Annotated in this window: 100 protein-coding genes, 3 tRNA genes and 2 pseudogenes (2 of these 105 cut by a window edge); 36 read left to right on the plus strand and 69 right to left on the minus strand. The window is 40.6% G+C overall.

Annotated features, from left to right (window positions below):
• The 3 genes from EGC80_RS15845 to EGC80_RS15855 form a co-directional block, all read right to left on the minus strand.
• On the minus strand, positions 1–246 hold the start of the coding sequence (locus EGC80_RS15845) for an alpha/beta fold hydrolase (RefSeq protein ID WP_124013151.1). 720 nt of this gene lie to the left of the window's left edge; only the first 246 of its 966 coding nucleotides appear in the window; its start codon is at positions 244–246; its stop codon lies off the left edge, out of view.
• Between the two features lie 35 nt (positions 247–281).
• A complete protein-coding gene (locus tag EGC80_RS15850) occupies positions 282–944 on the minus strand; it encodes a nitroreductase (protein WP_124013152.1) in 663 nt (220 codons plus the stop codon).
• 178 nt (positions 945–1122) lie between these two features.
• Entirely contained in the window at positions 1123–3573 is a 2451-nt protein-coding gene (locus tag EGC80_RS15855; RefSeq protein WP_124013153.1) for a TonB-dependent receptor, read from the minus strand.
• Positions 3574–4168: 595 nt separating this feature from the next.
• On the opposite strand from EGC80_RS15855, the gene EGC80_RS15860 reads away from it, so the two are divergent.
• A complete protein-coding gene (locus EGC80_RS15860; protein WP_124013154.1) occupies positions 4169–5965 on the plus strand; it encodes an acyl-CoA dehydrogenase C-terminal domain-containing protein in 1797 nt (598 codons plus the stop codon).
• A gap of 336 nt (positions 5966–6301) precedes the next feature.
• Complete coding sequence (locus EGC80_RS15865) at positions 6302–8038, plus strand: DUF885 domain-containing protein (protein WP_124013155.1); 1737 nt, start codon at positions 6302–6304, stop codon at positions 8036–8038.
• A 216-nt stretch (positions 8039–8254) separates the two neighbouring features.
• Here EGC80_RS15865 and tnpA read toward each other — a convergent pair.
• Positions 8255–8566 (minus strand): annotated as a pseudogene (gene tnpA, locus EGC80_RS15870) (IS200/IS605 family transposase); the annotation flags it as partial.
• A gap of 121 nt (positions 8567–8687) precedes the next feature.
• Here tnpA and EGC80_RS15875 point away from each other — a divergent pair.
• The gene (locus tag EGC80_RS15875) at positions 8688–9914 is read left to right on the plus strand and encodes an RNA-guided endonuclease InsQ/TnpB family protein (protein ID WP_124693494.1); all 1227 of its coding nucleotides are present in this window, start codon (positions 8688–8690) and stop codon (positions 9912–9914) included.
• 252 nt (positions 9915–10166) lie between these two features.
• Here EGC80_RS15875 and EGC80_RS15880 read toward each other — a convergent pair whose 3' ends face one another.
• The 7 genes from EGC80_RS15880 to EGC80_RS15910 form a co-directional block, all read right to left on the minus strand.
• Positions 10167–10913: a phosphatase gene (locus EGC80_RS15880; protein WP_124014151.1), complete on the minus strand. Its 747-nt coding sequence runs from the start codon at positions 10911–10913 to the stop codon at positions 10167–10169.
• 374 nt (positions 10914–11287) lie between these two features.
• Positions 11288–11896, minus strand: a complete 609-nt coding sequence (locus EGC80_RS15885; protein ID WP_124014152.1) for a flavin reductase family protein — start codon at positions 11894–11896, stop codon at positions 11288–11290.
• 474 nt (positions 11897–12370) lie between these two features.
• Complete coding sequence (locus EGC80_RS15890) at positions 12371–13132, minus strand: DnaJ domain-containing protein (RefSeq protein ID WP_124014153.1); 762 nt, start codon at positions 13130–13132, stop codon at positions 12371–12373.
• Positions 13133–13351: 219 nt separating this feature from the next.
• Complete coding sequence (locus EGC80_RS15895) at positions 13352–14050, minus strand: VWA domain-containing protein (protein WP_124014154.1); 699 nt, start codon at positions 14048–14050, stop codon at positions 13352–13354.
• 489 nt (positions 14051–14539) lie between these two features.
• Positions 14540–14616: transfer RNA gene (locus EGC80_RS15900), tRNA-Val, on the minus strand.
• A 38-nt stretch (positions 14617–14654) separates the two neighbouring features.
• A tRNA-Val gene (locus EGC80_RS15905) sits at positions 14655–14731 on the minus strand.
• Between the two features lie 292 nt (positions 14732–15023).
• Entirely contained in the window at positions 15024–16385 is a 1362-nt protein-coding gene (locus EGC80_RS15910) for an MATE family efflux transporter (RefSeq protein ID WP_124693495.1), read from the minus strand.
• A 30-nt stretch (positions 16386–16415) separates the two neighbouring features.
• On the opposite strand from EGC80_RS15910, the gene EGC80_RS15915 reads away from it, so the two are divergent.
• The gene (locus EGC80_RS15915) at positions 16416–17030 is read left to right on the plus strand and encodes a riboflavin synthase subunit alpha (protein WP_124014155.1); all 615 of its coding nucleotides are present in this window, start codon (positions 16416–16418) and stop codon (positions 17028–17030) included.
• 67 nt (positions 17031–17097) lie between these two features.
• Here EGC80_RS15915 and EGC80_RS15920 read toward each other — a convergent pair whose 3' ends face one another.
• Positions 17098–17298 carry a CPXCG motif-containing cysteine-rich protein gene (locus EGC80_RS15920; RefSeq protein WP_101031398.1) on the minus strand — a complete coding sequence of 67 codons (201 nt, stop codon included), beginning with the start codon at positions 17296–17298 and terminating at the stop codon, positions 17098–17100.
• A 519-nt stretch (positions 17299–17817) separates the two neighbouring features.
• Here EGC80_RS15920 and thrS point away from each other — a divergent pair.
• The 5 genes from thrS (at position 17818) to EGC80_RS15945 (ending at position 22638) form a co-directional block, all read left to right on the plus strand.
• The gene (gene thrS, locus EGC80_RS15925; protein ID WP_101031400.1) at positions 17818–19746 is read left to right on the plus strand and encodes a threonine--tRNA ligase; all 1929 of its coding nucleotides are present in this window, start codon (positions 17818–17820) and stop codon (positions 19744–19746) included.
• Between the two features lie 3 nt (positions 19747–19749).
• Positions 19750–20292, plus strand: coding sequence for a translation initiation factor IF-3 (gene infC / locus EGC80_RS15930; protein WP_101031402.1), 543 nt, complete (start codon positions 19750–19752; stop codon positions 20290–20292).
• A gap of 82 nt (positions 20293–20374) precedes the next feature.
• Entirely contained in the window at positions 20375–20569 is a 195-nt protein-coding gene (rpmI, locus tag EGC80_RS15935) for a 50S ribosomal protein L35 (protein WP_011496149.1), read from the plus strand.
• 16 nt (positions 20570–20585) lie between these two features.
• Positions 20586–20942, plus strand: coding sequence for a 50S ribosomal protein L20 (rplT, locus tag EGC80_RS15940; RefSeq protein WP_101031404.1), 357 nt, complete (start codon positions 20586–20588; stop codon positions 20940–20942).
• A 502-nt stretch (positions 20943–21444) separates the two neighbouring features.
• Entirely contained in the window at positions 21445–22638 is a 1194-nt protein-coding gene (locus tag EGC80_RS15945) for an amino acid aminotransferase (RefSeq protein ID WP_101031406.1), read from the plus strand.
• A 203-nt stretch (positions 22639–22841) separates the two neighbouring features.
• Here the strand turns inward: EGC80_RS15945 and yvcK are convergent, their stop codons facing one another.
• Complete coding sequence (gene yvcK / locus EGC80_RS15950; protein WP_233768517.1) at positions 22842–23804, minus strand: uridine diphosphate-N-acetylglucosamine-binding protein YvcK; 963 nt, start codon at positions 23802–23804, stop codon at positions 22842–22844.
• Between the two features lie 268 nt (positions 23805–24072).
• Between yvcK and EGC80_RS15955 the strand changes: the two genes are divergently transcribed.
• Together EGC80_RS15955 and EGC80_RS15960 are read left to right on the plus strand one after the other, a co-directional pair.
• Positions 24073–24891, plus strand: a complete 819-nt coding sequence (locus EGC80_RS15955) for a glucosaminidase domain-containing protein (protein WP_101031408.1) — start codon at positions 24073–24075, stop codon at positions 24889–24891.
• Complete coding sequence (locus EGC80_RS15960) at positions 24884–25537, plus strand: DUF2987 domain-containing protein (RefSeq protein WP_124014156.1); 654 nt, start codon at positions 24884–24886, stop codon at positions 25535–25537. The genes EGC80_RS15955 and EGC80_RS15960 overlap by 8 nt, the downstream gene beginning before the upstream one ends.
• A gap of 136 nt (positions 25538–25673) precedes the next feature.
• Here the strand turns inward: EGC80_RS15960 and ttcA are convergent, their stop codons facing one another.
• The 11 genes from ttcA to ccoN all read right to left on the minus strand — a co-directional run bounded on the left by ttcA (position 25674) and on the right by ccoN (position 35988).
• Positions 25674–26612: a tRNA 2-thiocytidine(32) synthetase TtcA gene (gene ttcA / locus EGC80_RS15965; protein WP_124014157.1), complete on the minus strand. Its 939-nt coding sequence runs from the start codon at positions 26610–26612 to the stop codon at positions 25674–25676.
• A gap of 90 nt (positions 26613–26702) precedes the next feature.
• A complete protein-coding gene (gene uspE, locus EGC80_RS15970; RefSeq protein ID WP_124014158.1) occupies positions 26703–27632 on the minus strand; it encodes a universal stress protein UspE in 930 nt (309 codons plus the stop codon).
• Positions 27633–27729: 97 nt separating this feature from the next.
• Positions 27730–28479 carry an electron transport transcriptional regulator EtrA gene (gene etrA, locus EGC80_RS15975; RefSeq protein ID WP_101031416.1) on the minus strand — a complete coding sequence of 250 codons (750 nt, stop codon included), beginning with the start codon at positions 28477–28479 and terminating at the stop codon, positions 27730–27732.
• A gap of 299 nt (positions 28480–28778) precedes the next feature.
• Positions 28779–29468: a sulfite exporter TauE/SafE family protein gene (locus tag EGC80_RS15980; protein ID WP_101031418.1), complete on the minus strand. Its 690-nt coding sequence runs from the start codon at positions 29466–29468 to the stop codon at positions 28779–28781.
• Positions 29465–29719, minus strand: a complete 255-nt coding sequence (gene ccoS / locus EGC80_RS15985; protein ID WP_124014159.1) for a cbb3-type cytochrome oxidase assembly protein CcoS — start codon at positions 29717–29719, stop codon at positions 29465–29467. Before ccoS ends, EGC80_RS15980 begins: the two co-directional genes overlap by 4 nt.
• A complete protein-coding gene (locus EGC80_RS15990; protein WP_124014160.1) occupies positions 29716–32109 on the minus strand; it encodes a heavy metal translocating P-type ATPase in 2394 nt (797 codons plus the stop codon). The genes ccoS and EGC80_RS15990 overlap by 4 nt, the downstream gene beginning before the upstream one ends.
• A gap of 57 nt (positions 32110–32166) precedes the next feature.
• Complete coding sequence (locus EGC80_RS15995) at positions 32167–32646, minus strand: FixH family protein (RefSeq protein WP_101031424.1); 480 nt, start codon at positions 32644–32646, stop codon at positions 32167–32169.
• Positions 32647–32761: 115 nt separating this feature from the next.
• Positions 32762–33730 carry a cytochrome-c oxidase, cbb3-type subunit III gene (gene ccoP / locus EGC80_RS16000; protein ID WP_101034667.1) on the minus strand — a complete coding sequence of 323 codons (969 nt, stop codon included), beginning with the start codon at positions 33728–33730 and terminating at the stop codon, positions 32762–32764.
• A 2-nt stretch (positions 33731–33732) separates the two neighbouring features.
• Positions 33733–33912, minus strand: a complete 180-nt coding sequence (locus tag EGC80_RS16005; RefSeq protein WP_101031426.1) for a cbb3-type cytochrome oxidase subunit 3 — start codon at positions 33910–33912, stop codon at positions 33733–33735.
• A gap of 9 nt (positions 33913–33921) precedes the next feature.
• Positions 33922–34548, minus strand: a complete 627-nt coding sequence (gene ccoO, locus EGC80_RS16010; RefSeq protein ID WP_101031428.1) for a cytochrome-c oxidase, cbb3-type subunit II — start codon at positions 34546–34548, stop codon at positions 33922–33924.
• 12 nt (positions 34549–34560) lie between these two features.
• Positions 34561–35988, minus strand: coding sequence for a cytochrome-c oxidase, cbb3-type subunit I (gene ccoN, locus EGC80_RS16015; protein WP_124014161.1), 1428 nt, complete (start codon positions 35986–35988; stop codon positions 34561–34563).
• A gap of 270 nt (positions 35989–36258) precedes the next feature.
• Between ccoN and EGC80_RS16020 the strand changes: the two genes are divergently transcribed.
• From EGC80_RS16020 to EGC80_RS16035, 4 genes are all read left to right on the plus strand, one after another.
• Positions 36259–36708: a hypothetical protein gene (locus EGC80_RS16020; protein WP_124014162.1), complete on the plus strand. Its 450-nt coding sequence runs from the start codon at positions 36259–36261 to the stop codon at positions 36706–36708.
• A 446-nt stretch (positions 36709–37154) separates the two neighbouring features.
• The gene (locus EGC80_RS22465) at positions 37155–37466 is read left to right on the plus strand and encodes a hypothetical protein (RefSeq protein WP_164839395.1); all 312 of its coding nucleotides are present in this window, start codon (positions 37155–37157) and stop codon (positions 37464–37466) included.
• 66 nt (positions 37467–37532) lie between these two features.
• Positions 37533–38840: a tyrosine-type recombinase/integrase gene (locus tag EGC80_RS16030; RefSeq protein ID WP_124014163.1), complete on the plus strand. Its 1308-nt coding sequence runs from the start codon at positions 37533–37535 to the stop codon at positions 38838–38840.
• A gap of 1220 nt (positions 38841–40060) precedes the next feature.
• Positions 40061–40489 carry a 5' nucleotidase, NT5C type gene (locus EGC80_RS16035; RefSeq protein ID WP_124014164.1) on the plus strand — a complete coding sequence of 143 codons (429 nt, stop codon included), beginning with the start codon at positions 40061–40063 and terminating at the stop codon, positions 40487–40489.
• On the opposite strand, the gene EGC80_RS16040 is transcribed toward EGC80_RS16035, so the two are convergent.
• The 3 genes from EGC80_RS16040 to EGC80_RS16050 all read right to left on the minus strand — a co-directional run bounded on the left by EGC80_RS16040 (position 40486) and on the right by EGC80_RS16050 (position 44708).
• Positions 40486–41645 (minus strand): IS3 family transposase gene (locus tag EGC80_RS16040; protein ID WP_407695556.1). Its coding sequence is split into 2 segments (ribosomal slippage): positions 40486–41372 and positions 41372–41645, totalling 1161 coding nucleotides; the frame shifts between segments, so codons are not numbered across the junction. The two genes, EGC80_RS16035 and EGC80_RS16040, sit on opposite strands and share 4 nt — an antisense overlap.
• A 205-nt stretch (positions 41646–41850) precedes the next feature.
• A complete protein-coding gene (locus tag EGC80_RS16045; RefSeq protein WP_124013707.1) occupies positions 41851–42288 on the minus strand; it encodes a hypothetical protein in 438 nt (145 codons plus the stop codon).
• Positions 42285–44708 (minus strand): winged helix-turn-helix domain-containing protein, encoded by a 2424-nt coding sequence (locus EGC80_RS16050; RefSeq protein WP_101031440.1) that lies wholly within the window; start codon positions 44706–44708, stop codon positions 42285–42287. Before EGC80_RS16050 ends, EGC80_RS16045 begins: the two co-directional genes overlap by 4 nt.
• 458 nt (positions 44709–45166) lie before the next feature.
• On the opposite strand from EGC80_RS16050, the pseudogene EGC80_RS16055 reads away from it, so the two are divergent.
• A pseudogene (locus EGC80_RS16055) lies at positions 45167–45382 on the plus strand (IS3 family transposase); the annotation flags it as partial.
• Between the two features lie 111 nt (positions 45383–45493).
• A complete protein-coding gene (locus EGC80_RS16060; RefSeq protein ID WP_124013708.1) occupies positions 45494–46906 on the plus strand; it encodes an IS4 family transposase in 1413 nt (470 codons plus the stop codon).
• Here EGC80_RS16060 and EGC80_RS23045 read toward each other — a convergent pair whose 3' ends face one another.
• Positions 46907–47125, minus strand: coding sequence for a hypothetical protein (locus EGC80_RS23045; protein ID WP_372491464.1), 219 nt, complete (start codon positions 47123–47125; stop codon positions 46907–46909).
• Positions 47126–47288: 163 nt separating this feature from the next.
• On the opposite strand from EGC80_RS23045, the gene EGC80_RS16065 reads away from it, so the two are divergent.
• Positions 47289–48224 carry an ATP-grasp domain-containing protein gene (locus EGC80_RS16065; RefSeq protein WP_124013709.1) on the plus strand — a complete coding sequence of 312 codons (936 nt, stop codon included), beginning with the start codon at positions 47289–47291 and terminating at the stop codon, positions 48222–48224.
• Positions 48225–49250: 1026 nt separating this feature from the next.
• Here EGC80_RS16065 and EGC80_RS16070 read toward each other — a convergent pair.
• Together EGC80_RS16070 and EGC80_RS16075 are read right to left on the minus strand one after the other, a co-directional pair.
• A complete protein-coding gene (locus EGC80_RS16070) occupies positions 49251–50444 on the minus strand; it encodes a conjugal transfer protein TraF (RefSeq protein WP_124013747.1) in 1194 nt (397 codons plus the stop codon).
• A gap of 808 nt (positions 50445–51252) precedes the next feature.
• Positions 51253–52122: a LysR substrate-binding domain-containing protein gene (locus EGC80_RS16075; protein ID WP_124013710.1), complete on the minus strand. Its 870-nt coding sequence runs from the start codon at positions 52120–52122 to the stop codon at positions 51253–51255.
• A gap of 310 nt (positions 52123–52432) precedes the next feature.
• Here EGC80_RS16075 and EGC80_RS16080 point away from each other — a divergent pair, with 310 nt between their 5' ends.
• The 9 genes from EGC80_RS16080 (at position 52433) to EGC80_RS16120 (ending at position 61069) form a co-directional block, all read left to right on the plus strand.
• On the plus strand, positions 52433–53584 hold the full coding sequence (locus EGC80_RS16080; RefSeq protein ID WP_101031448.1) for an iron-containing alcohol dehydrogenase: 1152 nt from the start codon (positions 52433–52435) through the stop codon (positions 53582–53584).
• 55 nt (positions 53585–53639) lie between these two features.
• Positions 53640–54197, plus strand: coding sequence for an S-(hydroxymethyl)glutathione synthase (gene gfa / locus EGC80_RS16085; RefSeq protein WP_124013711.1), 558 nt, complete (start codon positions 53640–53642; stop codon positions 54195–54197).
• Positions 54198–54628: 431 nt separating this feature from the next.
• Positions 54629–54895, plus strand: coding sequence for a DksA/TraR family C4-type zinc finger protein (locus EGC80_RS16090; protein ID WP_101031452.1), 267 nt, complete (start codon positions 54629–54631; stop codon positions 54893–54895).
• A 221-nt stretch (positions 54896–55116) separates the two neighbouring features.
• Entirely contained in the window at positions 55117–56247 is a 1131-nt protein-coding gene (locus EGC80_RS16095; RefSeq protein ID WP_124013712.1) for an S-(hydroxymethyl)glutathione dehydrogenase/class III alcohol dehydrogenase, read from the plus strand.
• A 129-nt stretch (positions 56248–56376) separates the two neighbouring features.
• Positions 56377–57216: an S-formylglutathione hydrolase gene (gene fghA / locus EGC80_RS16100; protein WP_124013713.1), complete on the plus strand. Its 840-nt coding sequence runs from the start codon at positions 56377–56379 to the stop codon at positions 57214–57216.
• 220 nt (positions 57217–57436) lie between these two features.
• Positions 57437–57763 (plus strand): DMT family transporter, encoded by a 327-nt coding sequence (locus EGC80_RS16105; RefSeq protein WP_101031458.1) that lies wholly within the window; start codon positions 57437–57439, stop codon positions 57761–57763.
• Between the two features lie 557 nt (positions 57764–58320).
• Positions 58321–58713: a cupin domain-containing protein gene (locus EGC80_RS16110; protein ID WP_124013748.1), complete on the plus strand. Its 393-nt coding sequence runs from the start codon at positions 58321–58323 to the stop codon at positions 58711–58713.
• Between the two features lie 25 nt (positions 58714–58738).
• Positions 58739–59344 carry an S-(hydroxymethyl)glutathione synthase gene (gfa, locus tag EGC80_RS16115; protein WP_124013714.1) on the plus strand — a complete coding sequence of 202 codons (606 nt, stop codon included), beginning with the start codon at positions 58739–58741 and terminating at the stop codon, positions 59342–59344.
• A gap of 375 nt (positions 59345–59719) precedes the next feature.
• Positions 59720–61069 carry an NAD(P)/FAD-dependent oxidoreductase gene (locus EGC80_RS16120; RefSeq protein WP_308199796.1) on the plus strand — a complete coding sequence of 450 codons (1350 nt, stop codon included), beginning with the start codon at positions 59720–59722 and terminating at the stop codon, positions 61067–61069.
• A 258-nt stretch (positions 61070–61327) separates the two neighbouring features.
• Here EGC80_RS16120 and EGC80_RS16125 read toward each other — a convergent pair whose 3' ends face one another.
• Genes EGC80_RS16125 through EGC80_RS16135 form a run of 3 tightly spaced genes read right to left on the minus strand, consistent with a single transcriptional unit; the run spans position 61328 to position 62748 of the window.
• Positions 61328–61900 (minus strand): hypothetical protein, encoded by a 573-nt coding sequence (locus EGC80_RS16125; protein WP_124013715.1) that lies wholly within the window; start codon positions 61898–61900, stop codon positions 61328–61330.
• A complete protein-coding gene (locus EGC80_RS23050; protein ID WP_101031468.1) occupies positions 61893–61991 on the minus strand; it encodes a proprotein convertase P-domain-containing protein in 99 nt (32 codons plus the stop codon). The genes EGC80_RS16125 and EGC80_RS23050 overlap by 8 nt, the downstream gene beginning before the upstream one ends.
• Before the next feature lie 52 nt (positions 61992–62043).
• A complete protein-coding gene (locus EGC80_RS16135) occupies positions 62044–62748 on the minus strand; it encodes a DUF4386 domain-containing protein (RefSeq protein WP_124013716.1) in 705 nt (234 codons plus the stop codon).
• Positions 62749–63405: 657 nt separating this feature from the next.
• On the opposite strand from EGC80_RS16135, the gene EGC80_RS16145 reads away from it, so the two are divergent.
• From EGC80_RS16145 to EGC80_RS16155, 3 genes are all read left to right on the plus strand, one after another.
• A tRNA-Ala gene (locus EGC80_RS16145) sits at positions 63406–63481 on the plus strand.
• 169 nt (positions 63482–63650) lie between these two features.
• Entirely contained in the window at positions 63651–64799 is a 1149-nt protein-coding gene (locus tag EGC80_RS16150; RefSeq protein WP_124013717.1) for an efflux RND transporter periplasmic adaptor subunit, read from the plus strand.
• 9 nt (positions 64800–64808) lie between these two features.
• Positions 64809–67946: an efflux RND transporter permease subunit gene (locus EGC80_RS16155; RefSeq protein WP_124013718.1), complete on the plus strand. Its 3138-nt coding sequence runs from the start codon at positions 64809–64811 to the stop codon at positions 67944–67946.
• 590 nt (positions 67947–68536) lie between these two features.
• Here the strand turns inward: EGC80_RS16155 and EGC80_RS16160 are convergent.
• The 9 genes from EGC80_RS16160 to sufB form a co-directional block, all read right to left on the minus strand.
• On the minus strand, positions 68537–69040 hold the full coding sequence (locus EGC80_RS16160; protein WP_101031476.1) for a cytochrome c: 504 nt from the start codon (positions 69038–69040) through the stop codon (positions 68537–68539).
• A 161-nt stretch (positions 69041–69201) separates the two neighbouring features.
• Complete coding sequence (locus EGC80_RS16165; RefSeq protein ID WP_101031478.1) at positions 69202–69984, minus strand: ferredoxin--NADP reductase; 783 nt, start codon at positions 69982–69984, stop codon at positions 69202–69204.
• Positions 69985–70438: 454 nt separating this feature from the next.
• The gene (locus tag EGC80_RS16170; protein ID WP_101031480.1) at positions 70439–70897 is read right to left on the minus strand and encodes a SufE family protein; all 459 of its coding nucleotides are present in this window, start codon (positions 70895–70897) and stop codon (positions 70439–70441) included.
• Complete coding sequence (sufT, locus tag EGC80_RS16175) at positions 70897–71433, minus strand: putative Fe-S cluster assembly protein SufT (protein ID WP_101031482.1); 537 nt, start codon at positions 71431–71433, stop codon at positions 70897–70899. The genes EGC80_RS16170 and sufT overlap by 1 nt, the downstream gene beginning before the upstream one ends.
• A 39-nt stretch (positions 71434–71472) precedes the next feature.
• Complete coding sequence (locus EGC80_RS16180) at positions 71473–71826, minus strand: HesB/IscA family protein (RefSeq protein ID WP_124013719.1); 354 nt, start codon at positions 71824–71826, stop codon at positions 71473–71475.
• A 32-nt stretch (positions 71827–71858) separates the two neighbouring features.
• Entirely contained in the window at positions 71859–73106 is a 1248-nt protein-coding gene (locus tag EGC80_RS16185) for an aminotransferase class V-fold PLP-dependent enzyme (protein ID WP_124013720.1), read from the minus strand.
• A gap of 3 nt (positions 73107–73109) precedes the next feature.
• The gene (gene sufD, locus EGC80_RS16190; RefSeq protein WP_124013721.1) at positions 73110–74450 is read right to left on the minus strand and encodes a Fe-S cluster assembly protein SufD; all 1341 of its coding nucleotides are present in this window, start codon (positions 74448–74450) and stop codon (positions 73110–73112) included.
• A 2-nt stretch (positions 74451–74452) separates the two neighbouring features.
• A complete protein-coding gene (gene sufC / locus EGC80_RS16195; RefSeq protein WP_124693496.1) occupies positions 74453–75226 on the minus strand; it encodes a Fe-S cluster assembly ATPase SufC in 774 nt (257 codons plus the stop codon).
• Positions 75227–75305: 79 nt separating this feature from the next.
• Positions 75306–76748 (minus strand): Fe-S cluster assembly protein SufB, encoded by a 1443-nt coding sequence (sufB, locus tag EGC80_RS16200; RefSeq protein WP_101031492.1) that lies wholly within the window; start codon positions 76746–76748, stop codon positions 75306–75308.
• A 462-nt stretch (positions 76749–77210) separates the two neighbouring features.
• Between sufB and EGC80_RS16205 the strand changes: the two genes are divergently transcribed.
• On the plus strand, positions 77211–77660 hold the full coding sequence (locus EGC80_RS16205) for an SUF system Fe-S cluster assembly regulator (protein WP_101031494.1): 450 nt from the start codon (positions 77211–77213) through the stop codon (positions 77658–77660).
• Positions 77661–77969: 309 nt separating this feature from the next.
• Here the strand turns inward: EGC80_RS16205 and EGC80_RS16210 are convergent, their stop codons facing one another.
• Together EGC80_RS16210 and EGC80_RS16215 are read right to left on the minus strand one after the other, a co-directional pair.
• Positions 77970–78818 carry an EamA family transporter gene (locus tag EGC80_RS16210; RefSeq protein ID WP_233768518.1) on the minus strand — a complete coding sequence of 283 codons (849 nt, stop codon included), beginning with the start codon at positions 78816–78818 and terminating at the stop codon, positions 77970–77972.
• A gap of 176 nt (positions 78819–78994) precedes the next feature.
• Positions 78995–80854, minus strand: a complete 1860-nt coding sequence (locus EGC80_RS16215; protein WP_124013724.1) for a TonB-dependent receptor plug domain-containing protein — start codon at positions 80852–80854, stop codon at positions 78995–78997.
• A 381-nt stretch (positions 80855–81235) separates the two neighbouring features.
• Here EGC80_RS16215 and EGC80_RS16220 point away from each other — a divergent pair, with 381 nt between their 5' ends.
• Together EGC80_RS16220 and ilvD are read left to right on the plus strand one after the other, a co-directional pair.
• Positions 81236–81745 (plus strand): peptide-methionine (S)-S-oxide reductase, encoded by a 510-nt coding sequence (locus tag EGC80_RS16220; RefSeq protein WP_124013725.1) that lies wholly within the window; start codon positions 81236–81238, stop codon positions 81743–81745.
• 399 nt (positions 81746–82144) lie between these two features.
• A complete protein-coding gene (ilvD, locus tag EGC80_RS16225; protein WP_124013726.1) occupies positions 82145–83851 on the plus strand; it encodes a dihydroxy-acid dehydratase in 1707 nt (568 codons plus the stop codon).
• 394 nt (positions 83852–84245) lie between these two features.
• Here the strand turns inward: ilvD and EGC80_RS16230 are convergent, their stop codons facing one another.
• On the minus strand, positions 84246–85868 hold the full coding sequence (locus tag EGC80_RS16230; RefSeq protein ID WP_101031504.1) for a BCCT family transporter: 1623 nt from the start codon (positions 85866–85868) through the stop codon (positions 84246–84248).
• 1253 nt (positions 85869–87121) lie between these two features.
• Here EGC80_RS16230 and EGC80_RS16235 point away from each other — a divergent pair.
• Complete coding sequence (locus EGC80_RS16235) at positions 87122–87565, plus strand: SirB2 family protein (protein WP_101031506.1); 444 nt, start codon at positions 87122–87124, stop codon at positions 87563–87565.
• A 206-nt stretch (positions 87566–87771) separates the two neighbouring features.
• Here EGC80_RS16235 and EGC80_RS16240 read toward each other — a convergent pair whose 3' ends face one another.
• From EGC80_RS16240 to EGC80_RS16275, 8 genes are all read right to left on the minus strand, one after another.
• The gene (locus tag EGC80_RS16240) at positions 87772–88176 is read right to left on the minus strand and encodes a GFA family protein (protein WP_124013727.1); all 405 of its coding nucleotides are present in this window, start codon (positions 88174–88176) and stop codon (positions 87772–87774) included.
• Between the two features lie 658 nt (positions 88177–88834).
• Positions 88835–90112: an MFS transporter gene (locus EGC80_RS16245; RefSeq protein ID WP_124013728.1), complete on the minus strand. Its 1278-nt coding sequence runs from the start codon at positions 90110–90112 to the stop codon at positions 88835–88837.
• Positions 90109–90267 carry a hypothetical protein gene (locus tag EGC80_RS22475; RefSeq protein WP_164839479.1) on the minus strand — a complete coding sequence of 53 codons (159 nt, stop codon included), beginning with the start codon at positions 90265–90267 and terminating at the stop codon, positions 90109–90111. The genes EGC80_RS16245 and EGC80_RS22475 overlap by 4 nt, the downstream gene beginning before the upstream one ends.
• Before the next feature lie 1249 nt (positions 90268–91516).
• Positions 91517–92617, minus strand: a complete 1101-nt coding sequence (locus EGC80_RS16255; protein WP_124013729.1) for an acyltransferase family protein — start codon at positions 92615–92617, stop codon at positions 91517–91519.
• A 708-nt stretch (positions 92618–93325) separates the two neighbouring features.
• Complete coding sequence (locus EGC80_RS16260; protein ID WP_206191871.1) at positions 93326–94405, minus strand: diguanylate cyclase domain-containing protein; 1080 nt, start codon at positions 94403–94405, stop codon at positions 93326–93328.
• Positions 94399–94980, minus strand: coding sequence for a chemotaxis protein CheB (locus EGC80_RS16265; RefSeq protein ID WP_124013730.1), 582 nt, complete (start codon positions 94978–94980; stop codon positions 94399–94401). The genes EGC80_RS16260 and EGC80_RS16265 overlap by 7 nt, the downstream gene beginning before the upstream one ends.
• A 3-nt stretch (positions 94981–94983) precedes the next feature.
• Positions 94984–95814: a CheR family methyltransferase gene (locus EGC80_RS16270; protein ID WP_124013731.1), complete on the minus strand. Its 831-nt coding sequence runs from the start codon at positions 95812–95814 to the stop codon at positions 94984–94986.
• 1 nt (position 95815) lies between these two features.
• Positions 95816–99868, minus strand: coding sequence for a response regulator (locus EGC80_RS16275; protein ID WP_124013732.1), 4053 nt, complete (start codon positions 99866–99868; stop codon positions 95816–95818).
• A 956-nt stretch (positions 99869–100824) separates the two neighbouring features.
• Here EGC80_RS16275 and focA point away from each other — a divergent pair.
• On the plus strand, positions 100825–102414 hold the full coding sequence (gene focA / locus EGC80_RS16280; RefSeq protein ID WP_124013733.1) for a formate transporter FocA: 1590 nt from the start codon (positions 100825–100827) through the stop codon (positions 102412–102414).
• Between the two features lie 396 nt (positions 102415–102810).
• Here focA and EGC80_RS16285 read toward each other — a convergent pair whose 3' ends face one another.
• The 6 genes from EGC80_RS16285 to EGC80_RS16310 are packed head-to-tail and all read right to left on the minus strand — an operon-like array spanning position 102811 to position 105797.
• A complete protein-coding gene (locus EGC80_RS16285) occupies positions 102811–103440 on the minus strand; it encodes a hypothetical protein (protein WP_124013734.1) in 630 nt (209 codons plus the stop codon).
• Entirely contained in the window at positions 103437–103931 is a 495-nt protein-coding gene (locus EGC80_RS16290; RefSeq protein WP_233768519.1) for an RNA polymerase sigma factor, read from the minus strand. The genes EGC80_RS16285 and EGC80_RS16290 overlap by 4 nt, the downstream gene beginning before the upstream one ends.
• Positions 103928–104095, minus strand: a complete 168-nt coding sequence (locus EGC80_RS16295) for a hypothetical protein (RefSeq protein ID WP_164839480.1) — start codon at positions 104093–104095, stop codon at positions 103928–103930. Before EGC80_RS16295 ends, EGC80_RS16290 begins: the two co-directional genes overlap by 4 nt.
• Before the next feature lie 52 nt (positions 104096–104147).
• Complete coding sequence (locus EGC80_RS16300; RefSeq protein WP_124013736.1) at positions 104148–104678, minus strand: HvfC/BufC N-terminal domain-containing protein; 531 nt, start codon at positions 104676–104678, stop codon at positions 104148–104150.
• A complete protein-coding gene (bufB, locus tag EGC80_RS16305; protein WP_124013737.1) occupies positions 104675–105505 on the minus strand; it encodes an MNIO family bufferin maturase in 831 nt (276 codons plus the stop codon). The genes EGC80_RS16300 and bufB overlap by 4 nt, the downstream gene beginning before the upstream one ends.
• Position 105506: 1 nt before the next feature.
• Positions 105507–105797 (minus strand): BufA1 family periplasmic bufferin-type metallophore, encoded by a 291-nt coding sequence (locus EGC80_RS16310; protein WP_124013738.1) that lies wholly within the window; start codon positions 105795–105797, stop codon positions 105507–105509.
• Between the two features lie 594 nt (positions 105798–106391).
• Here EGC80_RS16310 and EGC80_RS16315 point away from each other — a divergent pair.
• Positions 106392–107147, plus strand: coding sequence for a hypothetical protein (locus EGC80_RS16315; protein WP_124013739.1), 756 nt, complete (start codon positions 106392–106394; stop codon positions 107145–107147).
• A gap of 356 nt (positions 107148–107503) precedes the next feature.
• Here EGC80_RS16315 and EGC80_RS16320 read toward each other — a convergent pair whose 3' ends face one another.
• The 10 genes from EGC80_RS16320 to EGC80_RS16360 all read right to left on the minus strand — a co-directional run.
• Positions 107504–108172: a glutathione S-transferase gene (locus tag EGC80_RS16320; protein WP_164839481.1), complete on the minus strand. Its 669-nt coding sequence runs from the start codon at positions 108170–108172 to the stop codon at positions 107504–107506.
• 260 nt (positions 108173–108432) lie between these two features.
• Positions 108433–109395, minus strand: coding sequence for a sensor domain-containing diguanylate cyclase (locus tag EGC80_RS16325; protein WP_124013740.1), 963 nt, complete (start codon positions 109393–109395; stop codon positions 108433–108435).
• A gap of 229 nt (positions 109396–109624) precedes the next feature.
• Entirely contained in the window at positions 109625–110068 is a 444-nt protein-coding gene (locus tag EGC80_RS16330) for a YybH family protein (protein WP_124013753.1), read from the minus strand.
• 75 nt (positions 110069–110143) lie between these two features.
• The gene (locus EGC80_RS16335) at positions 110144–111040 is read right to left on the minus strand and encodes a copper resistance D family protein (RefSeq protein WP_124013741.1); all 897 of its coding nucleotides are present in this window, start codon (positions 111038–111040) and stop codon (positions 110144–110146) included.
• 15 nt (positions 111041–111055) lie between these two features.
• The gene (locus EGC80_RS16340; RefSeq protein ID WP_124013742.1) at positions 111056–111478 is read right to left on the minus strand and encodes a copper resistance CopC family protein; all 423 of its coding nucleotides are present in this window, start codon (positions 111476–111478) and stop codon (positions 111056–111058) included.
• Complete coding sequence (locus EGC80_RS16345; RefSeq protein WP_233768521.1) at positions 111475–111813, minus strand: copper resistance protein B; 339 nt, start codon at positions 111811–111813, stop codon at positions 111475–111477. Before EGC80_RS16345 ends, EGC80_RS16340 begins: the two co-directional genes overlap by 4 nt.
• 42 nt (positions 111814–111855) lie before the next feature.
• Positions 111856–112029: a DUF411 domain-containing protein gene (locus EGC80_RS22750; RefSeq protein ID WP_233768522.1), complete on the minus strand. Its 174-nt coding sequence runs from the start codon at positions 112027–112029 to the stop codon at positions 111856–111858.
• Positions 112013–112372 carry a DUF411 domain-containing protein gene (locus tag EGC80_RS16350; RefSeq protein WP_233768523.1) on the minus strand — a complete coding sequence of 120 codons (360 nt, stop codon included), beginning with the start codon at positions 112370–112372 and terminating at the stop codon, positions 112013–112015. Before EGC80_RS16350 ends, EGC80_RS22750 begins: the two co-directional genes overlap by 17 nt.
• Before the next feature lie 139 nt (positions 112373–112511).
• Complete coding sequence (locus tag EGC80_RS16355) at positions 112512–112877, minus strand: hypothetical protein (RefSeq protein ID WP_233768524.1); 366 nt, start codon at positions 112875–112877, stop codon at positions 112512–112514.
• A gap of 607 nt (positions 112878–113484) precedes the next feature.
• On the minus strand, positions 113485–115343 hold the 3' portion of the coding sequence (locus tag EGC80_RS16360) for an efflux RND transporter permease subunit (RefSeq protein WP_124013744.1). The gene runs 1270 nt beyond the window's last position; only the last 1859 of its 3129 coding nucleotides appear in the window; the start codon falls outside the window, past its right edge; the stop codon is at positions 113485–113487.

A 115343-nucleotide genomic window follows, 5' to 3' on the forward strand; every position in this document is an offset into this window, starting at 1 on the left:
ATTGGGCACAGCATAAAAGCTAATCTCAGTCGGTTTATCACTTAAGTTATATCCGGGTAAGTCAGGCGCAACAACACGATAATGGGTTGAGAAATAGTCTAATTGCTTATGCCATGCGCCCCAATACTCAGGGAAACCATGTAGAAAAACGATGGTCGATAGTGATTTTTCATCTGATTTATAAGCAGATTCAACATAATGAATTTTGACGTCATCCACTAAGGTATATTTATGCGCTAGTGCCATATTCAATCTTATTATTTTATGTTTCTAGTGATCGATTAATCAAAAAATGCTACGGCATTATCTATCGGTTCACGATCGGTTTTGGTGCTATTTACTGCCTCGTTTTCATCGGCATAACCAAACGACATACCAAATAAAATTCCGCGACCATCTGGCAGGTTTAATATTTGTCTTACTGGATCGGGGAATTGCCCAAGTGCGCCTTGCATGCAATTTGAAAGTCCATGTTCTGCCATGAGTAGTGACAGTGTTTGGGCATAAATGCCTAAATCGACTGCGCCCATAATGTCTAGGTATTTATCCATAGTGAAAAATACCGCATGTGGCGCATCAAAAAATTGCCAGTTACGTATCATCGCCATTTGTCGGGCTTTTTTGTCTTCTCGTGCCACGCCTATTGCGCTGTATAACGCATTAGCTGAGCCAAATTGGCGCTCACGATGAACGCCTTGATATTGAGGTAACCAATTGAAATCTGGATTTGGTGATGCGCCACTCATGAGGGTTTCCATGAACTGTAGTTTCAATTTATCTTTGGTTGCCCCAGACACCACACAAGTTTGCCAAGGTTGTACATTGCAATTTGAAGGGGAGAGTTGTGCACTGGAGAAAATGTGCTTTAAGGTTTCGTTTGGTACGGGTTTATCAAGAAATGCTCGCACTGAAGCACGGTTTTGTAATATTGATTCTATAGTCATATTGAAAACTCTTATTATGTGAATTCGGCTCTGAGATTAAATTTATATCTTCAATCGCAATATAAATCAGTTATTGGTTGTAAACGCTGCTGAAAATAAAGTTTATAGCGACAACCTTTAGCGACAGTCTGTAGTGAAAATAAGGGTTAGTTACCGTCACTACAAACTCTTTAGTTAGTTAAAACTGGTACGAAATGTTTGCACCAAATGTACGCGGTTGGTTCGGATAACCATTGAAACTACCTGCTTGGATCGGTGGTGGGAAAGCCGACAGTAGGTACTCATCATTGGTTAAGTTACGTACCCAAAGTTGTAGATTGACGCCATTATCAAATGCTAATCCTGCACTCGCATTGAAGCTATTCACTTCACGCGTTAATGACTCTGGGGTGTTTTCGGCTAATTTGACATCACTTTCGTAAATATAATCGGTACGAACATAGCCATCTGCGCCGTTAAATACTTCAAAGTTATAAACAATACCGGCGGTGATGCTGACTTCATGAATACCGGCCGGTTTCTCGCCCGATAAATCGACAGGACCATCAAGGCCAGATGCCCCTTCAAATGAATCATAAACAGGATCAAGGAAGGTACCGGCTAAGGTAAACGACCAATCTTGAGTTAAATTGTAGATAGAGTCGAACTCAAGACCTTGGGTACTTTGTTGACCGGCATTGGCCAGTACATAACCGGTGCCAATGAAGATAGATGATTGAAACCCTTCAATAGTTTGATCAAACAAGGTGGCGCTAAATGATCCATTTTCAAATTGGGTTTTAATACCAATTTCATACACCATCGCTTCTTCGGGTGATGCATAGCGTCCACCATAAACCTGATTTGGCAATGCTAAGCCCGCACTTTCTAATGCCTCTTTATCCGAGGCAAAAGGGCTTGAATAACGCGATAAATTCCAAGATGTTGCTTTAAACCCCGTTGCTGCTGTGGCAAATACATTGATATTGTCATTAATTTCGTAGGCTAAGCGCAGTGACCAGGTTGTTTTGCTATCATCTGATTCATGGTTCTCTACCGCATTAGGCAACCCCAGCATTGGCGGTAAAAACTGCAAGCTCTTGATAACAGGTACTGCGGGGGCAAGCTGTGGAATGCTACCAATAGGCACGCCAAATAATGTGGGTACCGTATCTAAATCAAGGGCAGAAAGCACATCGGTATGGTTTTGTGAAATGGTGACGTCTTTCTTATCGTTAGTATAACTGACACCAAAAATCGCAGTGAAGTCGTCAGTAATATGATAATCAAAGCTAGCAAAAAGCGAGTAAGCATCATTTTGTTGATCAAATTCTGAGCTTACTGCTGAATCATTGGAGAAAAAGGTACCGGGTTCAAGACCATAAACACCTTCTACACCTCCTAATAACCCGGGGGCGCCGCCCGCGGCCATAAGCACATCGAAGTAATTTCTAATATCATTTCCATAATATAAAGTATCACCCGTGATGACTTCTTCATTGAAAACATAGGCGCCAAACATCCATTCTAAATCACGCTCACCGGTAGACGTTAAGCGAAACTCTTGGGTTATGGTTTTAATATCTGTATAACCACCTTCATTTAAAATATCTAAAGAGGTGTAATCTACGTCATTGATAAAATCAGAATCATTTTTACGCAGCGCACTGATAGAAGTGAATGAGTATCCATCAAAATCAATGTCTATTTGCAAGGATACGCCGCCATCTTTAACATTATTATCTGGATCAGAGTTGAGTGCCGATTGATAAGAAAATGAATCATTTTCATCAATAACAATCCCACCTAAGGCACGAACCGCGGCAGTTGTAGGCCCGTTTATGGCGTCTTCTACAGAACAACACGCTTCTTGAATTTTGCTATAGTCGGCAATAAAGCGAAATTTAATGTCTTCTGTTGGTTGATACAGTGCTTGGCCTCGAACATTCCAACGGTCACGATCATTGACGTCATTTAATCCAACCACACTTTCGGTATAGCCATCTCGGGTGTTAACTCCGCCAGAAAAACTGAACGCTAAATTATCGGTTATGCCATTGGTGTAATAACCTTTTATCTCTTGTTGATTATAATTTCCAACACCGACTTCAATCTTACCTTCTTGCTCATATGAAGGCTCTCTGGTCGTGACACTGATAACCCCTGCGGAAGCATTTTTACCGAACAAGGTACTTTGTGGACCACTTAATACTTCAATTTGTTGCAGTCTTGGTAAATCACCTATCTGAGATGCCGCGCGGGAGCGATAAACTCCGTCGATAAATACGCCAACGGAAGGTTCAATACCGGTATTGTTGGTGCCATTACCAAAACCACGGATAGCAAAGTTAGTGTTAGTAGAACGTTGTAGCGGTGTCACACGTAAAGTAGGTACAAGAGTTTGTAAATCAGTGATATCCATTACTTTGGCTTGTTCTATCGCTTTACTACTCACCACAGTAATGGCCACAGGAGATTCCTGTAATCCTTTTGCGCGTTTAGACGCGGTTACAACGATTCTTTCAATACTGCCATCATATGTTTCGTTAGTTGATTTTTCTTCTTCAGCGTAAGCAGTTGAACCCAGCACGCCCATAACGGCAAATGCGAGTAAAGAATGTTTAAATATTTTTGAGTTATTATTATTCATTTATTTCCCCAGATAAATACTAATTGTTATCAAATAATCTAGCCAATACATTGATTTACATTAAATATGTATGATGCTTAAGCATTGTTATTGTTAACCTGTAAATTGACAGTTTTGTAAAATCAGCGTGATTCAATAACAGCAAGGGGGATCATCAGTATTTAATTTTCAATCTTGAAAATCTTTCCTGAAAATAAAAACGACCACTTATAGTGAACAATTAACCGCCAAATCATGCTAGGGGGTGTTTTAAAATTAAACCAATCAATTGTTTTAATAAGCAACTATTCATATAAAGAATAATGCAGTGATAATTACTGTTTTAGCGTCATAACCACATTCCCTTATTTATCTTTTTCGCATTAGGCTTGGCTAATGTAAAAGGTAAGCATCGACATCGGGTTAATAATGCTTTATAAATAACCATTCAAACGAGTGTATGATTCAAACGAATGTATACATATAATTATTATGCATTTGGATAATACTTTCAGTTCACATAACATTGTAGCTAGTAAATATTGTGTGTTTGAACAAATACAACAAATAGACTGTTAACCTTTTTTACTCTTAGAAATTTTTTTGGAGAGCCACAATGCCTGATTACAAAGCCCCTATTCGTGATGTTAAATTTGTTATGCAAGAGCTACTAGAATGTGAGACCCACTATCAACATTTGGGTTACCAAGATGCCAGCCTTGATATGGTTGATGCGATAATCGCTGAAGCTGCAAAATTGACAGAACAGGTCGTTGCGCCTTTAAATCAAATCGGCGATCAACAAGGGTGTACGTGGAATGATGGTGTAGTGACGACACCCGACGGATTTAAAGAAGCGTACGCTAAGTATGTTGAAGGTGGCTGGCCGACGTTATCTCAGTCTGAAGAATTTGGTGGTCAAGGTTTACCTCATTCATTAAATATTAGTATTGCTGAGCTATTTTCCAGTGCCAACCATAGTTTTGCCATGTATCCAGGATTAAGTCATGGCGCATTAGCGACAATTGAAGCTCACGGCACAGAATCGCAAAAACAACAATTTATGCCAAAGCTTGTTGAAGGCAAATGGACTGGAACAATGTGCTTAACTGAACCACATTGTGGTACAGATTTAGGCATGTTAAGCACAAAAGCAGAACCCAATGACGATGGCAGTTATTCGTTAACGGGGACTAAAATCTTTATTTCAGCCGGTGAGCACGATCTGTCTGACAATATCGTTCATATCGTAATTGCCCGTGTACCAGGTGCGCCTGAAGGCAATAAAGGCATATCGTTATTTATCGTACCTAAATTCAATGTCAATGATGACGGCACTATTTCAGATAGAAATGGGGTAAGTTGTGGTTCAATTGAACACAAAATGGGTATCAATGGTAATGCCACCTGTGTGATTAATTTTGATGGCGCTAAAGGACATTTGATTGGTGAACCCAATCGTGGCCTTAAATGCATGTTCACCTTTATGAATGCGGCTCGGATCGGTGTTGCCAGTGAAGGCGTTGCCGCTGCTGAAGCATCATTTCAAGGTGCATTAGCTTACGCAAAAGACCGCCTACAGATGCGTTCTATCAGTGGCGTTAAAAACCCTAATGGTCCTGCTGATCCGATTATTGTTCACCCAGATGTGCGCAGAATGTTATTAACTCAGAAGTCTATCGCTGAAGGTGGACGTGCGTTAATTTCATATTTGGCCCAGCTGGTTGATATCGGTCATGCTGAAAAAGATGAAGCAGTAAAAGCCGATGCCGAAACAAAGCTCGCGTTATTAACACCGATTGCAAAAGCTTTTCTTTCAGAATTAGGCTTTGAGTGTACCAGCCACGGAGTGCAGATCCTTGGTGGCCATGGCTTTATCAAAGAGTGGGGCATGGAACAGTTAATGCGCGATACCAAAATTAGCTGTTTATATGAAGGCACAACCGGTATTCAAGCATTAGATTTACTGGCGCGTAAAATTATTGGTACCCAGGGCGAAGTGTTAAAGCCATTCTCTAAAGATGTCACTGTATTCTGCCAACAAAATATGGATAACCCTGCGATGGCAGAGTTTATTCAACCTATTATGGCTTATGCAAAAGAGTGGCATGAACTTACCGTCACCATTGGTGCTAAAGCGATGAAGAACCCTGATGAAATCGGTGGCGCTTCAGTTGATTATTTAATGTATGCGGGCTACGTTACGTTAGCGTTTTTCTGGGCCAAAATGGCAAAGGTTGCTCAAGATAAGCTTGCCGCCGGCACAACAGAAACGGCGTTTTATGAAGCGAAAATAAAAACTGCCCAGTTTTATATCCAACGTATGTTACCAAGAGCAAAAGGCCACGCAGCCTGTATTCAAAACGGTGTCGATTCAATGATGGCATTAAGCAGCGAAGATTTTGCTTTTTAAATTAGTGCTAGATTTTAGGATTGAGTCTACATTAGCTTAGCCGTTGATGGCTTGCAAAAGTGACTAAGTCTTTTAAGTCGATGGCCTATAATCAGAGTCTAAAAGCCGTAACCTTATGCGTTGCGGCTTTTTTATTTGTAACGAGACAATAATACGATAGACATTGATGTGACAATTGGCGCTGCAAGCTGCTGTTTAATATAAATTTATATCCTAACGCTTGGTTAGCAAACTGCTTGATTTAGGGCGTGTCGCTTGGCCGTAAAATTCGGGTATACTGATTACTTCATCGTCATTTTATAGCCATTCTATAAAAATAAAAAAGGGATTAAGCCGATGCCAGGCAAAATATTCACTTCAGTGATTCCACTACTTGTTTTACTTCCGTTCACTTCATCAGCAAGTTCGTGGGTTGATATCAGTAATCAATACACTAATAAACAAATAAAAATTGTCAGTCAGTTTCAACCTGAATTAGCGAGCTCAATTGGAATAACTGCAGTCGATAGTCAATGCAGCAACATTACCAAGGCACAAAACGATAAGTTTATTCATACTCTTGAAAGCAGCAAAAAAAGCTTGCAACAGGCACTTGAAACTGAAAAATTATTGCCAGTTCGTCAAGACCTTAACATTATTATCGGCAATATCGATCAGACCATAGCGACGGGTAAGTTAGACGACAAATACATGTTACCTTGGGTTGATGTCCCCTTGATTATATTTCGTGGCGTATCGGCATTATTAGATGAGCAAATGCCTGATATTCGAAAACAGGCCGCCATGTCGCGCCTTGCTTGTTATGTCGGTAAAACCGGACAACCGGCACTCACAGAACAAGCCAAAACACTATTTGAAACAGCCTTAACCAATAAAAGCTTAATGGGCTCCACTAAAGTGGAGGTTAACCAAGCGCTCGCAAGATTCGATACCTTAATAACAGGTTTACAGCAGTTATTTGATAAAAATAACTTCACCACAGCCAATGACAATATGGTGCTGTTAACACAACAAATTGAAGATTATCGTCAATGGGCTGAACAAACCGTTATTCCACACTCACGGGACGACTTTCGATTACCCGCAGAAATTTATGCTTTAAAACTCAAAACCGTCGGCATAGACATCGAACCGCAGTTATTAATTGAGCAAGCAAAAACAAGTTATATGATAACCAAAGCCAATATGCAGGCTCTTGCACCTTTGGTGGCTAAAAAGTTCGATTTGCCATCAGATGATTATCGCGATGTTATTAAAGCACTTAAAAACCAGTCTTTGGCCAACGATAAAATTGAAGATTATTATCGTGACATTAATCAAAAACTTGAGCAGATAATCACTGAACATCATGTGGTTGATTTACCTAAACGCGATATGCTTATGCGACTTGCCACCGAAGCAGAAGCCGCGGGTAGTCCAGCTCCTCATATGGTTCCACCACCATTCATTGGCAATACCGGTGAACAGGGCCAATTTATTCTTACCACGGGTAACCCTGCATTAAGCGGTGATGCGGCTTATGATGATTTTAATTTTAACGCGGTTGCTTATACATTAAGTGCCCATGAAGGCCGACCTGGTCATGAATTACAATTCTCGGTCATGTTAGAACAAGGCGTTTCACTAGCAAGAGTCTATTATGCATTTAACAGCGTTAATGTAGAGGGGTGGGCTCTTTATGCTGAAGCAGAAATGTTGCCGTATCTTCCCATTGAAGCACAGCTGATTGCACTTCAGCACCGATTACTACGTAACGCTCGCGCTATGTTAGATCCAATGCTGAACTTAGGCCTGACGACAAAAGAGCACGCCTATACACTATTGCGTAATGACGTTGTTTTTTCAGAAGCGGCGGTGAAACAAGAAGTTGATCGATACACCATGAGAATGCCTGGTCAGGCGGGTAGCTATTTTTATGGTTTATCAAGACTACTAGAGATTAGGGCCGGAGTAGAAATTGCCTTAGGAGATAAATTTGATCGTTTAGCGTTTAATAATTTCGTATTAAAACAAGGTTTGATCCCACCACAATTAATGGCAGAAGCCGTTAACAAACACTTTTTGGCGCAGTAAAAATTAACACTACAGCCTAACGGATCCCATTTAAATCTTCACAGGTTTGAATGGGATTGTTAATTTACCCTAGCATTCAGATAATATTCACGTTGTCCTGTCCTGTATGTCATTGGGGCCTAGGAATAGCCTTTGACCCAGACATATATTTATCTAATCTGTCGAGAAAACCCCGTGATCCGAGCGTAGCGAAAGTCGCGGGGATGAATCGATAAACTAAGCTTGCTCTTGAATATATTTTCGAATTGTATCAGCGGAGGCATTGCCGACTGAGCAAGCAAAATATCCATCAGACCAAAAAGTATTCTCCAACCAAAATTGCTTTTTAAGGTTCGGATATCTACTCCAAATTAATCTGTTGGTTTGCTGCTTAATTCTTCTAACATGCTGCCCAACAGCATATCTTGGCGAAATCCTCAAAAGAATGTGTATGTGATCCCTATCTATTTCGATCTCTTCAACTGAAAAGTCAGACTTCTGCGAAATATCTAGAACAGCTCTCTTCATAAACTCGCCAACTTCACCATGTAGTAGTTGCTTTCAATATTTAACAACCAGTATTAAGTGCAGCACAATGAGATACTTACAGTGTGAATTAGTTTGGTATTCCACTTGACAATCTCAAGCTATACAGTAGTCTATACAGTATATGAAAAAAACGCTCAGATATAACTTTCGGCTCAAACCGACAGCAGAACAGGAAGCCAAACTAATTGAGTTTGGCTCATATGCTCGTGGGTTGTGGAACTTGTTGTTGTCAGAAAATCTGCGTCGTTATAGGTACGACAAAACGTTTTTGTTCTATCCAGAAATGTCAAAATTAATTAAAGAGTTAAAGGTATTCGAAGAGTTCTCTTGGTTAAAATCCTTTGATTCTGCGGCTGCACAGCAAGTGGCAAGGGATCTGGATACGGCTTTGAAAAACTCTTTTTCTAAGAGTCGATTGCAAAAATTCCCGACGTTTAAAGTCAGCTTCAAACAGAAAAAACTGCACAATGACAGTTTTAGGTGTGTAAATAACTCGAACTGTATCCGCATCGAAAATGGTGCGGTCAGCATTCCGAAAATTGGCAACGTACCGATTGTTTTACACCGTAAATTAGTCAGTGAAATCAAGACTGTTACTGTCCAACTATCACATGGTAAATGGAATGTATCGCTCACCCAAGAGGTTGAATGCAAGACCGCGAAGCGGGTCTTGCATTCAATTGTAGGCTACGACATTAACAGTCAGCATACGGTTGTAGGTTCGAACGGTTGGTACGTTAAAAACCCAAAAGCTCTTAAACGTTCATCAACAAAGCTAAAGCAAATTCAAGTCCAGTTGAGCCGAAGGGAAAAGGGCTCTAGTCGCTGGCATAAAACCAAATCCCGCTTAAATACACTTCACGGAAAAATCTCACGCCAACGCCTAGCGTTCGCTCACGAAGTATCATGTTCGATAGCCAAGACCAGTGATATCATAGTGTTTGAGGATTTAAACGTGAAAGGTATGCAGCAATTTAACGGCCATATGGTGAACGATAACGTGATGGGTATGATCACTTCGCTGACTAAATACAAAGTTGAATTGAATGGCGGTATTTACCATGAAATTGGTCGGTTTGTGAAATCGACAGGCATTTGTTATCAATGCAAACACCCGCACAAGTTTGGCCTTATCGTGCGAGAATTTGCCTGCGAAAGCTGCGGTTTAGTCCAGTGCAGAGATTTAGCGGCAGCTAAGTCTATCGAGAACACAGGCGAAAATGATTTAATGGCGACTGGGATAGTCGCCAGGGTAACCCCCAAATTTCAGCAGAAAACATCGATTAAAACGAAAGTCTTTGAGCTATCAAAGTTTGGTGTGGAAACTGAGAAAAAAGAAGCAGTTTAGTCGTTAAAAGCTAGATTGCAGAAGCCCCGTGATCAGAGCGAAGCGAAGTCGCGGGGTAATTCACTGGCCTACAAAATGCTAAAGCATATGAATTTGTAGAGCTTAATCAATTGGTGCCAAGGTTAACTTATTTGGTTTTGGAATAAATCAATTGTGACGATAGGGTCAATCCCCATTTCAACACCGCCGACGATAACGATCCCTATTGTGCTAAATAGCAGGTTGTTACAGCATATAGAAAACACTTTTAAATCATTCGATTAAAACAGAGTATTCATCAAGTGTTGTATGACCTCTAGCGGACAGAAAGCACAACAAAGCTTCAGGGCTACGATTAAGTAAGCGCTCAATTGGGAAATCTACCGCTTCAATGACCGCTATCGCTTTTTCAAACTCGCCTAAGCTAAAAGCGACATGAGAATCAGATCCCATAACGAGAAGTCCTCCCGCTTTTTTTACAGCATTAGCAATATCAGTGCAGTTGCGTAAACTGCCTTTTCTAGAGGTTAAAAAAGAGGAATTATTTATCTCAAGCGCGACGTTATGTTTGGCTGCTGCAGCGGCGACGCTGTTAATGTCGATGGGATAAGCGGGATTGCCTGGATGAGTAATAATATCGACATGACCACTTTCAATACTGTTGATGAGTGCTCTAGTGTGAGCGTCTTTAGTCGATGGGGGGAAAACCGGTTCATGTAAACCTGCCAGCACGATATCAAGCTCCTGCAAATAATGACCAAAAAAGTCAATTTCGCCATGCTCATTCTTTATATTCGCTTCAATGCCACGGAGCATGCCAATACCGTCAACAATTCTAGGTAACACTCTCATATTCACAAAGTGCCAAAAATGGGGTGCATCAGCCATATCTGGACCATGATCGGTAATGGCGAATAATTTGAGACCTTTCGCCTTTGCAACGGAAAAGTAATCATGCACTGTACTATAGGCGTGAGTTGAAGCGATGGTATGAGCGTGAACATCGACAAGGAATTTCATGACCAGTCTCGTTGTCTGAGTTAAAAACAGTAGACATCAAGTCTACTCTGTTAACAGGCCTTACTCTATGATCTCTCGAGTTTTGTTGTAACAAACTTCATGGCGTTAATTCCTCTCTAGCTTTTCTGTGCGTTTTGTTTACGTTAAATGGTTGAAGCAGGGTTATCAAAATAAGTTCAAATAAAAACATTACTTAGATTATGCTAATTTTAAGGCAAGGTAGCGGTGTTTTTCAAGGTAGTGTTCAAACTTATCGCTTCATAAAGCATAAAGTCGGTTGCCTGGTGTGCGCCAAATAGTAGATCTTTTTTAAATTCAAAGTCATTTATTGGTAAGTTAACGTTCAAGTAATGCTTTACACGTTAGTTTATATACTACTTTCTAGCGTAAGGTAAACGCACCAGTTTATTGCTAGTGTGGTAACTATCAAGCCCTGTAATGGCGACAGTTTCTATGGCTTGCAAGTCTAAAAAGCCATCACTTTGCAGCGCGGCCTCATCTACATACACATCGATAATTTCACCAATTACCAGCTCTGTGCCATTAATGGCTAAGTGTTGATGCTCAATAAATTTAACCGAATATTTTAAGCGACTTTCTTTTACAAACGGGGCTGTAAAATTATTTAAGAACTCGGGTGTTAACCCTGTTGCATCAAACTCCGATTCGTCTTTATCGTAACGAGCTGATGTTTGATGAGCTTGCTTATAAATTGATTTATTGACTTGATTAATAGTATACATACCGGTTTGTATAATGTTTTCAAAGGTATGGCGAGGGACACTATGAGGGCGTACGATCATACCGACCAGTGGCGGGTTTGCACCTAAGTGGATAACCGAGCTGACAATAGATAAATTGGTATTGCCTTGTAAGTCTTGTGTACCAATTAAATTAGCGCTTTTAAAACCCGAGAGGGAATTGATTAAATGTGTACGTGTATGTTTTTCAAGTGCGTCTATACGCTCTTTAGTAAAATGCATTAAAACTCCCTCCAACGAAACCGTTGATCCTTGCCAACCTAAATAGGCTATTTCACCTTTTTAGTGTTAAATAATGATAGATGTATGCTTGCGCTACTGGCACCGAATAAAACCCTTTTGTCATTTTTGACCTTTCAGCGCTTGACGAAATTTGCAATTAAACTTCGCGAGTTTGATATTAGGGAGTCTCTACTTCGCAAATAGGACCTGTCCGCAGTCAGCTAAAAACCGATATGTGTTTTACGAGGAAGGATTGCAAATAGATCTATTAAATATTCAAAAGGTTAAGCGACTTTAGATTGAGCACAAGCAATTCGTTGCCCCCCGAATATAACGATAAAAATTAAGCACAATAATCAGCTTCACGAACGGCGTTGCCTTACAAGGGCCTTTATTCGAAGCAGGGACAGCCTTGAGAAAAGGTCCAAATAGGCAATAGATAATAGGGAATAGGAAAACATGAGCGTCCTTGGTTTACTTGCCTTTGCGGCTCACAAGCAAATCCTTCGCCTGATTTATTTTTGCGGCCAGATAGTTGCTGCCACCGCGATCAGAATGGAGTTTTTGCATTAGTTTACGATACGCAGCGATAACGTCTTGCTCCGTTGCCGTTTGATCAAGACCCAGGACGGCATAAGCTTCACTTGCCGTCATCTCAGGGCTATCGCTTGGGCGAGCGTGTTGTTCACTCTCTTCAGAATAGTGTCCGGCATTGGCAGCTTCGCGCCAGTCAGAACCATGCTGGCGATCAAGATAGGCAGCCAATACTTCGATCGAATCTGGATATTGTTTATCTGCTAGGCCATACAGAGAAATCAATTCTGACAGACTCAATTCAGACAGGTATTTCCCCTTACCATCAGTCGCCAGTAATTCACCGTCCAAATTGCCACTTTGGTGATCAAGGGTCATTTTGAGCAAGCTGGTTTCAACCGTAGAACGCTTCGATGTATCCGAGCTCTGTGTTGCTTTCGCCTTCTGATAAAGACCTTTCAAAAATGGAAAATAACGTAGCAGTGGAAACAAGCGTTTGGCAAATATCAGTAAACCTGTTCCCAGTGCGGCCAAAATATAAAGCTTTCCCGTGACCGTTAGCAAGATCAGTATTGTAATCAATGCGACCGCAGCCGCTTTCGCCGCGAATATCTTTCTTTGTTGGGGTTTCAGGGCTTGAATATATTGTACTGTGATATAGCCGATGATAATAACCGCTACTAAAACGGCAAGTCTGAACATAAAGTATTCACTTATTTGAGGTATCAGTTAAGTCGTAAAGCCTACACCATTTGTTTTACGGTGTTGCTTTGTCGCCGTGCTTATGTAATCCGAGAGCCTACACGATATTTACGGTGTTGCTTTGTCGCCGTGCTCATGTAATCCGAGAGCCTACTCGATATTTACGGTGTTTATTTTTTCGTTGCAACGGTTGGATTATTTACCGCTCACTAATCACGACTACTTTAATTGCTGTAATAACCGTCTCACGCTCGCATCCTTACTCAACAAATTATTTTTCAAAGCAGATTTTCCGCCCGCAGCATATACCGCAACCGCGGCTAACAACTGACCTAACTGTCTAGCACTACCTTGATCAAACTGGCAATGTGCACCTCCACTCAATGTCGCTAGCTGTGAGAAAATACTGCCAACCTTTGCATTATTTCCTTCTTGAAAAACAAATAAAGGCAGATTGAGTATTCCCAACTGGCCTGCTAAGGCTCCAAGTGAATCTGGGTTTTCTTCAACACTATCACCGACAAATACCAGTGCGTTTACTTTGTTTGCGCGAGTTTCACTCAATGCATGGGATAACACTTTGGCAATCTGGGTTTTCCCGGCCAGGCAGCGAACTGAAAGTAAGGCTTGTTTGATTTCATCGGCGCCGCGTGTCCAGGGAAGTGCTTTAAACTCTCCAAAACCCCGATAATAACAAAGCTGCACACTTAGAGTACTCACCTTATCGGCTTCGGCAAACATAGCCGCATGTTGTTGACTCGCCATATCCCAGCAGTGCTCACGACTTGCTGTGGCATCCATGGCAAATATCAATCTACCCTTGTCTTCGCCAGTGACCCGCGGAGTATTTTTGACTTGGCTAATGAATGCCTGAATATCTTGAGTGCGCGACTTTTTATCAGGGAGCTTTGAGACCATGTGTTATTCCAGTTTCTGCTATATCTAAAGTAAATAATAAACACAAAAATAGAGTAACCTAAATAATGTAAAGTAACAAAATCAGCGCCGCTCAAGATTGCCGCTACTATAAGAACATGTGGCAATAGTAGGGCAAAGAGTCCGTCGTCTAGAAGTCCGACGATACCCCTAATGCCGCCGTGATAAAGAGAGGCTAGTGCTCTAATCAGCTGAGCTATGAGTTTATTAGCTTTTGAATATTAACTATTAATTTTAGACACAAAAAAACCAGCTTTCACTGGCCGTATTCTCTTTTATAAGAGAAATGGTACACCCGAGTGGACTTCGCTTTACCACATGAATACCGACCCCTACCGCCGCAGTTAACTAAGAGAGGGTAGTGCTCTAACCAGCTGAGCTATGGGTTTATTAGCTTGTGAATATTAACTATTAATTTTAGACACAAAAAAACCAGCTTTCGCTGGCCGTATTCTCTTTTTACAAGAGAATTGGTACACCCGAGTGGACTCGAACCACCGACCCCTACCATGTCAAGGTAGTGCTCTAACCAGCTGAGCTACGGGTGTATTGTATGAATTTGACTATTTATACTCTGTCAGAAGAGTGGTACACCCGAGTGGACTCGAACCACCGACCCCTACCATGTCAAGGTAGTGCTCTAACCAGCTGAGCTACGGGTGTATAATGTCTTGCTTTGTATGTTTTGGTGTATTGAACCACCAATCCCTACCGCCGCGGTTACAAAAAGAGGGTAGTGCTACTCTTTTTACCAGCTGAGCTACGGGTGTATTACTTATTTTTAATAAAATCAAAAACTTTAAAACATCTCGCTTCAAAGTGGATGCTATAGTAAGTGGGATAGCCTATAGCTTGCAAGCAAAAAAACCATTTTTATATCTAAATGGTGATTTGCTGTGCAACTTGCTTCAAGGTTAAGCAATGTTAAATGGTTAACCTTGGTAATTTTCATAATTTAGCCTATCTGACTAAATACCAAACCTTTCTTTTGAATGTACTTTAATCTTATTGCAAATAAAATTGCCGCCGATGTTAATCCTGCAATTAACCCAATCCAAAATCCATGAGCGCCCATGGCAGGTCGAACAATGTCAGTATATCCCAACACATAACCTATGGTCATGCCAATACACCAATACGAAAACAAGGTAATGTAAAACGCACTTCGAGTGTCTTTATAGCCTCTTAGCGCTCCTGCGGCGACAACTTGGATGGAGTCGGATGTTTGATAAAATGCAGCAAGCATCATCAAGCTACCCGCTAAGGTAACCACTTCAGGATTATCATTATAGAGTAATGCGATCTCATGCCTAAAGGTCACCGTCAGTAGGGCGGTAAACACGGCCAAGACTAAAGACAAACCTAATCCAACTTTAGCGACAAGCGCTGATATCTCAGGTTGACCGCGACCAAGGTAATAACCAATACGAATAGACACCGCAATACCAATAGATAATGGCAGCATAAATATGATTGAAGAGAAGTTAAGGGCTATTTGATGACTCGCCACTACATTGGCGCCAAGAGGCGCTAAAAATAACGCGATGACGGCAAATAGGCTGACTTCAAAAAATAATGCCATTGCAATTGGCATCCCCAGCTTTGTCATCGCCCACATGTTAGCTAAGTGCGGACGATAAAACTGTTTAAACGGTTCCAGCTCTTTAAAGGTTTTATCGACTAACATGTAAATGATCATGGCGGCTAACATAGCCCAAAACACAAGCGCTGTAGCTACACCACAACCCGCACCGCCCATTGCTGGAATACCAAAACCACCATAAATAAACACGTAATTGGCGGGTATATTGACGGCTAATCCAATAAAGCCAATCACCATCGTTGGCATAGTATAAGAAATACCCTCACTGCAACCGCGCAGTACTTGATACAACACGAAGGCCGGAGCGCCCCACAAAATAGCATCAATATAACCAACCGTTAACGCATGCAGCTTGGGTTCTAAATTCATTAGTTCGAGTAAATAAGTAGAAGATGTGAGAAAGAACATCACACCAATACCACCAATTATGGCAATATATCCAGCCTGAAACAGTATCGCGGGAATGGCTTGCTGATTATTTGCACCATGATATTGTGCAAATACTGGCGTAAAAGACATGAGTAAACCTTGAACAAATAAGATTGCAGGTAACCAAAGACTGGTGCCCACAGCAACTGCAGCCATGTCTACTGCGCTGACGCGGCCAGCCATAACGGTGTCAATAAAGCCCATCATGGTCTGAGTCACTTGTGCAATCAGTACCGGCAGCGCTAATTTTATCAAGCGTGAAATTTGAAACCCTGTATTATTCATTAAAAAACCTATAACGGAACGAGATAAAATATGTTTACTGGTATAGTTCAAGCCACTTGTGAGGTGGTCTCAATTAACAATGCTACAGGTCTTAAAACCTTTGAAATCGCTATGACGCCAGAGTTAACACAAGGATTAGTAACAGGTGCTAGCGTAGCCAATAATGGTGTTTGCCTTACTGCTACCAAGATACTAAATGATAAGGTTTTTTTCGATGTAATGGAAGAGACATTAGCCGTAACTAACCTAGGTAATACCAATGTCGGTGATAGGATAAACATTGAACGTTCGTTAACGTTTGGGTCCGAAATCGGTGGGCATATTTTATCAGGTCATGTGCATACTCTGGCCACAGTAAAAGCCGTGAGTAACACCGACGAGCACTATAATATAGAACTGCAAGTTAATCCGCAGTGGATGAACTACATATTTTATAAAGGCTTTGTTGGAATTAACGGCTGTAGCTTAACGGTTGGTAAGCTCACTGACAATGGATTTATGCTGCATTTAATTCCTGAAACGTTAAAGCTGACCAATTTGGACGATTGCACCGTTGGCAGTAGGATTAATATCGAAATTGACAGTCAAACGCAGGTTATCGTTGATACCGTTGAGCGCATTTTGGCTAATAAGCAACTTGCGTAAATAAGCCACTCGTCATAAAGTGCCATAACTTGCTTGCTTCGCAGATTAAGCAGGCAAGTGCTATGGATTAATAAATTTGTTCATCGTCTGAATCGATATGAAGTTCTATTTTTCTACGATTATCATCTAGATGCATCCGAATGTGGATTGGATTACAACAAATACGACAGTCGTCATAATATTCTTGATCTCCTGAACTGGCATCTAAAGTGACATATTGATTATGCCCGCAATGGGGGCAACAAATGGCGCGCGAAAGCAGTCTCATAACTAATACTCCTCACTGACTCGTTATTAACAAGTATAGTGAGCATTTAGCATTTTGGATCATTCCTATGAATGATTCTATCAAATCAAAATAATTTTCATTCAAGATGAAGATTAATGACATTTTATTTAATAATATTGCTTATAATCAGATAGTAATGCTATCAATATAATTCACTGGTAATTAAATCGGTAATTAAATCGGTAATTAAATCGCCACATTGTATAAACAGTGACTGCGGCGCAGCGACTCGATCGAGATTGCACTCGTTAAATAATCGCTAATAACATTAGCCAGCTTCTTTTCATTTAATTTAGCAAAAAACACCATTTATACCTGTTATTCATCCCGTCATGGTTGCGCCATAATCCGCTTATCACATAGAATAGAGACCTGCGTTTTTGGGTAACTAAGACTCCTGTACTGTCTTGATTTCATTAGCGTGTCACTCGTTCAAAAAGAACATACTTAATTACCATGTGGCCCTACGTGTGGGTCACCACTGGACAAGGAATTTTCATGCCTATTATTACATTGCCTGATGGCAGCAAACGTGAGTTTGCCAATCCTGTATCGACTCTTGATGTTGCATTAGACATCGGCCCTGGTTTAGCTAAAGCGTGTATTGCTGGCCGAGTAAATGGTGAGCTAAAAGATGCAACAGACTTAATCACTGCAGATTCAGAGTTAGCTATCATTACGGCTAAAAACGAAGAGGGTGTTGAAATTCTTCGCCATTCTTGTGCCCATTTATTAGGTCACGCGATCAAACAAATGTGGCCTGAAACCAAAATGGCGATTGGCCCTGTAATCGATAACGGATTTTATTACGACATCGATTTAGATCATAAGCTGACGCATGAGGATATCGAAGCCTTAGAAAAGCGCATGCTTGATTTAGCAAAAACTAACTACGATGTGGTTAAAGAAGTTGTGTCTTGGCAACAGGCTCACGATGCATTTAGTGCTCGTGGCGAAGAATATAAAGTTGCCATTCTTGATGAAAATATCAGTAAAGACGCAACACCTGCGCTGTATAACCACGAAGAATACATTGATATGTGTCGTGGACCGCATGTACCTAACATGCGTTTTTGTCAGCATTTTAAATTGATGAGTGTTGCTGGTGCATACTGGCGTGGTAACTCAGATAACAAAATGCTACAACGTATATATGGTACTGCTTGGGCAGATAAAAAAGCGTTGAAAACCCATTTAGTGCGCTTAGAAGAAGCCGCTAAGCGTGACCATCGTAAAATTGGTAAGCAATTAGATTTGTACCACATGCAAGAAGAAGCACCTGGAATGGTGTTTTGGCATAACGATGGTTGGAGCATATTTTTGGAGCTTGAGAAGTTCATTCGCCAAAAGCTAGGTCAATACACTTATCAAGAAGTGAAAGGCCCACTGATGATGGATCGTGCATTGTGGGAACGTTCTGGCCACTGGGATAAATACGCAGATGCCATGTTCACGACTAACAGCGAAAACCGTGAATACGCTATTAAGCCAATGAACTGCCCAGGACATGTACAGATTTTTAACCAAGGGTTAAAATCTTATCGAGACTTGCCATTACGTATGGCTGAATTTGGTTGTTGTCATCGTAACGAACCATCAGGTTCACTTCACGGTTTAATGCGCGTACGTGGTTTTACCCAAGACGACGCTCATGTTTTTTGTACTGATGATCAAGTTCAACAAGAAGTGAGTGCATGTATCCAAATGGTATATGACACATACGCGACATTTGGTTTCGACAACATCGAGGTTAAACTGTCAACGCGCCCTGAAAAACGTATTGGCGACGATGACATGTGGGACCGCGCTGAAGAGGCATTAAAGCAAGCACTTGCCAATAATAATATTGAATTTGAAATATTACCCGGTGAAGGTGCGTTTTATGGCCCAAAAATCGAATTTACTTTGCATGACTGTTTAGATCGTGCATGGCAATGTGGTACAGTACAACTCGATTATGCATTACCGAATCGTTTAGGCGCGACTTATGTCGCAGAAGACAACAGTCGCCAGACGCCAGTAATGATCCATCGTGCTATTTTAGGTTCTTTAGAACGTTTCATAGGTATCTTGATAGAAGAATACGCGGGTAAATTTCCAACATGGCTTGCTCCAACGCAAGTGGTTGTAATGAATATTACCGATAAACAAGCTGTTTATGTTGAAGAAATCGTTAAATTCTTCAAAGAACAGGGTATTCGGACATCTTTTGACTTGAGGAATGAGAAAATAGGCTTTAAGATACGCGAACACACTCTAAGACGTGTGCCTTATTTATTGGTCGTTGGTGATCAAGAAATGGAAAATAAGGAAGTAGCGGTGCGTACACGTGACGGTATCGATTTAGGCAAGTTAAAACTAGAAGATTTCGCCGCGATGATACGTCAACAGATTTCGCTCCGTAGTCTCAAATTGTTGGAGGAATAGGTCATAAAGATCAAAAGAACAGCAGGGCGACAGCCGGCCCCTAATAGAATCAATGATGAAATCACTGGTGTACCTGAAGTCCGTTTATCAGGTTTAGATGGTGAACCAATTGGTATATTAAGTATAAAAGAAGCTCAGAACGTTGCAGATGAAGCCGGAGTTGATCTTGTCGAGATCAGTCCCAATGCTGAGCCTCCTGTCTGTCGCATCATGGACTACGGTAAGTTCCTTTTTGATAAAGCGAAAGCTCAAAAGGAACAAAAGAAGAAGCAGAAACAGGTCCAGGTTAAGGAAATTAAATTCCGACCTGGAACTGATGATAACGACTATCAGGTAAAACTACGCAACCTGATTCGTTTTCTAGAAGATGGGGACAAAGCGAAAATTACGCTGCGTTTCCGTGGTCGCGAAATGGCACACCAAAACCTAGGTATGGATCTTTTGAACCGTATCAAGGCCGATTTGGAACCGTATGCGGTTGTCGAATCTTTCCCTAAAATGGAAGGTCGTCAAGCAATTATGGTGCTAGCACCTAAAAAGAAATAGTAGGGCAACCTAAAGTAGTAAAAGTCTCTTGAGGCTTTTGCTCGCCTTACGTTTATTAACGTCCCAATGCGGAGTTTTAGAAATGCCTAAAATGAAAACAGACAAGGGTGTAGCGAAGCGTTTTAAGAAAACCGCTAATGGTTTCAAGCGCAAGCAAGCACACTTACGTCACATTTTGACCAAGAAAAGCACTAAGCGTAAGCGTCACTTACGTGCTAAATGTTTAGTTGCTAAGTCTGACGTTCCAGCAATCGCGCGTCAATTACCATACGCTTAATTTAGGAGTTTAGAAAATGCCAAGAGTTAAGCGTGGTGTAACCGCACGTGCTCGTCACAAGAAAGTTTTAAAATTAGCTAAAGGTTATTATGGCGCTCGTAGCCGTACTTACCGTGTTGCTGTTCAGGCAGTAACAAAAGCTGGTCAATATGCTTACCGTGATCGTCGTCAGAAAAAACGTCAATTCCGTCAGTTATGGATTGCACGTATTAATGCAGCGTCTCGTCAAAATGGTCTGTCTTACAGCCGTTTCATTAACGGCTTGAAAAAGGCGTCTATTGAAATCGATCGTAAGATTTTGGCTGACATCGCTGTTTTCGACAAAGTTGTTTTTGCAATTTTAGTTGAAAAAGCAAAAGAAGCGTTAAACTAAGTAATTAGTTGGTCGCTTTAAAAAGAGGAGCCTTCGGGTTCCTTTTTTTATATCTGCTACAAAGTAAGCTTCTTGCCATACAATGCCTCTCACCATTTCATGCCTGCCACTTTCAGAGGTGATCTCAACTACAGACATGATAGTTGATAGAACAATACCATTGAGCATACTTCGATCTATTTATATCCCAAACTTGTGATTTATTAATCAGACACCTCTACTCGTCAAACACTGCAATATTGTCAATGGATCCAATGCGGTTAGCCCGACAAAGAACTATTTTATGTTTATTTACTATCGCAAGTTAAAGTTCGTTAGCAGTATAAAAAGTGAAAATGACCACATATTTAATGAAATTAGCATTATAATGTACATAAAATTGAGGATTGTTTAACTTTTAATGAACTTTGTATCAACTATTAAAAGTCTCACTACTCACCGCTGGCATACAGTGGTATAACTAAATATATTTTCTCCATTCACTTCACTTAGGATAGTTGTAATGATCTTCTCTCAAGTCACGCTTGCTCCAGCAGACCCCATTTTAGGCTTAACGGATGCATTTAAAGCAGATGCTCGCCCTCACAAAGTCAACTTAGGGGTAGGTATTTATAAAGATGAAGCAGGGCAAACGCCTATATTATCTTCTGTAAAAAAAGCTGAAGCCATTTTACTTGAAACCGAAAAGACCAAGAATTATCTCGGTATTGAAGGTGTACAAGCTTACAATCAAGTTGTTCAAGATTTATTGTTTGGTCCTCAGAGTAATATTATTGCAAATAAACGTGCCGTTACAGCACAAGCACCCGGTGGTACAGGTTCATTACGGGTGGCTTCAGAATTTCTGGTCCGCAATACACGCTCAACAACAATTTGGGTCAGTAATCCTACTTGGGCTAATCACAAGAATATTTTTGAAACCGCAGGCTTAACGGTTAAAGAATACCGTTACTACAAGGCTGAAACTCATGACATGGATTTCGACGCCATGTTGGCTGATTTAGCGAATGCCAATGCGGGAGATGTGATATTACTTCATGGTTGCTGTCATAACCCAACCGGTATCGACTTATCGATTGAACAATGGAAGCAAGTCGCGAACATTTGTGTAGAAAAATCTTTGCTACCGTTATTTGATTTTGCTTACCAAGGGTTTGGTGCTGGTATTGAAGAAGACGCCCAAGGTCTGCGCGCTGTTGCTTCTGTGGTGCCAGAGCTATTAATTGCTAACTCATTTTCTAAAAACTTTGGTTTGTATAACGAACGTATTGGTGCTGTCACTATCGTTGCAGAAAATCAAGATGATGCTGTTAGAAGCTTTAGCCAAATCAAAAAAAATATTCGTGCCAATTACTCTAATCCTCCGGCACACGGTGGGTTGATTGTTAGCACTATTTTATCTGATAAGGCACTGCGCCAAGAATGGGAAGCCGAGCTGACTCTAATGCGTGAACGTATTGCAGACATGCGCAGCTTATTTGTTGAAAGTCTCAAAGCTGAAGGCGTAAAACAGGATTTTAGTTTTATCTCGCGTCAAAATGGCATGTTCAGTTTTTCAGGTTTAAATAAAAGCCAAGTTGCCCGTTTAAAAGATGAATTCGCTATTTATATTGTCGGTTCTGGTCGTATTAGCGTTGCAGGTTTAACGAAAAACAATATGCCCGCTGTGTGTAAAGCGATTGCACAAGTGATTTAACATTAGTGACAGATTAAAAAAGGCTGCACTATGCAGCCTTTTCTATTATCTGTGCACCATAATCTTGTTGTCATTGGTGAATGCGAGTTCGAGTCGGTTATTCGAATTAGATATCGATTCAAATCCAGTTTGACCCCATAGCAATACTTAGCAGGATCATTCTCTAGTCAATACTCTATTTTGGCAGCACTAACAGATACATTCTATGCAGTAGCTGAAAGTATTTTAGTCAAATCAATGGCTTTACTATTTGATTGGTATGATCCACACACTTGGCTAATGGCCTCAGCTAACGCTAGTTTATCGTGTAAACCAGGATGATGCTGGCTTACTAACGGAAAATGATTAAAACGAACCCCATTCACTTCGGAGCAAGCGAGCTCAATCTTATTGCCATGCTGAATAACATCGGCGATGACTTCCTTGCCTATAAGCTGGTTGAACCAAGCAATTTTATCTTCGATGCTAAAGGTGCTTGCTGGTGAATATTCGGGCGTTAAATTATCCACTAAAATAACATGCGCTTGAGAGTCTCGAATACTCTTGGTTAGCTGAGGGATCAATAACGGTGGCAGTATACTGGTTAAAAAACTGCCAGGGCCGATGATAATTAAATCGGCTTCAGCGAGTGCATAGCACGCCTCTGATGTTGCTTCGACTTCAGGCTCTAATGATAATGCAATCGGCGCTTCTTTCATGCCGTCGACATTAAGTTCGCCAAAGACTTTGTTGCCACAATGCGTAAGTGCAACAAGATGAGTTGAAGCTTCAGACATCGGAATAATTTGCGTCTCAATTTTAAGTAAGCCACGAATTAAATTTACCGCTTCAAGCGGTCTTACACAAAGTTGATCGAGTGCGTGTAAAACCAGATTACCTAAATTATGCCCAGAAAGTTCATTATCACCCGTGAAACGATGATCGAATAACATCGAACCTAACGATGGCCTTAGGGCCAGATGGGAAAGACAATTACGTAAATCTCCCCACGCTATAGTTTGTTGATCCTGCCTCAGCCGACCGGTAGATCCACCATTATCAGTGGTTGCAACAATCCCTGTTAATCTTGGGCCTAAAAAAGATAAAGCGGCAAGAATACGGCCTAATCCATGCCCGCCACCTATGGCTACCACATGATGATAATTATTGAGTTTTTGATCCAACATAATCTGTTCTCAAGTCCTTGAGTTGTTGAATAAGACGATATGCAGTCGATAAAGACTGCCCAGTTATCACGTTCAATCAATGTTAACTGTATATGGTCATTAAAGTGTAATTATTTTTCCGTTTTGCTGCCTATATTGGTCACAATCGGGACCCAAAGCCGATAAGCACCCCATCCACAAAAGCGCTTTACTGTATCCTATCGGTCATTAAGGTTATAATTAACGAGATTAGTAAGTTGAAAATGAGTTTTTGATAAGGCAGGTACTATTGAAGATAGGCAATATAGGTAAAGTAACATTTGCATTAGGCTTAGCCGTTGTTGCATTGTTGGCGATAAGACTCTTTATCATTCCTAATACGACTCAAGAATCAGTCACATCTGGAACTCATCAACTTAATGAAGTTGATCTAGGTGAAGTACCGTTGTTTGCTGAAATAGATGATGTAGTCACTAAAAAGCAAACGTTCTTTGATTACTTGCGGCCTTCGGTTGAAGCTCAAAATCAAATTATTATTCACGACCGTCAATTCATATTGGCTGTTATTGATAAAATCGATAATGATTTAGGCTTAAGTGGATCTGATAATGAGAGGTTGAATTCAATTCTTGAATATTATCAATATGATGTTAAATCATTTACGCGCAATACCTTAACGCCCTTATTAAAGCGCGTCGATATCATTCCAGTTGATATGGTGTTAGTACAAGCTGCCAACGAAAGCGGTTGGGGCAGTTCACGTTTTGCAATCGACGGGTTTAATTTTTTTGGCCAGTGGTGTTTTACCGAGGGCTGTGGTTTAGTGCCATTAGCGAGGGCGGACGGCAAAAGCCATGAGGTGGCTGTATTTGATTCACCCAAAGAGTCAATTATTGCCTACATGATTAATTTAAACACTAATTCTGCGTATCGTTTATTTCGTTCTATTCGCGCTGATTTACGGGCGCAAAAAATTAAGCTGACCGCCGAGAAATTGGTTTATGGCTTAATTAATTATTCAGAACGAAAGGACGAGTACATTGATGATCTACTCGACATGCTTAAACACAATAAGCCATATTTACAAGGGAACAAAGCTAATGCTTAATCGCACGCTAGTGATCGGATTTATTTTTATATCGTCTATTTTTATGGTTAGTAGCAGTGTTGCTGAAACTGTTTCATTAGAGTACAAAGGCTTTTACGATCGATTAAAGCAAGTGAATAAGCAAAACTATCCATTGGTTGAGGTAGCCTTTAGTGTACCGATCACATCAGATTGCACCATAGTGTCAGGTAGTATCACTACCGAAAAAGAGCAGTTCCCACTACCGTATAATGCGCAACAGCGCTTATTTATTCCCTACGATCCGCAGTTGAAATCTGACCGAGGTTTGGTCAATATCAATGTGACCGGTGATGCAGAACAATGTGCCATTGCCATGCAGGTTCGCGCTAAAGAAACCAAGCTAAATTTCACTCAAACGGAACTGTTAGCACTAACCGGCGATATGAATAAGCTGCTTGATGGATTACAAGGTTTTCCGATGAAGTATTTTCGTAAACCGATTAGTGGACTGACATTTGAGTTTGCCAACCAACACAATAACGGCACTATCATTATGGCAACCATTGACGGTGTAGAATCGACAGTGGATCAGAAATACACACTGACACAGGCCAAAATCAATCAACTGCAACATCTTTCATTTAATCAGCAACCCACTGTCGTCAGTCCATTCGTCATGAAATAATGTCGGACTGTCATTCGAGCTAGATAAGTTCTACTCGAATAATTAGGCTAAACGTTTTTGTAAAACCAATTGATGTAATAATAAAGGCGTTGATATCAACGCCTTTAGTTTATCTGTTAACAGGTGAATGCCATTATTATGGCGTAAACGTCGCGACTACATCGATTCGATTACTGATATCTAAATCAATATGACCATTATTACTGATATCAACAAAATCAAAAGCAGGTAAATCTGCATCAGCAATATCACCCGTGTTCACAACATCTGAATTTCGTTGCAATGAAACAAAATCAAACTGCTCGCGGTCAACACCTTGCGATGGTGCGGTATTTTGCATTGCGGTAAAAATAGTTTCAATGCGACCAGGATATTGTTTATCCCAAAGCTGTAACATATCTTTAATCGCACCTCGTTTTAAATTTTCTTGCGAGCCACATAAGTTGCAAGGAATGATAGGAAACGATTTCAATGTCGAATATTCTTCAATGTCTTTTTCACGGCAATAGGCCAACGGACGAATAACCATATTGGCACCGTCATCAGATAACAGTTTAGGTGGCATAGATTTTTGTTTGCCGGCATAAAACATATTTAAAAATAAGGTTTCAATAATGTCGTCACGGTGATGACCTAGTGCAATTTTTGTTGCCCCTATGTGTTGGGCGAAACCATAAAGCGTACCACGACGCAAACGAGAACACAGTGAACATGTCGTTTTGCCTTCAGGTATCTTTTCTTTGACAATAGAATAGGTATCTTTTTCAAGAATATGGTAAGCGACACCTAACTCATCTAAGTATGCTGGCAACACATGTTCAGGAAAGCCAGGTTGTTTTTGATCTAAGTTAACAGCGACAATTTCAAATTTAATTGGCGCGCGTCGTTGAAGATTTAATAAAATATCCAGCATAGTGTAGCTGTCTTTGCCACCGGAAAGGCAACACATAACGCGATCACCATCTTCGATCATATTATAATCCGCAATCGCTGAACCGACTTCATGTCGTAAACGTTTTTGCAGCTTATTTATACGAGTTATATAATTTTCAGAGATTGTATCAACTTCAGACATAAAAATGCGCCCAGTAACTAAGTGTTTCAGGGCGCGTATTATTCCAGCATTCGAGGTCAGGGTAAAGAAGTTAACCTCTTCTAATGGAGACTAATCTTCTAAAGGTGATTTATATCCATCAGGTTTAATCGCCAACAAATCACAATTAATACTGTCGATGACATGTTCAGCCGTATTACCAATTAATGTAGCAGAAAAACCTGTGCGGCCAACTGTACCAAGTACAACTAATTCAGCATCTAATTTGGTCGAGATTTCAGGAATAACATCTTCAGGTAATCCTTCTTCAACATGGCAGTTTTCTAATGGAATATTATAAGCTTGAGCTAAATACTGTACTCGTTGCTCATGCTGCATCCGCACAGTATTGTTATACACACTGGCATCAAAGTCGGGGAGTTCGATAGCGAGATTTACTGGCGTACCAGGATACCCATTAACTAAGTGCACACTTGCAGAGAATTTTTTGGCTAAATCGAGAGCGTGATTAATGATTTTACCGTTAAGAGTTTGATGATCTTCATCTTCGGTAGCAACGTTGACCGCACAGACAATTTTGCCTGCAACTGGCCAATCATGTTCTTTGACTAACAACACCGGGACAGGAGACTTACGCATTAAATGCCAATCTGTAGGGGTAAAAATGACCGCTTTTAATTTATGATGTTCATGTGTGCTTTTAACAATCAAATCATAATGACCTTTTATCGCATGATTTATTACACTTTCGAAAGGGCGGTTATGCCAAACAACTTCAGTATTAATATTAATATTATGCTTATCAAAACCACTAATGGCGTTTTCTAACCAGGCAACACGCTGATCGATGACACCTTGTCGCATAGCTTCACGTTCTTGGCTAGATAAAATAGAGGTCATTTCATATGAGAAATCAAAAATAGATAAAAATGCAGTTATCTCTGCCTGACTTTTTGACGCTAACTCAACAGCACGTGCCAATGCGGGTTGATGATCCGTTGTAGGATTAATCACCACTAATATCTTTTTATAATCCTTCATATAACCTCCAAGCTGTTATGTTTTTATTGATATTATCTATTGATAGTATTACCGTTTACTAATATTTAAACATTGAGATAGATCATACTAATTTAATTTAAGTGGCGATGCGAGCATTTCCAGCAAGGCTACTTAACGCGGAATGATCAATAATAGAAATGTACTTACCTTTGACTTCAATTAAGCCTGACTTTTGGAACCGGCCCAATAAACGGCTAATCGTTTCAACCGTTAACCCCAAATAATTACCGATATCACCGCGAGTCATCGAAAGTCTAAATTCATGGGGCGAGAACCCCCGTTTACCGAAGCGATTAGCAAGATTATTGATAAATGCGGCCAAACGTTCTTCGGCATTTTTCTTGGAAAGCAGGAGGATCATTTCTTGATCACTCATAATTTCATTACTCATCAATCGCATAATTTGCTGGCGCAGTTTAGGCATAGATCCAGATAAATCATCTAAGGTATCGTAGGGGATTTCACAGACCATTGAGGTTTCTAAGGCTTGGGCAAAACTCTGGTGACGTTGGGCATGAATACCATCAAAACCAATGACGTCACCCGCAAGATGAAAACCAGTAATTTGTTCATCACCTTGTTCTGTAATGGTATAGCTTTTAATCGTACCGGAACGGATCGCATACAATGACTTAAGTACGTCACCGGATTTGAAGATAAGATCACCTTTTTGAATGGGTTTTTTACGTTCAATAATATTATCGAGTTTATCAAGCTCTTCATTATTTAACGTAAAGGGTATACACAGGGCTTCCATACTGCAATCGTGGCAATGAATGGCGCAACCGCTAGTAGATGGACGAGTTTTAATGAAATCTGAAGGCATACCCATTCTCAATTTATGAAGACATCACCATGTTATACCATTCCGCATTAATAAGGTACTCCTCAACATGAGAGTTGCACTTGCTAAATGAAGTGAATGGACGGTGTAATAGTTACACGTTTACGGTTAAGCAAAAGTCCAATATAACTTACCTCTTTTGAACGCTCCTTAGACGCTAGTGCATATTGTAACAACTTAGTGAATAAATGCTTTAAATATTTAACATTTTGCTAATACCTATTGATTATAAAGGGTATTTATAGCTTAACGACAATATGTAACTCAGTTATCGTTACCAACTAGTTTAGTTGATTAAAAGCAATATAAAGAGTCTGCAATCCAAATAATACTAATAAGCCGCCGCTGAATAATCTCACTGCACGTTTTTGTACCCATTGAGCCAAGGTTTTTGCCGCTAATCCTGCAGCAAATAAAGCAGGTAGCGTACCCAAACCAAAAGCCAACATAATCAAGCCGCCTTGTAATGCGCTACCTGACGCGACGGACCAAGTTAACGTACTGTACACCAGACCGCAAGGTAACCAGCCCCAAACCATGCCGGCTAGCACTGCTTGCATTGGATGAGTAATCGGCATTATTTTACGTGTAAGCGGCTGTATATAACGCCAAAGGAGTTTACCTACTTTTTCAATGTGCACAATACCAAACCATATCTGAGCGATATACAGCCCAGTGAGTATCATCATGGTCCCAGCGATAATGCGCAGAACAATTAAATAGTTATCGGCATCGAATAAATGGCCTAAAGCAGACACGCTACCACCGACGATGGCTCCTGCAACGGTATAGCTAAAAATTCGGCCCAGATTATAACTAAATAGAAACGTTAGTTGTGTCGCTAAGCGGTTCTGGCCATGGGTGGGTATATTTGCAGAAAAAGCCCCAATCAACCCGCCACACATTCCAAAGCAATGGGCTGCGCCCATTAAACCAACAATAAACGCGCCACCGAGGTTATATTCAATCACGGTTTTGACTCTGGTTTATCATCGAGAGTATCCGAACCAACGAGTTCAGCACTGGTAGAATTGGTAGGATGACTATTAGTGCTGTCGTTAACGTTAGTATTGGCTTTTATATCGTCTTCATCAAATAAAATGGATACACTTTGTCTATCTAAATCATCAAATTGCTCAGACTTTACCGCCCAAAAGAAGATAGACACTGCAATTAATACAAATAGCATCGCAATGGGGATTAAGACGTAAATGATACTCATAATTTTATCCTAAGAAGCCGTAAACTGTTGCTCACCACGATCAGTGAACTCACGGACATGCCAATAGCTGCAATATATGGGGCAACATGCCCAGTCACTGCTAATGGCAAAATTACCATGTTATAAGCAAAAGCCCATAACAAATTTTGATGAATAATTCGCTGTGCTTGCTTAGCAACATAAATGGCATCATTAAAGCGTGATAAGTGATCGCCCAGTAAAATTAAGTCGGCACTGTTTTTGGCTATAGCGCTACCGCTGCCCATAGCTACCGACAAATTTGCTCCGGCTAATACTGGCGCGTCATTAATACCGTCGCCAAACATGGCCACATTGGCTTTTTGTTGTAATCGATTAACTAATGCTAACTTACCTTGAGGTGATAAACCTGAATGCACATCTGAAATACCTATTTTGTTTGCTAAAAACTCAACATGACCCGAACTATCACCACTGGCTATACTCAGTTTTATATTGGCCGCTTTTAACGCATTGACAGTTGCTAAACTGTCGATACGTAACTGGTCTAGCATCTCAATTTTTGCAACCAATTTATTATCGATAGACAGAAAAATCCACTGACTTTCTAATGCTTGTGGCGACACTTGATTGCAGTCTGGGGTAACAAATTGTGCCGTTCCAATACAGACTTGTTGTTGATTAATACAGGCTCGAATACCTAATCCAATATGATGGTCAACATGTTCAACAATGTGCTTGTTATCATAAAAGGGCTTAAATGCTAACGCGATAGGATGTAAAGAACCTTGTTCGGTGGCTGCCGCTAACGATAACACTTGCTCTGATGAATATTGTCCAAAGGTTTGCACTTCACCAATGGATAAATAGCCGCATGTTAAGGTTCCGGTCTTATCAAACACCACATGATCGATTTTAGTGAGTTTTTCAAAAATCCCAGTCTTTCTCGGAATAACACCCAACTTAGTAAAAATAGCCGTGGCGCAAGTCACTGCTGTCGGCGTAGCAAGGGCGAGGGCGCAGGGACACGTCGCCACTAATACCGACAAGGTAATCCAAAAGGCATCATCGGGAGAAATCGATAACCAAACCAAATAGGTTATTGCTGCTATCGATAATATTGATGCGGAAAAGTAACGCGCTAAACGGTCGGCCACTAAAGCGATGGCCGGTTTGTTGTTTGACGCAAGCTCTTGCAGGCGAATAATTTCAGCTACCAGTTGATCTTGTCCTAGCGCAGTGACGCGAACTTGAAGAGGTTGTTCGATATTAATCGTTCCCGCATAAACTTTATCAGCAAGGTGTTTGCTTATTGGCATTTGTTCACCGGTAAGCATGGCCTCATTGACACTTGATTGCCCTAAAACCACCTCGGCGTCTGCCGCAATGACTTCACCCGGTTTTACCAAGATAATATCGCCAATGATTAATTGTTTAGCGGCAATTTCAGTGGCATCACCATTACGCAGTAAATGCGCAGTGAGCGGCACAAGCTTATGAAGATTACTTGAACTGACCGATGCTTTTTGCCGAGCGGATTGTTCAAAATAACGGCCCAGCAATAAGAAAAAGGTAAACATAGACACAGATTCAAAATACACTTCGCCATTGCCCTGAATCGTCGCCACACAACTGGCAACATAAGCGCCTAAAATAGCGATAGAGACCGATACATCCATATTAAGCTTGCCACTTAATAGGCTGCGAAGTGCACTGAAATAAAACGGTTGCGCAGAATACAGCACCACAGGTGCGGCAAACATTAAACTGACCCAACGAAAATAATCACGGAACTCAACATCTAAGCCGGTGAAATATCCCGTGTATAAGGCGAGGGCAAACATCATCACCTGCATGGTGGCAAACCCTGCGAGCCCTAGACGGAGTAAGAATTTACGGCTGTCCACTTTTGATTGTTTTTCTTGTTCATCAACCTGATAAGGTGCAGCTTGGTAGCCAACTTTACTGATGATCTGCAGAATTTCGCTGAGTTGAATAATATGACTGTCCCAACTGACTAACGCCCGTTGAGTCGTAGAATTGACTAACACATTAGTAATACCGGCAACGGGCTTAAGTTTGTGTTCAATTAGCCACGCACAAGCTGCGCAAGTAATACCGTCAATTGACAGGGATGTTGAATCAATAGCGCCTTGCTTATGGACAAAATCTTGCTGTACTTCAGGTAAATCATAAGCACTATATTGGGATAATTGTTCAGGCACCAGTGCTGTTTGACGCTGACCTGGTTCACTTCTAAATTGATAATAGCTGCTTAAGCCTGCATCCATAATGGCTTGCGAAACCGCTTGGCAACCAGGGCAACACATAGGTTGTTGTTGCCCTTGAATTAATGTGGTGTATTGTTCACCTGTGGTGACAGGCTCATTACAATGAAAACAAGATGTCATCTCTTTATATCAACTTCATTAAACATATAATCATTCAAATACGTAGTGGGTGTGGTATTAATTTAGCCAATATTCAACATCATCTTTAATATCAATGCGTTGTTGTATACGCCATTTACCATCAAATCCTTCTATACGCACTTCCCATGGGCCTGTGATCGCATCTGATAACGGTATGTGATAAACGTAATTAGCATCGGCTGTGGCGTTTAAATTGAAATCATTTTCTTCTATCGTAGGATGATAAAACCGCACTTTGAGCGCGGCGCGGTATTGCGGACCGCCGTGTTGAGTGATTTGTAATTCTTTATCCGCGACCGTAACCAAAAACTTCATCCCAATTTGTTGGGCGTATTTTATCTTACGCAAATCCATGTTTATGGCTTTGCCTTTTTTATAATAATCTTCGGCAACCAGAGAGTCAGAATTATCCAAAGCAATCTTTAAGGTCGTTAAACTAGCAATAACCGCACACATAGGTAACACGATTAAAAACCAAGGCCAAAATTGCTTATACCAAGGGAGTTCTGTAGACATGATACATCCTAAAATGGTGGAAATGATTCTGGGGTATTTTACCCCGTAATGGCTTAATAATCACTTAAAAAAAAGGCCTCGATTATGTCGAGGCCTTGTTGTTACTTATATGTAACTATTTGTTTGATAGACTATAAACATAAGCAGTAATGACATGGACTTTCTCTTCACCAAGAATGTCTTTCCATGCTGGCATAACACCTGCACGGCCATTAATGATAGATTCAGCAATCACACCACGGCTGCCGCCGTATAACCAAATATTATCAGTCAGATTAGGTGAACCCATGAACTTGTTGCCTTTTGCATCCATGCCATGGCATGCAAAACAACCTTTCATAAATGAACCTTGGCCTTGAGCTGCTAGCGCTTCATCATGTTCACGCCCAGACAGTTTTACCACGTATTCAGCTAGACCTTTAATCTCGCTGTCTTCGATAGGTAAACCACCTTTAGGCGGCATCATACCGTTACGACCGTTCATCAGAGTGGTCTTTATCGTGGCAAGTTCACCACCATATAACCAATCACCGTCGGTAAGGTTAGGGAAGCCCTTAGAACCGCGAGCGTCAGAACCATGGCACTGTGCACAGTTTTGTAAAAACAAACGACCGCCCACTTTTAATGCTTCAGGATCTTTCACTAACTCTTCTAACGGTGTCGCTAAATAAGCATCAAAAATCGGACCGTATTTTTCATCAGCATGAGCGACTTCGCGGTCATACTGAGATAAACGGTTTTCATCTTTTGCTGCTTCAAGGGCCGCAGCTGAGTCTGCTTTAAGTCCTTTATCAGTACCAATGCTTTGATTAGAACTTGTCCAACCAAACAGACCTTTATAGTTACCTAGGCCTGGATACAGAGCTAAATAGATCACACCGAATACGATGGTTAAATAGAACATATACGCCCACCACTTAGGTAGTGGGTTGTTCAGTTCTTCAATACCATCAAAACTGTGGCCCATTGATTCGCCTTCTTCTACACCGGTGTAATTTTTATTAACCACCTTAAGAAGAATAAAACAACCAGCAATGACCACAATCGTCAGTACAGTAATCCAAATGCTCCAGAAGTTACTCATAATCATGACTTCTGATCTCCCGAATCTTTTGACATCTTCGCAAGTTCATCTTCTGTGAATACTAAGTTAGCTGCTTCATCAAACTTTGACTTGCTGTGCTTACTGTATGCCCACAAAAAAATACCCACAAAGGTCACCATAACAACTATGGTCAAAATGCCTTGAAAAGTACCGTAATCCATAATTGCCTCCTATTTGAGTGCGTGACCCAAAGATTGCAAATAAGCGATTAGCGCCTGCATTTCAGTCTTACCTTCAACTGCTTTTTGAGCGCCAGCAACTTCTTCGTCAGTGTAAAGATCATTACCTTTATAACCGCCTTTATGCAGGTTACGTAGAATAGTCATCTTGTCACCAGTCAATACGCCGTCGAGCTTGTTTTCGGCTAACCAAGGAAAACCAGGCATATTCGACTGTGGCACAACGTCACGAGGGTTAAGTAAATGTACTTCATGCCACATATCACTGTAACGTCCACCTACACGTGCTAAATCGGGACCAGTACGCTTAGATCCCCATTGGAATGGGTGATCCCAGACAGACTCGCCAGCAACAGAATAGTGACCATAACGTTCTGTTTCAGCACGTAAAGGGCGGATCATTTGGCTGTGGCAGTTGTAACAACCTTCACGAACATAAATGTCACGACCTTCAATCTGTAACGCAGTATACGGAATTAGACCCTCAACTGGTTCAGTGGTGTCTTTTTGAAATATCAGCGGGGTAATCTGCACTAAACCACCAAAACTAATGGCGATGACCGTGAAGATAGCAAGCAGACCGACATTCTTTTCAATTAATTCATGATTAAATTTCATCGAATCTGCTCCTTAAGCTTCTGCAATAGCAGGTAATGAATCTTTAGACGCTCTAACGGTACGAATAACGTTATAGGCCATAATGAACATACCGGTTAAGAAGAAACAACCACCAATAAAGCGTACAAAATAGAATGGGTACGAGGCTTCTAAACTCTCAACGAAACTGTAAGTCAGTGTTCCATCAGCGTTGACTGCGCGCCACATCAGACCCTGCATAACGCCCGAAATCCACATACTAACGATATACAAGACAGTACCGATAGTGGCTAACCAGAAATGTACGTTAATGAGCTTCATGCTGTACATACGGCCGTGGCCAAATAACACTGGAATTAAGTGGTATAAAGAACCAATAGACACCATTGCCACCCAGCCTAGCGCGCCAGAGTGAACGTGACCAATAGTCCAGTCGGTATAATGAGATAGCGCATTGACCGTTTTAATTGCCATCATTGGGCCTTCGAAGGTAGACATACCGTAGAAAGACAATGAAACCACTAAGAAACGTAATACTGGGTCTGTACGAAGCTTATGCCACGCACCAGACAAGGTCATAATACCGTTAATCATACCGCCCCAAGATGGCGCAAATAAAATTAATGACATTACCATGCCTAATGACTGAGTCCAGTCAGGAAGGGCAGTGTAATGTAAGTGGTGAGGACCGGCCCAAATGTATAACGCGATCAATGCCCAAAAATGAACAATTGATAAACGGTAAGAATAAACTGGGCGACCAGCTTGCTTAGGCACGAAGTAATACATCATCCCCAAGAAACCAGCAGTAAGTAAGAAGCCTACCGCATTATGACCATACCACCACTGAACCATCGCATCGACTGCACCAGAGTACAGAGAGTAAGACTTAAATAAGCTTACGGGTACCGCCATTGAGTTGACAATGTGAAGTACTGCAACAGTAATGATAAAGGCACCAAAGAACCAGTTCGCCACATAAATGTGGGATGTCGTTCGTTTAGCGATTGTGCCGAAGAAAACAATTGCATAGCTAACCCAGATAATCGTAATTGCGATATCAATAGGCCATTCTAATTCTGCATACTCTTTACCTTGGGTAAACCCCATTGGTAGAGTGATTGCAGCTGCAATAATAACGGCTTGCCAACCCCAGAAGGTAAATGCGGCTAATTTAGGCGCAAATAGACGGACTTGACAAGTGCGTTGCACAACATAGTAGGATGTAGCGAAAAGAGCTGATGTTCCGAATGCGAAAATCACCGCATTGGTATGTAATGGTCGTAAACGACTATACGTTAACCAAGGTGTTTCGAAGTTCAGTTGTGGCCAGATTAACTGAGCCGCAATCAATACACCTACTGACATACCAACGATTCCCCACAAAACTGTGGTTAGTGCGAATTGGCGGACAATGGTGTAGTTGTAATCAGCGCCTGTAGACTGGGAATGGTTCATCATAATGCTTCCACGGCTTATTACTTATACTTTTAATATTAGTAAAGCGAGCTTTACCTGTTAGATTAACAACTGGTCATAAATTGAGCCATTTAAGACTGTTTTTAATGCCATTTGTCAAGGTGTTACCTCATGACGTCTCTTTCTATCACGAAGCGGAGTAATGATACTTGAGCTACGTCAAAAAAGATACTTCACAACCGGAATCAAAATTGATCTAGATCAATCTATGAAAGATAATGTTACTAACTCAACCATGAAGGTTAAAAAAACATGCATAAATTTATCCAAATTATCATTTTCAATTTTTTCTTAATGTTTTTAATAGCCTGTGACAGACCACAAACGCAAGAACAACAAGATTTACCAATTGATGAAACGTTATGTGAATTTTCAGAGGGAGAATGTTACCAAGAAGTAGCAGGCTTGCAAGTCGGTTTACTGATCGACCCCGTCGATACTCCCAGTGAAAAACCATTAATAGTTACGTTAAAGAGTAGTCAAGCGATCACTAATGTTTCTATGAGAATAGAAGGGCGCGATATGTTCATGGGTGTCATACCTGTTACATTGTCCGAAATACAGAACAATTCCTATCAAGGTTCATTGATTTTTGGTTCCTGTAGCAGTAATTATATGGTCTGGACAGTGATGGTATCCTTTGACTACCAACAACAACCACGCACATTAATGTATGACTTTTTAGCGGATAACGATAAATAATTATTGCTTAGTCAAGGTTATCAAATACCAACAATGATGCATTACAGGCTAGGGCACAGGTTATAGGGAATCAATATTTGCATACCTATAGCCTTAAATATCCAAGCCGGTCCACCATATGCAGAGTGTTTTCTATCAAATCATCATAAACCGAAGCTAAATAGCACTCCAAGTGTAAACAATGTCTTACTGCACAAACTCATGTAGGGCATCAAACAGCCGGTTCATTTCCTTATAAATCATGATCCATAACACAGAAGCGGTGTTCTTCACTAATAACTAATTGATAATCATTCTCATTAATGTATTATCAAGTAACACCACTTAATTGAATGAAATGAATAGGGCATAGCTAAAAGAGAAGAGGGTTGGGTATCAATGCAAGTCATCCATCCGCTGCGAGTATAGCGATAAATGTCAATCTACATGGGGAAAAAGGAGCACACATGAACAGAGTCAATGTGTCTATCGATACAGAAAAAGTTGCCCAGTTAATCAAAGCAGGTCATTTATGCGCTGCAGAATTACAGTGCTTAGACCGAACCAGTAAACAAACTATTTGGCAATTATGCCTGTGGAGCTGTCAAAAACGGTTTACTTGTCATAATAATCAATGCCAACAACCGTCGTGTAAGCCATCAAACGCGATTGAGCATTGTATGCAGCAGTTAATCACAGACGAAGATATTGCAGAGTCCACATATTCGTATATTGAAAACTCGTATCCAAAAATGACCACGATTGATGCCGATAAATAACATTATCGGCATCAGCCAAAAAATAGTACAATAAGGCAATATAATCAATAACCTATATTTGTTCATATGGCCAATAAACTACTTGAAGAACTGCCACCGGTATTGCCACTATTTGACGCTGCAGAATTTGTATTACAAGGTAATGCCTACATAAACCAATACATTACCAAAATATCTATTAATAAAGTGGCTGATGCTGGGCTCATTATTGAGCACTGTGCGGATTGGTTGTTTGAACAAAAGCACTCTGAAAACAACTACAAAGCCTACCGCAGCGAATTAACCACGTATCTGCATTGGTGTTTTGACGTCGTCGCATTATCGCCAATCGCGGTGACGCGCAAAGACATTGCCAAGTACGTCGATTACTGCCAATCGCCACCACAGGCACTTATAGGTTACTTCAATGTGGCACAATTCAAACTCGACAAAGCCACTGGTGAGCGAGCGCCAAACTCACAATGGCGGCCATTTGTTGGTAAAAAACAACTCGGGAAATGTCTGCCATATCAACTAAGTGATAATGCACTCAAGACTAAAATTGCCATATTATCATCATTTTATGGGTACTTAATTAGTGAAGAATACACCGAGCGTAACCCAGCGCAATTATGGTTAAAGCACAGTCGATTTGCCATAACGCGTAAGTTCACCATCAATGAAGACAACAACCATCATGCATTCACCGAGTTGCAATGGTCCTATGTTATCAGTACTGTCAGCCAACTAGCCAAGGCCCAGCCAGAGCAACATCAGCGCAGTTTGTTGCTAATAACACTAATATATAGCTGCTATTTACGCATATCAGAAATCAGTGCTCGTGCAGGTTATGCACCTATAATGAGCCAATTCAGACAAGATCCACATTCTGGCATCTGGTATTTCCACGTACCATTTTCTAAAAGCGGTAAAGCCCGAAATATTGCCATTTCAAAAGTATTACTCGCTGGATTAGTGGATTATCGACGTTTTCTGCACCTCAGTGATTTACCCAGCATCAACGATCAACATCCTATATTCGTGCGCCACAAAGCCGCAGCTCATGGACGAGAATCAGGCGTCATCAACGCCAATCTTGGTATTAGACAAATACGCGACGAAATAGACAAGCTGATTACCTTAGCCGCAGATAATGCAGCCAAAGATGGCTTCGAACATGACAGTCAACTGATGCGAACACTCAGTGCTCATAATATTCGCCATACCGGGATCACGCACGATATCAATATCAACCGTCGACCATTATCACATGTCCAGGCCGACGCCGGCCATGAGAGCATCGACACCACATCACAGTATTTGCACACCACACAAACTGAACGACACCAAAGTGCATTCAACAAACCATTAAGTCATCTTGCTGAGATTGAATAATCGACTGGCATTACTAAACAAAACCAAAAGCATGCAATCTCAGCACGATACTAAATAGCCAATTTGGTTAAAATAAACGCTTAAGGCCGTATATAAACATTTTACGGTTTAATGCAATGATGATGACCAAGCCTCAAATGCGCAGTCTCGAACAGCGTATTTAACAAAGGCACATGTATGCGTACAATGTATATTATGTTAAATAGGGTATTTGTGTATTGCTAATGAATACCTGTGTGTGACCTTTGCCACTCAGATCGAGATTTACCGGCACGTTGAGATTTTTTATAAGCTACTGACATAACTACCTATGCTCTATTTGGGATAACTGATTGCGGATTATCTTAATAATTATTCAATGGGAAAGTTTTAAGGTATTGATTTAGTCATCATAGTTAATTATTGGTTGGCCATTAGCCAAGTGCAATCCCATAGTTGTTCATGGATTAGTTATATTCAAGGGGTTTAAAGGCGCTAGATAATGTTTGAATTGCAGTCACCATCTTAAAGGCATGCACACAACCTCTTAAGATGTGTAATTCTCTATATTGCTCAAGTGGTATATGTCAGAGTGTTAGCATTAACGTTGAACAAGTCAGTGAACGTTGAATTTTTTAGGCGACGCTAAGTGAAATCTGAACGACTTAACAAGGTCAATGGACTCAGAATGTAAACTGAAGCACTTACATTCAAACTATTTCATTTATCATTGTATGTTTTCGAGGTTTCGTGCATTTGATTTTGTATCGGCAAAGCGTATTTTGATAATTGTTGGATGAGATGAAATTTTCGTAAGCATCCATAAAATCTCTTACTTTTCCTTCATAGCTTCAGTTTCCAATACAGATAATGCTGATGACTCTGATATTTGACGATCCTTAGTTAAGTTTTATAGAAGTGGCTAAGCCATATTTTCCTGCTGTTAGGAATTAATTTCAGTCAGAAAGTATGGCAACTCTAAATGAATAGACTGTACTTGATCGTTCTATCGAACCTGCTTGGGGCACAAATAAATGTCATATGCGCCCTATCCCACTTCTGGACAAAAATGGGTCACTAAGTTTTGATATTCGAATAACCTCAGCGATGACAAAGTATGAGAATCATCTATAGCAAGTGCCCTGTTTCTGGCATCCATGACTTACGGTTTCATGGAACGTGCGCGAAAACGACCTAGCTGTGTATAATGTTATTAAAGAGAATGAAGTGGAAATGAGTATATGAGTAAGAAAATTATCTATATCGACATGGATGATACCCTGTGTGATTACGCAAGTGCCCATCAACTAGCATTGAAGCTTTATCCTGAAATTCAATTCCCCCAAAGTAAGCCTGGTTTCTTTCATGATTTGCTACCAATAACAGGTGGCATTGAAGCTATGAGACAGTTATTAGCATCTCAGCATTACGATCCATTTATCCTGACAGCACCTTCCGTCATGAATCCACTTTGCTATACGGAAAAACGAACTTGGGTTGAAACACACTTAGGTATGGATTATGTGCATCGACTAATAATCTCTCCACGAAAAGATCTACTAAAAGGAGATTTTCTTATTGATGATTACAATGAAGGAAAAGGACAGGAGTTATTTACAGGTAAAGTCTTACGCTTTTGTAATGGTCAAGTATTTCTGGAGAGATTTTAAGCCGCTTTTTTTAACTCATTATATTTCTGATGTGGCGTCTTATAATCTATTGCCGAATGTCTGCGTTTGTAATTGTAGAACTGAATATATTGCTCAACCACGCTCACTACTGCGCTGTGATTGGTAAAAGCTAAACGGTTTAATCTTTCAGTCTTTAAACTCCTAAAAAATCGTTCCATCACCGCATTATCCCAACAATTTCCTCTACGACTCATACTTTGTTCAATGCCTAAGTGCTTTAGCTTTTCTCTGAACACCTTAGCTGAGTACTGACAACCCTGGTCTGAGTGAAACATCAACTCCTGTGTATTTGGCCTCTGACGTTGTATCGCGTTATTTAATGCCGCTGTCGCTAACGCTGCATTGGGTTGGCTTGATAAGGCATACCCAACGATTTCTTTGGTCCCTAAATCAAGTACACAGGCTAAATAACTCCACCCCTGATGTGATTTTATATAGGTAATATCACCCACCCAATGGGTATTATAAGTCGTAGGGTTAAACTGTCGTCTAAGCAAATTAGGTGCGTAAACTTGCTCCTCACCTTGATTTGGATAGTAATGCTTTTTCTTTGGCTTAATCGCTATTAATCCCAATTTTTTCATTACGCTAGCTATGGCGTAAACCCCAACCTTACAATTTAAATCTAATAAATCAGCCTGTATTCGACGTTTGCCATACGTCGAGTGTGACTCAGAGAAAGCTTGCTCTATCAATTGTATCTGAGCCTGTTTTTCAACGCTTTTTGGGATCGGTTTGTAATAGAGACTACTACAACTGATCTCGAATACTCGGCATAATTCACTCATTTTAAAGCCTGGGTTTGCTTTCTTTACTTCGCGCATCATTTTAAGTTTTGATTGTCTCGAATGAAGAAAGCTGCAGCCTTTTTTAAGATATCATTATCCCTCATGGCTTGTTTTAGTTGGGCTTCTAGAAGCTGTATTCTTCGTTGTTCTTCAGTTAATGCTTTGACATTTTTCGGTGTTTTACCGGCTAATTCAGCCTGGTACTGCACTTTCCATCTAGACACCGCAGATTTACCTGCACCTGACATATCTTCAATTTGCTTGTTCGTGTAACCCTGTTCGACCATCAGCTTGGCATATTCTAATTTTTGAAGAGGGCTGACAGTGATTTTAGTTTTTCTAATCATAATAAATACCTTTAAGATTTTGCTTATTTTAAGCTATAAATCTCTACAGTTTCATTAGACCATTACATTTGGGACCGATCCTTTCCAAGACTGGGCAAGCGTGCGGGCTTTTCTCGGAATATGAAAATAAAACTATACCACTACATTGCTGTTATCATAGTGGCTTTTTTAACCATTTCGGTACGTTTGCTGATGTCTATGTCAGTTATTGAATGATAATTCTTGGATCCGAACCATTATCGCAGCCTTGCATCACCACTTGATAATCAAAAGATTGGCCAATGGTTAATGATTCTTTCACTTTGCATTTGCGTTCGCTTTTTTTAAAATTTTTGCCACAATTGTCTTTTAAAGGTGAATCACCAGAAAATTTAAGTTTAAAGTCTGAATCAACTTCATTGTCTAATTTCCAAGTAATAAAATCCCCTTTTTTTGTGCATATACAGCCAGCTTCACTAGCACATTGATCGGCATCACAGCCACTGCCACCGTTTACCGAAGCTGATACGGCACATTCATTAACGGTTAACGCTATCTGTTTGTCAGCCCCAAACGAATTCCCAGACAGCATAATTGCAATACCGAAAATAATAGTGACTAAGCTTTTTAAGTAGTTTTTTGTATAATTCATGACCAATTTCATATTAATTTTCCTTCTTTTTCTAGAGTACTAGTTGAATAAATAGATATAAATTGAATATCTCGAGCAAGTATTTTTCTTGGATAACCTAGTGTCAATGCAGTATTAATCAGTGTTTGTGCCAATGATTTTTGACCACAATTAAGCGCTACGATTGCGGTGTCGTAATAAATATAAGGATCGTTACTTTGTGACGTCCGTAGTGTCTCAATACTGTTTAGAGCACTATCACATTGTAATAATTCGGATTGGTAACGTGCTAATGATGCTTGCATGGTTTCTTGATTGGGATTTACTTTTAATTGTTCTTTGGCAAGACCAAGCGCTTTAGTATATGACAATCTTGCATTTTTTATATCTCCAGAAAATTTTTGCGCATCGGCTAAATTCCCCCATAGCGTAGGGTCAAACGGCGTTAATTTGGTGGCCAGTAAATAATTTTTAGTCGCGAGGGTAAATTGCTTTTGGAAAAAAAAAGCCGTGCCTAAATTTGAATAAGTAATGGCATTTGGGCTAATGCTTAATGAATGTTGCCATGCATCACTCGCCTTATCTAACTCATCATTAAGATAGTATGAAGAACCTAAATTACTAAATCCTTTTTCAAAATCTGGCTTCAATAAAGTGACTTTGGTATATTGTTCACTCGCCTGTGCAAAATGACCAATACTAAATAAAAAGTGACCATATATTTGATAATTTTTCCAATATCCTGGCTCAAGTTGAATCGCCTTAGCAAAGAGTAAATCAGCTTGCTTTATATCACCTTGGGTATGCTTATTTTGAGCGATACCTGTTATCGCGGGTAAGTTTTTATCGTTTAACGTCAATGCTTGTTGATAAAACTGGTCAGAAATAGCGTATTGTCCGCTAATGCGATTTAGGTTTCCTAATGCGATGTAAGCTTCTTCTTTTAATTGTGAAACTTGGGTTAAGGCACTACAGATCCTCTTTGCCGATTGAAATGACGCTATATTTTTTGAAAGTGCATATTGTTCAAGATAGGTTTGGCACAAGCCTGCATTGGCTAAAGAAAAGTTTGGATCTAATTCAAGCGCATTTAAGAAATGAATTTCAGCCGCCGCGGTTGTTTCCAGCGTAGGGATATTAGCCAGTTGGCCACGTCCTTGAATATAACTGTCGTAAGCTTTAAAATCGTCCGTGCTTATTAATGTTTCAACATTTGTAGTAGAAGATTTTGCAATAAGATCCAATGCATTAAATACTTTACGATAAAGCTCCTTTTGTACATGCAATAAATTATCCGGTGCACCTTTAATTAACGATGCCCAAACTTGAAGAGCCGTTTCGGTATCGGTAATGTTAAGCATAACTATTATTTCTTCATTATTTGCGACGACTTGTCCATCTAGTAAATATTTAGCCCCTAACTTTTCGGCATATTGTTTAATTGTGCTACTAACAGCCACCTCATTAATAGCCCGTTGAGATACCAAATTAAAATTCTTTTGATTTGATAAAGCGTTAATGACTTCACCTTGAAAAGTGGCTTTAAAATAATCGGGTACATTGGAGTGGCTATCAAATTTAAACGGAATGACAGCTAATAAATCATGTTGAAGAGTAACAGAAGGTGGTAAGCGGCTGTTGTTAGTCAAACCATTTTGTTCTAATTCTATAGAATCAATTAGATGCATAGATAAGAAGCCAACAAATGAAGATAATAAACCAATAAATATAAAATCAAAGAGCAGTTGTTTATAAAATAATTTTTTGCGTGGGCTGTTGTTATTTATATAAAATAGATTTTTCTTTATTTTTATTTCTTGTAACCAAGTATAAAGTAAGATGAGAGGAAATCCGATAACCAATAAGAGAACAACAATTTTCAGACCCCATTCAGGCACATTAAATATAGGAAATACCAGTGCAATAATTTGAATAATAACCCAAGTACTAATAGAAAATGCTACTGTTACTTTAAATAATCGCGAATTTTTCAATAATGCGACGGATAAATGCCAATTGTCATTGCTCAATTGAGGTGCAGGCACTTCATTCGAAGGCCATAAATTGGGATAAAGCACTTTATCATCGACACTTTTTACGGCGGCAATTAAACGATACCCTCTACGGTTTAGTGTTTGAATAAACTCAGGAGATTCTTTATGGTCATCCAATACATGTCTTAATTCACTAATTACATGTGATAAATTTCCCCGTTTGGTTACTTTTTCTCCCCAACCTATTTTCAACAATTGCTCAGTTGACAGTAATTTATTTTGATTACTGGCCATAAACAACAGAATTTCTAAGGCTTTAGGAGAGATATGACGTCGTTTGCCATTAAATATGGCGACATTATCATTAGGTATGATGACAATATCTCCGAGCATGAATCCTTTTAAAAGTTCAGCATTAATAGCGGCGTTATCACTTGCGCGTCTCTCTCCATATTCCATAAAAAAGGGCCTTATTCCTTATCTTACTCACGTCGCTAAGTGGGTGGAATACCATTCTTTTAGCTTGAGCTACATAGCTCTAACAGCAGAAGTCATCAATAACATTAGGTTGAATTTACCTAAATATCAAATGAGTGAATTGAACATTATTGATGATAATGTGCTTAACATCAAATTAGGTTCAAGCGGTAGGTCGTCTATTAAATGATGTATCACTATGAATTGTTATGAATAAAAGTGACCGTTACATTGCTATTTGATCCGAAATTTTACTTCGACGTGCAACACACACAAATTAAATGAATAATTAAGCGAATAACTAAGCCACTCATTAAGTTATTAATTAAGTTACTCATTGTTGAAAAACAATAGTGAGCTGTTCCTTTTGCTTTTTCTACTTTCTCTCCATATTTCAACTCTATATTGTTCTGGCGGAGGCAAAGCTGCAATCATCAGATTATTGGTACAACAACGTGCATCTCCATAGCAGGATTAAGTTTGTGACACCAAACTAGAGACATGATGGTCTTGATGTTGGGATACTGGCGAAGCGAAAAGTGTTGTATCAGACAAAAAGAAATGAACATCCAGAGCTATGGTCAAAAGGAGAGCGAAACTGGCAGCCCATAGGCGCTGTGGAGTTAAATCCAGAGCAAAACAAAGAAGCTGCTTAACAATTTAAGCGACAACTATCCTGACACCTGACTCTTATACACAAATAAATTAGGCTTCAATTGAACTTTATTTATATCAGTCGATCAGATCAGTTATAACGAAAACACCGATTGAATTTAATTATGATGCTGATAAAAGACACTGAAGAATGGGCTAGTCATTTGTTTAAACATGCTGAATTAGGTGATGTACGGCGCACTAAACGCCTGATAAAAATAAGTCATCAAATGGCGAGTAACATAGGAAGTTCTATTGTGAACGCGTCTGGCTCACAGGCCTCTATTGAAGGCGCATATCGCTTTCTTCGTAATGATAAAGTTGACGCTGATAACATCGCTACCGCCGGTTTGAAATCGCTGTTACCTGCACTAACACTGTCAAATACAATCCTTGCGCTAGAAGATACATCAACATTGTGTTACCGACACAATGTGACTAAAGAGCTCGGACATACTGGCGCATATAAACAAAGCTCTTCTAAAGGGATGTTAGCGCACACTGTCCTTATGGTCGATGCAGAAACAGAGCATACTATTGGCTTGGGTGCGCAGCATCGTTGGTGCAGAAAAGATGAAAACTTTGGTACTGCTAACGACAGAAAACGCCGCAAGTACGAAACGAAAGAAAGTTATAAATGGCAACGCTCGTCGGAAGAAATGAGTACCCGATTTGCAGATGTGATGGATAATATCATAAGCGTTTGTGATCGAGAATCTGATATGTTTGAGTATATTGATTATAAAACAACAAATAATCAACGGTTTGTAGTGAGAGCCAAGCATGAGCGGGTTGTGAATACAGACGGCGATAAACTAAGTCCCTACATTGAAAATCAATCTAGTGAAGCTTCATATTCGGTTAAGATAAAGCAAAAAGGAGGCCGAAAAGCACGCATTGCAAAAGTAGCCGTACGTTATGCTTACATTACTATTTATCCGCCTAAAAAACACAAGAAACTTGGTGGTATGAATTTAACAGTGATAAGTTGCAACGAGATTGAACCACCAAGTGGAGCAAGTCCATTGTCGTGGAAATTGTATACAGGCGAACCAATAAATAGTGCTTCTGATGCACTAAGAATAGTTAGATTTTATGAACTAAGATGGCGAGTTGAAGAGTTCCATAAAGCGTGGAAGTCAGCAGGCACTCAAGTTGAGTCGTTTCGCATGCAAACGCGAAATAACCTAGAAAAGATCATTGTAATAACAGCATTTATTGCAGTGAGACTTCTCCAGTTACGCGAGCTTGTTGTCGATAAAGATAATGCAAAATCAATTGGTTGCGACAAATTTTTCAATCTTCTTGAATGGAAGTTGTTGTGGTCAAAGACTGAAACCAAAAAAGCACCTAACACAACACCTTCATTACATTGGGCTTATTATGCACTTGCCAAATTAGGCGGATGGCACGACAGTAAGCAAACTGGTGTTGTTGGTTGGGAAGCTCTATGGAAAGGTTGGTTTTCACTGAGCCAACTGCTAGAAGGTGCTCGATTTATGCAAGCGCAACAACAGGAGATGTGATCAAGAGACAGATCCTGACACAGGTGGTACCGAAACCATAGCGCCATCTGAAAGGTGGATACCATCTGAAATGCATTGCAGGCACAATCTGCACGTACTTCCCTCACCTCCTGTAATAAACCGTCCGCATGAACCACATTTTGCCCTCTGAACAATTCCATCTAGAGGAACCCTGTTTTTCTGATTACAAAAAGAACATTTAATGATTTGAAATGACATAACTCAACCTCTATGCAGAATACAAGAAAGGCGTACATAAATATGTGGGGATGATATCCATCCCCACGAATATCGAAACTTATTATCGAACAACCTGGGCACCATTATCCTTACTACCCAAACATCGGTATAATCGCACTATATTCACTAAGCGGGTTCAATCATGTCTGATATTTACGTTTTGCACGAAAATAGCGAGTGGGTAACGCCCCTTCATCAAGCCTTTAATGATTTAGGCATTAATGCTCAAGAATGGTTTTTAGATCAAGGCCAAGTCGCGTTAGAACAGGAACCGCCTCAAGGTGTTTTTTACAATCGGATGAGTGCCTCATCGCACACTCGTGGTCATCGATTTGGGCCTGAACTCACCAGAATGGTTCTAACTTGGCTAGAAAAACATGGTCGCCGCGTGATCAATGGTACCGATGCCCTGTATCTTGAATTATGTAAAATCTCTCAATATGCCTCACTAAATCGCGCCGGAATTAAAACCCCTCGAACCACGGCAGTAGTCGGCAGAGATAAGCTAGTCAGCAGTGCAAAAGAGTTTGATCAATTTCCGTTTATCCTTAAGCCAAATCGTGGTGGCAAGGGTCTTGGCGTCCAATTATTTCATAGTACAGAAGCGTTACAAACCTACCTTGACAGTACCGATTACGAAGAACCGCTCGACGGAATTTGGTTAATTCAGCAATATATTAAAGCGCCGGAAGCCTATATTACCCGTTGTGAATTTGTCGGCGGTAAGTTTATCTATAGTGTGCAAGTGAGCACTGAAGAGGGCTTTGAGTTGTGTCCGGCCGATAGTTGTCAAATTGGCGAAGGATACTGTCCAACCGTAGCACCGATTAGCAAGTTTAAAATCAGCACCGAGTTTAACGATCACCCGATCATCAAACAATATCAACAATTCTTAAGTGACAGTGGCATCGAAATTGCCGGAATTGAGCTGATTAAAGACAGTAATGGCGATATCTATACTTACGATGTTAATACCAATACTAATTATAATCGTCAGGCAGAAATCGACGGCAACGCCCCAGCCAAAGGGATGGAAGCTATTGCAGCATTTTTAGCTCAAGAGTTGCAACAGCAATAATTGTCTCAGGTGCTCAATCTATCGTAAGGAAATAGATAAGCATCGAATTAAATGCTAACAAATCAAGTGATTTGGACGTTTCAAAACACGCCGTTTCTTGAGGCGTTGCGTTAAAAAAATTAATGAATGGGCATCTAAATAAAGTAAACGCTCTAAGTTGCTAACGCCCCCATTATGCCCTTAGAAATAGATTTAGATCCGTCAATTTCCCTTGGTAAATATAGAAACGACAAAGTCCCTTGGTGTTCACACAAGCGAGTTCCATCCCCTAACCCATTTTGGGACATAAATGAGTTTGTCTGCTTAAGTGAAAATGTACAAATTCAACTCTTAACTTGAGGACGTTGAAGAAAATGACGTGAGCTGGCCATGGCCTTTCCCGCACATCCATGTGCTTCAAGGCATTCAGACATCCTGTCTATCAGATGCCAGCTAGCTTTCGAGGGGAAGAGACGCCCCATCGGAAGCGTTAGCATTTTCGAATAAGGCCGAAGCAGGCTTCAAATGAAGTTAAAAGCTGGATCAATCCCCATTGCGACCTTTTCGCATCAGTTGTTTACGTAAATAAGGAAAATGTTGCGGGGCAGCTGGGCTAACTCTTTTATAAAGAGTAAAGAGGGAATAGCCGTTGATTTCCTCTTGGTCTGGTGTGGGTGAAGCGCCACGACGTTAGTGGCCGCAGGCCATAGCCTAAACACACAATGGGGCAGAAACGTTTTAAGGCGTATTCGTCTTTTGTGAAAAAGAATGCTAGAAATTATCAAACTATATTATAAATGATCAGACTTTATTAAACGTTAATATAAACGCACAGGAGCAATTTGGAATGCAATGATATGTGTTGTTGGGGCTCAGTTTGCTACCAGGGTTTTCTGAGTCACAGACTCTCAGGCAAACTGGTGCACAAGATCGACAAACAAAAACCAAGGTCGAAACCTTGGTTTTATGTAGTGCAGTGAATTGTTGTTTGTCGTCAAAACCACATTAACACTGCTCTAGCGGATCTTGCCAATAATCATCCCTCGACTAGAAATGATAAGACGTCTGGATCACACCACCGACGGCGTTATCACTGCCAAACATTCCGGTAAAATCAAAACGAAATGCATCACCCACGTTAAAGCCAGTCCCAACCGAATAAATATCGACAGTGGTATCTTCCAAATCATGGCGATAGCCTACACGCAGAGCCAGCCAGTCAGTCGGGCGCATTTCACCGCCAACGCGCCAGTATTGAGTGCCGGCAAGCGACTCAAAACGCTGGTATTCAGTCAAATCGATATCGCTTGTTATCGTAAAGTCTGACCAATCATAGGCAATACCCGCTGTAACTAATGGTTCTACTTGGTAGCTAACTGTACGATTGTTAATCGCGAGTGTATCGACATCTTGGCTGATGAGGTTTTTACCCACCAATGCCAAGGTCATCCCTTCCATTGGCTGCAACGCAATGCCCACATCCACATTGAATGAAGTCTCATCGGTACGGTATTTATCATCATCGAAGTCTGAAGCTTCAAAGTTGTTGGCACTCACCGCATAAAAATAGGCATCTACACGCTGAATTTTAGGACTGATCCCCACAGTCACAGGCATATTGACGATAGAAAAAGGCATACTGAATGCCACACCAATATCGGTGGTCGAGCCCGCAGCGACAATACCAGCAGAATCAAGATCGTTAATTTGTGGCGGGTTCAAAGGATCAATGGTCGACAACATATCAATATCAGATTGCTCAATAGCAGCCAAGCCAATAGCATCCATATAAGTATTTAAGAAAATAGCCATGGGAATGCGCGTTGTCGGCAATGCCAGCGCAAAACCAAAGCCTGCACTCACATAACCAGAGGTATTTTGCAAGGCCTGCAAGTCGTCAATTAACTCACCACGATATTGATTAATTCCACTGACATCGCTAGCACTGATTGCTGCATCGAGTCCATCATAAGAGTCCTGCAGGTTATCGAATTTATCAATCATATCGTCTTTATCAGCGCCATCAGCCCCTAGAACTGGCAAAAGTAAGGCATAATCATCGGTCTTGTTAGCGTAAAAGCCTATCAAAGCCGGGTTGGCTAACGCCGCCCCTTCTAGACTCGATGAAGCAACGGCAGCGCCTCCCATCGCATCACTTCTTGCTTCATAATAATGCTGGCCCGCGAAGGCTATCGAGCATGGCATCAATGTTAAGCAAAGCGCCAGTTTTGTCATTCTCATCATACTATCCCTAAGTCTTTTATTTATTTTTATGAATATATACTACTAAAATGTACATTACCTTGATGAAAGACCATTTTTATTCATAAATTGCTATGTTCTATAATACTTTTGTCCAGCATTAGCCGACTTTTATACTTGCTGTTTATCTCGCTTTGCACAACGTTACCCCCCAGTATCCAAACCTACTAGGACCGTTGTCGCTTCAATTGATTTTATCAATAAACAGGGTGCGGTAAGTTAAAGCGAGTGGATTATCAAAGGTATTCAAATCAGTTTAAAGAAGCCATATTAAATAAGCTCAATAGATTTCAACAATGTAAGAATTACAAGCTTATCGACCGGTGGTTCAGGCGGTGAAGACCGTTTGACCGAGAATTTATCATTCAGTTTTAGCGATGCTACCTACACTTATACACCGCAAACAAGATATACAAGTCCTGGCACGCCGATTACTGGAACTATTGGCGGTTGCTAATATCGTGCATTCGTAAATATTAAATTGCGCTCAACGATCTTAGCAAAAATTGGTTTGAGCGCATCATTAATAAAAGTTGAACGGTATGGCTGAAATTTCGCTTCGTTAATTCTAGTCACATCAATATTGAATACTTGTCTCAACTAATTAAACTTTCAAATTTTTCAATCGGCAGAGGTTTGCTAAATAAATGTATCCGTCCGGCGATTGCCGTCTAGTCTTGCCTAACTTAACATCCCATGGTAGCAAATGCTCGATGCTCGGCTCAAAATACATAGCCAGATATGGCTATGTTAATTCAATAGCCAGAGCGATAGACCCAAGTTACTGTTAGCTTAAAGCCTCACCTAGGTAATCCAGTAGCATGCGAACTTTTGGTGATAAGTGCCTATTATGCGGATAGAGAGCCCAGATCCCCTCTTCGGGTTGTCGATTAAGCTCTAAGACTGGCACCAGCTGACCAGATTGAATGAAAGGTAAAACATAATAATCGGGTAATTGTATTATGCCTATACTCTTGATTGCCGCATCGACAAGTGCATGACCGCTATTGCAGCTTAAATTACCTCTGACTCTGATATTTCTTGTCTTACCATTTTCTTGAAAGCGCCAGTAATCTAGTGTGCCTTGCAAGCAATTATGTTGATCTAACTCAGACAATGAGTGAGGCAAGCCATATGTTGCAAGGTAATGAGGTGAAGTGCAAACATATTGAGTCCTCGAACCTAGCCTTTTTGCCATCATACTTGAGTCTTCGAGTTGTCCCAGCCTAATGGCGAGATCGAAGCCTTCATCAATCATGTCGACCTTCTGGTTTGTTAAGGTTATTTTGATCTCAAGTTCGGGGTATTTGGCGATAAAATCATTGATTAACGGTGCTATCGTCCCTTCACCATAGGTTACTGGAGCGGTAATCTTTAACAGTCCCCTAGGCGTGCTCTGCAAGTTAGTGATGGCACGCTCCGCTTCTTCGAGTCCATCGAGTACCTGGCGACAATGTTGATAATAGACTTTTCCCACTTCAGTGACTGATACTTTTCGTGTGGTTCGATGAAACAGTTTAGTTGCCATTCTGGTTTCCAGCGCGCTGACCTGTCTGCTGACTTGCGCTGTGGAGATCTCCAGATGTTGTGCTGCCTTGGTAAAGCTTTCAGCTTCTGCTACAGCAACGAATTCACTTACCCCTTCCCACTTCATCATTGTTACCCTTATGAAATTATTCTCAGCAAATATAGAGTAATTATTACCAAATTTGAGTTAAAAGCAATTTAAATTTAAATCTCATTTAAAATCGCTATCACATCCTAGCCATCGTTATAGCAAGAGTGTTAATGGTTTTTATTATTACTACAAGTAAAAAGTGTTTTCCAATTTGCATGGATTATCAACTTATTCATAAAGAATATAATCACTGCCATCGAATGACCAAGAAGTCGTCCAGCCTCAGTTTAAATCGTTCCATATGATGTAGATAGGCTGCAAATATTTTTTTTAATCTAAGGAAATACACATGAGTACAACATTTTATATGCCTGCGATGTCGATGATGGGACCCGATGCCATTAAGCAACTCGGTAGCGAGCTCAAGGCTAGAAACTTTAATAAAGCGCTTATCGTGACAGATAAGACGCTGGTCGATATTAAATTAGTCGACAGGCTGACCGATGAATTATCTGCTCACGCTATCGCGTTTACCATCTTTGATGGTGTAAAGCCTAACCCAACAGAGAAAAACATCGAGCAAGGTCTTGAGTTACTTAAGATTGAAGACTGTGATTTTGTTATTTCATTTGGTGGAGGCTCTCCTCACGATTGTGCTAAAGGCATTGCCTTAGTCGCTACTAATGGTGGTCATATTCGTGACTACTCTAAAGGTGTGCATTTATCAGCTAAGCCACAATTACCTCTGGTCACAGTAAATACCACCGCGGGTACTGCGGCAGAGATGACCATATTTGCCATTGTTCATAATGAAGAAGATGAGACGAAATACCCGATTGTAGATAAAAATATGACTCCGATTATTGCAGTAAATGATTCAGAACTTATGGTAGCGATGCCTAAATTTCTCACAGCGGCTACGGGTATGGATGCATTGACCCATGCGGTTGAAGCTTATGTCTCAACCGCAGCAACGCCAATAACAGACGCGTCTGCCATTAAGGCCATTGAACTTATCTCAATGAACTTACAGAAGGCTGTTGATAACGGTGAAGACCGCGAAGCACGTGATGCTATGCAGTACGCTGAATACCTAGCAGGCATGGCTTTCTCCAATGCCTCATTAGGGTATTCACATTCTATGGCACACCAACTAGGGGGAGTTTATGACTTAGTGCACGGCTTATGTAATGCGATTTTGCTGCCTTATGTTTCTCGTTTCAATGCAACCGTTAGTCCTGATCGATTTGCCGACATTGCCAAAGCAATGGGTGTCGATACGAGAGGCATGGATGCAGCCGATGCCGCAGAAGCAGGTATTGTCGCAATCGAGCAACTTTCAACTTCAGTGGGTACCGCGCAGAAGTTTACTGATCTTGGCGTAAAGCAAGAAAGGCTCGAATTTATGGCAATAAATGCCTTAAATGACGCGTGTTCTTTAACCAATCCAAGAAAAGCCAACACACAAGATATTATCAATCTTTTTAATCAAGCTATGTAAATAGCCTTGCTAAGCCTTGAACAACAAGGCTTAGCTAAACTTTGGAGTCATCATTATGAAAACGTTAATTCATCCCCAGGTCGATAGTGGCATAGTAGCAACGGCAGAAGCTTTTACCGGTGGTTCATTGCAATGCCAGTGCACTCATAAGCCTGTAGAAGTGCTTGTGTCAGCGCAAACTGCGCATAACCATGTCTGCGGTTGCAGCAAATGCTGGAAGCCAGAAGGCGCTTTGTTCGCTCAAATAGCCGTAGTCGCCAAAGACAAAGTCAGCGTGACTGCTAATGCGGATAAATTGCAGATAGTTGATGATTCGGCCGCCATTCAGCGCCATGCTTGTACAGAATGTGGTACTCATATGTACGGCAGAATCGAAAATATTGGACACCCTTTCTATGGTTTAGACTTTGTGCATACAGAGCTATCTAAACAGCAAGGGTGGTCAGCGCCTGAGTTCGCTGCCTTTGTCTCTTCAATCATTGAGTCAGGTACTGCACCTGACTCAATGACAGATGTTCGTAATACATTAACTGACTTGGGATTAGCACCATATGACTGTTTATCACCAGCATTAATGGATGTAATTGCAACTCACGTTGCGAGTCATAAGTAATCTTGTATTTTGTGTCAGACTTAACTGGCATCAACATAAAAAAAAGCGCTTAGGCGCTTTTTTTTATGAACCTATTTTTTATGTATCTTTTATTAATTTCAGTTTGAACTGACAGTGTTGAATGTTAATCGCTTCTATTATTACCAATAGGTAAAAGAGTTTTATATATGTAGCCGATTATCATTTATATTAAAACGACTATAATGTTTGTAATCCAATGACGTCATTTAATGATATTTAAAGCATGGGTTATTTAACCCAATGTAGAGTGAAATAGACAAGTTAAATATTAGTCACTATCAAAAATTGATTGACTATTTAACCCTAGATATTGCAGGACACTGTCCATCTCATCGACAATAGATTAATGGCAGCAAAATGGGCTAAATCAGCTAAGGGATAAGCGTTAATTGTTATAGTGAGGTATTAGTATGGCTGGAGGATGGTCGAAAGATGGTGCGGTACAAGAGCAAATCGATAGTAGTGTTGAAGATGCTGTGGCCGCAGTAAGAAGCCAACTCGGCGCTGGCGATAGTTTACTGCATTGTGAAGAGTGTGGTGAAGCGATCGCTGATGCAAGGCGTATTGCGGTTCCAGGGGTTAAACTCTGTATTCATTGTCAAAACGAAATAGACAGCAATCAGGCGAAACAACACCTGTTTAATCGTAGAGGCAGTAAAGATAGCCAATTACGTTAATTTGCCAGAAAAAAACTGTTAACAAGCTAACTTGAACTAAGATAAAGCCTCAAGCCCCTTCAGTCTTAAATAAAATCAATTTACACGTAATTATTACCATATGGTAAAAGTTAATTGCCTATTGATGGGATTATCAATATAGCAAAGATCGTTATAATCGTTGCCATACCATCACGGTGACATACACCGTATTTAAAGTTTATTCAAAGTAGGAATACAAGATGACAGCACAAACTCTTAAATCTAAAGCCGCCGTTGCTTGGGCTGTAGGTCAGCCTTTATCTATGGAAATCGTAGATGTTATGCCTCCTCAGCAAGGTGAAGTACGCGTTAAAATGATCGCCACTGGGGTATGTCATACCGATGCGTTTACGCTATCCGGTGATGATCCAGAAGGTATCTTCCCTTGTATTCTTGGTCACGAAGGCGGTGGGATCGTCGAGTCTATCGGTGAAGGTGTTACGAGCGTACAAGTGGGTGACCACGTTATTCCACTTTACACGCCTGAATGTGGCGAATGTAAATTTTGTAAGTCTGGCAAAACTAACCTTTGTCAAAAAATCCGTGAAACTCAAGGTAAAGGCTTAATGCCTGACGGCACCACACGTTTCTCTAAAGATGGCGTAGAAATCTTCCATTATATGGGCTGTTCCACTTTTTCTGAGTACACAGTACTACCTGAAATATCACTTGCCAAAGTGAACCCAGAAGCACCGCTTGAAGAAGTGTGTTTATTGGGCTGTGGTGTAACAACCGGTATGGGCGCAGTAATGAATACCGCCAAAGTTGAAGAAGGCGCCACGGTGGCTATTTTCGGTATGGGTGGTATTGGTCTTTCAGCCGTTATCGGCGCGACAATGGCTAAAGCTTCTCGCATCATAGTCATCGACATTAACGAGAGTAAATTTGAGCTGGCACGTAAACTTGGTGCTACCGATTTTATTAACCCAAAAAATTACGATAAACCTATTCAAGATGTGATTGTCGAATTAACCGATGGCGGCGTTGATTACTCATTTGAGTGTATCGGTAACGTTAACGTGATGCGGTCAGCACTTGAATGTTGTCATAAAGGTTGGGGGGAATCAGTGGTGATCGGTGTTGCTGGTGCAGGACAAGAGATCTCAACGCGTCCGTTTCAGTTAGTGACTGGGCGTGTATGGAAAGGATCTGCATTCGGCGGTGTTAAAGGTCGCACTGAGTTACCTCAATATGTTGAGCGTTACATGGCGGGTGAATTTAAGTTAAGTGACTTTATTACTCATACCATGGGACTTGAACAAGTTAACGAAGCATTCGACTTAATGCATGAAGGCAAAAGTATTCGTACTGTTATTCATTTCGATAAATAAGTCGTCATTCCAAAAACAAGCGCCCTAGGGCGCTTGTCTTTTTTTAAAGAAAACAATAGATAATAGCTATTGAGAGCAACGCTAGAAAGTATAGTGCTCTGAAGCAGATTTTATAGGAGTCGATATTAAATGACCGTTGAAAATATCAGTGTAAATAAGAGTTTTGGTGGTTGGCATAAACAGTATAGCCATGATTCAAAGACTCTTAATTGCGCCATGCGATTTGCCATTTATTTACCGCCTCAAGCGTCTAATGGTGAGAAAGTCCCCGTACTTTACTGGCTTTCCGGGTTAACCTGTAGCGATGAAAACTTCATGCAAAAATCGGGAATACAGCGTATTGCTGCAGAGCTGGGTATTGCTATTGTCGCTCCAGACACCAGTCCTAGAGGTGATGATGTTGCCGATGATGAGGGTTATGATCTCGGCAAGGGAGCAGGCTTTTACGTTAATGCGACTCAAGCGCCATGGAATCGTCACTACCGTATGTATGACTATGTGGTCAATGAGCTACCCGATCTGATTGAAACGATGTTCCCCGTTACCAATAAGCGATCTATTGCTGGCCACTCTATGGGAGGTCATGGTGCATTAGTCATCGCGCTGCGTAACACCGATGCTTATCAGTCGGTATCGGCCTTTAGCCCTATCAGTAACCCCATTAATTGTCCTTGGGGAAAGAAAGCGTTCGCGGCCTACTTAGGTAGGAATACTGCAAATTGGGCTCAATATGATGCGAGCTTATTGATGCGTCAAGCGAGTCATTTTGTACCTGCATTGGTCGATCAAGGTGATGCCGATGACTTTCTTGTTGAGCAGCTGAAGCCGGAAGTGCTTAACGCTGCGGCTCAGGTTAACCGTTATCCGTTAGAACTTAATTACCGTGAAGGTTATGATCATAGTTACTATTTCATCTCTAGCTTCATCGAAAACCACTTACGTTTTCATGCCAAATATCTAACAAAGTAACTTCTGTTCCGTCCACAGATGTAATTAAAAAAGGTGTCTACATTTATGTCGACACCTTTTTACTTTGGCTTAAATTACTTTATTACCAATGGGTAAAAGTAATTTGCTATTTAGCTAGATTATCATCTGAGTGGTTATACATATAATAACCGCAACTAAACAGTATCCCAATCAATGCGCGGGCTTAGCCTGCCGACCACTTTACATTAAGGCTTATTTTATGAGTTGGATTTTTCTACTACTGGGTGTCATGGCCGAAGCGTTATCTCATGTGGCGTTAAAAGCAACGGATGGGTTTAGTAAACCTTTGCCTGCGTTGATGGTGATTTTGGGGCATTTAGCCGCTTTTCTGTTTCTAGGTCAAGCAATGAAGGGGATGCCTGTAGGGGTGGCACATGCGCTTTGGGCTGGCTTAGCCATCGTGACCGTTACACTGCTATCAGCTTTGTTTTATCGACAACATTTAGACTTAACCGCTTGGGTTGGCATGGCGTTGGTTGCCTCTGGTGTAATCATGATTAATTTATCTCAGGGACATAGCCATTAATGAGTTCGTACTCCCTTTTCTAAATACTTCGGAGGCCTTCGCTCATTGTTCAGAATAATGGTTGTCATTAAAAAAATAAGTATGGGTTATAAAAGTAATGGATCAGCAAGCCTAAGGTGTTTTTTGTGAAATGTAGCTTTCGTGTCTCAAGCACAACTCAAGATGTTGTACTTATCTAAAGCACCGTAATTATCCGTATCAGTAATACTACGCTATAAGAATTAAGGCTGAAAGAGTAATAATCTTTTACCAAAAACCGGTATTATCATTATTTTAAAATCAATTAAACTACCTTCATTACTTAAAACATGAAAAGGGAAAACTTTTATCTTTATACTTAGTCATTAAAGTTACTTGGGAAGTGGTTGCTTAATTTCCTCGTGTCAATTTAGTGGAAACATATTTGTTATGCCATCTTGTTAAATGGAGAACAACAGTATCAACATTTCTTAGAGATTATAATCCTTGATAAAGTTAATTACATACAATGAATTTCAACCATATTGAAATAATCAATAGTGGATACAATGCAACAAAAAGAAATAAAGGAACATATGATGAACACGCTATCAGATAAGCCAGGGATAACCCTATTAAAGTCAGGCTCATTTAAACTAAATGATTTGAATCAACTTCTTGAAGTTGACGGTTTAAAAAGCCAAATGGCAGAAGTTGCAGTAACAAATAATTCGGAAGCACTCTCGATTGGTCACTTTACTATGCAGCCAGGAGTTGAATTCGAATACTTTTATAATTCTGTAGAATATAAAGTAATTATAAAAGGTAAAATAGTAGTACGTGATCTACAAGGTAATAAGTATATTGCTGAAGTTGGTGACGTGATTGTTTTTTCAGCTGATGTAGCTGTTATTTTTGATGCCGAAAGTGATGGTGAAGCTATTTATACCGCTCATCGAAAAGCAGCAACTGAATTTGCACCACAAGTATAATACTTAAACTTAAGAGTTCAATTAAATGATAAATAAAATTATAAGTAAATATAAAGCAACATTCTGTTGTACCAATGGTGTTCTTATCCATCCTAATATTGACAAAGGCATTCAGCCAGCATTAAATAATTTTAAGGGCGGCGAGTTAAAATGCCATTGCCGCTCAAAAGCAGTTATAGTCGAGATTAAAGGACAAAGTGCTCATAATCACGCTTGTGGCTGCTCTAAATGTTGGAAACCTGCTGACGCTCTTTTCTCAGTGGTAGCAGTGATCTCAAAAGATAATCTTAAAGTAACAAACAATGAGTCAAAACTTAAGGTTATTGATGACAGTGCTGCAATTAAGCGATTTGCCTGTAAGGAGTGTGGAGTTCATATGTACGGTCGCATTGACAATACAGAACATCCTTTCTTTGGCTTAGATTTTATTCATACTGAACTCTCTACGCAAAAAGGCTGGTCTGCACCAGAATTTGCAGCGTTTGTATCGTCAATTATTGAAACAGGAACGAAGCCTGAAGATATGGATGCAATACGTCAGCAATTAACATCACAAGGGTTAACTCCTTATGATTGCCTTTCTCCTGCATTGATGGATGTAATCGCAACACATACCGAAAATAATAAGTAACTATAAATGCTCTTTTGAGCCTTTTTGATCCACTTACGTCTAGCTTTACCCATTTTTATATTTTGATAATCATATTGGAATAACAGAACGTATAAGCTGAAAAAAATTCAATTAATTTAGAAAACAAGATCAATTTTTGATTCCACAAATTCAAATTCACTATTTTCACTGATATTATTACTTATTAGTAAAAGTGATTTAACAAACGTGGGTATTACCTTTTTCAGCAACGCAATATAATATATTTCATCTAAGAGAAGGCTTTCCTACCTATTATTTGAGCATAAATTCCTGCTATTTGGCTTCTTAAAAAATAAGAGTTGAGAGTATTGTCTTTTTACATTTGAAAATATAACTGTTAAGGCATAAGTCAGATTGAAATCTGAAAAGCAAATACGGGAATACATTTTAACATTTACTAATTTGGAGTTTATGATGACTAATATTGTTGTTGTTGGTGGTGGTGCCGGTGGTATGGAGTTGCTGGGTAAAATCGGAAAAAAACTGGGAAAAAATGGCAAAGCTAATATTACGTTGGTGGATATAAGTGCCTACCATATATGGAAACCACTCTTGCATGAGTTAGCAGTAGGCAGCTTGGATGAAGGCCTCAATGCGGTAGATTATCGTGCTCACGCCTCTAAGAATGGTTATAAATTCGAACAGGGTGCCCTTACAGGTGTAGACCGTAGCAATAGAAAAATCATTCTAGCTTCAATGAAAGATAAGAATGGCGTTGAAATTCTCCCTGAGCGCTATATCGATTATGACTATTTGGTACTTGGTATCGGTGCTATCACCAATGATTTTGGTATTCCGGGTGTTCGTGAACATTGTGAATTTTTGGACCTTACCGAACAGGCTATGACTATGCGCCAAAAAATTCTCAACAGATTCTTGCAACATGCAAAGAAGCCTGATCAAGGGTATTTCGATATCACAATCGTAGGAGCCGGTGCCACAGGCACCGAGATGGCTGCCGAGATGCACCACGTTGCCGACACCCTTAGTGGTTATGGATATGAAATCGCCAAAGATCTTCTGAGAATAAACCTGATCGAGGCCTCAGATCGTGTCATGCCTAGCCTTAAAAAGGAGTGTCTGTACGAAGCCGTCGATAAACAGCTACGAGCTCTGGGTGTAAATATCATGACCAATACAATCATTACCGAAGTGACTGCTGAAGGGATGTACACCAAAGAAGAGTGGTTTATCAAATCAGATATGATGATTTGGGCGGCGGGAGTCAAGGGACCTGATATCCTAGGGACGCTCGATCTTGAGGTCAATACGATGAACCGGCTGATTGTTCACGCGAATTGCCAAAGTACCACAGATGAACGCATATTTTCTTTTGGTGACTGCGCTGCGTGCCCACAGCCGGATGGTTCTTATACTCCGCCCCGTGGTCAGACAGCCCGTCAGATGGCTCTTCTGGTCGGTGACAATTTGATCCGTCTATTGAAAGACAAGGATGCCAAACTTAAAGATTATCTTTACAAGGACCTGGGAGGATTTGTGAACATGTCTAAGTTCTATACTGTGGGTAATATGTTCTCATTCCTCGGAGGAGGAGTTGCCATTAAAGGATGCCCCGCCCGTTTTGTCTATGCCTCACTATATCGTAGGCATATACTCACCATACATGGCCCAATAAAGGGGTTATTACTGTTGGCGCTAAATGGTGTACAAAGCCGACTGCGTCCGCAATTGAAATTGTGGTGATAAATGATTTTTAGTCAGAAATTGAATAGTTTCGAATAAAATGCCGGGCCAAATTGGCCCGGCATTTAAAATAAAAATATGCAAAATAAAAATATGCCACCCATTTTTCGAAGTAACAACATAACCCTTTCTATTTGAGTCGCGAGCACCTTGTATAATTTTCTCTACGGGCAATTCAACGGAACAATCATGGGTGGCTAAATTAAATCATTGAATGATGTTGAAGTGTTGTTGGATGGTGTCCATAATTTATGCGACTTATTTCTTATGCCAAATAAATGAGGGATCGGATGACCATGTTCCACTTTTAATATCCAGAGTTCCCCAAAATGATTCTCTAACAAACACCTCAAACTGCCCATGCTTTTCTAGATCCCAGGAATCATCAGTTTCTACTTCACTGGGAAATTTATTATTGGCGTGAACACGAATAGCCCAATAATGAGGTCTAAATGGATCAAACAAGCTTCTAGTCCGTGGAATTACCCTGAAATCGCTATATAAGACATTGTTGTCATCCAAATACTGTGTCGCCGCGGCAACTATCTTGCTTGGGGGCTGATAGATTCTTTTTTCAACAGGGTATGCCAAGACAACAGCCAACATGCCTATGGCCCCAAAAATCAACATATTCGGCCATTTAGCAGGCCCGAAATACCAAGCGACAAGACCGGATAATATCAGCCAGATAGCAAAGCATATGTAGAGCGGCTCCAAATCCAGCAACATAGGGAAAAAAGAGACAACTTTATCTCCGGGCGCTGCACTGTAAAACAGTCCTGCACCGAATAATAGCGAACACAACGCCTCTAACATTCTTAACTTAATCAAACTGAATGCTCCACTGTGTTAATGTGCCAAGATTATCTTTCTTTTGATCGCTAACCTTGAGCGTCCAAACACCCTTCACCGTTTCAATCATATTCGAGTCAATAGTCCATAGTCGCTTGTTAAATGAATATTTCAGCGTGTGGCTAACTTTGTTTACGCCAACCGAATGCAAGTAACCAAACCATCAATACGAGTTCTCCTAGTGCAAAGAGAATTAACCAGCCCCAATCGACATCTGGAGCAAAGTATTTGCCTAAATACATACCAATATAAGACGTGCCGGCTAGCCCCACTGGAATACTAAGCCAGCTTGGAGTAACGGTAGAACGCCATAACAAAATACTGAGCATACCAAGGTGAACCCCAAACAACATCAGCGCCATCGACTCCATCGACTTAGCCGCTGACAGGTGGGCAAAAACCATAGTTTGGATATCTGATTCGCTGAATAAATTTGATATCGACAGACTCACAGCCAAGTCGTAGGCTAGAATACTCGAAGATAGACCAACGAAAGCAAGCGCAGTGTAAATAAGCCGAGACCACGCAACCAACTGTGAAAGCGCTCTTTGATCTTTACGCAAATACCAAAATAAAGCCCATGCGACAATAATATCCATCACATAAGTAACAAATAACAAGAATGTGCCAATTAGAAATGGAGTTCCATTGAATTGCAAGCCATTGACTGTTGCAGCGATATCACCTTTGACAACGCTTTGCGACATGAAATAGAAATTTGCTATGGGTGCTGCGAAAACCATTACCAACAGACCTAACCCAGCGATTATGGCTGAGTTTCTTTGCATTAGACCATTAGAAAAATCCTGTGCAGAATCATTGTCCATCAAGTTAATCCTTTAATTCATTGATAAGATGTGCCATATCGGCTTCTAAAAATACATAGCCAGCCATTTTTTGAAGTAACAACTTAACCCTTTCCTATTTGAGTCGCGATCACCTTGTATATTTTGCTCTACTGCCAATTCAACGGAACCATCATGGCTAAATTAAATCATTCAAATTGGTTGAGGTCTTCCCTTTTGACAAACTTATTAGTTAACAATGTGCCTTTAAAGCTTTTATGCCACTGCATAAGCACGTCTTTATCTGACCATTGTTTAGCCTTATCTGCATCAACTTTTATCACCACATGCAAATGGTCGCTCCCTGCTTATTAATAAGAATGCATAAGTGCAGATATCAATCGCAAAGATGGTAGCCAATTCAAGAATACGTAAATCAACCCACTCTCGGCGATGCTCAAAATTTTCGCCTGTTGAGTTATCAATGCCGCACAGAAAAGCCTTACGCACTTCACGCGAGCAACAATGATAACTTTCTATATACAGTGAGAAGGTGTGTCATCTAAGCTAATGATTGTTTATCTGGGTATGTCCATCTTCAATTACCATTTTGAAAAGGTAAATAAAGCGTAGATTATGGTTTGTTATTTAGCCAACCATCTTGGATGGCCATGTTAATTTATCTCTGAACAATACGATGGGGCTATAGCTCAGCTAGGTGAGCGCTTCGCTGGCAGCGAAGAGGTCTGCGGTTCGATCTCGCATAGCTCCACCAATTTAAAACATAGAACTTAGTATTTAGCTAATGGCTAAATACTACCGACTAACAACTCCCCTTCCAAGCATCACTACAATATAAATAAAACCATTAAATAATAGCAATCATTGAACTTATTTAATAAGCTTAATTTTTAAGCAATCAAATTGACTTATAAGGCTTACTCATGAACACATTTTCACTGCCACGCTCCCTACTTATTGTTTCATTATTATTGCTTCTTTCTGCTTGTAACGATGCAGCCATAACACAGGTTGCAGCTCCGGCACCACATGTTGTTGAGATAATAAAAGAGATCGATATTGTGCCAGAAATGGCTTTTATAGGTAGAACAGAAGCAACTGAAGATGTATCGCTCCGTGCGCAAGTTGAAGGTGTTTTATTAAAGCGTCATTTTACTGGTGGTGATGATGTAGAAGCAGGTGATCTTTTATTCGAAATTGACGCTACCCCTTATAATACAGAAGTAAATCAACAAAAAGCATCTTTAAAACATGCGCAGTCAGCTTACAAAATTGCTAAAAACCGTTGGCAACGTGGTCAAAAATTAATTAACACGGGGGCAATTTCAGAGTTGGACATAGATGAATTAACAGCCAGTATGAATCAAACAGAGTCAGATGTAGCGATTAAACAAGCCTATCTCGATAATGCTTTATTAAACCTTTCTTATACAAAAATAATGGCACCTATTTCAGGCCGAATTAGTCGCTCAAAAGTGAGCACTGGGGACTTAATCACTGCAAATAATTTAGAGTTAGCGACATTAGTACAACTCGACCCTATTTGGGTTAACTTTCAAATTCCTGAAAAAACATTAACTAAAGCGCGTAAAGAGTTTACCGATGGACTCACTGTAGACACAGATGACTTGACGGCGACAATTAACTTGTCAGATACACTGGACTACCCTCATACAGGGAAAATTGACTTCATTGATAACCGTATTGATCAAAGCACAGGTACATTAGCTATTAGAGCGATATTTATTAACCCCAAGGCATCCTTATTACCAGGGCAATATACTAAATTGTCACTCGCAATGCCCCACGAAGAAAAAATTGTTGTGATTTCACAATCAGCCGTACAAGAAGAGCAACAAGGACGTTTTGTATTAGTGGTTAACGAAGAAAACAAAATTGAAAAACGCATGGTTAAACTAGGTGCTCGTTATGATGTTCGTTGGGAAGTGATAAATGGGTTAAAACTCGGTGAAAAAATAGTCGTTGAAGGGTTACAAAAAGTGCGTGTCGGTATTGTAGTTGAAACAACTGAGCAGACTGAAACTCCTTTCGCTTCAAAAAATGAAAAATAGGTTACCACTATGATCAGTACATTCTTTATTCATCGACCTAAATTTGCTTTTGTTATTTCAATTGTATTAACGCTTGCAGGTTTATTATCTATTCCCGTTTTATCTGTCGCCGAATTCCCTGAAATTGCACCTCCACAGGTGAGTGTTACGACAAGTTACCGGGGCGCAAGTGCTGAAACAGTAAAATCTACCGTTGCTCAAGCAATCGAGTCATCAGTAAACGGTGTAGAGGATATGTTATACATGTCTTCAAGTAGTGCAAATGATGGTAGTTATTCACTTAGTATTACCTTTGCTGTAGGAACTGATGCTGATATGGCTCAGGTGAACGTGCAAAACCGTGTTACCTCAGTGATGGCAAAACTGCCTGCAGAAGTGCAACAATCAGGCGTGTCTGTAAAGAAAAAATCACCGAATATGTTATTAGTGGTTAATTTAAACTCACCTAATGAAACCTTCGACTCTCTGTTTTTAAGCAATTATGCCAATATCAATATTAAAGATTCTTTAGCCCGTCAGCCAGGCGTATCAGAAGTACAAATTATTGGTGCGATGGATTATGCAATGCGTATCTGGCTTGATCCGAATAAAATGTCTACCTTAAATGTCACCACAGAAGATGTGATTGCATCTATACGAGAACAAAATATTCAAGTTGCAGCAGGTCGTGTTGGTGCGTCCCCCTCCTCTAAAGACCAAAGTTTTCAATATACTTTGCAAACTAAAGGTCGCTTCCAAACTGCTGAAGAATTTTCAGAGATTATGATCCGTGCGAACCCTGACGGTTCGAAAGTTTATTTAAATGCAGTTGCTCGCATAGAATTAGGCTCAAGTAGCTACGATGCTGAAGGTAAGTTTAATAATAAACCCTCTGCCATTATTGCCGTATATCAATCTCCGGGGGCAAACGCGTTAGAGGTAGCAGAATCAATCAAAAAAGATCTCGAACGTTTATCTGTTAGCTTCCCAACGGATATTGAAAGTGTCATCGCTTATGATACGACCGAAGCCGTTAGCGCTTCTATTGGTGAAGTGATTGAAACATTATTAGTTGCAGTTGCGCTTGTTATTTTAATTGTATTCCTGTTTTTGCAAGATGTACGTTCAACTCTTATTCCTGCGATTGCAATTCCAGTTTCATTGATCGGTACCTTTGCCTTTATGCTTGCCATTGGCATGAGTATTAATACCATCTCACTGTTCGCTCTGGTGCTCGCAATTGGTATTGTGGTAGACGATGCAATCGTAGTGATAGAAAATGTAACGCGCTTAATGGAAGATGAAGGGTTATCCCCCATTGATGCCACTGAAAAAGCAATGAAAGAGGTGACTGGGCCCATCATTGCGACAACATTAGTATTATTAGCTGTTTTTGCCCCAACAGCAGTAATGCCAGGTATTACAGGGCAAATGTATGCTCAATTCTCTATTACTATCTGTATTTCAGTGCTTATCTCGTCAGTCAATGCATTGACCTTAAGCCCTGCATTAGCGGCAACATTATTACGCAAACCCAAAAAACATACAAAAGGCTTTCATTTTCAGTTTAACAAGTTCTTTAATAAATTAACCGAACGTTATACAGCGATAGTCAGTCTATTAGTACGCCGATTATTACTCGTCGGCATCGGCTTTGTGATACTAATGGGTGCATTATTCGTACTTGCCGGTAATACACCTTCTGGCTTTATCCCCATCGAAGATAAAAAATCATTTATGGTAGATATTCAGCTACCTGATGGTGCTTCACTTAACCGTACAGAAGATGTTATAGATGAATTAGTGACGATTGCGAGCGATGAGCCAGGTGTAGCTGATGTTATTCATGTGAGTGGTTTTAGTATTTTAACGGGCTCAGTTGCATCTAACGGTGGTTTGCTCATTATTACCCTTGAAGATTGGGATGAACGTAGTGATAACAGCATGCATCAGAATCAAATCATCGCACGCTTACAAGGGAAATTTAATACATTACCTTCTGCAAAAGTAATGGCCTTTGCCCTGCCCTCTGTCCCTGGTTTAGGTGCTACCAGTGGGCTTTCATTTGTATTGCAAGATACGCAAGGAAGAACTCCAGAACAATTATCACAAGTGATGGGATCCTTTATATTAAATCTCAATAGTTTACCTGAAGTTGCCTTTTCATTTAGTAACTTTCGATCTAATGTGCCTCAGATGTATCTGGATATTAACCGTAAAAAGGCAAAAGATTTAGGCATCGAATTGAGCGTTATCTTTAATACCTTACAAACCCAACTGGGTGGCTATTATGTGAATGATTTTAATCGCTTTGGTAAAGTGTTTAGTGTCATGGTGCAAGCGGATAATGAGTTCAGAGACAGCGAAACAGATATTAATAGCTACTATGTGCGCACAAAAAACAATGAGATGGTGCCACTCAGCACGTTAGTTGAAATAACACCGATTCTTGGACCCGAATCCGTTAAACAGTACAATTTATTTAGCTCAACAGATATCAATATTTTCCCCACACCAGGATACAGTACCGGTGAAGCGATAGCGGCAGTCGAACGTGCTGTGAATACATTACCCTCTGGTTACAGTTATGAATGGACTGGACAAACGTTCCAAGAGCTACAAGCGGGAAATTTAGCGCCATATATTTTTGCTTTAGCTTTTGTATTTACGTATCTATTCCTAGTCGCACAATATGAGAGTTGGACCATTCCATTAGCGGTAATGCTTTCTGTTCCCCTCGCTATGTTAGGTGCTTTTATTTACCTTAACATTATGGGTTATGAGCTTAATTTGTATGCTCAAATCGGTTTAGTGTTATTAATTGGTCTCGCCAGTAAGAGTGCTATCTTGATAGTAGAGTTTGCTAAAGAATTACAAGAAGGTGGCAAGCCAACGCTGGAAGCCGCTGTTGAAGCGGGTCGTTTGCGTTTCCGTGCTGTACTGATGACTGGGCTATCTTTTGTATTAGGTGTTGTACCACTTGTTCTTGCAACAGGCGCAGGTGCTGAAAGCCGAAAATCATTAGGTTATGCTGTATTAGGGGGCATGGTTGCATCAGTAATACTCGCAACCATACTGGTACCTATCTTCTACGCGATGATGCAAAAGATGCGTGAATCATTTAAAGCGCCAAAAGATAAAACTGCACGGATAGAAGATGATAAATAAAAGTGCGATAAAAGCTGAGAGGCTGAATGCGGAGGATAAGTAGAATAAACGTCATTTTTCATTAGATCTGAAATATACTTTAGTTGATAATTTCAACTTTTTCTTCATATTTGTTTTGTATTTACTTAACTTTCATCTTAATGAAGCTACGAAAGTCAGACATTTCTCCCATGTACTCACCGGTTTCATAAAATGTGAGGTAAAGGGCAACTGCGGCCCACTGTTGGGCAAACCAGCTCTGAATATTGCTTTTGTTTATGATTAACTTATGTTTATTCAAATAGACTTGCCTGAGGAGGTGCTCTACTTACCGTAAGAATGATTTTGACAATTTCGTCATTTTTTTATTCAGATGACTTAGTCTCTTTGTTATCACTGCTGGATCTTCAATGCTTAATTATCTTAACCACACCGCCATATTGATGACAGGTTTCAATATCTATCCCATAGCAAATACATGCCACCCATTTTTTGAAGTAACAACATAACCCCTTTCTATTTGAGTTGCGATCACCTTGTATAATTTTCTCTACGAGCAATTCAACGGAACAATCATAGGTGGCTAAATTAAATCCTATTAGTTATACATATTAGTGTGCATGCCTATCTTTTCCCTCTGGTTTCAAGGCTGGAAATTTATGCGTTGCAAATACGGCATGACAACTAGCGCACGACTCATTCATTTCAGAAAAATAAAAATTTATTAGTTCTGGCTTTTTACTTTGTGCGGCATGTTCAAGCATTCCTGCTAAATAATGAAACCGCTGATCTTTTTCAATAAATTCAGGTGGCAATACTGAATGTAGTTCTTTTACTTGGCTTTCTGTTAGGCTTTGTTTCAATATATAACTATTCTTTATTTTCTGTGCCGTAGTTTCTATTTCGCTCCAGTTTCCAGAAATGTATGCAGGGATGATAGACATCATTCCACCCTGTAATGCTTTCATTTCTTCAGATAATAGTTTGCGCAAATCAGGAGAAAGCGCCTCCACACCAGAAGCCTTTTCGTGTTCTTCATGCTTATGTACATCTTCTGCATAACTCATTGTTGGTAATAGGATAGCCAAGAGTGCGATGCTAATAAAAGTTTTCATATAAGTCTCTGTTTAAGTTGATTGTATAGACACCTTAATAACAGGCTGGGTGGCTGAATTAGATCCCCTAAATCCCTCGCGACTTTCGTTTCGCTCGGGTCTCGGGGTTTTTCGCCGAATGAGTGTAATTGAGCTATTTAGTTCTATTGGCTTCAAAACGGCTATTTTTCAACAAAAGCTCTCTCAACAACGTAGTCTCCTTGCACTCCCTTTTTAGGACTTTCCTTAAAGCCTTTTTCATCAAGCATGGTACAAGTGTCTTCTAACATGGAAGGACTACCGCACAACATTATTCGATCAAATTCAGGGTCGAGCTCGGCTATCCCAATATCTGTATATAATTTCCCCGAATTAATTAAATCAGTAATTCGTCCTTGATTTTTATAGGGTTCACGAGTGACACACGGATAGTAGATGAGTTGTTCAGTTATCATCTCACCAAGATATTCATGATTAGGAAGATCTGTTGTTAATATGTCATGGTATGCCAATTCATTGGTATACCTTACGCCATGGAACAAAATAATTTTTTCAAAACGTTCATAGGTTTCAGGATCTTTAATAATACTTAAAAACGGGGCTAGCCCTGTACCAGTACCAATCAAGAGTAAATTTCTACCGTCTTTTAAATCATCAATAACCAGTGTTCCTGTTGGCTTACTACCAATAATAACTTCATCTCCAATAGCTAAATGTTGTAATTTTGATGTAAAAGCACCCCCCTCGACTTTAATACTGAAAAACTCTAAGTAATCTTCATGGTTTGCGCTAGCAAGACTATAGGCTCGCAGGATTGGTTTAGCCTCTTTCTGCGCTAAGCCAATGATGACATATTCCCCATTTCTAAATCGAAGGCCTTGACTACGCGTTGTCTTGAAAGAAAATAATGTATCGTTCCAATGAACGACATCTGTGACTTTTTCGGGGTTGAATTTTCTATTCATGTTTTTCCTGTACATTTTAATAATTAATTTACCTGTGGGATACAGGTATACATGGCAGATTGAAAGTACGAATGGCCCTCTGCCGCTGCGTAAAACCAAGCTCTTTGGGGATGACACAACTCTGTTGAAAAACACCGGCAGGGAAAAGATCTCATTTAACCGCAAAATGGTGCTTATTTGAATCCAGTATTACCCTAGAGAATGCTGTGGACTGCTGTTCAATAAAGCACCCAGCGTCTAAGTTGGTAGTCCTTCTTTTTTGACGTTTATTTCCCTATGGCGTACAAGGATTTTGGCGGCTATAGTGAAAAACGCCTTACCCACACGGCTTTTTTTTTACCTTATATAAGACCTTACGCTTTATTACCTAATATGGTTTAAAATACGGGCTAAGTAATATGACTAACATGATATCCATTTATCATTCCTAGTTATTTGTTATTTAAAGTTTGCTTTAGCTATACTTCTTGGCTAAGTGTAAAATCTTTTTGACCATGGCGCGTAAACCATTACCACGCTGCGCACTTAAGTGACTGAATAAATCAATTTCGGTGAAGAACGCTTCGATATCAACACCGGTAATATCCTGAGGTGTTCTTTTATTAAATACACTAAGAACAATAGCCGCTAATCCTTTAACAATTTGAGCTTCACTGTCGACAGCCATCAAAAGGATGTTATTTATTTCATCGTATTCGCATACTAGCCATACCTGACTTTGGCAACCGACGATAAAATTCTCATCGGTTCTAAACGCTACTGGCATGCTGGGAAGTTCCTTACCAAGGTCGATGATATAATGGTAACGTTCTTCCCAGTCATCAAAAAAATGTAGGGCCTCTTTGATGTCTTCAGATTTGATTTCACTACCAAAAGGGCTTTCTGGTAAACCGATAATAGACAGTGTGCTCATCAAAATAACCCCATTTCTAATTGCGCCTCTTCCGTCATCATTTCTCGACTCCAAGGCGGGTCAAGAACAAGGTCCACTAAGACAGTATTGACATTAGGCACTAGCCCAACTTTGTATTTGAGATCCTCGATCAATACCGGTCCCATGCCGCAGCCTGGCGCGGTTAACGTCATGGTAATCACTACGGTGTTGGCTTCTATCTTACAATGGTATATCAAACCCAAATCAACAATGCTTACAGGTATTTCTGGATCGTAAACAGCAGATAACGCCTTCCATACATTACTTTCAAGCACCGTTTGATTGCCTGACTTTTCATCTGAGAGTTCAAATTCTAAGACGATGGGTTTAAACCCAAGTGCATCGCCATCGGTACCATCGATGCGAGCCATATTGCCGTTAACCAAAACGGTATAGGCTCCTCCTAAAGATTGGGTCAGAGTGACAAAAGTATCTTTTTTTATTGTAATAGAGGTTCCGACTGGTACTAATCGTGCTGGACAGTCTCTATTCACTACAATTATCTTTTTTTCCATAATATTATTCAGTATTCGTCAATGTTTTTGAATGGATCATTAAACTGAAAAGCTTTCTCCACAACCGCACTCAGCTGAACTTTTTGGGTTGTTGAACTTAATGACTTTGTTCAATCCCTCCGTGACACAATCAATTTCAGTCCCGTTTACATAAGGTAAGGCTTCTTGGGTGACGTACAGTTTGAGCTTATCGTTGATAACAATAAACCCCTCTTCAGTAATGGGATTGTCAATAAAATCCAACACATATCTAAAACCATTGCAGCCACTTTTTTTCACTGAAAAACACAGACCAAAAGCGTTTTTATTAAGGATTTCTTTCTCCAGGTAACTACGAGCATTGTCACTTAAGGTAACACTGGTTTTATTTGGTTCAAATTTCATTACTGTCATAATAAGATTCCCTTGTTATCGTCATTATTTAGTTATAAGAAGGTTTTAACTTTAGTCAACGCTGCAAATAACATGGCCACTTCTTCTTCTGTGTTATAGAGAGAAAATGAAGCGCGTACCGTGCCTGAAATACCCAGCTCATTCATCAATGGCATAGTGCAATGATGTCCTGTTCGAACAGCTACGCCTTGTTGGTTGAGTAAAGTCCCCACATCACTTGGATGCGAATCCCCCATGAGAAAAGAGAAAATAGCCGTTTTATTTTCTGCCGTACCATAGAGGTGAATATCATCCATACTCTGTGCTAACGCTAAGCAATAATTCATTAATCGCTTTTCGTGTAACATGGCCCCGACTCGATCAATGCTATTAAGGTAATCTATTGCCGCTGCAAGTCCGACAGCCCCCGCTATATTTGGTGTACCCGCTTCAAATTTATAGGGCAACTCATTCCATGTAGCCTGTTCAAAAGTCACCGATTTAATCATCTCGCCCCCCATTTGAAATGGGGGGAGTTGTTCAAGACGATCCTCTTTCCCGTACAATACGCCTATACCCGTTGGACCAAATAACTTATGCCCTGAGAAGGCATAAAAATCGCAATCGAGTTGCTGCACATCGACAGGACAATGAGCAACGGCTTGGGCACCGTCTATCACAGTAATCGCATTGACTTGCTTAGCAAACCTCACGATTTCTTTTACCTGATTAATCGTGCCGAGTGCGTTGGAAACATGCGTCATGGCAACAATGGCGGTTTTTTTGTTAAGTAATTTTTTAAAAGTTGAAAAAATTAGCTCGCCTTTCTCATTAATTGGCACAACCATTAGTTTTGCACCGCTTCGTAGTGCCGCTATTTGCCAAGGTACAATGTTGGCATGGTGCTCCATTGCTGAAATAAGAATTTCATCACCCGGCTTCAAATGACTTTGTGCTAATCCACTTGCGATCATGTTAATCGCTTCGGTGGTCCCTTTTGTCCAAATTATTTCGTGACTGTGCTTGGCATTAATAAAGCCTTGTACGCTACTGCGTGCTTTCTCGAAAAGCTCAGTGGCATCATCGCTCAAGGTATGGGCACCTCGATGTACATTCGCGTTGCTATTACTATAAAATTGATTTGTAGCATCAATAACAATTTGTGGTTTTTGAGTTGTAGCGGCATTATCCAAATAAATTAACGGTCGACCTTTAATACTCTTATTTAATAAAGGAAAATCCTGACGGATCTTTACAATATCAAAGGTGTTATCTTCCACAACTGCCGATAAAGGAGACATTGGTTATTTCCCCCCGGGGTACTGTAATGATAAAAATAAGCTAGAAAAACGTTGTGTAATAAACGCTTGTACACTCGTTTCTGGAACCTTATCGACTATCTCAGCAATAAAGGCTAGGCTCAACAGTCGTTTCGCTTCGCTCCTTGAAATGCCTCTAGATTGTAAATAAAACAGCGCATCACTATCAATTTGACCTACCGTGGCACCATGTGAACATCTCACATCATCAGCATAGATCTCTAATTCAGGTTTAGTATTAATCGTTGCAAAATCTGACAGTAATAAATTTTTATTGCTTAGCTTGGCTACCGTTTTTTGAGCGTCTGGATGAATATGAATACGGCCATTGAACACGGCATTGGCTTCGTTATCGGCTAAACCTCGAAATATCTCGTTGCTGGTACAATTTGGTGCCATATGTTCCATGCAAGTATGGTTATCAATAGTTTGTTGGTTGCGACCGTAAAAACTGCCTCGAATATCCGCACTAGCATACTCCCCTACTAAAGCCACGGTAAGATCATTACGCTTTAGTTTAGAGGCTAGGCTAATTTGATACTGTTGATAAAGGCTATTACGACCTTGTTTAACGCGCTGACTACATAGACTAGTCACGCTCTCATCAAGTTGGATCCGGCTATGAGTAATATCTGCGTTGTCATTAACAAAGCATTCAATCACAGTATTAACCATTCCTGTATGTGTGACAGGGGTGTCCTCATGCTCGATTATTGTCGCTTTACTGCCCGTTTCAGCAATAATCAATACCCGCATCATATGCGTTTTTGGCTGTTCGCCTATCAATAAATTTACAATATAAAAAGACTTATCAACAAGGCAATGCTCAGGAATATGTATAAGCAAACCGTCTTCAAGTTGCTCGCTGTTTAGGCTTGAAAAATAGTCATGGTAATGGCTATGACTACTGTCTAGGTGATCAACAATGATTTGCTGCTGAGCTGTGCTAGCCTCGGAGAATAAAACACTATATGGGTTGCTATCATGTTGCGATAACTCACCCACGAATACTCCATTAACAAACACTAACCGATACGCATCAAAATCACTTATCAAAGACTGTGAAAGTACGTTATTGATCTCATGGGTATCTCTGATGTCATTGATACTTTTTGGATCGAACTCCCCTGTACTGTGTATGTCTGTTGGGTCACTCGCTAACAGTTGTTCAAGCTTCAGATATTTCCAATCTTCGGTTTTCTGCGTCGGGATTTGTAGATAGGTTAAGCGCTCGCTTGCCGCTGCACGGATGGGTTGTAACCAGGCATTTTTCTGGTGAATTGGAATGTTGGAAACACCCGTTGCTATTTGTGTTTGATTATTCATTGTTAAACCTCAATTGGATTAACGGGTTGCTCAGTTCCATTCTCTAACCAACCGTAGCCCTTTTGTTCTAATTCCAACGCCAACTCACTTCCGCCAGATTTAACGATCTGTCCCTCGGACAATACATGGACAAAGTCAGGCTGAACGTAATCTAATAATCGTTGGTAGTGAGTGATCACAATAAAGGAGCGATCGGGACTGCGTAAGGTATTGATACCATCAGCTACCACTTTGAGTGCATCGATATCTAAGCCTGAGTCGGTCTCATCAAGTATGCATAGCGTAGGCTCTAACATTAGCATCTGCATAATTTCATTGCGTTTTTTCTCTCCACCCGAAAAACCTTCATTGACTCCACGCTTAAGAAAAACAGTACTTAGGTCAACGAGCTTGCATTTTTCACGCGCCAGCTTCATAAACTCAACCGCACTTAGCAGTGGCTTGTTTTGATGTGTATAGAGGCATTCAAGGGATGTTTTTAAAAATTCGAGATTGCTGACTCCTGGGATTTCAACCGGATATTGAAAAGCAAGAAAAATACCTTCGCGGGCACGCTCTTCAGGCTTAAGTGCTAATAAATCTTTGCCTTCAAGCATCGCTGCTCCATCTGTCACTTCATAGCCATCACGACCTACTAGGACATTGGATAATGTACTCTTTCCGCTGCCATTAGGCCCCATAATTGCATGGACTTCACCCGGTTTAATCTCGATATTTAATCCTTTAAGGATCTCTTTGCCATCAACTTTGGCTTTTAAATTTATAATTTTTAGCATCTGTAACCTTTATCTATTTAAGTAACGTCTTTATTAACGTGATACAACGCCTGTTGTCAGGGTTGACCTACCTAGCGCGTTATCCAACCGAGCCTTCTAGGCTAACCTCTAACAGTTTTCCGGCTTCAACAGCAAACTCCATTGGCAGCTCTTTGAAAACGGATTTACAGAAGCCATTAACAATCATTGATACTGCTTTTTCAGGGTCGATACCGCGTTGCTGACACAGAAATAACTGATCGTCACTGACTTTTGAAGTCGTTGCTTCATGTTCAACTATCGCACTGGGATTTTTGCTGACAATATAAGGGAATGTATGAGCTGCACATTTATCACCAATTAACAGTGAATCACATTGGGTGAAATTACGTGCGCCATCTGCTTTGGGCGACATATGGACTAATCCACGATATGAGTTTGAGCCTTTGCCCGCTGAAATACCCTTTGAGATAATGGTGCTGCGAGTATTACGACCAAGATGGATCATCTTGGTTCCCGTATCAGCTTGTTGCGCGTGACGAGTTAAGGCAACGGAATAAAATTCACCGACACTATTATCACCCAGTAATATCACACTGGGGTACTTCCATGTAATGGCTGAACCCGTTTCTACCTGAGTCCAAGATATTTTCGCATCTGTGTGGCAGACACCCCGTTTGGTCACAAAATTATAGATCCCGCCTTTACCGTTTACATCGCCTGGATACCAGTTCTGAACGGTTGAATATTTGATTTGTGCGCCTTTTAACGCAACTAACTCAACGACGGCGCCATGAAGTTGGTTTTCATCTCGCGATGGGGCAGTACAGCCTTCAAGATAGCTAACATAGCTGCCCTCATCAGCAATAATTAAGGTACGCTCAAACTGGCCGGTATTCATTTCATTGATCCGAAAATAGGTCGACAACTCCATCGGACATCTAACTCCTTTTGGAATATAAACAAACGAGCCGTCACTAAATACTGCACAGTTTAATGCCGAATAAAAGTTATCGCTAATGGGCACAACAGAGCCCAAATATTTTTTAATTAATTCAGGATGTTCGATAATAGCTTCTGAAAGTGAACAGAAAATAACCCCAGATTCAGCCAGCTTTTCTTTAAAGGTGGTAATAATAGACACACTATCAAACACGATATCAACGGCAACACCAGCCAGTGCCGCTTGCTCATGCAATGGGATACCTAATTTTTCATAGGTACGCAACAATTCAGGGTCGACCTCATCCAAGCTTTTTGGTGCATCGTCTTGACTTTTCGGACTTGAATAGTAAGAAATAGCGTCGAAGTCAATTTCAGGATAATTGACCTGCGCCCATTCTGGGCGTTCCATCTTTAGCCATTGTTGATAGGCATTTAACCGCCATTCCAACATAAATGCGGGTTCATTTTTTTTGGCCGATATTTTCCTAATGACATTTTCATCTAATCCAGGATCAAACGTTTGCATTTCAATATCGGTTATAAAACCTGCGTCGTAACCGGAATTAATACGATCATCAATAACACTGCTATCGCTCATAGTGATCCACTCTCTTTTTATAGGTTTGCCAAGTAAATAGTGCCGAGTCACATACCAGATACCAGATACTAAACATCTTCATTTGGCACGGATCTTTCGCTAGCGGTCACATAGCCACTTTTATGTTCTAGATTGTATTCAAAGAGACTCTAGCACCATTAAGAATACTAAATTAGTAATGTTATTAATTTATATGACACGCAGTAACAATACAATACCAAATTAGTATTTATTATGCCTTTTTTGAAGATAAGGAACCCTACTTGATAGCATTACAATGAGAAGCGGTTTGATATATAGAGTAGAAGTAATGAGGTTTTTTTTGACTTTATGTTAGACAAGAATTTCCTGGCCCGTTAAATTTACTGAGCGAGGTATGGCATAAAAAATAATATCATTGGCGTAGACTATATATTATGATTATCACTGATTAAGACTATTATTTTCTTGCGGGAGTCTTTTATGATAAGAATTAGCCGCATGGCCGATTATGCGTTGTTGGTGGTATTCAAAATGTGTGGTCGCGAGGAGTTAATCACTCTAGATAACTTGTGCGAGTTAACTGCTTTGCCTCTGCCGACCTTGCGTAAATTGATGCGAGCGCTTACCCATAGCAAATTAGTGGAATCTGTTAGGGGGCCTCACGGTGGTTATAAACTTAGTAGTCAACCCGATCAAATATCAATTGCAGAAGTCATTGAAGCTATCGATGGACCGATTGCATTAACGGAATGTGTTAAGTTAGATGGCGGTGATTGTGAAATCGTAGACACATGTGGATTGAAAGGAAATTGGAATATCGTTAATCGTTTAATTTCAAATGCTTTGCATAACGTAAAACTTGATGCAATGGGAAAAGCGCCAATGGATGTCAAACGTCTGAAGTCAGCACTCATAACGATATCAGAGTGAACGCCCCCCAAAAAACTAGCAACGCTAGCCGATAGATAGCGCTTCGCTAGGACGTTACATCACCTGCCTGAGTGCCTAGCTGATCTCGCAAATGATTAGATAGGCAAACAGGATTAGGAATAAACGGTATTGCCTTGCTATTAAATTACACATAAACGAGGCATCATTACTGATGCTATTGAGACATTCATTAAAATATCAGCTTTTAGTGAATGAAGTAAATGCGTGTTTACTTCAATTAGTGCTGATTTCTAGGGGATGGCTGCAAAACCCCTATCAGGATAACTGAGCCAATTATCATCAAGACATTTATTTTCGTTTTGCAATCAATAGCGCCGCCAAAATCAATAGTGATCCGATGGCAAGCCTGACAAGTTCTTCTGGTGTTCCTCCCTTAGCTTCACCAAAAATAAACAAGGAGGCAAACATAGCCAGTGGCACTACCGCATTGTTAAAGACGCCTAATACTCCGACACTTGTTTGGGTTGCGCCTTTATTCCAAAGGAAGAAACCAAGCCCTGATGCTATGACTCCCATATACACTAAAACGAACCACTGCGTTGGTGTTGCGCTTAAAGGAATGGGTGGCTGCTGAGAAATCACCAGCGTAACAATGGTGGTAAAAGCGGCTGCACCTATAAACAAAAAGCCAAATACAGAGCTGTCGCTAATATGTGGTCTATCTAGCTTCCAATCTCGATAATAAATTTGCCCAAAAGCAAAAGCGATATTGGCTATTTGCATAAGGCCAAATCCTAACCAAATTTCGCTTGAGTCTATATCGCCTATTTTTATAATTGCGGCGCCAAAAATTGAAAGCATAGTGGCCAATAAATACCATGGGGTAAAACACCGCTGTCGAAGATCGTTGATAATAACGATATAAAGTGGTGTAAAAACGCTAAATAGCGCAACCAGATGGGATGGTATAAAACGAAAAGCGGAAAGATAGCAGGTGTACATTACCCCGTATTGAAGTGCGCCAAGCAGTATGAGCTGCCATTTTTCCTGCCCGTTTGTGTTGCGTCGTTTTATAAAGGGAAGAAAAACAATAAGCGCCAGTAATAGGCGCGTATCTGCTATTTGAAGTGGGTCAATACCTTTGAGCGTGTTGCCAATAAGACCAAAGGAAAAAGCCCAAATCAAGGTAGTGATCACTAGATAAACCATTAAAATCTCTAATATTTAATGTCAATTGATTCAATAGCTATTTGTAATAGTTAACTATCTACACGATTTGTATTTATTATATGTTGTCTATTATTCAAGTGCTACAGAGTAACGATCTGCCCCCAGTCAAAAAGTGGGGCCGATATAGATTACTTGAGACAAGGTTACCAGTTGTAAGCCGCACTAATAGTGTATTGTTCCCCTCGCCCAGGAGTTCCAGGTACCTCTTCAAATGATTCCCCCCAAAGATTGTCTGCTGCAAGCATGATATCCAGACCGTTAAACTGCGAAGGAGACATTTTTAACGTGAGGTGGGTGAATAAAGCATCATCGTCACCGTTTCGTAGAATATTTTCTTCTTGTTTACGCCACTCGTTATCAACACGGACTTCCACTATGTCGGTAGGTCGCCAAATAACACCTAAGGTTACTCGATGATCAGGGTAGTTCAATGCATAAAAGCTAGCATCAATATCCGTAGCACCATAATTTTCCGATTTATCAAGGAAGGTATAGCTGGTAATTATTTCTGCATTATCTAAACGTTTTACCGCAAGTAACTCTACACCTAGCGTATTTATATCGACCGGATTTGCTGAACGAGCAGAGGTTGAACTCAAGCTATAGGTCCAATCGGCTAAATCATCATCTTGTCGATAAAAAATAGCCGAATCAAGGCGCCAGGTTTCTCGGTCTAATGCCAGGCCTAATTCAATATTTTTAGTGGTTTCTCGCTCAAGATCATAGTTACTTCTAAATAGCCCACCGCTGTCACTCCCACCTATAGCGGTATAACCTGCCACTTGACTGGCTTCTGCATAAGAGAGATAAAGTGTTTGCGAGGTATCGTCAGCATTTATTGTATTCCAGGTTACATCACCAATAAGGGAGGCTTGTGAATCGTCCCGGTTAGTATCATCAAAAGCAGCGCCGAGACGAAAAGTTAACTGTTGATCATCTTGTAGAGACATTCGGTATTCAGGTAATACACTGAGTTTGTAATACTCACGCGAAGTAAAGTTATTTTCAAGCGTGGTTGATTCAATACTGTCTGTTATAAACTGTGTTGAGTAATTGAGGGCAAACGATGCTGTTTGTGCATGGCGACCTGAAAGTGCGATTGATGTAACATCGGTTTCATGAAAGGCTTCGAATATTTCAGGATTTTCGCGCGAAAAAACGTAATGGTCGGTGTTACGACGATTGTAAGCGGACATTTCAAATGTGCTGTCTCGTGAATAATGCTGTTTATGATTAAGCAATAATAGTCGCGTTTTGAGGTCTTCAGTTTCATTAACATTAAATGGCGTGTACATATTTGGCCAGCCAAAGAATTTTTCTTGAGAACCAAAAAATAGATCTGTCTGTGATGATGACCCAACTAACTGAATACGACCAGAGGCGCGTTGAAAATCATGGTCGCCATTATCTATCGTACCGTCACTTTCAGAGCGAGAATATTCACCTTCAAAACCGATAGTCCAATCGGTAGAGTCAGCGAGTGCCATACTCACACCGCTGTGAACCCGTTGAAGAGTAAAGTTGTTATTACCTGCGCCAATAGAAGCACTACCTGCCGTATTTATGAGTGTCCAGTCGCGGGAAACTGTGCCTACCGAGCTGTTAACACCGAAAAGCGCATTATCTGCGCCAGTAAGTACCTTAGCGTTAGATAACATTTCCTGAGCAATCGGAATTTCGGCAAAATAATGTCCCGTTTGCGGATCCAATAACGTTGCGCTGCCGACCCTAAAGCCAGTATTTTCGAAAATACCACCTCGAATCGTCACATCAGCTTGAGCTTCTGCCATATTGCGCGACTGTAGATCAACGCGCGGATCATATTCTAGATTTGAAACTGGCGAACCAAAAGTGCCAACAGGTTTAGTATTAGCCGTGGTTGAGCCCTGAACCGTAATTTTCTCAATATCTGTACTTACATCATTAGCATCGTCGGCTGCCGATGAAACAGACGATAGGCTAAATAACAAAGCGGACAAAGCAATTTGTACAACTCGAATCATGTTAATGTTCTCTATTTACACTGTTTGAACTATCTGTAAAAACGCTTATTTTCACTTCCCCTGCCCCCAATCATATGCCCAAGTAGCAAAAAAAGTCATTCCTCATCTTTGTGCTATACAGCCATGGGATTAACGAATTGGAACAAGCAAACGAAATATCGTAAGATAGGTTTCAGTTGAAAGCGAGTAATCGATTCGTTAATTGATACGTTAATTGATAGTGTATCTTAGCGGGTAAAATATTACACATGATAACTATTCTCAACTGATAATAATTTATCACTGAACACATAACAAACAGATCTATAACGCTCTACTTGCTATTACAGTAATCAATAGAATAACTCATAAAACTGAATTCATTTTTTATAAAGACCTAATATGAAAATACAACAAGATAATAAGATTGCTTACAACGAGCGAGAAATAATTTATTTTGCCGGCGGTTGTCTTTGGGGCGTGCAAGAATTTATGAAGTACTTGCCAGGCATTTTTGCAACACAGGCAGGTCGAGCCAATGGCTTAACCGATACCACCAAGAGCAATTATGATGGCTATGCAGAGTGTGTAAAAGTGACCTTCTGCCCAAGCACTGTTAATGTTAATAAGCTTATAGGTTACTTTTTTGAAATTATTGATCCTTACAGCATCAATAAGCAAGGCAAGGATGTGGGGAAAAAATACCGCAGCGGAATATACAGTAAACACAGTAGTCACCTCGAGACTGCTATTGAGTATATTAGGCACCGTGACGACGCAGATAAGATTGTCGTTGAAATTTTGCCGCTGCTCAACTATGTAAAAAGCGATGAAGAACACCAACAAAGATTAACTCGGTTTCCACATGATTATTGTCATATTCCTAAGAAGATATTACATAAATACAAGTAGGGTGAACATTGGCTTCAGAAACGATAACAAGCGAACGCTGCGCTCACGGATAAAGCGGTCTAGCTCCTAAGCCCCTTCGCTTGCTATCGTTCTTTCGCTTGCTATCGCCTTTTCGCTTGATATCGCTCTTTCGCTTGATATCGCTCTTTCGCTTGATATCGCTCTTTCGCTTGATATCGCCCCTTCGCTTGATATCGCCCTTTCGCTTGATATCGCTCGTCACCTAGCATCTAAGCTTTGCTTTTATAGAATCTAGCCGCGTAGCGTTCTAGCAGCGAAGCGATCTAGGTTTTAGGAATAGTGATATTAACAAAGGCGTCAGCATGCTAAATATCTGGAGTCGTTTCATTCCCTCGGGCATACTTTACTTTAATTAACGTTAATTCGACGAGAAACACTATGACGCAAGACAATAAAAACACTAGCGACCAGATTAATCGTCGTAGTAAAAACATTACCGAAGGACCGACACGCGCGCCAAATCGTTCGATGTATTACGCTATGGGTTACCAAGCCGAAGACTTCAATAAACCCATGGTTGGTGTCGCCAACGGACACAGCACTATCACTCCGTGCAACAGTGGCCTGCAAAAGTTAGCCGATGCCGCAATCGCAGGTATTGAAGAAGCGGGTGGTAACGCCCAAGTTTTTGGCACCCCGACCATTTCAGATGGTATGGCCATGGGCACCGAGGGCATGAAGTATTCATTGATCAGCCGCGAAGTGATCTCTGACTGTATTGAAACCTGCGTACAGGGTCAGTGGATGGACGGCGTAATAGTTATTGGTGGTTGTGATAAAAATATGCCTGGCGGCCTAATGGGTATGCTGCGTGCCAACGTGCCTTCTATCTATGTGTATGGCGGCACCGTTCTACCCGGGCATTATAAGGGTAAAGCACTCAATATCGTCAGTGTTTTCGAAGCCGTGGGTCAACATGCCGCTGGAAAAATGAGCGACGAGGACTTATTGCAAATTGAGCGTAGGGCCGTTCCAAGCACAGGTAGCTGCGGTGGTATGTACACAGCAAATACCATGTCTAGCTCATTTGAAGCCTTAGGTATTTCTCTGCCCTATTCATCAACTATGGCTAACCCCCATGACGAGAAAGTGGATTCCGCCAAAGAGTCTGCCAAGGTACTGATTGAAGCAATAAGGCAAAATATCAAACCCCGCGATATTGTTACCCGTAAATCGATTGAAAACGCGGTGGCGGTCATCATGGCCACGGGTGGCTCGACTAATGCCGTGCTGCACTTTTTAGCTATCGCCCATGCGGCTGAAGTGGAATGGACGATTGACGACTTTGAGCGAGTGCGCCAAAAGACACCCGTACTGTGCAACCTCAAACCTAGTGGAGAATACTTGGCTGTCGATCTGCACCAAGCCGGTGGGATCCCGCAGGTCATGAAAATATTATTGTCCGCAGGCCTACTGCATGGCGACTGTTTAACCATCACCGGTCAGAACATTGCAGAAGTACTGAAAGACGTGCCCGATGTGCCACGTGCCGATCAGGATGTGATTCGTCCGATAAGCAACCCTATGTACCAGCAGGGCCACCTGGCCATTCTTAAGGGTAATTTGTCACCCGAAGGCTGTGTAGCCAAAATCACCGGCCTAAAAAATCCGGTAATGACAGGCCCAGCCCGGGTGTTCAACGATGAACAAACCGCTCTGGCAGCCATATTGGCGGGGAAAATCAACGCAGGTGACGTTATGGTATTGCGCTACCTAGGACCTAAAGGTGGCCCCGGGATGCCAGAAATGCTTGCACCTACAGGCGCATTAGTTGGTGCAGGTTTAGGTGAAAGCGTTGGCTTAATCACCGACGGTCGCTTTTCCGGTGGTACCTGGGGAATGGTAGTCGGACATGTGGCACCTGAAGCGGCCGCTGGGGGTAACATCGCGTTCATTAATGAAAACGACTCCATCACAATTGATGCTAAACAGTTGCTACTGCAACTGAACATCAGCGATGAGGAGCTTTTTGAGCGTAAAAAAAGCTGGCAAGCGCCAATGCCACGTTACAACCGAGGAGTGCAAGCAAAGTTTGCTTTTAACGCTTCTAGCGCCAGTAAAGGTGCCGTACTCGATGACTTTTAAGCATGACGTTCGTTAGTGCATCATAAAGCCCTATGCAGAATTTTCTGCTTGGGCTTTTTTACAATCTTTTACATCGATCCTAAGACAACAATATGGCTGGAAATATCAGCCGCCGAGATAAGACATCGCCACTTTTTTGTTTCTTAGGGTTTCTTCTGTACCAAGTTCAAAATAGCGGATTCGTTAGTAGATTAGCCTCATCCCTGAGGTCACAGATTAGTCATTTCAACACAGTGCTAGGCTTCGGCCTAAACACCTAAGCGCAAGCCGAGAAACGATGGTCTTCGTTGTTATAAGTTGTTGATTAAGATTCGCTATATTTTCAACTTTAGGCCTCGAACCACATCATTTATCGTCTTACTAATGCTTATATATTGTCTTTAATGAATACTTTTTATAACCCTTGATCCTTGGCCATTTGCATCGCGATTTGTGGTGCATTCCAAAGAGAAGGCAGCAATATGATCGACACAGGGACCGCGGTGATAATAATGAAGGATTGCAGCGCAGATATCCCCCCAGAACCGAGGGAAATCAAAATTAACGCTGTGACCCCCATCATGACACCCCAAAATATACGGATCATTGCATTGGGCTCTGTTTCACCACTGATGACGACACTGATGGTATAAGTCATCGAATCACCGGTGGTGACGATAAAAATAGTCGTCAATACTAAGAATAAAATCGAGATCACCGTCGGAAAAGGCAATTGTGATGTTACGGCCAGTAATGCACCGGGCAAGTTAAAACCTTCAAACGCGCCACTCACGCTGCCAGGATTGGCAATTTCAAATGCCAAGCCAGAGCCACCCACAACAGTAAACCAAAAACACGTTACCAAGGGCGCAATAATGCTAGTCGTCGAGATGAGTTGACGAAGACTTCTGCCACGAGAAATTCGCGCAATAAAAATTGCCATCATTGGGCTATAACCAACGAACCATCCCCAAAAGAAGACTGTCCATCCGCTTAACCAACTTTCATCACCTCTAAATGTCGCCATCGGAATGAAGTTATTAAGCAGACTACCCACCCCTTGGATATAACCATTAATAATAAAGTTTGTTGGACCAAAAATGAGAATATAAAGCATTAAAGCAGAGGCGAGGATCACATTATAACGACTCAATGTTTGCATGCCTCGATTCAAACCACTTAACGCCGATAAGGTATACAAGGCAATGGCAAATAAGATAATGATTAATTGTGTCGTAAAACCATCAGGAATTTCAAACAGCGCATTTAATGCGTAACTAACCTGTAACCCAAGGAAACCAATAGGACCGATGGTGCCAGCGGCAACACCGATAATGCAGCAGGCATCAATCAATGCACCAGTATGGCCTTTCAGCGCTCGCTCACCAAGAACAGGATAAAGAAGGATCCTTGGTTTTAGCGGTAAACCTTTATCATAATGTAGATGCATCACCACAATAGCCGTTAAGCTACCGACGATAGCCCACGCGAGGAAGCCCCAATGCATAAAGGATTGCGATAATGCATTAACAGCAACTTGCTGAATATCTCCTGATGCGCCATACAAAGGCGGAGGACTAACAAAATGGGCTATAGGCTCTGCAGCAGCCCAAAAAACACCACCACCGGCAAGTAGCGTACAAAATATAATAGCCATCCAACGAAAGGTACCCATTTCAGGTTTAGCAATCCCACCTAAAATAACATTCCCAGTACGACCTGCAGCTAACGCTAGACTAATTAAAAAGGTCAGTAATAATAATACTTGCCAATAAGGGCCGAACACATTTACCGACCACGAAAAACCAGTATTGACCAAACTGGCTAACAGTTCACTGTCGAATAAAGCCAGTAAAACAAACAAGCAGATAAATCCACCACTATACCAAAAGGCTGGATTGCTTAAGGCCAATTTTTCCGCTGTAGAGCTCTTCTCTACTGAGCGGGGGGCCGAACGAGGATCGCATACATTACTGCTAGTTGCAGCTAACGAAGTCGTTATATCAGCCACTTTAAAGCTGTCCGTTAAATCAGTCATCTCTGACTCCAAAAGTTTTTTGCTACTAAAAGATTTTTGCCACTACTAGTACCTAGTACCAAAAAAAACGACAGAGACTATCAGCCTATATTTTTAAAATCAACCCTAACTAGGTTGTGAGCTTTCTTCGGAAGATCTTTTTCCTCGCTAGTTTAGGGTCAGCTAAAGCGATTTAAATTGTATCTTACGATTTTATCAAGGCAGAACATTGGCTTACTGCAACTCGTACCTTGCTAAGTACTCAATGAAAAGATAAACAGTGAAATGATTAAATGAAATTAACTTACAGTTCAGTTAGCTAAGTCCAACTTGAGCAGAAGATTTAATCGCGGCAATCTCAATTAAGCATAATAAATATGCCGTTTGAGCACTTTTTATTCTGCTGGTTATCAACTTTAGTGGGTGATTATTTATAGAATAAATTTTTCAGCGCTGTAAACCTTGCAGCCCATTCTTCTAGTCACTATCTCAATATGAGCTCGGCGATTATATGCGTCTTGCCATTGTTACTAAGCTCACTTTGTAGTGGCTAAGTAATACTCGCCGCTTTTTTAGACTCATGGTTGTAAATTGATTGAGATAGAAACTAGTCCCATTCATTACAGATGTCAGTTTATGGCAAATTGATATGAGGATATTGTTAATGGCTAGTTACTCTACATTGCTTTGGGGCTTTAATGAGTGAGATAAATATCCTAAGTTAATGAGTAACTTAATTGATCTTAATCTCAGTACCATTCGTAAGGATGGTATTGATAATAAAAATAACCCTTTAACAAGGTCAGTAAACTTTTAACATATTCATAGTGCCAGCATTCAGGCAATAACGGCGACGCTTATAGTTGCAGGTTTTGTTTTTGTGCCGGCGTCTGATGCTGACCACCATGGTATGAAATGCCATTGTTGATATAGCCGCTGACAATGATTGTTTAACAATGTTGTCGTAGCAGGCAAAGCGGGTTAACTTGTCGATACGCTATGAAATGTGGATGATAACGTGGTATTAAAAGACGAGGTAAAGGTATATATTTTGTAAGTGATTTATCTTTTGGACAAAACACCTTTACAAGCGCCCTTTTAAATTCGATGGTATTTCCATGTTCAAAGTCAGATGTTGGATCACCTCATTATTTAAAGGGTAAACCGTAAACAATGGAACTAGAAGCATTAGACCAGAGCCTTTTATTTGACTTTACACTATATTCAGTCAGTCTAAATATTAAATAAAAAAATTATTTTTAGGGAACAACACCATGTACATGATAGTTAAACATACCCATTTGACCATAATTGCGCTTACGTTTATCTTTTTCATCATTAACTTTGTGTTGACGATGAAAGGGTCTGACAAGGTTAATAATAAACTACTGAAGATTGGCCCACATATTTTATATACTCTGTTTATCTTCACCTTTATCTATCTGGTTGCCGTTAATCCACTTAAATTGTACCCCTTCGTAAATGGGTGGGCATCATCTAAATTAGGTGGTTTCGTACTCTATGTACTGTCTATTACCTTTGCGCTTAAGTGGGCTAAGTCAAATTTGTGGCGTATTGTGGGCTTAATTAGTGCAATATTTTGGTTCGTCATGAGTGCACGACTTGGTTTTGCCGATCATCTTAAAGTCAAAGGTATAAGCGAAGATACTAATGCTTATATTGAGTTAGGACAGTCCATGTTAACAGCGATTTGCTAGGCTATTTCAATTGAAGTGGTTAAGTAATGTTAACCACGGTTTGATAAAATAAGCACTGACTCGCTCGATCTTTATGTCATTCGATAGCTTTTTGTCACTGGCAAAAGATAGTCATTCACGCTGAGGCAAAAGCGCTCTAGGGAAGATGAATGGTTGATAGTCCTAGAGAGCAGTAAATCTATGAATAACTTCTTGATAAGTGTAAATTACTCTGCAAATTCCAAAAATGATTTTGCATAAATAGCCTTATCGTACCATTCTGGTTTTTCAGAGCAGAAAATTTTGTCTTGGGGGGCTATATCAGGGTTAGCATCTAAGCACCCTGCAGGCACAACTAAAGCTTTACCTGAACCAGAAAGGTCAGGTACTCCACATCCACACTCAGTACAAAACGCTTTCGATATAGAACGACCAGCAACATCAAAACGTTTAACTAATTCGAAACCACTCAACCATGTAATATTATCAGGTTGTGTGAATAAATTTGAAGCATGAGCACTGCCGGTTGTCTTTTGGCATTGTCTACAATAACAAAAGTGAAATTTATCGAAATTATTATTCATTTCGAAAGTAACTTTCCCGCATAAGCAACTACCTGTAATTTTTGACATTAGACTCCCTCCGTAACTGATTGCATTTAATACTTCAATACGGGATGTGAGTTTTTGCGTCACAGCCCATCTTGTTAGGTGCATATAATTGATGTGTTATATGACTATTTGATATTAGCTTTCATCTTTAACAAACTTTTGGGTTAACATTTTGCCTTTACCCCCTTCTGCATTGGACCATAACATTGTTATCTGACCCGCTTATCGTTATATCTACATCCACTTTCAAGACCATCAGCAAATGATGACTCTCTGCTCATTAACAAGAGTGCATAGGCACAAATATCAATAGCAAAAATGATAGCGAGTTCAAAAATTTGAGGACCAATCCATTTCATCGGTTGTTCACGTTTCCAACTGTATTGGCGTCTACCCGCACATGAAAACGGGGCTAACGACGCAGTGCAGCAGTGGCAACTTCCCATATACAGGGGAAGGTATCTCTTCTAAGCACAATTGTTGGTATAGGTCGGGTCATCACTCATTACCGCAAAATACACTTAACAAAATACGAGTGTTTAAATCATTGCCACAGATCTTAGATGGTCCTGTTTACGCAATATGCGCGCCCGATAGGGACCAAACGGACGCAATTGGTCTGGTCGCCGCGGTCGAGCTTCCATGTCGGCTGCCTGTTTGCGCCATTGCGCCACCGCGATCAGGATTTATCGTCAGCTTCCACATCGGCCTCGCGTTCAGCCTCGGCCTTTTCGGCGGCCCAAGCACCTGCTGCCTCCACCGCCACAAATGACGCGGTGGGCAGTACACCAAGATAGCTTTCGGTTTCGTCCACTGGGGTGACCGCGCGCTGCGTCATGCGGTAAAGCGCATAAAACGCGATAGCACAGAAGGTCGCGCCAAGCACCAGCCAGAATCCGTAGGGGCCAAGCCCTTGCATCGCCAAGCCAGTAACCAGTGGGCCTAAGATCGCGCCCAGTCCGAAGGTGAAAACTAACCCCCCGGAGGCCGCTGGCATATCTTCGGTCGAAAGAGAATCGTTAGCGTGGGCCAGTAACAAGGCATAGAGCGGCATTGCCACACCGCCAGCGAAGAAGGCGGACACCATCAAGGGCCACAGACCGCCGCTAGTGAGCCAACCCAATGCGCAAGATGCCGCGCCGAGAGAGGCTGCTCCGAAAATCAACTTACGCCGATCCATCTGGTCCGAAAGCCAGCCGATGGGATATTGCAATACCAAAGCCCCGGAGAACAGCATCGCGATGAACAGCGCTATCTGTGTCGCCGTGAGCCCTATCTGAGTGCCGAAAACCGCGCCCATACCCGTTTGCGTCGCGAAGGCGCTGCCAAGCAAAAATATCCCGACGGTGCCGAGCGGCGAGCCGGTGTAAAGGTCACGCAAAGGCATAGGACGGACAACTTCGACAACTGGGACCGGGGTGGCGGAAAGCAGGATTGGCGCAAAGGAGATCGAAACGAGAATCGAGGCACACATAAACAGCACTGAGGTCCCGGCATCGCCTAACGTCAGCAGGCCCTGTGCGCCGATGATACCCAGCGTCTGCGCGATCATATAAGCCGACAGCACCTTGCCGCGCGTCTCATTGGTGGCAGCGTTGTTCAGCCAACTCTCGGCAGTGACATAGATACCCGACATGCAAATGCCCAAGAGCAGTCGCAGCACAGTCCAAGCCCAAGGTTCGGTCAGCAACGGAAAGGCGATTAGCCCCGCCGACATAAAGCTGCCAAGCGCCGCGAAGACGCGCACATGCCCTACCCGTTTGATCATCAGCGGAGATAAGCGCGCGCCCAACAGAAAACCCATAAAATAGCCCGATGTAACGATGGCCAGTTCAGCAGTCGAAAAACCCTCAATCCCGCCGCGCAGGCCGATAAGGGTGAAATGCATGCCGTTGCCGAGCATGATGAACACAATGCCGAGTAAAAGGGGCCAGACCCTGAACAACACTTTAATCATGAAACCTCCTTTCGCGCCCTGTTGATTTTTTGTGCAGCCTGCGGCTTTGCCGCGTCCAACTGCATGCGTTTGTTATTTGAGCCGATAATTGCCATTGAAAGTTCAAATCCAGATGGTTTTGTGCGCAGCTGTGAAGATAAAGCTTGATTAGCCATTGAAAAGGAATGCCTTTGTCGTCAGCCATTTCGTTAGAATAGGCTATAGTCTCTTTATCAAGCCTGATTGTGATTTATTCGTTTAATGTCTGTGTATAGGGATGGCTGGACAGAATTTGAAAAGTCATATTGTTTACCCATGGCGAAATTCCTCGAATATTTACGTTCGAATTTTTCTGGTTTTCGAGCAGATATTATTCGAATTGATTCATCTGTTTTCACTTAAAGGCAAACCACAAGCAATGTTAACGCTATGCCGATTCCAAGAGGGATGAATATATCTTCCTCATCACAATGGTCGGAGTCTTTAATCAATCGAGCATGTGGATCAAAAAACTGTTTGTGTTCCCTAAAAAAATGCCGTGTCACTTCCAAATTGAAGACTCTTTAGCTCGGTCCACTCAATCGTATATCTTACATGCGTGCATTATAATTATTACATAATTATAAACAAGCGGCTTCTAACCATATCATTTTCTGTTATATCACGGCTCGCCATGCTGATATGGATTTTACGACATAAGCAAGTGCCCTATGCTCGTAATAGGCTGCGCACTAAGGTGCAAACCATCTCATCCTGTTATCGCTACTTTACAAGCTCGATCTGGCCAAGGGTATTTAACCCGACGGGATGAGCCGCAAGATAGCAGATTAACTACGTCCTTAAATATTGGCGTGATCTCAGGTTTTAGGAGTGACTTCTATTTTGGCACGAATAGGCCTATCTATTAGCCAGTTTGCGTTTAGGGATTATGCATTATTATGATCCAGTCTTATCGTTTCAAATCAATTAATGATCCACCCTTATGGTTTCGGGTTTTATCATTCGGTTTACAACTTTTGCCTAATCTGTTGATTTCCGACACAGGCGGTTCCAGCCTTAACGTTGCAATAACATGTGAATGATATGCCATTTAGGCCGTTTGCATGTTAAGCACGAACAATATTTTCTTTATTAGCTTCTCTTAAAACCAATCCCCTTCACTTTGGCGTCAGTAATTGTCCCATATACTTCACTTATACTTATTGGATAAACATAAGTCTCTTATTATGTGATTGATTACCGTTAATTTTAAAATACTTCACGAGCATGTCCTTACTAGAATATATCCCTTCACTATCTCGATCAGACATATCACTTGCTACGATATAATTGTCAATTTCACTAATTATTTTGCCATACTGATTCTTCGATGATGATCACACAACGCCACAATTATCAATATTCGCCATGTTGCTAATACTTTGATTAGCGGTGCGAGTAAAATGTCCGCTGCAGCAAGGGGTTAGTTTTAAATGGAAAAAAGAAGAGTGCTAAAATAGCGTTTCGATTTACAACCCATTTTATAAGCAATGGAATTGAGATACTTAATAAAAATGCTAAGATAGCCAGTGATGTCAAAAATATTATATTATCTGCTGTACTTTTAGAAGTATAACCATATGCATAACTATACGCATTGTATTCAATCCATTTGTGAAATATGAGAATATATAGACTAGAGCTCCCTAGTGCCAACGGTATACGCATTAAGGCTTTATTTTTTGCAATAAACCATGAAACACTCAGTATAAAGTAAATGCCGCATGCGGCCCCTAACGTCGCTAAAGTAGGTACTTTATATAGTCGCTTATTTAAGTCGGTGTGCGCTTCTGAAAACGATATAATACATATAAAAATAATTATAGATAAAATAAATAGATAAGTATTTGGAGAAAAGTTAATAATCTTATCTTTAAGTAAGAAACCCGATATAAAGTATACCGATGTTATCAATATGATATCGATTGAAAATGGTAGTTCTGGCAATTTGATGAGCGAGTTAAAGATCGTTAAATCACTATCGCTAACCATACCAATTAATAATGAACCAGAAAATAAAAATATCAGTAATAAAATAGACTTGTTATAGTAAGATAAGGCGTTAAACCGAGTAAAGCGAAAAATAAAATAACTAAAGCAATATACTGAAAATAAGTGAGTTAGAAACCATAATGGCACCCATCTTATGGTGTTGCCATTTCCATAAAAAATACCTTTTAGCTGGGATATAAGATTATCATCTTGAGAAATAACACTGAAGAAAAAAAGCATAAAAAGCACAGAAAAGTATGGTTTGAGCAGCGCTTCTGCTTTTTTAAAAATAAACGCTTTAGGAGAAATTGAATAAGAAAAAAACACCCCAGATAAAAAGAAAAACAGTGGCAACCGAAACAAAGCCATTGGTTCAATTATTTCTGGAAAAAAAGACTTCAAATTACTGTGAAAAATAGCCACTAAAGTAATTGATATACCTTTTGCTACATCAATATAAATAGTGCGATTTATCATATCTACCTCAGAAAGCAATCGAACACCATGTAAGCGGAAGATAATCGGTGACTATAATCTTTGATCTATAAAGCTATAGCCAACTGTTATTCTTCGTTTGATTGCAACCACATCTACTTTTCGCTCAACATGGTTTTGAACCATTTATGCTTAAGCCTATTAAGGGAATTACACTAAATCCATTTAGGCTAAATTATTCAGTCAAAATTCTAAACTACAACATTAAAGTTAGCACAAAAAACAATTCAAGCAAATGCCAGAAATTTTAACTAAAAAGCACATTTTTAAAAAAATACCGATAACAAGTAGCAACAACTACCGTTTTAGTCTTTATGCATTGCGCAGTTTTCAAACCTACACTCTACTTTGACATTAGAGTAAACACTTGTTTTTAATTGTTATTTATGTTTTATAAAAGTATAAGCGCGTACTATTTATCTAATATTACTGCGAACATCATCAAAAATTAATAATAGTATATCCGTACCATTTTATTGTGAGCTCTTATGATGACCAAAAGTCCGTTTCTAAATCAAATGAGACAAGAAATGCATATGCGGGAATATCGCATTAGAACTGAAAAAGCCTACTTTTATTGTAAAATCTGCAGCAAATGCACCACCGACAGCTGTGCTGCTGATATAACAAATTAAATACCGGCAAGGTAGGGAAATGCTATCGACAACACCGATAAAATAAACATCTACAAAGGATGTAAAGCCTTTATTATATGGCTACAATTAATCTTTTTTGTTTTATCATCGGCTCAGCGTCAAGCTCAATCGAGACAATATTAGCGTCAATAATCTGCTTTTCAGAACAACAATTTCTGCCTTTATGCTTTGACTCGTAAAGCGCCCTATCGGCAGTTTCCATCAGTACCCTCGGATTGCATCCTCGATGCGGAATGATCGAGCTTACCCCAAAGCTTGCAGTAACCCAGGGATTACCAGATGCTTTACTGTGAGGGATTTTAAGCGCTTCAATGGTTTTTCGAATACGCTCTGCAACTAGCATCGCACCATTTGAGTCTGTTTCCGGCAGAATAACGGCAAACTCTTCTCCTCCGATACGCGCTATTTTGTCCAGATGCCTAAGATCCATCCCTTTCAGCGTACTCGCCACGCTAAGTAGGCAATTATCGCCTTGCTGGTGACCAAAAGTATCGTTAAACATTTTAAAACAATCGATATCCATCATGATCACCGCCATTGCGGTTGCAGATCGGGATGCTCTTTGCCACTCATCAGAGAAAATCTCATCAAATTTCCTTCTGTTAACCAGTCCTGTAAGACCATCTAGTGTTGATAGCATTAGCAGTTGTTGGTTAGTTTCTTCAAGCTGTTGCTGTAATTCTTCCAGCTCGGCTAGCTTATGATCGAATTCTATGTTTTTTTGGTGCAGTGCATGTTTTTGTTCATATAACTGAAGAAAAACGCTGATTTTACTGCTGAAGATGTCGGCATTAAGGGGTTTAACTAGGTAATCAACGGCTCCGGATTGGTAGCCTTTAAATATGTTTGCGTCAGCACTTGATTCTGCAGTAATAAAGATAATCGGGATATTCCGGGTTTTCTTATTCCCTCGCATCAATTCAGCAACTTCATAACCATCCATCGTCGGCATCCTTACATCTAGCAGTACCAGAGCAAAGTCATTGTCGAGTGTATGGGCTAGCGCTTGTTCTCCAGAAGTTGCTCTGATAAGTGTTACGTTAAACTCAGAGAGAAGATGATCTAATGTAATCAGATTTTCTATCCGGTCATCTACAATCAAAATTTTAGGGGGTGCTAGCATAGTTAACATTCACATATAGTATTTAAAAAGTGACCTATATCTTTCAGAGAAAGAATATGGTCTGCATTGGCAGCCTCTATTGCTGCTTGTGGCATAGTCTTTACTTCGGCGCTGTCTAAAGACTGAACAACCGTTAACCCACCCCGTTGTTTTATTTTTTTTAGCCCTGCCGCGCCATCTGAATTTGCGCCGCTAAGGATAATGCCAATTAACTCGTTGCCAAAGTAATCAGCTGCACTCTCAAACAGCACATCAATGGAAGGGCGAGAGTAGTTAACCGGGGGATCGATTGAAAGTGCGGTACAACCATCAAACCCAACAAGAAGATGATAATTAGACGGCGCAATATATAAGCTCCCGCGTTTAATCGGATCTTTATCTTCCGCTTCTTTGACAGCCAAAGCCGTTTTAGCTGCAAAGTGAGTGGCTAAGTGACTCTCAACATGCGGGCTGATATGTTGCGCTAATAATATCGGTATGCAGAAAGTTGATTTTAGTTCAGCAAGTATTGCGCCTACAGCCGCTAATCCGCCGGCTGACGCACCAATAACCACGGCTCTATAATGTATATTATTACAGCTCATGGCTTATCTCCCGCGTTTTTTTCGATAGATTTTTTCTGGTTCTGAAACCAATTCGAACTTATCAGCTATGTCTGCAAATCTAAGGCTCTCTTTTGAGCCTAAGCATAAAAATCCGCCAGGTATTAGGCTATCATAAAATAGATTAAAGACTCGGTTTTGTAACTCTCGGGTAAAATAGATAAGAACATTGCGGCAAAAAATAACGTGCATCTCACCAAAAGCACCATCGGTTGCCAGATTATGAGGAGTAAAAAGTACTTTATCTTTCAGTACATTTTTCATGATCACATGATCATAATCTGCCGTGTAATAATCCGAAAATGAGGCGCTACCATTAGCAGCCTGATAGTTAGCGCTATACTGGCGAATTAAATCCATTGGGTAGATCCCTTTTTTCGCCTTTTCTAAAATGGACTCATTAAAATCGGTCGCATACACCTGCGCCCGCTCTTTCAAAGACTCCTCATGTAAAATAATTCCCATCGAATAGACTTCCTGTCCCGCAGAGCAACCAGCATGCCAAATTTTTAAAAAGGGGTAAGTATGTAGATGTGGGATCACCAGTTCCCTTACTTTTTTATAGAACCAGGGATCACGAAACATTTCAGTGACATTGATGGACAGATCCAATAAGAGTTGTTCAAAAAAATTAGCATCATGAATCACTTTATGCTGCATTTCTGCGTAATTTTTTATTCCTTCTATGCCGCAACGATACTCCAACCTTCTCTTGGTGTGAGCAAGAGAATACTCTCTAAAGTCATAACCATATTTTATATAAATGGCTTCGAGCAGAAGCTGAATTTCCAGCTGTTCATTTGTTATATCATTCATATTAGTATAACCAGACTCGTATCATTGACAGGAGCTTTTCGCTATCGATGGGTTTGGTAAGATAATCACTAGCCCCGGCTTCAATACATTTACTTCTGTCACCTTTCATCGCTTTTGCAGTGAGTGCAATAATGGGTAGGTTGTTATGCTTTCTCTGCATGCGGATCTGTTGCATCGCTTCATAACCATCCATTTTAGGCATCATTATATCCATGAGTACGATATCGACATCTGGATTTTCTGTTAATTTAACAAGACATTCCATACCGTCTCGTGCGATGGTGATATCCATGCCTTTATCTTCTAGAATGCTGGAAAGAGCAAAAACATTTCTCATATCATCATCAACCAATAGCACTTTTTTACCACTTAGCACTGACTCTTTATTGTGCACGGCTTTTAAAATACGCCGCTGTTCAGCCGGCAAATTAGCCTCAATCCGATGTAGAAACAGGGCTGACTCATCTAATAACCGCTCTGGAGATTTAACACCTTTAATGATAATGCTTTCGGCATAACGATTAAGCTCTTTTTCTTCGGCTGCAGTCAGATCTCTACCGGTGTAGACGATAATGGGGACTCGCGCAGCCGTTTCGCTGCGTCTTATCGCTTCGAGTAACTCAAAGCCGCTAATATCTTCTAACCCAAGATCTAGGATCATACAGTCGTAACGATTTCTTTCGAGTTCATCTAACGCCTGCTTCCCTGTTGAAACAGCAACAATATCTAGATCGTCTTCACCAATCAGCTGCTTAATGCTTGCTCGCTGAATGTCATCGTCTTCAACAATAAGTAGTCGTTTGACTGATTTAGAGATAATACCTTCAATGTTAGCGAAGGCTTTATCTAATTTTTTGATATCGACTGGCTTGGTTAAATAGCCAATCGCGCCCATCCGCATCGCCTCAAGATTGTTATCACTGGCTGACATAAAATGCACCGGAATGTGGCGTAAACTTGGATTTTCTTTAAGGCGTTCCATCACTGTCCACCCGTCGATACCCGGCAGACCAATATCCAAAATAATGGCACTCGGTTTATAATAATCGGCAAAGTGCAGGCCGGTTTCACCGGTTTCCGCGACGATGCATTTAAAGCCTCTTTCACGGCCAAAGTCGCGCATAACGCCGGCAAAAGCTCGGTCATCTTCGATAATCAGCAGCGTTCTATCTTCAGGAGCAGGATCAGAAATGATAGATTGTCTGTCATCCTCCACATAGCTTGCAATTTTGGGTATATCTGCGGCAACAGAAATAACTGCGGCCTCTGAATTAGAGGTTCGAGATTCATGAATCTTGGGTGCTAGAAGTTTAGGCACATTTTCTGCAGAAGCGCCTTTCGCTTGGTACTCAAGGGGTAAAAACACGGTAAAAGTACAACCTTTACCTTCTTCACTTTGCAGCTCAATTGAACCACCGAGTAAATGGGTAAGCTCTTTAGAGATAGACAAGCCAAGTCCGGTCCCACCATAATTGCGGCTAGTACTTCCATCGGCCTGCTGAAAGGCCTGAAAGATAGCAAGATGCTGCTCTTTTTTTATGCCAATACCGTCATCTTTTACTGAGAAAGCCACTAAATTATGCAAAGGCATGTGCAACTTTTTAGCGATTTCTGCTGAAGGCCGAGCTATATCAAGCGTTACAGCACCTTCATGGGTAAACTTAAATGCATTGGTCAATAGATTACGTAAAACTTGTTGCAGGCGCTGAGAATCAGTCCGTATAGTATCAGGAAGGTTGTCGGCTAAATTTATCTGAAAGTCTACGCCCTTATCTGCCGCCATATCCTGATATAAACGGCTAATATCAGATTCAATAGCAGTAAAACTGACATCTTCAATATGCAGATCAACTTTGCCAGCTTCTACTTTAGAAAGATCTAAAATCTCATTGATTAATGAAAGCAAATCTGCACCAGATGAGTTGATTGCATTGGCAGATTCAATTTGCTTATTAGTCAGATTATTATCTTTGTTATTGGCAAATAACTGCGAGAGTATCAGAATACTATTCAATGGTGTTCTTAACTCATGGGACATGTTCGCTAAAAATTCGGATTTATATTTACTTGAAATTTCGAGCTCTTTTGCTTTTTCTTCAACTATTTGTTGCGCGGAATAAAGCTGATCATTTTTCCCCTGCATCTCAATTTGTTGGCTTTCAAGTGCTTTGGTGCGTTCCTCCAATTCTTCATTGGTGACGCGCAGTTCTTCTTGCTGCGCTTGCAGCTCAGTTTCAGATTCTTTGAGTACTTTGGTTTGCTCTTCGAGCTCTTCGTTAGTAACGCGCAACTCTTCCTGTTGGGTCTGCAGAGCTTGCTCAGAAAGTATTAACGCTTCTGTTTGTTGTTTCAGTTTATGGTTAGATTTACTTAAACTTTCCTGATGATGTTGCGCCTGCTCAAGCAGTGAGCTGATCTCAAGACGGGCATTGGCAGCATTAAACAAAATGGCAGCACTGCCAATCACTTCTCTGACGAATGTCTTCTGCAGTGCGCTAAAGGGTGTAATAGAGCCAAGTAATACAACACCCAGTAAATGTTCATCTACCGCCAGAGGTATTGCCATAAAATGACTGGGCGTCACCTCACCCACCCCATAATTTAATACTGGCGCATTTTGAACTACACCGGAAAATATAAGGATCTCTTTCTCAAGTGCAGCTTGCCCTACCATGCCCTCACCCAGCCGGATCTGGTTAAAATTACCTTGCCTGTCCGTAAACGAATAACTGGTTTTAAGTACTAAAATATCTTGGTCTAACAGATATAAAGCGCCAAGTTGCGCGTTCATATGTTTGCTGAAAAAAGAGATAAACAAATTTGAAAGATCGCTGAGTTGCAGATCACCGCGCAGTTGATTATCGAGGCTCTCTTTACCTGAATTAATCCAATCCAGCTCACGCAGCTTTTCGGCCATATTATTGAGTGCCAAGCCTAAATCACCGATCTCATCCCCCCGGTCTAACACTAAAGATGTGTTCAATGTTCCTTTTGCAATATCCTGCGCAAATTTCATGCTGTGGATAAGCGGATCAGTGACAGAACGGGAAAAATTAACAGCGATAAAGCTGATAATAAAAAAGACAATCGCTGCTGCAGCGAATATTGCCTGATAAAGAAAAAAGATCGGCTCGGTGACTTCATCTTCATTGATTTTAGAGATCAGATGCCAATTGTATCCGGGGACGTTGAGCTGGGTATAAATCACAAGCACCGAGCGACCAGCACTGTCTATATAGGTATTTTGCCCGCCTATTTCTCTGGCGTTTTTTGCATCCGTCCAGTAGCCTAAATCTTTGTCGAAACTAAAGCCTACGACATACCTGCCATTCCCCATAGTGGCAAGATCACTGCGGAACTCAATTTTAGTAGAGTGCGGATTCTCGCCAATAAGATACGATTCGCCAGTTTTCCCCAGACCGACACGTGAATCAACAATATTAGAAATCAGACTGGGTAATATTTTTACCGCGACAACGGCGATGATATTGCCCCGGCTATCGCGTACAGGACTAGAAAAATAGGCCGTTTTTTGTTGGCCAAGCGTATTACTTGAATCGAAATCAGAAAATGCAGTTTCACCGCTAGTAATCGCCTTGTTCCAAGCTTGCGTTAGCGCAGGGTCATTGCCCTTATTAGTGGCAAGTAATGAACCTAATCGCGGTTTCTCTTTTATAGAGAATAGAATGGTTGCCTCTTTAGGATCTAAAATTAAAAAGTCATCATAATCATAATTGCTGATAAAAGTTTCAAAAAAAGAGCTGTCATCATCTTTAGTGGTTACTTGACGTTCATCCATGTTCTGAATGAACTCTTTCAGCCTTATTGTCCTGGCAAGCGTATCTAAACTAATTAAACGCTCTTTAAAGAAGGTGTCGATAGAGGTGGAACGCAGCGATTGTATTGCATTTAATTCTTGAAAAGATTTTTCAATTAAGGCGTCTGACGCTAACCGCGCACTGAAAATGGCTGTGGCAATCATTGGGACCACAGCAAAGATCACCAGCATGCTCATTATCTTAGGGCGAATGCGAATATCTACTAAGCGAATCATTAACTTTCCAAAATATAATCGTATTTCTTAATATGGCGACATATTCAATCATTTTGCCTTTTGAATCAAAAAACAAATTATACAGTGTGACCTTGATTATAAAATTCGATATTCAAACCATTTAATCGGAATTAGATGTTATTGGAGTCCAAAAAACTATCGCAATTAATTGGAAATCAGCACTGTTGCGGCGACTCATCCTGTTATCGCTACTTTACAAGCTCGATCTGGCCAAGGGTATTTAACACGACGCGGTGAGCCGCAAGATAGCAGATTAACTACGTCCTTAAATACTGGCGTGATCTCAGGTTTTAGGGGTGACTTCTATTTTGGCACTAATAGGCCTATTTATTTACCAGTTTGCGTTTAGGGATTATGTCTTATTATGATCCAGTCTTATCGTTTCAAATCAATTAATGATCCACCCTTATGGTTTCGGGTTTTATCATTCGGTTTTACAACTTTTTCCTAATTTGTTGATTTCTGACACTGGCGGAACCAGCGTTAATGTTGCAATAACAGGTGAATGATATGCCATTTAGGCCGTTTGGATGTTAAGCACGCACAATATTTTTATTTATTAAATTCTCTTAAAATCAACTCCCCTTCTGCGGCCTGAAAAATTGATACCTAGTATCAATTTTTTGTTTTCACTGTATGGCTAGGTTTGAGGGCGCGTGTGGTCTCATATCTATCATTACTGTGAAGTCAGCGTATGTATTTTCATTCATGAGCATTTGTCGAATTGGCCTAGCCCAAAAAGCCAAAACAGTGTCAATTGCGCTATCAATTTAATTGATACATTACCTAAAAAAGTCTCAATATTTGTTTGCATTTTATTCTGTATTCTGAACTGGCACTAACAACTCAACAAACACATTCAAGGAGTTATCAATGTATATAGCATATGTGAACCCCCCTCCCTTTGGCGTCAGTAATACGTTGTGGAAGGCGTTATGAGAGGGGCTGACGCCCAAGGGGCGAACCCACAACTATTAACTGCAAGGCAGATAAGTCATCTCGCCGTGGTTGATAAATCAGCTGTTATGAGTCCTTTTGAAAAAGCGGCTGAATATGGACAAGCTAAAGTCACTAAGCACTTTGGACAGTCATTTGCTCTCTCTGTATTTGCAGGTGCATTCATTGCGCTGGCATTTGTCTTTTATCTTACGGTTACGACGGGTTCAGCACAGAGCTCTTGGGGCTTAGTCAGATTTAGTGGTGGTATCGCTTTTAGCCTAGGACTCATTTTCGTTGTTGTCCTTGGTGGCGAACTATTTACCAGTACCGTATTAAGCGCCATTGCCTGGGCACAAAAACGGGTTACGACCAAGCAGTTGCTTGGTTGCTGGATGCGCGTGTATTTTGGCAATCTCTGTGGCGCAATGCTGATACTGGGATTGGTAATGATGTCGAAAATGTATGCCATGGATGGTAATGAATGGGGGCTCAATGCACTACATGTTGCACAACACAAGATCCACCATGATTGGAGTCAGGCTTTTGCCCTTGGAACCTTATGTAACTTGCTCGTGTGCCTAGGTGTCTGGATGACCTTTAGTTGCAAAGACGCTTTAGCTAAATCGTTACTGCTTATATTGCCGGTGGCGATGTTCGTGTCCAGCGGCTTTGAGCATAGTATTGCCAACTTATTTATGGTGCCGCTCGGAATTGCCATTCAAAACTTTGCGGGGAATGAATACTTCATTGCTTTGGGAGTCATGCCACAAGTTTTTGCGGACCTTACTATTAGTAATTTTGTACTTCATAACCTTATTCCGGTGACGCTGGGCAACATTCTAGGGGGCGCGGTATTTGTAGGCCTAGGTTATTTTTGGATAGATAACACCAATGCAAAAGTAACTGACGAGGTGCCATCGCTACACATTAATCCTATTACACAAGGTCACGCACAAAACGAGTCAATATCAGAACAGTTTCAACACTCAAGTAATGCTTCACAAACTCAATATCAACCAAGTCAAGAGGACTTAGCCATGAAAAATAAAATCCAAAAACTTATCGTTAGTGAATTAATGGACAACTCACCGACCACCCTTTCAGTTGATACTACTATTTATCAGGCGCTTACGCTGTTAGCGAAAGACAACCTTCGCAGTGCGCCAGTGGTCGACAATGATAATCTGCTATTAGGATTTGTGTCGGAACAAGATCTAATTCGCTCACTTTGGTCTGAGGAGTTTGCTTCCGATTTGCCGATTTCAGTGAAAGATATCATGCAAACCAAGATGCTCACCGTGGCACCTACAGATAAAATTGCTCAACTGCTTGAGTTTATGGTGGTTGATAAGAAAAAACTATTTCCTGTGACGGATTCGGGCATGTATATCAGCGGTGGCTACCAGAGCTATGAAGAGCGCTTGCGTGATGCATCTGCGACGGTACCAAGTAATTACCCAGTGGTTGAGCATGGTCGTTTATGTGGGGTTATCCGTCGCGAAGCGCTGATGCAGATGTTCTCGAAGCTTTATAGCCCAAAGCACGATGGTATTTCACATCCTGTTGAGCAACAATCAGTAGCATAGTATGGTAACAAGATCGAGCTAACACTTTGCCTAGGCAGCTTTAGTTTTGGATAATAAAGGATTCTAAAACAGTTATTTACTTATCTTGCCCCGAGTTGAGGTTAGGTATACCAATAAAAGGCTAGCGTTATCGCTAGCCTTTTTATATGCAAAATAGATTAGCGGGTCTTGATGTCAACGAGCAGTAAAGTCTGAGACTGGATTGGCAACGTTGGTGATGCATTTAGTGTAATATTCTACATCGCGGTATATAACTGGAATTGAATTGAATGTTCACCTTCAATGATTTGCCGGGTACTCAATACGACACAGTATTTAGGCTGATCGAAAAGTCACTCAACGGCCTTCTTTTAACAACTTCACATTCCTCAAACCAATTTTGGAAACTAACCTTGTTTATAGTGGCTGCACTAAGGCCATCAACAATCCATTCTCAGTCCATAGTGTTACGTGAAAACCTTTAACGTTATATGTTGTTGGTTTTTCGCCACTTTCTTTAGCCGGAATATCACCAAATTTTTCGGCGTCAAAGCCGACTTGGTAGAGTGTTAACATGTTACCTTGTTTATCTTGATAGCGAAGTTGCGCTGCAATCTCGCTTTTTATAGAGCAATATCGTCCTCCCAACATTGTCATGCCGCTCAGCTCGGTCGCTGCTGATTGAACCGGATTAAAGTCGAGTTCAGTAAAATAAGAACTCACTATTGCAAAACTATCGCTTTTTACTTCTAGCGGTCGTAAACGAACATGATTTGCCACAACTTCTTGCGCTAATTGCACACCATAAGTCGAATTTTCAATCTGCATATAAAAAGTGACCGCTATTCCCAATAAAAACGTCGCGGCTATTGCTAGCCAACGGCTCTGCTTCTTACTATGTTTAATCGTAAATAATTGACTATCTATATTTCTCTCACTGTTATTTTCTGATGTGGATAATATCGCGTTCAATGAGCCAAGCTGCGCCGCACTTAAATTTTGCTGGTTGTAGTGATCTTTTGTTGCTTGCTTCAAGGATTTTTTCATTTGCTTTCTCCTTGTTGTGGGGGCAGGCTTTTATCTGCAATGACGACCGCTTTTTTCTTTATTCTGTGTAACCTAGAAAGTATCGTACTTCGTGGCTCATTTGTTTGTTCAGCTATTTCAGTGGCGGTATATCCCATTACCGCCGAAAGGAAAAGTGTTTCACGCTCAGCCACATTAAAACTCTTAAGTAAATGCTCTATATCGTCACTATCTATCAGGATTTGCTCGAACGAAGTCGTAGATTCTAAGGTGGTGATATTTTCATTGAACTCAGCAAAAACGATCTTATTCTTACGACGGCAATCATCAATAAATTGGTTACGAATAATGCGCCTCAAGTAACCCATTCCTAAAGTTTGCTCACTGGTTTTTTTTACCCATTTTTCTAATGCACTTTGCAACAGATCATGAGCATCTGCATTGTGATTTGTTAGGGCCAAACAATAGCGGTAAAGCAGTTGTAATTCATCATGACTCAGTTGCATCGTCATAGGTAAAATCCACCAATCCAGCCTTGCTCAATATAACGCGGCAAGGCAGTTTCATCACGCTGTGAAATATCATCTAGAGCAATACCTTGGGCGATATCTTTAAGTAATAAAAAATCATCTTTGGTAATAGCGGAAACCATGGGCTTGTATTGTGGCCGTTGCACAACGAGAGGATCGCCTCGTCCCTTAGAAATAGAAGCCAGTGGCAAGTCTTGGTCATAAAAATCGCCACAAATCAACTAGTGGCCACACGGAGATAAGTGGGTTGATGTCATCAACCAAGTTAAATTTACACAATAATTGTTGTTGTTGCGATAGTTGTCCAAAGGCATCAAACTGAAAAATCTCTCGCGGCTTTGCATAGTAGCTCTGGATGCATATCCAATCTAATCGTGCGACATCGGCAAGATACGGCACTGAAGCTAGTGTTTTATGATGAGTAAGGCAATATTCTATAAAATCAGGGAAGGTATTCCCATATTGGTCAATGTTATCTTGCGTAAAAGATGTTTGTTTAACAAAATCGGTCGCCAATTGGGTAAAACAACTATTTCCGACTAGCTTAGCAACCTGAGGGTAGCTAATAAACAACATATTCACGAGTCCCGAGGTGTAATTACCACGATAGGTTTCCATGCGTTTTTGAGCATAAGTCGATGTCAATATTTGAGGCGAAGCTTGCAGGGCATTGTCCGTTTTCGGTTGCACATACCTAGTTAGCTGCTCTTGCCATACTTGTAATGTCATGCATGCACCTTTGGGGTTGTTTCGAGCAATAACTGAGCTTTGTTTCTTTCGGACATAAGTACCGACCAAACCGGGATATTGTTATCCCACTCAATGAGTGTTGGTGTCGGGCCCGTTAATGCCAGAGCTTTCTTGTATAATGCCCATACTTCGTTGGATACTGGGCTACTGTGCCCATCGAGTAAAAATCCGTCTTTACGTTCAAAACCGGCTAAATGTATTTCCTTTATTCGGTTTATAGGTAATTGTTGTAAGTAACTGATCGGATCAAATTGATGATTAACACTGTTTACGTATAGATTGTTTACATCAAGTAATAAGTCACAATTAGCTTGCTGAACAACCTGGCAAATAAACTCGCCTTCAGTCATGGTGCTCTGTTGACATTCGATATACCCAGATACATTTTCAAGTAGGATGGTTTGTTCTAAAAAATCCTCAACGACTTGAATACGGTTACACAAATGCTCGCAAGCTTCTTGGGTATAAGGCATTGGTAATAAATCCGGAGTGCGTAATGTGGCAACACCGGAAAAGCTGCAATGTTCAGAATAGTGGCACGCACCGGTTTTTGATATGAGTGCTTTAATTTTACCAAGATAGTCAAAATCCAAGGGGTCGAGACTACCAAGCGATAAATTCACGCCATGTAATGCAATTGGATATCGCTCTGAGATTTGCGCCAAAACGTAACTATCTAAACCACCACTAGCTAGCCAATTGTCAGCCAATAATTCGAACCAAGGCATAACTGGACGCTCACTTATTACAACATCTAAATGAGGTGTTCTTAGTCCAACGCCAGCAGCCTTTGGTAATTGCATCATGTTATGATTTTTCTGTTTTAGCCGGTTTTATTTTAGCCACTATTCCGCCAGTGATCTTTTCACACGTTCCTTCGGGTACATAAACCCATTCCTGAACCGAATTAGTAACCGTTGATTGGCCTGAACAACCATGTTTGCCGTCTAATGAACCGCAGTCATTTTTACCTTCTTTTGCAATACCTGCGCATTTTTCCCATTGTTTAGGTTGATCCGGAACGGCATTCGCCGTCACTGACATGCCTAAAGCTAAGATACCTGCTATTGAGCTCGCTACTCTTGCTTGTTTATTCATTTGAGTTTTCCCTTTCACGGTGAGCAATACAAAAATATATTGCTTTCAATTAGTCAGACGTTTGATAACCGTTTTTGATTGCATTTGTGAATTTTTAATTTACAACGAGTTATCGCTACTCTTTATAAATAGCTTCCTATGCGTATCTTGTAAACTCAGGAAATTATCCTAGCACTATCGCCTGTTCTGGATTAAACAGCCGTGCCATGACCAATATATTTGATTTTTAGTGCGACTCAATAACAGCCTAGTAGCAACCATTAATTAATGGACTTAATTGTGCGAGCTCGCTGACTTTTTTGCGAATTTTGGCCTAACAACGCGGCTAAAAAATTAATAATAATGGTAAAAGTGGCAACTAATTTGGCTAGCGTATTTCCGCTACCAGTCCTTAAGAACATATAGGTCAATAACATTAAAACATATAACCAATCCTTCCATAATTCAGCATAGTTATATTAATTTAGTCTAACCCACTCCGGTTGGTGATTTTTCAACCTGCTATCTTTAATCGACAGGATACGTTTCAAAAGTTGTAATCTGCTGCGTATTGATACTCGCTTTGCTGTTATTAACTTCTTAAGGAACCAACAAATGAATATACAGAAAAGATGGTTTCCATCTCTATTCATCGCCCTCATCGTAGGGGTCATGCTGCTGCCTCCTTTGGCGTGGGCCAAAGAAAGCTTGTCAGATTCTTGGATAATGACGCCCAAAGACGGAAAGTCTATGGAATTTGAACAGGCCTTCAAAAAACATGTGGCACGTCGAGCTGAACTCAATGATCCTCGCAGCTGGCGCGTTTATGTGCCTGTGTTAGGAGATGAGTTAGACCGTTACGTTATTCGTTCTTGCTGCTTTGGCTGGCAAGGTTTTGACGAATATCGCCAGTGGAGTGAAGATAAAGATCCCATGACCGATTGGCAAAAAAATGTCGATAAATTAGTCGATAAATATGAACACTATTTTTCGATGATGGACATGGACAATAGTAAATGGGCAGATGAGTTAACCTATAAATATGTGGGGGTAACGCACTATACGGTGAAGCAAGGTCACTGGCGCGCAATGGAAGAAGACAAAAAAATATTGAGTGAGGCGGCAAAAGTGCAAAAATGGCCTTATTCATGGTCGTGGGAGTCTAGTGTTGGTGGCGCCAGCGTGCTTATGTTAGCCGTGCCTTATAAAAGTTATGCCGAGATGGAGCCCCCTGAGACTGGTTTTGCCAAAATGTTGGCAATGCATTTGGGTAGCGAAGATAAAGCCAAACAAACTTTAGAACGTTGGGCATCCCATTTTGAGTCGACTCACTACGCCTTGTACGAATGGCGTGAAGATCTTTCCATGTAGGAGAATCGCAGACCCCACTCAGGTGGGGTCTTCAACAATGAAATATGCGTTATACCCTTCATCATTATACTGCCTGTTGTATACAGATTGAGTTGATCGCATCAGTTCATTATTCTAATCCAAAAGTCTTGACTTCAAACACTTGCCATCCTTCATCACCGTTTTAGCTGACATCCAATTTAATGCCAAGTTTGAAGATATGAAATGGTTAATCGGGCTAAAGGCAAATGTTAATTCATTATCTTGCAAAATCCGTTTACTTTGCAATTCAAAATAGATTAGGCAATATCAAAGACATTGATAACGAGTCTGTAACAATAGAGCCCTGATTTATTGATTAAATGACCAAGCCAACGCTACAGACTGTCTCCAAAAACAACGTCTTCTTTTGAGTCTAACCACATTGGATATTGCGCCATCACCTTGCTGAACATTCGACTCTGTAAATAGTGATTAAGCCACTGGCGCAATTTTGGATAGGGAGATTGTAAATACCATTGCCGCTCTACTCGGGCAAACTGACGAATAAAAGGCATTAATGCCAAATCAGTTAAACTGGGGGTGTCAGACATTAAATATGAGTGCAGGCAAAGGCGTGACTCTAGATCAGCAAGGTATCGTTCACACTGCTGCCTATCTTTAATGAGTGACGGCTCATGGTAACGTTTAGCGCAGCGATACTGTTCTAAATGTCCCTTAAACTCATTATCAAATCGCGCAATAACAGCCAACATATCAGTAATAGCGTTCGGCGCTGCTTTATTAAGATAATCATCAGGGTCTGTTTGCGAAAATGCCCACTGCATGATAGATAGACTTTCATCAATGACGAGGTTATCTGCGGTGACTAAAACAGGGACTGTACCTTTAGGCGAAAGGTTAAGCATCTCAGTCGGTTTATTACTTAACACTAAGTCGCGCAGCTGAACTTGTTGGCCAGATGCATAAATGGCCAATCTAGCCCGCATCGCGTAGGGGCAATTTCTTAAAGAATAGAGTACAGGTAATGCCATTATTTCGTTCATCGTCGCTCAATTCGCCGATAGGAATTATTTACTTTAACGATATTCATTAGCAAAATATACGCATAATAGCCTCTCCCCCTATTAAATTTCTAACGTCACGATATAACCCTGGAACTAAATATTTACTGATCAGCACTCGACTGATCAGCAGAGCAATATCATTTCATATTAATGATGTTGGTTCGTCTGCTGAGCTTATAAAATTGACTAGACATCATTGTTCAATAAAATATGTTTTATCGTCACGAGCCCCTATCAATCTATCCAACCTTACCTCTTTTGTTTTCGTACATTGCTGCATCCGCATCTTGGATCATCTCTTCTATTGACTTATCCGTATCATGTTCAAAATGCATTGCACCTGCACTGTACTCAATTTGGTATGGCTTATTTAAGGTTTCATTTACCCTTTTCACCGCGGCAGAAAATCGCGCTAACGCTAAATCAGCCTTTACCCCGTCAGAGTCACTGAGCATCGCAACAAACTCGTCTCCACCCAGCCTACCGATCACGTCACATTCACGGAATGAATCAAGCATTATGTTTGCAAACGTGGTTAAGACAAAATCGCCTTCATGGTGGCCATACTCATCATTAATTGCCTTAAATTTGTTTAGGTCAAATAATATAAATGACATTGGCACTTTATTACGTCGACACATTTTTAAACTATGATTAACCAGAGTCAAAAAACCGCGCCTATTAGAAATCAAGGTTAATTCATCCAACGTAGCAAGTTGAATAGATTCAATTTCTTGCTCAATCATAGTCCCTAAGTCTTTAAGCAACTGCTGGTCTTCTTCATTAAGGATTTTAGGTTTAGAATCAATAAGACATAAAGTACCTATATTTATTCCTTGCCTAAGATTTAAAGGATAACCGGCATAGAATCGAATGTTTGGAGCATCTGTAACAAGAGGATTGTCAAAAAAACGTTCATCTTTTGAAGCGTCTGGTATGATAAATAATCCATCTTGATTAATGGCATGTCCACAAAAGGATATATCGCGAGGCGTTTCGGAAGCATCAATTCCCTGCTTGGATTTAAACCATTGGCGATCTTCGTCAACAAAGCTAACAAGTGAAATGGATACGTTAAACATACGTTTAGCCATACGAGTAACACGATCAAAACGCTCTTCGTGCGAAGAATCAAGAATTTTTAATGCTCTCAACGCATGTAATCGCTCTGCTTCATTCTTTGGAACTTCTGGTTTAATCATAGTGATCCGCTTAATTTTGTATACTCAATTTGAGTATATCAGTAAATTCGTACGCGAATAATTATCCCAACGCATTTACATTAGGTCACTATAAATCAATAGTAAAAATTGGAAGTCCTTTTCCATAAAGTATCATGCCTTAGCATAATATGAGTCATTGTGGTTTGCTTGGGAGCACCGACAAAGTAGCTCAAGATAATCCTTTATCTACATAATGAAATCTGTACCTTTACGACCAGTGCACGTGGGTAATTTTCCAACTACCATCAACTTGTTTGACTAATACCAGGGTTTCCATGGTTATTGAGTCAACACTTTTGCCTTTATATTCTCCTTGTGCGTGACTGATTGCAGTTGAAATAGCGATGTCACCCGTTATGGTAACTCGATGTTCTTTGAGCGTAATCGATAAACTTTTTAAGTAAGCCATATCGGCATGCATGTGATGACTGGCGTAATCAGCAAGTGATCGTTCTACTTTGCCGCCCTCAAAAATTTGGACGTTTTCAGCTAATGATTGCCTAATAAGGGTTTCATTCCCTGTTTGTAAGGCATTATGAAACTGTTTAACGACCTTACCCGCAGCTGAATCAACACCGACAAACTCACTTTTCTCAATGGCGTGAGTTTCATCACCATGGGCAAACGTTAAGTTGCTGTTCCCTGTCGATATAAGTAATATCAAGCCCGTTAATAATATTGTTACAGGTCTATTTTTCATTATTATCTCTCTGTTAATTTATAGCGATTATCCAAGGCTAATAGGACCTAGCACGCTCGAAAGTATTGCTGTTGTGGCTAATATAATCAGGGCAACTAATGCTTCTAATCCAATCGATTTTTGTAGCTTTCGTTTGGCGAGTGGTGCTGTAAAAATAGTTAAATTCGGCACTAAAATAAATTTATGCCAAGCCGCAATAAGCAAAATTATAGCGACTAAACTTAGCTTGATGGTGACCGCTATACCATAATCTGAACTGAGTAATTCAGTGGGACTATCAAACAACATCCACACCATTCCCATGCCTGAAAGCAACACTAGAATGACAATCCCTATGCCTATACGACCAAATGTATCCATGACATTTTGTATGACGATGTTGTCATCGATATTGCATAGTTTCCATAACGGATAAAAAGCCCCTATCCAACTTGCTACAACTAATACATGTATCAGTATCAACCCTTGGGCAATCAATCCCAGTTCTGCACTGTGTCCAATAAAAGTGAACGTGATAGCAATTAACAGGGTGCTGATGATAGATATTGCAACCGAAAAATGTCTAATATTATTGTTTTTACTCAACATCCTGCAGCTTGCTAATAGCATTGAACCAAAACCAATTAAACGCCAAAAGACTGTGTCACCTACTTGAGTTGGCCATAGGAAAGCATGCATCTGCGCATCAAACATTCCCATCAATCCTGTTTCAGCAAAAGAACCGACTTGAGCAAAATAATTTATACCAACGGCCAACAATCCAAAAGCGGCACCTAAACCGATATATTTAGCAACGCTAATTCTGAGATTAGGTTGAGCCTTAATGAGATGTTGCATCAATGTGCCGCCAATAACGGCGGCAACACTAAGATATATAACCCATTTTGACATCAATACCGATATTTCAAATACGGTTAATATCATGATTTACGTATCCAATTATTGATGTTCAGTATGCTCTTTTGTGTCGTGATCCATCGACATAGGTGTTGCACTGTGAGTGTTCATGCCAGCATTGTGCAGCATAAAGCTCATGTTGCCTTTCATCTTATGGCCGTCGTCACTCATGATCATCCAGTTAACCGTATAATTAGCTGCGTTTAATGCTGGTAGGGAGAATGAAAACGCCTCTTGGCTGGTCGCGCTTGATGGTAATGTTAGCGGTATGCTTTGCTGCTTTTCATCTTGCATTGTTAATTTGACCAAACGCACGGGAGCAGTAAAGGTCAGTTGAAGTGTTGTTGGGGCCTGACTCACCATGGATCCGTTAGCGGGCATAGAATCGCTCAACCCGACATGAGCCAATGCTGATCCGCTCAAAAATAGACCGGTTGCAACTAATGCGCTGTTAAATAACTTCATAATATTTCCTTTTGTGTTTTAACTATCGAAAAAACGTACTTAAATAATGGCTTAAAACCAAACTTTAAACCCAATAACCAACTGTGTTTCTTGTGTATCTTCCCCTTCATTTCGAGCCTAATCGGCGCTAATACCGAGTTTCTGACGCCGAACAATACCGATATAAGGAGCAAACTCTCGTATCTCAGTCGTAATCCTGCGCTCACATCTGATACGCAAGAACCGATCCCAAGCTCTGCGTCATCATTACCAAATAAATTAATTTCTACCTCAGGTGTTAATATCAACTTTTGAGTAATTAACCGTTCAACGGCGTCGGCTATTGTTAGGTTCATTATCTATGGTTTGAATAATTGGCTTTATCATATATTTAGATTTCATTTTACAGACTCCTCAAGAGTATTCACTTGGGCGTAAACTTGGCTACTGCCATCAGTTTTCATCAGTAAAACGTGGTATGGCATAAATTTATCTTGGTACTCCATACCAGGACTGCCCACAGGCATAGCCGGCACGGTTAGGCCGATAGCATCTTTAGGTGGTGTTGCCAAAAAAACGACTAATAAATTTTGCCGGAATATGGCCTTCAAACACATAACCTTGAGATGACACTGCGGTATGACAAGATTGCATAGATGTAGGAATACCCTTTGATTGTTTAAACTCATAAAGGTTGTCAATATTGTGGGCGTTAACACTAAATCCGCGCTCACTAATATGAGTCAGCCATTTCTCACAGCAGCCACAATTGGCATCTTTATAGACAGTGAGTAATGGGGCTGTGGTGTCGAGTTCCGCAGCCTGGACAGATAACGTTAATCCCATTATTTGCATCATAAGAATAGATCCAATAACACGATAAAACACGACTAAGTTGTGATATGTAGCAGACATAATATTGCCTCCAAATCAAATTTCGTAACATTAAACAACACGGTTCAATGTCAGTTTGTTAACCGATAATAGTTAAACAAATATAAAACACATGATTGGTTAGGACAGTTAGCAATAAAAAGATATAACTGTGCCTATGTTAGGCAAATATAGGAGGACGATATAAAGAAGATCGGTACTGAGGCATAAGTTCTGAGGTAAACATAGCAGTAGAATTGAATAAGTTGACGTATGATTTAAGGGTTGGCATTGCCATCGTTAAACCAACAGATAAGCATGAACCGACAGTGCAATGACAAGCTTGGGCGCAGCAATCATCATCAGCATTATCACTTGTCATAGCCACTTGCATACTAACATCGTGGCATGGATTGCCATTATCTACAGGCATATTCGAAGAAGTCATTGAGCTCATTGGCATATTACCTGGCACAATCACAGACGCAAAAGTCTGACCGACAAACGTCAGTAAGACAAACATCATGATTAAGCGAGCTTTATGCAAAATAGATTCTCCAATTACTTTGTATTGATCATAGTGAAACGTGCTAGCTTAAGCAATGTAAACTTATTCAATATAATCATTAAAATCGTTACAAACACAATATGCCGACATTAGTTTAATATCAATTTAATCAATAATTTATATTACGATGAGTATAACAAAAAAATACCCTTGCTTATGGCTTAATTGATAACGACGCCATAAAAAAACACAACAGTAACAATTAATAGAGTCAGTATTATTGCACTGACCATTCAGCCCACCATTGGAGCGGCAATTCTACTCATCACCTAACAAGGACCGGCATCGTGAGCTTGAATAACATTTTGCAAGGCTCAGATAAATAGTATGAAAGAGTGGCTGGATAGCCGATAGCCAAAGCTATATTGGCGTTAGGCCAGTCCTTATATGATCTGTTCAAGAGACCGACACTCATCTATTTCCCTTGCCCTTGCCCTTAATATTTTTATAGCCAAATAAACTCAACGTATTTTAAAATTCACTTGGGTATAACGTAAATAAATACCCCCCTATAAAATATTGTAGACGGGTATTGACTGTTATTTATTAACATCTTAACCAAGTGGGGGTTAACCCCCCACCTACACTAGTCTGCTTTTTTTAATCCTGAAGCACGCCACAAGAAAAATAACGCGGGCAGTATTAACAAGGTTAAAATTACCGAACTTACCATACCGCCCACCATAGGAGCAGCGATACGACTCATTACCTTAGAACCAGTGCCTGTACCATATAAAATCGGTAGTAAGCCGGCAATAATGGCCGCCGCGGTCATCATAATAGGGCGAATACGCAAAGCTGCACCCTCTAATACCGCTTTAAAGACATCATCACGATTAGTAGATAACCCTTTTTCCTGGTGATCTTTTAACATCTCTCGGTACGAAAGATTTAGGTAAACTAACATAATTACCCCGATCTCAACCGTGACCCCCGCCAGGGCGATAAAACCAACACTGACTGCCACCGAAAAATTATAACCTTCAATGTACATTAACCAAACACTGCCGATCATTGCCATTGGCAAAGTACCCATAATCATCAATACTTCAATTACATTTCGGAAATTTAAGTAAAGCAAGAAAACGATAAGCGCTAAGGTTAACGGTACTACATACATTAATTTCGCTTTTGCACGTTGCATATATTCATATTGACCCGCCCATTTGATTGAGTAACCTGCTGGCAATACTAATTTTTCATTAACCACTTTTTGTGCATTTTCAACATAAGTCCCGATATCAATGCCTTCAATGTCAACATACGACCAACCATTTAAACGGGCATTTTCAGTTTTAATGGCTGGAGGGCCATCTTCAACATACACGTTGGCAACATCACCTAGCGGAATTCGTTGGCCACTGGGTGTGACTATTGGCATAGCGGCTAATTTTTCAGGTGAATTACGGTAATCTTGCGGATAACGTAGGTTAATAGGATATCGCTCTAATCCTTCAACGGTCTGTGATATATTCATGCCGCCAATAGCGGTTGCAACAACTTGCTGAATATCAGCAATATTTAAACCGTAACGCGCTGCTTTTTCTCGTTGGATATCAACTTTCACATAGCGACCACCCGAAACACGCTCAGAATAAACCGAGGCAGTACCAGGAACCTTTGCTAAAATTTCTTCAAGCTGTTCACCTATGCCTTGAATAACATTTAAATCAGCGCCAGCCACTTTAATACCCACGGGGGTTTTAATACCCGTTGCTAACATATCGATACGAGTTTTAATCGGCATCACCCAAGCATTGGTTAACCCTGGCAATTTAACTAAAGCATCAAACTCTTTGATCAATTTTGCTGTCGTCATGCCTTCTCGCCACGCCTCATGCGGCTTTAATTGGATAAAGGTTTCGATCATAGTAAGCGGTGCCGGGTCTGTTGCCGTTTCGGCACGACCAATTTTACCAAATACGGTTTTAACTTCGGGTACCGTTTTAATCAACTTATCGGTTTGCTGTAGTAACTGCCGTGCTTGACCAATAGATAATGATGGATAGGTGGTTGGCATATACATTATATCACCTTCATCTAATGGAGGGATAAATTCACTGCCAATTTTATCAAGCGGATACGCACCAACACCCAGTAATAACAGCGCAATAAATATGGCTGTTTTAGGGAAATTCAAAACGGTTTTTAATGCCGGCATATAAATGGCAGTCAAGAATCTATTTATCGGGTTTTTATGCTCAGGTAACACTTTACCGCGAATAAAGTAACCCATTAATACTGGCACTAAGGTAATAGCTAAAATCGCTGAAGCCGCCATCGCATACGTTTTAGTAAAGGCTAATGGAGCAAACATTTTACCTTCTTGTGCTTCTAAGGTAAATATTGGCATAAAACTGACTGTGATAATCAACAAACTGAAAAATAATGCTGGCCCAACTTCCGCAGCCGAATCTGCTACAATTTGCCATCGGTTTTGTTTAG

Source organism: Shewanella psychromarinicola, from assembly GCF_003855155.1.
In the GTDB taxonomy this organism is placed as follows: Bacteria; Pseudomonadota; Gammaproteobacteria; order Enterobacterales; family Shewanellaceae; genus Shewanella; species Shewanella psychromarinicola.

Excerpts from the sequence above, each read along its gene's own strand:
- EGC80_RS16315 (WP_124013739.1), top strand. The coding sequence starts at position 106,392 with ATGAATATACAGAAAAGATGGTTTCCATCTCTATTCATCGCCCTCATC.
- EGC80_RS15990 (WP_124014160.1), bottom strand. The coding sequence starts at position 32,109 with ATGACATCTTGTTTTCATTGTAATGAGCCTGTCACCACAGGTGAACAA.
- EGC80_RS16105 (WP_101031458.1), top strand. The coding sequence starts at position 57,437 with ATGAGTTGGATTTTTCTACTACTGGGTGTCATGGCCGAAGCGTTATCT.
- EGC80_RS22475 (WP_164839479.1), bottom strand. The coding sequence starts at position 90,267 with ATGGCTAATCAAGCTTTATCTTCACAGCTGCGCACAAAACCATCTGGA.
- EGC80_RS16325 (WP_124013740.1), bottom strand. The coding sequence starts at position 109,395 with ATGATTAAACCAGAAGTTCCAAAGAATGAAGCAGAGCGATTACATGCG.
- EGC80_RS16245 (WP_124013728.1), bottom strand. The coding sequence starts at position 90,112 with ATGATTAAAGTGTTGTTCAGGGTCTGGCCCCTTTTACTCGGCATTGTG.
- EGC80_RS16300 (WP_124013736.1), bottom strand. The coding sequence starts at position 104,678 with ATGACATTACAAGTATGGCAAGAGCAGCTAACTAGGTATGTGCAACCG.
- EGC80_RS16050 (WP_101031440.1), bottom strand. The coding sequence starts at position 44,708 with ATGGAATATGGAGAGAGACGCGCAAGTGATAACGCCGCTATTAATGCT.
- EGC80_RS16350 (WP_233768523.1), bottom strand. The coding sequence starts at position 112,372 with ATGTCTGCTACATATCACAACTTAGTCGTGTTTTATCGTGTTATTGGA.
- rplT (WP_101031404.1), top strand. The coding sequence starts at position 20,586 with ATGCCAAGAGTTAAGCGTGGTGTAACCGCACGTGCTCGTCACAAGAAA.
- fghA (WP_124013713.1), top strand. The coding sequence starts at position 56,377 with ATGACCGTTGAAAATATCAGTGTAAATAAGAGTTTTGGTGGTTGGCAT.
- EGC80_RS16265 (WP_124013730.1), bottom strand. The coding sequence starts at position 94,980 with ATGAGCTGTAATAATATACATTATAGAGCCGTGGTTATTGGTGCGTCA.
- ccoN (WP_124014161.1), bottom strand. The coding sequence starts at position 35,988 with ATGATGAACCATTCCCAGTCTACAGGCGCTGATTACAACTACACCATT.
- EGC80_RS16320 (WP_164839481.1), bottom strand. The coding sequence starts at position 108,172 with ATGAACGAAATAATGGCATTACCTGTACTCTATTCTTTAAGAAATTGC.
- EGC80_RS16035 (WP_124014164.1), top strand. The coding sequence starts at position 40,061 with ATGAGTAAGAAAATTATCTATATCGACATGGATGATACCCTGTGTGAT.
- EGC80_RS16290 (WP_233768519.1), bottom strand. The coding sequence starts at position 103,931 with ATGACGATGCAACTGAGTCATGATGAATTACAACTGCTTTACCGCTAT.
- EGC80_RS16005 (WP_101031426.1), bottom strand. The coding sequence starts at position 33,912 with ATGGATTACGGTACTTTTCAAGGCATTTTGACCATAGTTGTTATGGTG.
- yvcK (WP_233768517.1), bottom strand. The coding sequence starts at position 23,804 with ATGTTGGATCAAAAACTCAATAATTATCATCATGTGGTAGCCATAGGT.
- EGC80_RS16270 (WP_124013731.1), bottom strand. The coding sequence starts at position 95,814 with ATGAATGATATAACAAATGAACAGCTGGAAATTCAGCTTCTGCTCGAA.
- EGC80_RS15855 (WP_124013153.1), bottom strand. The coding sequence starts at position 3,573 with ATGAATAATAATAACTCAAAAATATTTAAACATTCTTTACTCGCATTT.
- EGC80_RS16045 (WP_124013707.1), bottom strand. The coding sequence starts at position 42,288 with ATGAAATTGGTCATGAATTATACAAAAAACTACTTAAAAAGCTTAGTC.
- EGC80_RS16155 (WP_124013718.1), top strand. The coding sequence starts at position 64,809 with ATGATCAGTACATTCTTTATTCATCGACCTAAATTTGCTTTTGTTATT.
- bufB (WP_124013737.1), bottom strand. The coding sequence starts at position 105,505 with ATGATGCAATTACCAAAGGCTGCTGGCGTTGGACTAAGAACACCTCAT.
- EGC80_RS15865 (WP_124013155.1), top strand. The coding sequence starts at position 6,302 with ATGCCAGGCAAAATATTCACTTCAGTGATTCCACTACTTGTTTTACTT.
- EGC80_RS16165 (WP_101031478.1), bottom strand. The coding sequence starts at position 69,984 with ATGAATAGAAAATTCAACCCCGAAAAAGTCACAGATGTCGTTCATTGG.
- EGC80_RS16030 (WP_124014163.1), top strand. The coding sequence starts at position 37,533 with ATGGCCAATAAACTACTTGAAGAACTGCCACCGGTATTGCCACTATTT.
- gfa (WP_124013711.1), top strand. The coding sequence starts at position 53,640 with ATGAAAACGTTAATTCATCCCCAGGTCGATAGTGGCATAGTAGCAACG.
- thrS (WP_101031400.1), top strand. The coding sequence starts at position 17,818 with ATGCCTATTATTACATTGCCTGATGGCAGCAAACGTGAGTTTGCCAAT.
- EGC80_RS16220 (WP_124013725.1), top strand. The coding sequence starts at position 81,236 with ATGAAAATACAACAAGATAATAAGATTGCTTACAACGAGCGAGAAATA.
- EGC80_RS16090 (WP_101031452.1), top strand. The coding sequence starts at position 54,629 with ATGGCTGGAGGATGGTCGAAAGATGGTGCGGTACAAGAGCAAATCGAT.
- EGC80_RS16275 (WP_124013732.1), bottom strand. The coding sequence starts at position 99,868 with ATGATTCGCTTAGTAGATATTCGCATTCGCCCTAAGATAATGAGCATG.
- EGC80_RS15960 (WP_124014156.1), top strand. The coding sequence starts at position 24,884 with ATGCTTAATCGCACGCTAGTGATCGGATTTATTTTTATATCGTCTATT.
- EGC80_RS16340 (WP_124013742.1), bottom strand. The coding sequence starts at position 111,478 with ATGAAGTTATTTAACAGCGCATTAGTTGCAACCGGTCTATTTTTGAGC.
- EGC80_RS16160 (WP_101031476.1), bottom strand. The coding sequence starts at position 69,040 with ATGAAAACTTTTATTAGCATCGCACTCTTGGCTATCCTATTACCAACA.
- EGC80_RS16150 (WP_124013717.1), top strand. The coding sequence starts at position 63,651 with ATGAACACATTTTCACTGCCACGCTCCCTACTTATTGTTTCATTATTA.
- ttcA (WP_124014157.1), bottom strand. The coding sequence starts at position 26,612 with ATGTCTGAAGTTGATACAATCTCTGAAAATTATATAACTCGTATAAAT.
- EGC80_RS15885 (WP_124014152.1), bottom strand. The coding sequence starts at position 11,896 with ATGCATTTTACTAAAGAGCGTATAGACGCACTTGAAAAACATACACGT.
- EGC80_RS16185 (WP_124013720.1), bottom strand. The coding sequence starts at position 73,106 with ATGTCTCCTTTATCGGCAGTTGTGGAAGATAACACCTTTGATATTGTA.
- EGC80_RS16075 (WP_124013710.1), bottom strand. The coding sequence starts at position 52,122 with ATGATGAAGTGGGAAGGGGTAAGTGAATTCGTTGCTGTAGCAGAAGCT.
- EGC80_RS16335 (WP_124013741.1), bottom strand. The coding sequence starts at position 111,040 with ATGATATTAACCGTATTTGAAATATCGGTATTGATGTCAAAATGGGTT.
- sufD (WP_124013721.1), bottom strand. The coding sequence starts at position 74,450 with ATGAATAATCAAACACAAATAGCAACGGGTGTTTCCAACATTCCAATT.
- EGC80_RS16285 (WP_124013734.1), bottom strand. The coding sequence starts at position 103,440 with ATGAAAAAATCCTTGAAGCAAGCAACAAAAGATCACTACAACCAGCAA.
- EGC80_RS15915 (WP_124014155.1), top strand. The coding sequence starts at position 16,416 with ATGTTTACTGGTATAGTTCAAGCCACTTGTGAGGTGGTCTCAATTAAC.
- EGC80_RS16230 (WP_101031504.1), bottom strand. The coding sequence starts at position 85,868 with ATGACTGATTTAACGGACAGCTTTAAAGTGGCTGATATAACGACTTCG.
- EGC80_RS16310 (WP_124013738.1), bottom strand. The coding sequence starts at position 105,797 with ATGAATAAACAAGCAAGAGTAGCGAGCTCAATAGCAGGTATCTTAGCT.
- ilvD (WP_124013726.1), top strand. The coding sequence starts at position 82,145 with ATGACGCAAGACAATAAAAACACTAGCGACCAGATTAATCGTCGTAGT.
- EGC80_RS23050 (WP_101031468.1), bottom strand. The coding sequence starts at position 61,991 with ATGATTGAAACGGTGAAGGGTGTTTGGACGCTCAAGGTTAGCGATCAA.
- EGC80_RS15895 (WP_124014154.1), bottom strand. The coding sequence starts at position 14,050 with ATGGTCTCAAAGCTCCCTGATAAAAAGTCGCGCACTCAAGATATTCAG.
- EGC80_RS16180 (WP_124013719.1), bottom strand. The coding sequence starts at position 71,826 with ATGACAGTAATGAAATTTGAACCAAATAAAACCAGTGTTACCTTAAGT.
- EGC80_RS15875 (WP_124693494.1), top strand. The coding sequence starts at position 8,688 with ATGAAAAAAACGCTCAGATATAACTTTCGGCTCAAACCGACAGCAGAA.
- EGC80_RS15995 (WP_101031424.1), bottom strand. The coding sequence starts at position 32,646 with ATGTCTACAGAACTCCCTTGGTATAAGCAATTTTGGCCTTGGTTTTTA.
- sufT (WP_101031482.1), bottom strand. The coding sequence starts at position 71,433 with ATGGAAAAAAAGATAATTGTAGTGAATAGAGACTGTCCAGCACGATTA.
- EGC80_RS15910 (WP_124693495.1), bottom strand. The coding sequence starts at position 16,385 with ATGAATAATACAGGGTTTCAAATTTCACGCTTGATAAAATTAGCGCTG.
- uspE (WP_124014158.1), bottom strand. The coding sequence starts at position 27,632 with ATGAAGGATTATAAAAAGATATTAGTGGTGATTAATCCTACAACGGAT.
- EGC80_RS16110 (WP_124013748.1), top strand. The coding sequence starts at position 58,321 with ATGAACACGCTATCAGATAAGCCAGGGATAACCCTATTAAAGTCAGGC.
- EGC80_RS16205 (WP_101031494.1), top strand. The coding sequence starts at position 77,211 with ATGATAAGAATTAGCCGCATGGCCGATTATGCGTTGTTGGTGGTATTC.
- ccoP (WP_101034667.1), bottom strand. The coding sequence starts at position 33,730 with ATGAGTAACTTCTGGAGCATTTGGATTACTGTACTGACGATTGTGGTC.
- EGC80_RS16020 (WP_124014162.1), top strand. The coding sequence starts at position 36,259 with ATGCATAAATTTATCCAAATTATCATTTTCAATTTTTTCTTAATGTTT.
- EGC80_RS15850 (WP_124013152.1), bottom strand. The coding sequence starts at position 944 with ATGACTATAGAATCAATATTACAAAACCGTGCTTCAGTGCGAGCATTT.
- EGC80_RS16215 (WP_124013724.1), bottom strand. The coding sequence starts at position 80,854 with ATGATTCGAGTTGTACAAATTGCTTTGTCCGCTTTGTTATTTAGCCTA.
- EGC80_RS15860 (WP_124013154.1), top strand. The coding sequence starts at position 4,169 with ATGCCTGATTACAAAGCCCCTATTCGTGATGTTAAATTTGTTATGCAA.
- EGC80_RS16070 (WP_124013747.1), bottom strand. The coding sequence starts at position 50,444 with ATGAGAATGACAAAACTGGCGCTTTGCTTAACATTGATGCCATGCTCG.
- EGC80_RS16240 (WP_124013727.1), bottom strand. The coding sequence starts at position 88,176 with ATGTCAAAAATTACAGGTAGTTGCTTATGCGGGAAAGTTACTTTCGAA.
- rpmI (WP_011496149.1), top strand. The coding sequence starts at position 20,375 with ATGCCTAAAATGAAAACAGACAAGGGTGTAGCGAAGCGTTTTAAGAAA.
- EGC80_RS16095 (WP_124013712.1), top strand. The coding sequence starts at position 55,117 with ATGACAGCACAAACTCTTAAATCTAAAGCCGCCGTTGCTTGGGCTGTA.
- ccoO (WP_101031428.1), bottom strand. The coding sequence starts at position 34,548 with ATGAAATTTAATCATGAATTAATTGAAAAGAATGTCGGTCTGCTTGCT.
- EGC80_RS16260 (WP_206191871.1), bottom strand. The coding sequence starts at position 94,405 with ATGTTAACTATGCTAGCACCCCCTAAAATTTTGATTGTAGATGACCGG.
- focA (WP_124013733.1), top strand. The coding sequence starts at position 100,825 with ATGAGAGGGGCTGACGCCCAAGGGGCGAACCCACAACTATTAACTGCA.
- EGC80_RS15880 (WP_124014151.1), bottom strand. The coding sequence starts at position 10,913 with ATGAAATTCCTTGTCGATGTTCACGCTCATACCATCGCTTCAACTCAC.
- EGC80_RS23045 (WP_372491464.1), bottom strand. The coding sequence starts at position 47,125 with ATGTCATTTCAAATCATTAAATGTTCTTTTTGTAATCAGAAAAACAGG.
- EGC80_RS15920 (WP_101031398.1), bottom strand. The coding sequence starts at position 17,298 with ATGAGACTGCTTTCGCGCGCCATTTGTTGCCCCCATTGCGGGCATAAT.
- sufB (WP_101031492.1), bottom strand. The coding sequence starts at position 76,748 with ATGAGCGATAGCAGTGTTATTGATGATCGTATTAATTCCGGTTACGAC.
- gfa (WP_124013714.1), top strand. The coding sequence starts at position 58,739 with ATGATAAATAAAATTATAAGTAAATATAAAGCAACATTCTGTTGTACC.
- EGC80_RS16170 (WP_101031480.1), bottom strand. The coding sequence starts at position 70,897 with ATGAGCACACTGTCTATTATCGGTTTACCAGAAAGCCCTTTTGGTAGT.
- EGC80_RS22465 (WP_164839395.1), top strand. The coding sequence starts at position 37,155 with ATGAACAGAGTCAATGTGTCTATCGATACAGAAAAAGTTGCCCAGTTA.
- EGC80_RS16135 (WP_124013716.1), bottom strand. The coding sequence starts at position 62,748 with ATGGACAATGATTCTGCACAGGATTTTTCTAATGGTCTAATGCAAAGA.
- EGC80_RS16235 (WP_101031506.1), top strand. The coding sequence starts at position 87,122 with ATGTACATGATAGTTAAACATACCCATTTGACCATAATTGCGCTTACG.
- EGC80_RS16080 (WP_101031448.1), top strand. The coding sequence starts at position 52,433 with ATGAGTACAACATTTTATATGCCTGCGATGTCGATGATGGGACCCGAT.
- etrA (WP_101031416.1), bottom strand. The coding sequence starts at position 28,479 with ATGCCTTCAGATTTCATTAAAACTCGTCCATCTACTAGCGGTTGCGCC.
- EGC80_RS16065 (WP_124013709.1), top strand. The coding sequence starts at position 47,289 with ATGTCTGATATTTACGTTTTGCACGAAAATAGCGAGTGGGTAACGCCC.
- ccoS (WP_124014159.1), bottom strand. The coding sequence starts at position 29,719 with ATGAGTATCATTTACGTCTTAATCCCCATTGCGATGCTATTTGTATTA.
- EGC80_RS16345 (WP_233768521.1), bottom strand. The coding sequence starts at position 111,813 with ATGAACCTAACAATAGCCGACGCCGTTGAACGGTTAATTACTCAAAAG.
- EGC80_RS15945 (WP_101031406.1), top strand. The coding sequence starts at position 21,445 with ATGATCTTCTCTCAAGTCACGCTTGCTCCAGCAGACCCCATTTTAGGC.
- sufC (WP_124693496.1), bottom strand. The coding sequence starts at position 75,226 with ATGCTAAAAATTATAAATTTAAAAGCCAAAGTTGATGGCAAAGAGATC.
- EGC80_RS15890 (WP_124014153.1), bottom strand. The coding sequence starts at position 13,132 with ATGTTCAGACTTGCCGTTTTAGTAGCGGTTATTATCATCGGCTATATC.